This window comes from Streptomyces sp. SD15, from assembly GCF_054462255.1.
This window is the reverse complement of the sequence record NZ_JBTLMO010000009.1, coordinates 1-115,343: the sequence shown is the minus strand read 5'-3', so window position 1 is coordinate 115,343 and position 115,343 is coordinate 1. Positions and strand designations below refer to the sequence as shown.

The 115,343-nt window shown below is 69.2% G+C and carries 90 protein-coding genes and 2 pseudogenes (1 of these 92 running past the window's edge); 44 read left to right on the top strand and 48 right to left on the bottom strand.

Annotated features, from left to right (window positions below):
- The 4 genes from ACX28W_RS11680 to ACX28W_RS11665 form a co-directional block, all read left to right on the top strand.
- Window positions 1–399: the 3' portion of an isoprenyl transferase gene (locus tag ACX28W_RS11680; protein WP_458998824.1), read on the top strand. 375 nt of this gene lie to the left of the window's left edge; 399 of the gene's 774 nt are visible here — the last part of the coding sequence; its start codon lies beyond the left edge, outside the window; it ends in the stop codon at window positions 397–399.
- Between the two features lie 311 nt (window positions 400–710).
- Window positions 711–2,036: a PhoH family protein gene (locus tag ACX28W_RS11675; protein WP_362070408.1), complete on the top strand. Its 1,326-nt coding sequence runs from the start codon at window positions 711–713 to the stop codon at window positions 2,034–2,036.
- Between the two features lie 436 nt (window positions 2,037–2,472).
- Window positions 2,473–3,171, top strand: a complete 699-nt coding sequence (locus ACX28W_RS11670) for an aggregation-promoting factor C-terminal-like domain-containing protein (RefSeq protein WP_458998823.1) — start codon at window positions 2,473–2,475, stop codon at window positions 3,169–3,171.
- Between the two features lie 173 nt (window positions 3,172–3,344).
- Window positions 3,345–4,796, top strand: coding sequence for an AI-2E family transporter (locus ACX28W_RS11665; RefSeq protein WP_458998822.1), 1,452 nt, complete (start codon window positions 3,345–3,347; stop codon window positions 4,794–4,796).
- 280 nt (window positions 4,797–5,076) lie between these two features.
- Here ACX28W_RS11665 and ACX28W_RS11660 read toward each other — a convergent pair whose 3' ends face one another.
- Window positions 5,077–5,610 (bottom strand): alkyl hydroperoxide reductase, encoded by a 534-nt coding sequence (locus tag ACX28W_RS11660; RefSeq protein ID WP_458998821.1) that lies wholly within the window; start codon window positions 5,608–5,610, stop codon window positions 5,077–5,079.
- A gap of 6 nt (window positions 5,611–5,616) precedes the next feature.
- The gene (locus ACX28W_RS11655) at window positions 5,617–6,171 is read right to left on the bottom strand and encodes a peroxiredoxin (protein ID WP_458998820.1); all 555 of its coding nucleotides are present in this window, start codon (window positions 6,169–6,171) and stop codon (window positions 5,617–5,619) included.
- Window positions 6,172–6,329: 158 nt separating this feature from the next.
- Here ACX28W_RS11655 and ACX28W_RS11650 point away from each other — a divergent pair, with 158 nt between their 5' ends.
- Window positions 6,330–7,310 carry a LysR substrate-binding domain-containing protein gene (locus ACX28W_RS11650; protein WP_458998819.1) on the top strand — a complete coding sequence of 327 codons (981 nt, stop codon included), beginning with the start codon at window positions 6,330–6,332 and terminating at the stop codon, window positions 7,308–7,310.
- A gap of 95 nt (window positions 7,311–7,405) precedes the next feature.
- Here ACX28W_RS11650 and ACX28W_RS11645 read toward each other — a convergent pair whose 3' ends face one another.
- From ACX28W_RS11645 to ACX28W_RS11635, 3 genes are read right to left on the bottom strand one after another with little or no spacing between them, the layout of a single operon-like run.
- Window positions 7,406–9,739, bottom strand: a complete 2,334-nt coding sequence (locus ACX28W_RS11645; protein ID WP_458998818.1) for an ABC transporter permease — start codon at window positions 9,737–9,739, stop codon at window positions 7,406–7,408.
- Window positions 9,736–10,425 (bottom strand): ABC transporter ATP-binding protein, encoded by a 690-nt coding sequence (locus ACX28W_RS11640; RefSeq protein WP_458998817.1) that lies wholly within the window; start codon window positions 10,423–10,425, stop codon window positions 9,736–9,738. The genes ACX28W_RS11645 and ACX28W_RS11640 overlap by 4 nt, the downstream gene beginning before the upstream one ends.
- Entirely contained in the window at window positions 10,422–10,946 is a 525-nt protein-coding gene (locus ACX28W_RS11635) for a PadR family transcriptional regulator (protein ID WP_458998816.1), read from the bottom strand. The genes ACX28W_RS11640 and ACX28W_RS11635 overlap by 4 nt, the downstream gene beginning before the upstream one ends.
- A gap of 483 nt (window positions 10,947–11,429) precedes the next feature.
- Here ACX28W_RS11635 and ACX28W_RS11630 point away from each other — a divergent pair, with 483 nt between their 5' ends.
- Complete coding sequence (locus ACX28W_RS11630) at window positions 11,430–13,754, top strand: transglycosylase domain-containing protein (protein WP_458998815.1); 2,325 nt, start codon at window positions 11,430–11,432, stop codon at window positions 13,752–13,754.
- 83 nt (window positions 13,755–13,837) lie between these two features.
- Here the strand turns inward: ACX28W_RS11630 and ACX28W_RS11625 are convergent, their stop codons facing one another.
- From ACX28W_RS11625 to ACX28W_RS11600, 6 genes are all read right to left on the bottom strand, one after another.
- The gene (locus ACX28W_RS11625; protein ID WP_458998814.1) at window positions 13,838–15,304 is read right to left on the bottom strand and encodes a catalase; all 1,467 of its coding nucleotides are present in this window, start codon (window positions 15,302–15,304) and stop codon (window positions 13,838–13,840) included.
- A gap of 335 nt (window positions 15,305–15,639) precedes the next feature.
- A complete protein-coding gene (locus tag ACX28W_RS11620; protein WP_458998813.1) occupies window positions 15,640–17,805 on the bottom strand; it encodes a SpoIIE family protein phosphatase in 2,166 nt (721 codons plus the stop codon).
- Window positions 17,787–18,017 (bottom strand): hypothetical protein, encoded by a 231-nt coding sequence (locus ACX28W_RS11615; protein WP_458998812.1) that lies wholly within the window; start codon window positions 18,015–18,017, stop codon window positions 17,787–17,789. The genes ACX28W_RS11620 and ACX28W_RS11615 overlap by 19 nt, the downstream gene beginning before the upstream one ends.
- Window positions 18,018–18,133: 116 nt before the next feature.
- Window positions 18,134–18,826 (bottom strand): cytidylyl-2-hydroxypropylphosphonate hydrolase, encoded by a 693-nt coding sequence (gene fomD / locus ACX28W_RS11610; RefSeq protein WP_458998811.1) that lies wholly within the window; start codon window positions 18,824–18,826, stop codon window positions 18,134–18,136.
- A gap of 116 nt (window positions 18,827–18,942) precedes the next feature.
- Window positions 18,943–20,352: a class II fumarate hydratase gene (locus ACX28W_RS11605; RefSeq protein WP_458998810.1), complete on the bottom strand. Its 1,410-nt coding sequence runs from the start codon at window positions 20,350–20,352 to the stop codon at window positions 18,943–18,945.
- Between the two features lie 323 nt (window positions 20,353–20,675).
- Window positions 20,676–22,343, bottom strand: a complete 1,668-nt coding sequence (locus tag ACX28W_RS11600; protein WP_458998809.1) for a fumarate hydratase — start codon at window positions 22,341–22,343, stop codon at window positions 20,676–20,678.
- 330 nt (window positions 22,344–22,673) lie between these two features.
- Here ACX28W_RS11600 and ACX28W_RS11595 point away from each other — a divergent pair, with 330 nt between their 5' ends.
- On the top strand, window positions 22,674–23,384 hold the full coding sequence (locus ACX28W_RS11595) for a DUF1707 SHOCT-like domain-containing protein (protein ID WP_458998808.1): 711 nt from the start codon (window positions 22,674–22,676) through the stop codon (window positions 23,382–23,384).
- 199 nt (window positions 23,385–23,583) lie between these two features.
- Window positions 23,584–23,961 carry a WhiB family transcriptional regulator gene (locus ACX28W_RS11590; RefSeq protein ID WP_362070366.1) on the top strand — a complete coding sequence of 126 codons (378 nt, stop codon included), beginning with the start codon at window positions 23,584–23,586 and terminating at the stop codon, window positions 23,959–23,961.
- 224 nt (window positions 23,962–24,185) lie between these two features.
- Here ACX28W_RS11590 and glpX read toward each other — a convergent pair whose 3' ends face one another.
- Entirely contained in the window at window positions 24,186–25,220 is a 1,035-nt protein-coding gene (glpX, locus tag ACX28W_RS11585) for a class II fructose-bisphosphatase (protein ID WP_458998807.1), read from the bottom strand.
- 125 nt (window positions 25,221–25,345) lie between these two features.
- Here glpX and ACX28W_RS11580 point away from each other — a divergent pair, with 125 nt between their 5' ends.
- Window positions 25,346–25,867: a DUF4245 domain-containing protein gene (locus tag ACX28W_RS11580; protein ID WP_458998806.1), complete on the top strand. Its 522-nt coding sequence runs from the start codon at window positions 25,346–25,348 to the stop codon at window positions 25,865–25,867.
- Window positions 25,868–25,957: 90 nt separating this feature from the next.
- Here ACX28W_RS11580 and ACX28W_RS11575 read toward each other — a convergent pair whose 3' ends face one another.
- The 3 genes from ACX28W_RS11575 to xseA form a co-directional block, all read right to left on the bottom strand.
- Window positions 25,958–26,548 carry a malonic semialdehyde reductase gene (locus ACX28W_RS11575; protein ID WP_458998805.1) on the bottom strand — a complete coding sequence of 197 codons (591 nt, stop codon included), beginning with the start codon at window positions 26,546–26,548 and terminating at the stop codon, window positions 25,958–25,960.
- Window positions 26,549–26,772: 224 nt separating this feature from the next.
- On the bottom strand, window positions 26,773–27,006 hold the full coding sequence (locus ACX28W_RS11570) for an exodeoxyribonuclease VII small subunit (RefSeq protein WP_458998804.1): 234 nt from the start codon (window positions 27,004–27,006) through the stop codon (window positions 26,773–26,775).
- 96 nt (window positions 27,007–27,102) lie between these two features.
- Window positions 27,103–28,311, bottom strand: coding sequence for an exodeoxyribonuclease VII large subunit (gene xseA, locus ACX28W_RS11565; RefSeq protein ID WP_458998803.1), 1,209 nt, complete (start codon window positions 28,309–28,311; stop codon window positions 27,103–27,105).
- A gap of 149 nt (window positions 28,312–28,460) precedes the next feature.
- Between xseA and ACX28W_RS11560 the strand changes: the two genes are divergently transcribed.
- Both ACX28W_RS11560 and ppgK read left to right on the top strand, forming a co-directional pair.
- Window positions 28,461–29,471: a 4-hydroxy-3-methylbut-2-enyl diphosphate reductase gene (locus ACX28W_RS11560; protein ID WP_458998802.1), complete on the top strand. Its 1,011-nt coding sequence runs from the start codon at window positions 28,461–28,463 to the stop codon at window positions 29,469–29,471.
- Window positions 29,472–29,500: 29 nt separating this feature from the next.
- Window positions 29,501–30,247: a polyphosphate--glucose phosphotransferase gene (ppgK, locus tag ACX28W_RS11555; RefSeq protein WP_458998801.1), complete on the top strand. Its 747-nt coding sequence runs from the start codon at window positions 29,501–29,503 to the stop codon at window positions 30,245–30,247.
- An 82-nt stretch (window positions 30,248–30,329) separates the two neighbouring features.
- Here the strand turns inward: ppgK and ACX28W_RS11550 are convergent, their stop codons facing one another.
- On the bottom strand, window positions 30,330–30,929 hold the full coding sequence (locus ACX28W_RS11550) for a DUF6542 domain-containing protein (RefSeq protein WP_458998800.1): 600 nt from the start codon (window positions 30,927–30,929) through the stop codon (window positions 30,330–30,332).
- Between the two features lie 175 nt (window positions 30,930–31,104).
- Here ACX28W_RS11550 and ychF point away from each other — a divergent pair, with 175 nt between their 5' ends.
- The 3 genes from ychF (at window position 31,105) to ACX28W_RS11535 (ending at window position 33,198) form a co-directional block, all read left to right on the top strand.
- Window positions 31,105–32,193, top strand: a complete 1,089-nt coding sequence (gene ychF / locus ACX28W_RS11545) for a redox-regulated ATPase YchF (RefSeq protein WP_458998799.1) — start codon at window positions 31,105–31,107, stop codon at window positions 32,191–32,193.
- 325 nt (window positions 32,194–32,518) lie between these two features.
- Complete coding sequence (locus tag ACX28W_RS11540; protein ID WP_093721254.1) at window positions 32,519–32,803, top strand: hypothetical protein; 285 nt, start codon at window positions 32,519–32,521, stop codon at window positions 32,801–32,803.
- Window positions 32,785–33,198 (top strand): DNA-binding protein, encoded by a 414-nt coding sequence (locus ACX28W_RS11535; protein WP_232026479.1) that lies wholly within the window; start codon window positions 32,785–32,787, stop codon window positions 33,196–33,198. The genes ACX28W_RS11540 and ACX28W_RS11535 overlap by 19 nt, the downstream gene beginning before the upstream one ends.
- 162 nt (window positions 33,199–33,360) lie before the next feature.
- On the opposite strand, the gene ACX28W_RS11530 is transcribed toward ACX28W_RS11535, so the two are convergent.
- Window positions 33,361–34,752, bottom strand: a complete 1,392-nt coding sequence (locus ACX28W_RS11530; protein WP_458998798.1) for a hypothetical protein — start codon at window positions 34,750–34,752, stop codon at window positions 33,361–33,363.
- Between the two features lie 327 nt (window positions 34,753–35,079).
- Here ACX28W_RS11530 and ACX28W_RS11525 point away from each other — a divergent pair, with 327 nt between their 5' ends.
- Both ACX28W_RS11525 and ACX28W_RS11520 read left to right on the top strand, forming a co-directional pair.
- Complete coding sequence (locus tag ACX28W_RS11525; protein WP_458998797.1) at window positions 35,080–35,679, top strand: hypothetical protein; 600 nt, start codon at window positions 35,080–35,082, stop codon at window positions 35,677–35,679.
- Window positions 35,680–36,387: 708 nt separating this feature from the next.
- Window positions 36,388–36,793: pseudogene (locus tag ACX28W_RS11520) on the top strand (transposase); the annotation flags it as partial.
- A gap of 119 nt (window positions 36,794–36,912) precedes the next feature.
- On the opposite strand, the gene ACX28W_RS11515 reads toward ACX28W_RS11520, so the two are convergent.
- Complete coding sequence (locus ACX28W_RS11515; protein ID WP_458998914.1) at window positions 36,913–37,347, bottom strand: shikimate kinase; 435 nt, start codon at window positions 37,345–37,347, stop codon at window positions 36,913–36,915.
- A 534-nt stretch (window positions 37,348–37,881) separates the two neighbouring features.
- Here ACX28W_RS11515 and ACX28W_RS11510 point away from each other — a divergent pair.
- The 3 genes from ACX28W_RS11510 to ACX28W_RS11500 all read left to right on the top strand — a co-directional run bounded on the left by ACX28W_RS11510 (window position 37,882) and on the right by ACX28W_RS11500 (window position 46,630).
- On the top strand, window positions 37,882–40,407 hold the full coding sequence (locus ACX28W_RS11510) for a S8 family serine peptidase (RefSeq protein WP_458998796.1): 2,526 nt from the start codon (window positions 37,882–37,884) through the stop codon (window positions 40,405–40,407).
- Window positions 40,404–43,265 (top strand): PQQ-binding-like beta-propeller repeat protein, encoded by a 2,862-nt coding sequence (locus tag ACX28W_RS11505; RefSeq protein WP_458998795.1) that lies wholly within the window; start codon window positions 40,404–40,406, stop codon window positions 43,263–43,265. Before ACX28W_RS11510 ends, ACX28W_RS11505 begins: the two co-directional genes overlap by 4 nt.
- Window positions 43,266–43,327: 62 nt before the next feature.
- A complete protein-coding gene (locus tag ACX28W_RS11500) occupies window positions 43,328–46,630 on the top strand; it encodes an ATP-binding protein (RefSeq protein WP_458998794.1) in 3,303 nt (1,100 codons plus the stop codon).
- A gap of 888 nt (window positions 46,631–47,518) precedes the next feature.
- Here the strand turns inward: ACX28W_RS11500 and ACX28W_RS11495 are convergent.
- Both ACX28W_RS11495 and ACX28W_RS11490 read right to left on the bottom strand, forming a co-directional pair.
- Window positions 47,519–47,911, bottom strand: a complete 393-nt coding sequence (locus tag ACX28W_RS11495) for a DNA-binding protein (RefSeq protein ID WP_458998793.1) — start codon at window positions 47,909–47,911, stop codon at window positions 47,519–47,521.
- On the bottom strand, window positions 47,911–48,162 hold the full coding sequence (locus tag ACX28W_RS11490) for a hypothetical protein (protein ID WP_073946283.1): 252 nt from the start codon (window positions 48,160–48,162) through the stop codon (window positions 47,911–47,913). The genes ACX28W_RS11495 and ACX28W_RS11490 overlap by 1 nt, the downstream gene beginning before the upstream one ends.
- A 446-nt stretch (window positions 48,163–48,608) precedes the next feature.
- Between ACX28W_RS11490 and ACX28W_RS11485 the strand changes: the two genes are divergently transcribed.
- Both ACX28W_RS11485 and ACX28W_RS11480 read left to right on the top strand, forming a co-directional pair.
- Window positions 48,609–48,890 (top strand): type II toxin-antitoxin system Phd/YefM family antitoxin, encoded by a 282-nt coding sequence (locus ACX28W_RS11485; protein WP_458998792.1) that lies wholly within the window; start codon window positions 48,609–48,611, stop codon window positions 48,888–48,890.
- A complete protein-coding gene (locus tag ACX28W_RS11480) occupies window positions 48,887–49,141 on the top strand; it encodes a Txe/YoeB family addiction module toxin (protein ID WP_458998791.1) in 255 nt (84 codons plus the stop codon). Before ACX28W_RS11485 ends, ACX28W_RS11480 begins: the two co-directional genes overlap by 4 nt.
- A gap of 234 nt (window positions 49,142–49,375) precedes the next feature.
- Here ACX28W_RS11480 and ACX28W_RS11475 read toward each other — a convergent pair whose 3' ends face one another.
- The 4 genes from ACX28W_RS11475 to ACX28W_RS11460 are packed head-to-tail and all read right to left on the bottom strand — an operon-like array spanning window position 49,376 to window position 53,019.
- On the bottom strand, window positions 49,376–49,732 hold the full coding sequence (locus ACX28W_RS11475) for an alcohol dehydrogenase catalytic domain-containing protein (RefSeq protein WP_458998790.1): 357 nt from the start codon (window positions 49,730–49,732) through the stop codon (window positions 49,376–49,378).
- Entirely contained in the window at window positions 49,729–51,012 is a 1,284-nt protein-coding gene (locus ACX28W_RS11470) for a type III PLP-dependent enzyme (protein WP_458998789.1), read from the bottom strand. Before ACX28W_RS11470 ends, ACX28W_RS11475 begins: the two co-directional genes overlap by 4 nt.
- Complete coding sequence (locus ACX28W_RS11465) at window positions 51,012–52,349, bottom strand: preATP grasp domain-containing protein (RefSeq protein WP_458998788.1); 1,338 nt, start codon at window positions 52,347–52,349, stop codon at window positions 51,012–51,014. Before ACX28W_RS11465 ends, ACX28W_RS11470 begins: the two co-directional genes overlap by 1 nt.
- A 55-nt stretch (window positions 52,350–52,404) precedes the next feature.
- Window positions 52,405–53,019: a D-glycero-alpha-D-manno-heptose-1,7-bisphosphate 7-phosphatase gene (locus tag ACX28W_RS11460; protein ID WP_458998787.1), complete on the bottom strand. Its 615-nt coding sequence runs from the start codon at window positions 53,017–53,019 to the stop codon at window positions 52,405–52,407.
- A 230-nt stretch (window positions 53,020–53,249) separates the two neighbouring features.
- Here ACX28W_RS11460 and ACX28W_RS11455 point away from each other — a divergent pair, with 230 nt between their 5' ends.
- Window positions 53,250–54,023 (top strand): NAD-dependent epimerase/dehydratase family protein, encoded by a 774-nt coding sequence (locus tag ACX28W_RS11455; RefSeq protein ID WP_458998786.1) that lies wholly within the window; start codon window positions 53,250–53,252, stop codon window positions 54,021–54,023.
- A gap of 41 nt (window positions 54,024–54,064) precedes the next feature.
- Here ACX28W_RS11455 and ACX28W_RS11450 read toward each other — a convergent pair whose 3' ends face one another.
- The 11 genes from ACX28W_RS11450 to ACX28W_RS11400 all read right to left on the bottom strand — a co-directional run bounded on the left by ACX28W_RS11450 (window position 54,065) and on the right by ACX28W_RS11400 (window position 67,701).
- Entirely contained in the window at window positions 54,065–55,303 is a 1,239-nt protein-coding gene (locus tag ACX28W_RS11450) for an MFS transporter (protein ID WP_458998785.1), read from the bottom strand.
- A gap of 81 nt (window positions 55,304–55,384) precedes the next feature.
- A complete protein-coding gene (locus ACX28W_RS11445; protein ID WP_458998784.1) occupies window positions 55,385–56,380 on the bottom strand; it encodes a GHMP family kinase ATP-binding protein in 996 nt (331 codons plus the stop codon).
- Window positions 56,377–57,456: a galactose-1-phosphate uridylyltransferase gene (galT, locus tag ACX28W_RS11440; protein ID WP_458998783.1), complete on the bottom strand. Its 1,080-nt coding sequence runs from the start codon at window positions 57,454–57,456 to the stop codon at window positions 56,377–56,379. The genes ACX28W_RS11445 and galT overlap by 4 nt, the downstream gene beginning before the upstream one ends.
- 5 nt (window positions 57,457–57,461) lie before the next feature.
- Entirely contained in the window at window positions 57,462–58,082 is a 621-nt protein-coding gene (locus tag ACX28W_RS11435) for a D-sedoheptulose-7-phosphate isomerase (protein WP_458998782.1), read from the bottom strand.
- Window positions 58,083–58,146: 64 nt separating this feature from the next.
- Entirely contained in the window at window positions 58,147–59,595 is a 1,449-nt protein-coding gene (locus ACX28W_RS11430) for a glycogen synthase (RefSeq protein WP_458998781.1), read from the bottom strand.
- Window positions 59,592–60,179, bottom strand: a complete 588-nt coding sequence (locus tag ACX28W_RS11425; RefSeq protein ID WP_458998780.1) for a hypothetical protein — start codon at window positions 60,177–60,179, stop codon at window positions 59,592–59,594. The genes ACX28W_RS11430 and ACX28W_RS11425 overlap by 4 nt, the downstream gene beginning before the upstream one ends.
- Window positions 60,176–61,195, bottom strand: coding sequence for a cysteine peptidase family C39 domain-containing protein (locus tag ACX28W_RS11420; RefSeq protein ID WP_458998779.1), 1,020 nt, complete (start codon window positions 61,193–61,195; stop codon window positions 60,176–60,178). Before ACX28W_RS11420 ends, ACX28W_RS11425 begins: the two co-directional genes overlap by 4 nt.
- Entirely contained in the window at window positions 61,192–62,208 is a 1,017-nt protein-coding gene (gene rfbB / locus ACX28W_RS11415; protein WP_458998778.1) for a dTDP-glucose 4,6-dehydratase, read from the bottom strand. The genes ACX28W_RS11420 and rfbB overlap by 4 nt, the downstream gene beginning before the upstream one ends.
- A 51-nt stretch (window positions 62,209–62,259) precedes the next feature.
- Window positions 62,260–63,363, bottom strand: a complete 1,104-nt coding sequence (locus ACX28W_RS11410; RefSeq protein WP_458998777.1) for a glucose-1-phosphate thymidylyltransferase — start codon at window positions 63,361–63,363, stop codon at window positions 62,260–62,262.
- Entirely contained in the window at window positions 63,360–65,498 is a 2,139-nt protein-coding gene (malQ, locus tag ACX28W_RS11405; RefSeq protein ID WP_458998776.1) for a 4-alpha-glucanotransferase, read from the bottom strand. Before malQ ends, ACX28W_RS11410 begins: the two co-directional genes overlap by 4 nt.
- A 79-nt stretch (window positions 65,499–65,577) precedes the next feature.
- Window positions 65,578–67,701 carry a glycosyltransferase gene (locus tag ACX28W_RS11400; protein WP_458998775.1) on the bottom strand — a complete coding sequence of 708 codons (2,124 nt, stop codon included), beginning with the start codon at window positions 67,699–67,701 and terminating at the stop codon, window positions 65,578–65,580.
- A 275-nt stretch (window positions 67,702–67,976) separates the two neighbouring features.
- On the opposite strand from ACX28W_RS11400, the gene ACX28W_RS11395 reads away from it, so the two are divergent.
- Genes ACX28W_RS11395 through ACX28W_RS11380 form a run of 4 tightly spaced genes read left to right on the top strand, consistent with a single transcriptional unit; the run spans window position 67,977 to window position 70,940 of the window.
- Window positions 67,977–68,246 (top strand): acyl carrier protein, encoded by a 270-nt coding sequence (locus ACX28W_RS11395; protein ID WP_458998774.1) that lies wholly within the window; start codon window positions 67,977–67,979, stop codon window positions 68,244–68,246.
- A 38-nt stretch (window positions 68,247–68,284) separates the two neighbouring features.
- Window positions 68,285–68,992, top strand: coding sequence for a hypothetical protein (locus ACX28W_RS11390; RefSeq protein ID WP_458998773.1), 708 nt, complete (start codon window positions 68,285–68,287; stop codon window positions 68,990–68,992).
- A 23-nt stretch (window positions 68,993–69,015) separates the two neighbouring features.
- Window positions 69,016–70,188, top strand: coding sequence for an acyl-CoA dehydrogenase family protein (locus ACX28W_RS11385; RefSeq protein ID WP_458998772.1), 1,173 nt, complete (start codon window positions 69,016–69,018; stop codon window positions 70,186–70,188).
- Window positions 70,185–70,940, top strand: a complete 756-nt coding sequence (locus ACX28W_RS11380; RefSeq protein ID WP_458998771.1) for a 4'-phosphopantetheinyl transferase family protein — start codon at window positions 70,185–70,187, stop codon at window positions 70,938–70,940. The genes ACX28W_RS11385 and ACX28W_RS11380 overlap by 4 nt, the downstream gene beginning before the upstream one ends.
- Here the strand turns inward: ACX28W_RS11380 and ACX28W_RS11375 are convergent.
- On the bottom strand, window positions 70,912–71,580 hold the full coding sequence (locus ACX28W_RS11375; protein WP_458998770.1) for a response regulator transcription factor: 669 nt from the start codon (window positions 71,578–71,580) through the stop codon (window positions 70,912–70,914). The genes ACX28W_RS11380 and ACX28W_RS11375 overlap by 29 nt on opposite strands.
- 237 nt (window positions 71,581–71,817) lie before the next feature.
- Between ACX28W_RS11375 and ACX28W_RS11370 the strand changes: the two genes are divergently transcribed.
- The gene (locus tag ACX28W_RS11370) at window positions 71,818–73,380 is read left to right on the top strand and encodes an AMP-binding protein (RefSeq protein ID WP_458998769.1); all 1,563 of its coding nucleotides are present in this window, start codon (window positions 71,818–71,820) and stop codon (window positions 73,378–73,380) included.
- Here the strand turns inward: ACX28W_RS11370 and ACX28W_RS11365 are convergent.
- From ACX28W_RS11365 to ACX28W_RS11345, 5 genes and pseudogenes are all read right to left on the bottom strand, one after another.
- Window positions 73,354–73,674, bottom strand: a pseudogene (locus ACX28W_RS11365) (IucA/IucC family siderophore biosynthesis protein); the annotation flags it as partial. The gene ACX28W_RS11370 and the pseudogene ACX28W_RS11365 overlap by 27 nt on opposite strands.
- A 304-nt stretch (window positions 73,675–73,978) precedes the next feature.
- Window positions 73,979–79,504 carry an SAV_2336 N-terminal domain-related protein gene (locus ACX28W_RS11360; RefSeq protein WP_458998913.1) on the bottom strand — a complete coding sequence of 1,842 codons (5,526 nt, stop codon included), beginning with the start codon at window positions 79,502–79,504 and terminating at the stop codon, window positions 73,979–73,981.
- Between the two features lie 37 nt (window positions 79,505–79,541).
- Window positions 79,542–80,495, bottom strand: coding sequence for an AAA family ATPase (locus ACX28W_RS11355; RefSeq protein ID WP_458998768.1), 954 nt, complete (start codon window positions 80,493–80,495; stop codon window positions 79,542–79,544).
- Entirely contained in the window at window positions 80,492–82,564 is a 2,073-nt protein-coding gene (locus tag ACX28W_RS11350) for a vWA-MoxR associated conflict system protein (RefSeq protein ID WP_458998767.1), read from the bottom strand. The genes ACX28W_RS11355 and ACX28W_RS11350 overlap by 4 nt, the downstream gene beginning before the upstream one ends.
- Window positions 82,561–83,532 (bottom strand): alpha/beta hydrolase family protein, encoded by a 972-nt coding sequence (locus tag ACX28W_RS11345; RefSeq protein WP_458998766.1) that lies wholly within the window; start codon window positions 83,530–83,532, stop codon window positions 82,561–82,563. Before ACX28W_RS11345 ends, ACX28W_RS11350 begins: the two co-directional genes overlap by 4 nt.
- Before the next feature lie 218 nt (window positions 83,533–83,750).
- Here ACX28W_RS11345 and ACX28W_RS11340 point away from each other — a divergent pair, with 218 nt between their 5' ends.
- Entirely contained in the window at window positions 83,751–84,071 is a 321-nt protein-coding gene (locus tag ACX28W_RS11340) for a hypothetical protein (protein WP_458998765.1), read from the top strand.
- Window positions 84,072–84,101: 30 nt separating this feature from the next.
- Here ACX28W_RS11340 and ACX28W_RS11335 read toward each other — a convergent pair whose 3' ends face one another.
- Window positions 84,102–86,717, bottom strand: a complete 2,616-nt coding sequence (locus ACX28W_RS11335; RefSeq protein ID WP_458998764.1) for a discoidin domain-containing protein — start codon at window positions 86,715–86,717, stop codon at window positions 84,102–84,104.
- 279 nt (window positions 86,718–86,996) lie between these two features.
- Window positions 86,997–88,103, bottom strand: a complete 1,107-nt coding sequence (locus ACX28W_RS11330) for a pyridoxal-phosphate dependent enzyme (RefSeq protein ID WP_458998763.1) — start codon at window positions 88,101–88,103, stop codon at window positions 86,997–86,999.
- Window positions 88,104–88,324: 221 nt separating this feature from the next.
- On the opposite strand from ACX28W_RS11330, the gene ACX28W_RS11325 reads away from it, so the two are divergent.
- The 6 genes from ACX28W_RS11325 to ACX28W_RS11300 all read left to right on the top strand — a co-directional run bounded on the left by ACX28W_RS11325 (window position 88,325) and on the right by ACX28W_RS11300 (window position 95,263).
- Window positions 88,325–89,545, top strand: coding sequence for a DUF4190 domain-containing protein (locus ACX28W_RS11325; protein ID WP_458998762.1), 1,221 nt, complete (start codon window positions 88,325–88,327; stop codon window positions 89,543–89,545).
- A gap of 146 nt (window positions 89,546–89,691) precedes the next feature.
- Window positions 89,692–90,444 carry a GntR family transcriptional regulator gene (locus tag ACX28W_RS11320; protein ID WP_458998761.1) on the top strand — a complete coding sequence of 251 codons (753 nt, stop codon included), beginning with the start codon at window positions 89,692–89,694 and terminating at the stop codon, window positions 90,442–90,444.
- 311 nt (window positions 90,445–90,755) lie between these two features.
- On the top strand, window positions 90,756–90,938 hold the full coding sequence (locus ACX28W_RS11315; RefSeq protein ID WP_458998760.1) for an SPOR domain-containing protein: 183 nt from the start codon (window positions 90,756–90,758) through the stop codon (window positions 90,936–90,938).
- A gap of 10 nt (window positions 90,939–90,948) precedes the next feature.
- Window positions 90,949–91,356 carry a (deoxy)nucleoside triphosphate pyrophosphohydrolase gene (locus tag ACX28W_RS11310; protein ID WP_458998759.1) on the top strand — a complete coding sequence of 136 codons (408 nt, stop codon included), beginning with the start codon at window positions 90,949–90,951 and terminating at the stop codon, window positions 91,354–91,356.
- A gap of 218 nt (window positions 91,357–91,574) precedes the next feature.
- Complete coding sequence (locus ACX28W_RS11305; RefSeq protein ID WP_458998758.1) at window positions 91,575–92,006, top strand: ATP-binding protein; 432 nt, start codon at window positions 91,575–91,577, stop codon at window positions 92,004–92,006.
- A 239-nt stretch (window positions 92,007–92,245) separates the two neighbouring features.
- A complete protein-coding gene (locus tag ACX28W_RS11300; protein WP_458998757.1) occupies window positions 92,246–95,263 on the top strand; it encodes a SpoIIE family protein phosphatase in 3,018 nt (1,005 codons plus the stop codon).
- Here ACX28W_RS11300 and ACX28W_RS11295 read toward each other — a convergent pair.
- A complete protein-coding gene (locus tag ACX28W_RS11295; RefSeq protein ID WP_458998756.1) occupies window positions 95,246–96,865 on the bottom strand; it encodes a hypothetical protein in 1,620 nt (539 codons plus the stop codon). The genes ACX28W_RS11300 and ACX28W_RS11295 overlap by 18 nt on opposite strands.
- 166 nt (window positions 96,866–97,031) lie before the next feature.
- Between ACX28W_RS11295 and ACX28W_RS11290 the strand changes: the two genes are divergently transcribed.
- From ACX28W_RS11290 to ACX28W_RS11280, 3 genes are all read left to right on the top strand, one after another.
- A complete protein-coding gene (locus tag ACX28W_RS11290) occupies window positions 97,032–98,189 on the top strand; it encodes a glycoside hydrolase family 18 protein (RefSeq protein WP_458998755.1) in 1,158 nt (385 codons plus the stop codon).
- 166 nt (window positions 98,190–98,355) lie between these two features.
- On the top strand, window positions 98,356–98,499 hold the full coding sequence (locus ACX28W_RS11285) for a hypothetical protein (RefSeq protein ID WP_458998754.1): 144 nt from the start codon (window positions 98,356–98,358) through the stop codon (window positions 98,497–98,499).
- A gap of 194 nt (window positions 98,500–98,693) precedes the next feature.
- Window positions 98,694–99,653 carry a class I SAM-dependent methyltransferase gene (locus ACX28W_RS11280; RefSeq protein ID WP_458998753.1) on the top strand — a complete coding sequence of 320 codons (960 nt, stop codon included), beginning with the start codon at window positions 98,694–98,696 and terminating at the stop codon, window positions 99,651–99,653.
- A 13-nt stretch (window positions 99,654–99,666) separates the two neighbouring features.
- Here the strand turns inward: ACX28W_RS11280 and ACX28W_RS11275 are convergent, their stop codons facing one another.
- From ACX28W_RS11275 to ACX28W_RS11260, 4 genes are all read right to left on the bottom strand, one after another.
- Window positions 99,667–100,443 (bottom strand): succinate dehydrogenase/fumarate reductase iron-sulfur subunit, encoded by a 777-nt coding sequence (locus tag ACX28W_RS11275; protein WP_458998752.1) that lies wholly within the window; start codon window positions 100,441–100,443, stop codon window positions 99,667–99,669.
- Complete coding sequence (locus ACX28W_RS11270; protein WP_458998751.1) at window positions 100,440–102,383, bottom strand: fumarate reductase/succinate dehydrogenase flavoprotein subunit; 1,944 nt, start codon at window positions 102,381–102,383, stop codon at window positions 100,440–100,442. Before ACX28W_RS11270 ends, ACX28W_RS11275 begins: the two co-directional genes overlap by 4 nt.
- Entirely contained in the window at window positions 102,383–103,204 is an 822-nt protein-coding gene (locus ACX28W_RS11265) for a hypothetical protein (RefSeq protein ID WP_458998750.1), read from the bottom strand. Before ACX28W_RS11265 ends, ACX28W_RS11270 begins: the two co-directional genes overlap by 1 nt.
- A gap of 197 nt (window positions 103,205–103,401) precedes the next feature.
- Window positions 103,402–103,704 carry a hypothetical protein gene (locus tag ACX28W_RS11260; RefSeq protein ID WP_458998749.1) on the bottom strand — a complete coding sequence of 101 codons (303 nt, stop codon included), beginning with the start codon at window positions 103,702–103,704 and terminating at the stop codon, window positions 103,402–103,404.
- A gap of 399 nt (window positions 103,705–104,103) precedes the next feature.
- Here ACX28W_RS11260 and ACX28W_RS11255 point away from each other — a divergent pair, with 399 nt between their 5' ends.
- The 7 genes from ACX28W_RS11255 to ACX28W_RS11225 all read left to right on the top strand — a co-directional run bounded on the left by ACX28W_RS11255 (window position 104,104) and on the right by ACX28W_RS11225 (window position 115,265).
- Complete coding sequence (locus ACX28W_RS11255) at window positions 104,104–106,311, top strand: ABC transporter family substrate-binding protein (RefSeq protein ID WP_458998912.1); 2,208 nt, start codon at window positions 104,104–104,106, stop codon at window positions 106,309–106,311.
- 210 nt (window positions 106,312–106,521) lie between these two features.
- On the top strand, window positions 106,522–108,429 hold the full coding sequence (gene typA / locus ACX28W_RS11250; protein WP_458998748.1) for a translational GTPase TypA: 1,908 nt from the start codon (window positions 106,522–106,524) through the stop codon (window positions 108,427–108,429).
- 560 nt (window positions 108,430–108,989) lie between these two features.
- The gene (locus ACX28W_RS11245) at window positions 108,990–110,018 is read left to right on the top strand and encodes an ABC transporter permease (protein WP_458998747.1); all 1,029 of its coding nucleotides are present in this window, start codon (window positions 108,990–108,992) and stop codon (window positions 110,016–110,018) included.
- A 103-nt stretch (window positions 110,019–110,121) separates the two neighbouring features.
- Window positions 110,122–111,918 (top strand): ABC transporter substrate-binding protein, encoded by a 1,797-nt coding sequence (locus ACX28W_RS11240; RefSeq protein WP_458998746.1) that lies wholly within the window; start codon window positions 110,122–110,124, stop codon window positions 111,916–111,918.
- A gap of 84 nt (window positions 111,919–112,002) precedes the next feature.
- On the top strand, window positions 112,003–112,980 hold the full coding sequence (locus ACX28W_RS11235) for an ABC transporter permease (protein ID WP_458998745.1): 978 nt from the start codon (window positions 112,003–112,005) through the stop codon (window positions 112,978–112,980).
- An 87-nt stretch (window positions 112,981–113,067) separates the two neighbouring features.
- Window positions 113,068–114,132, top strand: a complete 1,065-nt coding sequence (locus tag ACX28W_RS11230; RefSeq protein ID WP_458998744.1) for an ABC transporter ATP-binding protein — start codon at window positions 113,068–113,070, stop codon at window positions 114,130–114,132.
- An 11-nt stretch (window positions 114,133–114,143) separates the two neighbouring features.
- The gene (locus ACX28W_RS11225; protein WP_458998743.1) at window positions 114,144–115,265 is read left to right on the top strand and encodes an ABC transporter ATP-binding protein; all 1,122 of its coding nucleotides are present in this window, start codon (window positions 114,144–114,146) and stop codon (window positions 115,263–115,265) included.
- Window positions 115,266–115,343: the final 78 nt, after the last annotated feature.

Below are 115,343 nucleotides of genomic sequence, written 5' to 3'. Positions count from 1 at the left end.
TCGCAGATGCAGACCGCCCTCAAGGAGGCCGAGGAGACCACCGCGCACGTCGACGGGATACTCGTCAACGTCGCCATCGGCTATGGCGGCCGCCAGGAGATCGCCGACGCCGTGCGCTCGATGCTCCTCGACGCCGCCGACAAGGGCGCCTCGATCGAGGACGTCGCCGAGTCCGTGGACATCGACCTCATCGGCAAGCACCTCTACACCAGCGCCCAGCCGGACCCCGACCTGGTGATCCGCACAAGCGGCGAACAGCGGCTGTCCGGGTTCATGCTCTGGCAGACCGCGCACTCGGAGTACTACTTCTGCGAGGTCTTCTGGCCGGCCTTCCGCAAGGTCGACTTCCTGCGCGCCCTGCGTGACTACGCGGCGCGACATCGCCGTTACGGAGGCTGACCCCCAGGAGTCGCCAGGGGTCCTCAGGGGTGTATGTCATCTGGTGTTAACGAACGCGTGGTCACCTGGCCTGGCATGGCCTTGCGCGTTCGAGGGCATAAGCCATGCAGGTCGACGCCCGAACCACGGGTGTCGTATCTCAGCGGGCGGCACGGGGCCGTCCGCCCGGGAGGCCCTTTGCACCAGCCCGACCGTGTGGTCACAGCACGGACGAAGTGGAGGGCCGGTCCCCGGCCCGCGCAGCGCGGCCGTCGACCGGTCCAGATCTCCTTCGTCGCTCCCCGACCTCATCCGAGGGGGTACGTCCTTCCGTGGTGACCAGCACAAAGCGCCATAAGCCAGACCGGCGCACCTATGTTCTCGACACCAGCGTCCTGCTGGCCGACCCGAATGCCCTGAGCCGCTTCGACGAGCACGAAGTCGTGCTGCCGATCGTCGTGGTCACGGAGTTGGAGGCCAAGAGGCACCATCCCGAACTCGGCTATTTCGCCCGGCAGGCCCTGCGCCTGCTCGACGAGTTCCGGGTGCGGCACGGCCGCCTCGACTCTCCCATTCCCGTCGGGGATCTCGGCGGGACCGTGCGCGTCGAGCTCAATCACTCGGACCCCAGCGTCCTGCCCAGCGGGTACCGCCTGGGGGACAACGACTCCCGCATCCTCGCGGTCGCCCGCAATCTGCAGGCCGAGGGGTACGACGTCACCGTCGTCTCGAAGGACCTGCCGCTCAGGATCAAGGCCTCGTCCGTCGGCCTCCTCGCCGAGGAGTACCGCGCGGAGCTGGCCATCACGGGCTCCTCCGGCTGGACCGGAATGTCCGAACTGACCCTGCCCGGCGAGCAGGTGGACGTCCTCTTCGAGGAGGGACACGCGTATGTCCCCGAAGCGGCCGACCTGCCCGTGCACACCGGTCTGACGATCCAGTCGGAGCGCGGCAAGGCCCTGGGCCGCGTCACCTCCGAGGGCAACGTCCGGCTCGTGCGCGGCGATCGGGAGGCCTTCGGCATCAAGGGCCGCAGCGCCGAGCAGCGCATCGCGCTCGATCTGCTGCTCGACCCGGACATCGGGATCGTGTCGATGGGGGGCCGGGCCGGCACCGGCAAGTCCGCGCTCGCGCTCTGCGCCGGTCTGGAGGCCGTCCTCGAGCGGCGCCAGCACCAGAAGGTGATGGTCTTCCGGCCGCTGTACGCCGTGGGCGGGCAGGAGCTCGGCTATCTGCCCGGCTCCGAGTCCGAGAAGATGAGCCCCTGGGCGCAGGCGGTCTTCGACACGCTGTCGGCGGTCACTTCGCGGGAGGTCATCGAAGAGGTCACCGCGCGCGGCATGCTGGAGGTCCTGCCGCTCACGCACATCCGCGGCCGCTCCCTCCATGACGCCTTCGTGATCGTGGACGAGGCCCAGTCACTGGAACGGAACGTCCTGCTGACCGTTCTGTCCCGAATCGGCGCCAATTCGCGGGTGGTTCTCACCCATGACGTGGCACAGCGGGACAATCTGCGCGTCGGTCGGTACGACGGTGTGGTCGCCGTCGTGGAGAAGTTGAAGGGGCATCCGCTCTTTGCGCATGTAACCCTCAACCGTTCCGAGAGGTCCCAGATCGCGGCACTTGTGACCGAAATGCTGGAGGACGGACAGATCTGACCCAGCCCGTCCCCACCTGGCCCTGATTGGTCAAAGGGTGGCGGATGCACGGTAGTTGGCGCCGCCCGGCAAAGGCGAAAACCCTAGCCGGGCGGCGTTGTCGTGCGCGCTGCTTTCCATAAAACTCCTGGGGCAAACGGGGTGTGAGCTTTCACACGCAACTGGGAATTGCCTCGCGGCGTCCGGTTGCGGCAGAGTCTCACTCCTGTCAGGCCCCGCATACGACACACCTGTACCCCCAGCGGTACGGCACCTCAGGAACACTCAGAACTCCATAGAGCCGTCGTATGCCGCCCGCGCACCACGCGGCGCTCCCGTCAAGGGAGTTGCCCACCGGGCCCGTGCCTCCCGTGACCCCGCAGTTGGGAGGCCAGCGCCAGGGGCACGATTGCGTCCGCGAGGGTCACCTGTGCGGGCGATGCTGGAAGGAAACCGTGTGAGCCGGATTTCGGTCCGGGGATTCGCAGTGGCCTCGGCCACCGCGGTCACCGCTGTCGGCGCCGTCACCGGTGTTGCCTCAGGCAGCACTGGACAACCGTCGAGCGACGCCGAGGCAACGGCGAGCGACTCGACTCTCCTCGCGGACATACCGGTGGGCCAGCAGGCCCAGGTGCAGACCGCGTCCCTGACGCAGCAGGCCGACGTACAGGCCATCGCCGCGGACGCGAGCGCCAAGAAGGACGCGGAGGAGGCTGCCCGCAAGCAGGCGGCCAAGGACGCGGTCGCGAAGCAGGAGGCAGCCGAGAAGGCCGCGCAGGAGGCCAAGGAGCGCGAGGAGGCCGAGGAAGCGGCCAGCCGCTCCGCGACGCGTGAGGCCTCCAGCTTCACCGTCCAGGCCTCGTACACCACCGCGCAGATCCAGGCGATGGCTGCCCAGATGGTGCCGAGTGGTCAGTTCCAGTGCTTCAGCAACATCGTGGACCACGAGTCCAGCTGGAACTACACGGCGGTCAACCCCTCTTCCGGTGCCTACGGTCTCTTCCAGGCCCTGCCCGCCTCCAAGATGTCGTCCGTCGGCTCCGACTGGCAGACGAACCCGGCCACCCAGATCAAGTGGGGCCTCAACTACATGGACAGCCGTTACGGCAGCCCGTGCGAGGCCTGGACGTTCTGGCAGGCCAACCACTGGTACTGAGCCCCACGCCGCACGTCGGCCGCTCAACCTTTCGAAGCCTCTCCCCGTCCTACGGGGAGGGGCTTCGGCCATGTACGGTCGGAACGCCGGTCTCGACACAGGCTTTGGCACCCTCGAGAGGACAGAGACTCCAGGGGGGAGTGGTGGGGAGCAGCGGGGGAAAAGGACGGTTCATGTCGCGAGTGCCAGGGTGGCTCGGTCGGCTCGGCGCCAAACTGACCGAGCTGGGGGAGCGGTTGGACGAACGCCGCGCCGAGGTGGAGAAGGAGTCGGGGGGCTCACTCGGCAACGGGGACGCGCACGACTCCAGGGAAGTGTTCGACTCCCCGCACTCCGGCGGTTCGGGCGACTCGCGTGACTCTCGGGACGTACCGGAGGACACGAAGGCGCCCGCGCCGACTGCGGGGGCGGGGCCCATGCCTGCCGCCGGCCCCATGCCCGCTCCCGCTCCGGCCTCAACTCCGGTTTCCGTGTACGCCCCCGAGGTGGCCGCGCGCCCTGATCCCGCCCTTGCCGTGCCGTGGGGAGTGCGGGTCGCGGCCGAGGCCGGCTGGCGGCTGCTCGTTCTCGCGGGCACCGTCTGGGTGCTGATGCGGGTCATCAGCGCCGTACAGCTGGTCGTCCTCGCGTTCGTCGCCGCGCTGCTCATCACCGCGCTCCTTCAGCCGACCGTGGCGCGGCTGAAGCGTCTCGGGTTTCCGCGCGGCCTCGCCACCGCGCTCACCGCGATCCTCGGCTTCGTCATCATGGGGCTGGTCGGCTGGTTCGTGGTGTGGCAGGTCCAGGAGAACATCGACAACCTCTCCGACCAGATCCAGGACGGCATCGACGAGTTGCGCAGGTGGCTGCTCACCAGTCCGTTCCATGTGACGGACAAGCAGATCAACGAGATCGCCGAGAACCTGCGGGACGCGATCGGCGCGAACACGGACGCGATCACCTCCGCGGGCCTCGAAGGCGTCACGGTCATCGTCGAGGCGCTGACCGGGATCCTGCTGACGATGTTCTCGACGCTGTTCCTGCTGTACGACGGCAAGCGCATCTGGCAGTGGACGCTGAAGCTGGTGCCGGAGGCGGCCCGGCCGGGCGTGGCGGGCGCGGGTCCGCGGGCCTGGCGGACGCTGACGGCCTACGTCCGCGGGACGGTGATAGTCGCTCTCATCGACGCGACCTTCATCGGCCTCGGCATCTACTTCCTCGACGTGCCGATGGCCGTGCCGCTGGCCGTCTTCATCTTCCTCTTCGCGTTCATTCCGTTGGTCGGCGCGGTGGTTTCGGGGGCGTTGGCGGTGGTGGTCGCGGTGGTGACGCAGGGCGTGTTCACGGCGTTGATGGTCCTGGTCGTCGTGCTTGCCGTCCAGCAGATCGAGGGCCACATTCTGCAGCCGTTCATTCTGGGGCGGGCGGTGCGGGTGCATCCGTTGGCGGTGGTGCTGTCCGTCGCGGCGGGTGGGCTGGTCGCCGGGATCGGTGGGGCCGTGGTGGCGGTGCCGCTGGTGGCGGTCAGCAACACGGTGGTGGGGTACTTGCGGGCGTACTCCCGTGAGTCGGCTATGCGGCTGGCTCCGGAGCCGCGGGGGGCGACGGCGCTCGATGTGGCACCAGTACGCCCGCCGTCGCCGTAGGGTTTCTTCGCCCCCGCCGCCCCTACCCGTCCCACCCTTGGGGGCTCCGCCCCCAAACCCCCGCCTTCGCCCGAAGGGCTCGTCCTCAAACGCCGGACGGGCTGACATACCCAGCCCGTCCGGCGTTTGAGGACGAGGCCGTCCAGGCCGAAGCGGGGGTCTGGGGGCGGCAGCCCCCAGGAACGGGTGGGACGGGTAGGGGCGGCGGGGGCGAAGACAGCTCTGGGCCCCGCCCACCGCGAAGGTGAACGGGGCCTGGAGGAAGGAAAGTCCGCGGAGGCTACTCCGAGAGAACCGCCTCGGCGTCCAGCGTCGTCCCGACCGCCTGAATCACCGAAGCGATCTTGAACGCTTCCTGGATCGTCTCCCGGTCGACGCCCGCCTTACGAAGCACCTGCTCGTGAGAGTCGAGGCACTGCCCACAGCCGTTCACCGCGGAGACGGCCAGCGACCACAGCTCGAAGTCGACCTTCTCGACACCGGGGTTGCCGATGACGTTCATCCGCAGACCGGCCCGCAGGGTCCCGTACTCCGGGTCCGACAGCAGGTGCCGCGTCCGGTAGAAGACGTTGTTCATCGCCATGATCGCGGCGGCGGACTTGGCGGCGGTGTAGGCCTCCGGAGAGAGGTTCGCCTTCGCCTCCGGCTCCAGCTCGCGCAGCACGCGAGGGGAGCGCGAAGCGATGGCGCACGCCAGCACCGTCCCCCACAGCTGCTGCTGCGGAAGTTCGGAGTTGCCGATGACCGAGCCCAGGTTGAGGCGCAGGTCCTTCGCGTAGTCCGGTAGGGCGGACTTCAGTTCATTGAGGGCCATGGAAGGTCACTCACCGGCCAGCAGCGCGATCGGGTCGAGGGTGTTCTCGCCCTTGGTCCAGTTGCACGGGCACAGCTCGTCGGTCTGGAGCGCGTCGAGGACCCGGAGGACCTCCTTCGGGTTACGGCCCACCGAACCCGCGGTCACCATCGAGAACTGGATCTCGTTGTTCTGGTCGACGATGAACACGGCGCGCTTGGCGAAGCCGTCCTCGCCCTCGATGCCGAGATCACGCATGAGCTCGCGCTTCGAGTCGGCCATCATCGGGAAGGGCAGGTCACGCAGGTCGTCGTGGTCCTTGCGCCAGGCGTGGTGCACGAACTCGGAGTCGCCGGAGAAGCCGAGGACCTGGGCGTCACGGTCGGCGAACTCGTCGTTCAGCTTGCCGAAGGCGGCGATCTCGGTCGGGCACACGAAGGTGAAGTCCTTGGGCCACGCGAAAACGACCTTCCACTGACCCTCGTAGGTCTTGTGGTCGATCTGCTGGAACTCCTTGCCCTTTTCCAGCGAGACGCAGGCGGTCAGGTCGAACTCGGGGAACTTGTCACCGACAGTGAGCACACGCTCTCCTTGCAGCGAAGAAACGCCCTCTTTGAGGGCGTTTCCCATGGGTTGGACGATGACGATGTTGGCACAGGCTGCATTGATTAGGGAAATAGCTACACTTGGGCGGGTTGATCGGGTACGGCTATCAGTGACTATGAGTAAGAGGTACGGCCATGGCAAGCCCCCTGGGCAAGGCGAGCCCCCTGGGCAAGACAGGCGTCAAGGGGAACGGGCGGCGTCAGCCCAGCCTCGCCCAACTGCGCGCCTTCGCCGCCGTGGCCGAGCATCTGCACTTTCGGGACGCGGCCGCCGCGATCGGCATGAGCCAGCCCGCGCTGTCCGGCGCGGTCTCCGCGCTGGAGGAGACGCTCGGGGTCACCCTGCTGGAGCGCACGACCCGCAAGGTGCTGCTCTCGCCCGCCGGTGAGCGTCTCGCCGTACGGGCGAAGGCGGTGCTCGACGAGGTGGGCGCGCTCATGGAGGAGGCGGAGGCGGTGCGGGCGCCGTTCACCGGAGCGCTGCGCCTCGGCGTCATCCCCACCGTCGCGCCCTACCTCCTGCCCACCGTCCTCAGGCTCGTCCATGACCGTTACCCGGACCTCGACCTCCAGGTGCACGAGGAGCAGACGGCCAGTCTGCTGGAGGGGCTGGCGGTCGGCCGCCTCGATCTGCTGCTCCTCGCCGTGCCGCTCGGCATGCCGGGCGTCGCCGAACTCCCCCTCTTCGACGAGGACTTCGTGCTCGTGACACCGCTGGGCCATGGGCTGGGCGGCAAAGAAGGCATCCCCCGTGAGGCCCTGCGCGAGCTCAACCTCCTCCTGCTCGACGAGGGCCACTGTCTGCGCGACCAGGCCCTCGACATCTGCCGGGAGGCGGGACGCGCGGACGCTCCCGTCACCACCACCGCCGCCGGCCTGTCCACGCTGGTTCAACTCGTCGCCGGCGGGCTCGGTGTGACCCTGCTGCCGCGCACCGCCGTCAAGGTCGAGACGACCCGCAGCAACCAGCTCCTCACCGGGTACTTCGCGGACCCGGCGCCGACCCGGCGGATCGCGCTGGCGATGCGTGCGGGGGCGGCGCGCGGGGCCGAGTACGAGGAACTGGCCGCAGCGCTGAGGGAAGCGCTGCGGCCGTTGCCGGTACGGGTGCTGTAGTGAGCGGGATGAGCAGGCGGGCCGAACGTCCGTACCGAGTAAGGGCGTAGGGGCGTAGGGGCGTAGGGGCGTAGGGGCGTAGGGGAGTAAGGGAGTTACTCCGTGCGCAACCCCTCGGGCCGCATCATCCGTACCAGCGGCGGCAGGCTCAGCAGCGTCACCACCAGGACGACCAGCGCGCCCATGCCCGTCATGGACAGCACGCTCATCCAGTCCACCGTGACCGGGGTGCTGGTCATCTTCAGCAGGACCGTGCCGAGGGTCAGGCCCACCGCTGCCGCCAGCACCAGACCGATCCCGACCGGGACCGCGGTCTGCCACAGCACCGACAGGCTCAGCGTGCGGCGCCGGGTGCCGAAGGCGACCAGGGCCGAGAGCAGCTTCCTGCGCTCGCGCAGCTGTTCCAGCTGTGAGACCAGCAGGCTCGCGCCGATCAGCCCCAGCACACAGGTCGCCCCGATGAACAGGCCGGTGCGGACGGACGAGTAGCGCTGCGCATCGGTGGTCATGGTCCAGTCCGAATCGCTGGTCAGCGGGTCGATCTTCGCCATGGTGTTGCGCACGAGCTCCTTCACGTCCGGCAGGGACCTGTCGATCCGGAGGTAGACCTCACTCCTGGCCGCCGCGGCTGCTTCCTCGGGCAGCGCGCCCGGGGTGGCCAGGATCCCCCCGCGCTCGGAGCCGAACGGGTCGAGGCGGGTCCCGGCCTTCTTGATGCCGTGGGGCACCGTCCAGGCGATCTCCTTGTCCTTGATCCAGTCGGTGTAGGAAGGCTCGATGTAGAGCGTGCGGCCGGGCTTGCTCAACTTCGGCGTGTCCGTGTCGTACTCGGCGCCCACCGCGGCGAATACGTCGCCGTCGCGACAGGAGGGCACCTTCGCCAGCTTGCGCAGTGTCGCGCAGTCGGCGACCGTGAGGCTCGAGGCCAGCTCGGGGTCTTTCTTCCGGTCGCCCAGCGTGGCTTCGGAGAACGCCGTCGTGTCGAGCACGCCCCGGGTCTGCGCCAGCTGTCGGTCCGCGTCGGCGAGCGAGGTGCCGTACGGCAGGTTGATCGACATCTGCACGTCCGAGAGGTCCCTCCCCATGGGCGAGGGCTCTGTGTACGCGGCCGAGGTTCCGGAGAAGAGCATCTGCAGGGCGATCGCGCCGGCCACCGCCACCGCGATGCCATTGACCATGCGGGCCGCAGAACCGGTGCTCAACTGGAGTCTGCGGACAGCCAGTTGCCAGGAGACACTGCCCGAGCCGAGCCGGGCGACGACGGCCTCCACGACCCACGGCAGCAGCGCGGTGATGCCGACCAGCAGCAGGATGACACCGCCGCTCACCATGTACTGGTTGAAGTCTCCGTTCTCCCGGCCCTGCCCGATCATCGGGTAGAGCAGCGCGAGCCCGCCCAGCGGCAGCAGCAGCCGCCACCACAGCCGGCGTCGCGGGGGTCTGACCGTGCGCACCACGCCGAGCGGTTCGATGACCACCCCGCGCATCGCGAGCAGCGTCACCGCCACCGCCGCGGCCGGAACCGCGACCGCGACCAGCAGGGCCAGCGTGAGCGAGGGATTGAGGTAGCTCGGGAACACGCTGAAGCCGAGGAGCTCGACGGAGCCCGCCACCTGACGCCCGATCATGAAGAACCCGGCGCCGAACACCAGCCCCAGCACGGCACCGGCCAGCGCCTCGCCGGCGGCGATCCGGCGGGTCATCCCGCTGTCCGCGCCGACCAGCCGCAGCGCGGCCAGCCTGCGGTCGCGCCGTTCGCCGCCGAAGCGTACGGCCGCGGCGATGAAGACACCGACCGGCATCAGCAGCACCACGAAGATCACCAGGATCATCAGGATCAGTACGGGGTCCCACGGCTCGGGCTCCGGCCTGTCCGGAGACCCGAACTTGTCGATCCGCGCCACCGAGGCGCCGTCGATCTGCGGGGCGAGCCCCTCGGCGCCCGTGATGAAGGAGAGTTCGTGCGAACCGATCAGTCCGCTCTCGCCGATGGTGCCGACGGTGCGGTACGGCAGGCGTTCACGCAGCAGTTTGCCGCCGTCGGACTTCAGCAGGCGGTCGAGCACGGGCGAGACCACCATCTCGCCGGGCTCGGGGAACTCGTCGACCCCGGGCGGCAGCGGTGCCCGCGCGCCCTCGGGCTCCAGCGCGCGCCCCCGCACGTCCTTGTCCTGGAACGTCGTGTCGACGTTGGCGACGATCAGCGTGTCGTTCGCCTCGGCCTTGTTCACATCGCTGTAGGTGATGTCCCTGCGGGCGTCCTCGCGATCGTTCCGCGCCGCGAGCATGTTCGGTATCGCGGCGGTGAGCAGCAGCAGCGCCACGCCGAGGCCGACACCGACGGCCGTGAGCAGGACCCGTGCCCAGCCCTCCCGGCCGCCGGTGAGCGCGAACTTGGCGCCCATGGACAGGTCCTTGGCCCAGTTCATATGGCCCGCTCCATGTCACGGGACCTGCCGTCGCGTACGACGATCTCGCGGTCGGAGTACGCGGCCACCCGCGCCTCGTGCGTGACGAGCACGACGGCGGCGTTGGTCGAGCGAGCGGCCTCCGTGAGCAGTTCCATCACGCGCTCGCCGTTGAGCGAGTCGAGTGCGCCGGTCGGTTCGTCGGCGAACAGCACGCGCGGGCCGGTGACCAGCGAACGGGCCACGGCCACCCGCTGTCCCTGGCCGCCGGAGATCTCGCCGGGGCGCTTGCCCCCCAGGTCGTCGACCTCCAGGCGTTCCATCCAGGACAGGGCGGTGCGCTCGGCCTCCTTGCGGCCGGTGCCGTTGAGCCGCAGCGGCAGGGCCACGTTCTCGACGCAGGTCAGCTCGGGGACGAGCTGCCCGAACTGGAACACGAACCCGAACTCGCTCCGGCGCAGGGCGCTGCGCTGGGCGTCGTTCATGGTCGCCATCTCGCGTCCGGCGTACAGGATCGAGCCCGAGTCGGGCGGCACGATGCCGGCGAGGCAGTGCAGCAGCGTGGACTTGCCGGAGCCGGAGGGTCCCATCACGGCGACGACCTCGCCGGGGTGGATGGAGAACTCGGCGCCGTCCAGCGCGGTGGTCGGACCGTACGTCTTGCGCAGCTCCGACGCGGTCAGCAGGGAACCGGGGGCAGGAGTCATCGGGTCACCGTCTCGGCGAGCTTGTCGAGGCGCGCGGCGGTGAGTTCGAGCCACCGCAGATCGGCCTCGAGGTGGAAGAGTGCGTGGTCGCAGATCAGCTGGTCGGCGAGGTCGCCCTTGCGCTTGCGGTCGGTCAGGATGCGCATCATGCGCAGATGCTCGGCGCGCTGCGTGTCGAGGATCTCCGACGCGTCGCGGTGGGTGAGCAGCGCGAGGACGACCTTGGTGTAAAGGGTCGACTGCAGATACGGCTCGGGTTTCTCCGGCGTCGCGAGCCACTGCTGTACGTCGGTGATCCCGGAGTCGGTGATCGCGTACCGCTTGCGCTCCGGGCCGCCGCCGGCCTCGAACCCTTCGACCTCCACGAGGCCGTTCTTCAGGAGGCGCGACATCGTCGAATAGACCTGGCCGTAGTGCAGCGGCCGATCGTGACCGAACTTCTCGTCGAAGGCCCGCTTCAGGTCGTAACCGTGTCGGGGCCCGGACTCCAGGAGTCCTAGGAGGGTGTGACCGATGGACATGCGGAGCACTCTACATACGGCGTATACACCGTGCGTATACACGGGGCGCATAGGTGGCCGTGTCGAGGGCGACCGTGCAGGTCAGGGCCGATTGTCACGGTTCTGCCACACGGCCCCGCCCGCCCGGCAGTCGGCCCGCCTTGGACAGCGGGAGGCTCGGCAGGCGGGCATCCGGGGCGCGTCGGCGATGGGCGTGGAGTCGTCCATGGACAGGGAGGGGGCAACCTTCCGCCCCTCTCGTACGTCGGTTCTGTTGAGGTGGGTGGGCATTGCGTGCTGATTGTCACGTCCGTAAAAGTGCGGATCGGCAGGCCTTTGTCATAGGACGTGGTGTTAGTTTGCTGAGCTGACCCGAGCGACGAACCTGTGTGACGCGCGAAAACGAACGCGACACGAGAACGCGTGAGAGAACGCGTGAGAGAACGCGGCAGCACACGCGTACAAGAGAGCGCGACCCGAGAGCGAAGCGGAGCGGACGGAGCCATGGGACGAGCGGAAGAGAGACGAGCGCGGTCGCGTGGCGGCCGCCGCGCCACGGCCATGCGCTCGTCGGGAACCAAGCCCGGCCGCAGTGGCATACGCCGGGTTCTCAACTGGAAGACGATCCTCGGCACGTTCTTCGGCTTCTGCCTGCTGGGCATGGGCGCCTTCCTCGTGCTCTACGTGGTCGTGTCCGTGCCCAAGGGCAACGCGGCCGCCCAGCTGGAGAGCAACGTCTACAAGTACAACGACGGCACCGTGCTCGCCCGCACCGGCGAGGTCAACCGTGAGGTCGTGGACCTGGCCAAGGTGCCCAAGGACGTTCAGCTGACCTTCGTCGCCGCCGAGAACAAGTCCTTCTACGAGAACCCCGGCGTCGACCTCAAGGGCACGGCCCGTGGTCTGCTCAACACCCTGTCCGGCAAGGGCAAGCAGGGTGGTTCGACGATCACCCAGCAGTACGTCAAGAACTACTACCTGAGCCCGGAACAGACCGTCACGCGCAAGCTGAAGGAACTGGTCATCTCGCTGAAGGTGGACCGCCAGGAGTCCAAGGACTACATCCTCGCGGGCTACATCAACACCAGTTACTACGGCGAGGGCGCGTACGGCATCCAGGCCGCGGCACAGGCGTACTACGGCATCGACGCGAGCGAACTCACGGTCGAGCAGGGCGCGTACCTCGCCTCACTGCTCCAGGCCCCGAGCCAGTACGACTGGAACGTCGCCACCCCCACCGGCAAGAAGCTGGTCACCGCCCGCTGGAACTACACCCTCGACAACATGGTCGAGGAGGGCTGGCTGGACTCCGCCAAGCGCCAGGGGATGAAGTTCCCGGAGCCCATCGAGGTCCAGGGCGCGCCCGGCAAGGAGGGCCAGACCGGCTACCTGGTCGACGAGGCCAACAACACCCTCGCCAGGCGGCTCGTCGTCCAGGGCGCGGCCGCCACCTTCGACGACGCCAAGGCGATCGTCGACGCGGGCGGCTGGACCATCACGCTCAACATCGACAAGAAGAAGCAGACGCAGCTGGAAGTCGCCGTCAAGACGAAGCTGACCAGCAAGCTGGACGCCGAGAAGCGCCAGGTCGACGAGGATGTCGAGGCCGGAGCCGTGTCGGTCGACCCCAAGACCGGCAAGGTCGTGGCGATGTACGGCGGCGAGGACTACCTCAAGCACTTCGTCAACAACGCGACCCGCACCGACTACCAGCCCGCGTCGACCTTCAAGCCGCTGATCCTGGCGGCGGCCCTGGAGGAACAGGGCACCACGCAGGCCGGCGAGGAGATCACGCCGAGCACGGTCTACGACGGCACCAGCGGGCGCGCCGTCCAGGGCAGCGACATCGCCTTCGCCCCGCCGAACGAGGACGACCAGGACTACGGCGACGTCACCGTCCAGACCGCGATGAACAAGTCCATCAACTCCGTCTTCGCGCAGATGGGCGTCGACGTGGGCATGGACGACGTGCTCAAGGTCGCGGGCAAGCTCGGCATGGACGCCGAGGACCTGCAGGCGGTGCCCGCGCAGACCCTCGGCACCATGGGCGCGAGCCCGCTGCAGATGGCGGGCGTCTACGCCACCCTCGACAACCACGGCAAGAAGGTCACCCCGGCCCTGGTGGCCAAGGCCGAGCACAAGGACCAGTCGGTCGACTGGCCGAGCGCGATCGGCGACCAGGTCATCAGCGCCGAGGCGGCCGACACGGTCACCTCGGTGCTCACCGGTGTGGTCGACGACGGCACGGCCCAGGTCTCGGTGGCCCAGGCGGTCGACCGCAACGAGCAGCAGGTGGCGGGCAAGACGGGTACGTCCGACAACAACAAGTCGGCCTGGTTCACCGGCTACACACCGAACCTGGTCACCTCGGTCGGTCTGTTCGGCGAGGTTCCCAAGGACCGCGAGACCTCGAGCGGCACGGTGGTCAAGCGGGGCACGCAGGTGTCCCTGAAGGGCGCCGGGGGCGGCGGACGTGTCAACGGCGGTGGCTTCCCGGCCCAGATCTGGGCGGCGTACACCTTCAACGCGATGGGCAAGGTCACCGACTTCGACCTGGACACCACACAGGGCGCGGCGATGGAGCCCACGCAGACGCCGACGTTCACGCCGACGCAGAGCGAGACGCCGACGGAGACTCCGAGCTTCGAGGAAGAACCGACGACCGAGCCGCCGACGAGCGAGGTTCCGACGACGCCGACGTCCGAGCCCGAGCCCACCGAGTCGGCCACGGAGTCGGCCACGCCGACGGAGACGCCGAGCGACGAGGACGGCGACGGAGACGAGGACGGGGACGAGGACCCGTTCGATCCGGACTCCCTGCAGCAATAGGCACGCGAACTCCCTGCAGCAATTGACACGCGAAGAGGAGGGCGCCCGGTGATCGACCGGGCGCCCTCCTCTTCGCGTACTGCTCAGCCTCCGTTGAAGTTCGCGGCGATCCGGTCGCCGAGCTGCTTGTCGATGTTGCGCCAGTACTGCAGAGCGCGGTCGAGGACCGGGCCGGACACGTCGGCCTTCAGATGGCCGCTGACGTTCGACACGAGCCGGTCGCGGGCCGCGTCGTCGAGGACCTTGCGGACCATCGTGCCCGGCTGGCCCCAGTCGTCGTCCTCGGCGTGCAGCTTGGTCGCCTCGCGCACCAGCTCACCGGCGGTCTGCCAGCTCGCGGGGTCGCCGAACTGCCCGTAGTCGGCCGCGGGGCCGCCGTAGGAGTTGGGCGCGTACGGGCGGGCCGCGTTGGACGGCTCGTAGCGCATCGGGCCGTCCTTGGCGTACGAGTTCACCGCGGCGCGTGGCCGGTTGGGCGGCAGCTGCGTGTAGTTCGGGCCGATCCGGTACCGATGGGTGTCCGGGTACGAGAACAGCCGGCCGAGCAGCATCTTGTCCGGCGAGGGGCCGATGCCCGGCACCAGGTTCGACGGCTCGAAGGCGGCCTGCTCGATGTGGATGAAGTAGTCCTCGGGGTTCTCGTTGAGGGTCATCCGGCCGACGTCGATCAGCGGGTAGTCGCCGTGCGGCCAGACCTTGGTCAGGTCGAAGGGGTTGAAGCGGTAGTCCGCCGCGTCCTCGAACGGCATGATCTGGACCTTGAGGCTCCAGGTCGGCGCGTTCCCGGACTCGATCGACTCGTACAGGTCCCGGCGGTGCAGATCCGCGTCCGTACCGGCCAGCTCGTCGGCCTCGGCCTGGGTGAGGAAATCGATGCCCTGGTCGGTCTTGAAGTGGTACTTCACCCAGAACCGCTCACCGGCGCCGTTGATCCACATGTAGGTGTGGGAGCCGTAGCCGTTCATGTTGCGGTACGTCTTCGGGATGCCGCGGTCGCCCATCAGCCAGGTCACCTGGTGCGCCGACTCGGGCGAGAGGGTCCAGAAGTCCCACTGCATGTCGTTGCTGCGCAGCCCGGTGGCCGGGTGGCGCTTCTGCGAGCGGATGAAGTCCTGGAACTTGATCGTGTCCCGGACGAAGAAGACGGGGGTGTTGTTGCCCACCAGGTCGTAATTGCCGTGCTCGGTATAGAACTTGAGTGCGAAGCCGCGGGGGTCGCGCCAGGTGTCGGGCGAGCCCTGCTCGCCGGCGACGGTCGAGAAGCGCGCCAGCATGTCCGTGCGTTTCCCGGGCTGGAAGACGACGGCCTTGGTGAACTGGCTGACGTCGTTGGTGACTTCGAAGAATCCGTACGCGCCACTGCCCTTGGCGTGCACCACCCGCTCGGGGACCCGTTCCCGGTTGAACTGGGCCATCTTCTCGATGAGGTAGTGGTCCTGGAGCAGGATCGGGCCGTCGGGGCCGACGGTCAGCGAGTGTTCGTCGCTCTCCACCGGAATTCCGACGTTGTTCGTGGTGTACGGAGCCTTCTGGGGTGCTGTCTCGGTCACTTGTCCTCCCTGGGCAGGTCCGGTCACTCGGACCGGTGAAATGTCGCCAAGGGGAACGTCCGTCCCCGCCAGGCGCGCTAGCGTCAGGGACACCGGGCTGGTTCCAACCCGGCTGGTGTTGATCGCGTAAGCCTCGGCCGCTCGCTGAGCGGTTGAGCGGCGTGAGCCAGGAATCCCTCCGCTATGGCAGAGGGAGGGTTCAAGAGCGTCCTCCCGTCATGGACGACGTCCGGCCGGGTGGCCTGTGCCACCCGGCCAGTCAACTCTCTCCACATGACGTCGGCAACACTTGGACGGGGTCTAACTTCAGTCCAATTCTGAGAGTGCTCGCTGGTTCACCCTCGGTTCAACTCGAACCAGACCACCTTGCCGGTGCTCAGACGAGTGGCTCCCCACCGTCTGGCCAGTTTGTTGACCAGGTAGAGCCCGCGTCCATCCTCGTCCGTGGCGCGTGCCTGGCGCAGTCGCGGCAGCTGCGGCACGTCGTCGCCGACCTCGCAGCGCAGGACATCCGTCCGCAGCAGCCGGAGCGTGACCGGGCGCGACGCATAGCGCACGGCATTGGTCACGACCTCGCTGACCAGCAGCTCGACGGAGTCGCTCATGTCCTCCAGGCCCCAGCGGGACAGCGCCCGGCGGGCCAGCCGCCGGGCCCGGCCGGGGGCCGCGTCCTCCGGCTCCAGGAACCAGTACGCGACATCGCTCGGCGCGATCCCGTCGAAGCGGGCGGCGAGCAGCGCGATGTCGTCGTCCCGGTCGCCCGGGCCGAGCATGTCGAGCACCTCGTCGCACAGCGCTTCGAGCGGCGGCGGATGGTCGGGCCCGGTCAGCTGCGCGGTGGCGGCGATCTTCTCGCGCAGTTGCTCTATCCCGGTCCACACGTCACGCAGCCGCGACTCGACCAGCCCGTCCGTGTACAGCAGCAGCGTCGCCCCGGCGGGGGCGTCCAGCTCGACCGCCTCGAAATCCACCCCGCCCACGCCGATGGGGGCGCCCGGCGGCACCCGCAGCACCTCGGCCCGGCCGCCCAGGTGCAGCAGGACCGGCGGGGGATGGCCCGCGTTGGCGATGGTGATCCGGTGCGCGACCGGGTCGTAGACGGCGTACAGGCAGGTCGCCATGCGATCGGTGCCCAGGCGCTGGGCCTGCTCGTCGAGGTGGTGCAGCACCTCCTGCGGCGGCAGGTCGAGCCCGGCGAGGGTCTGCGCGGTGGTGCGCAACTGGCCCATGATCGCCGCCGATGTCATGGAGTGGCCCATGACATCGCCCACGACGAGGGCGACGCGGCTGCCGGGCAGCGGGATCGCGTCGTACCAGTCGCCGCCGACGCGCGCGGTCTCCGCGGCCGGCAGATAGCGGGACGCGAGGCGCACGCCCGTGGGCCGCGGCAGCGTCTCGGGCAGCATCGTGCGCTGGAGCTCGTCGGCGATGTACGCCTCGCGCCCGTACAGCACCGCCTTGTCGATGCCGAGCGCGCTGTGCGTGGCGAGCTGGGCCGCGACGAGCAGGTCGTCGGCCTCGAAGGCCATGCGCTCGGGGCGGCGCAGGAACAGCGCGGCGCCGATGACCCGCCTGCGGCCGCGCAGGGGCGCGAGGATCGCGCGCTGCCCGGTGGGCACGACAAGGTCGTCCCCGAGCAGCTCGGGCAGCGCGGCCCGGGCGGCGGGCGCGTCCGCGAAGACGGGCCGTACGCCGCGCAGCACCTCGGCGAGGGCGCCGCCGGGGCGCACCTCGCACCGCTCGGCCGTCATCGCCGACAGCTCGTTGGGCTCGGGCCGCAGCGCGGACATGAAGCCGTTCTCGGCGTCCCGCTCCTCGGGGATCCGGTCGGTGCGCCGCAGCCGCAGCACGAGAGGCCCGGTGGGCCGCTCGTCACCGACCGGCAGCGGATCGCGCAGATAGACCAGGATCGCGTCCGAGAAGGTCGGCACGGTGGCCCGGCACAGGCCCATCACGATCTCGTCCAGGTCGATACCGCGGGCGATCCGCCGGGTCGCGGCGCCCACGAAGCGCAGCCGGTCCCCGTCCCGTCGCATCGGCATCGGGCCGCCCTGCGGCAGCCCCTGCCCGGTGCGCCGGTCCTTTCCGCCGGAGTTCCCGGACGTCCGGTCCTGATCGACCGACTGGGCCGGGATGCCCTCCGGGGCGGGGCGCGGACGGTGCGGATCGGGCTCGGTGGCCGACGGCTGGGAGTGCTCCGGCCCGCGCTCGGGCGGCGGCGTGGGCGCGCCGGTGCCGGAGGGCGAGGGTGCGTCGGTACTGGCCGAGGCCTGGGTGCCGACGGCCGGTCCGTGCTTGCCGCTGGACGTGCCCGCGCTCGTGCCTGGTCCCGCCGTGGCGTCGCCGGAGCGGGCCTGTGCGGGTAACGCTCCCGGCGCATGCGCGGGCTCGGGGGTATGCAGGAGCGCCCCGCGGGGGTCCGCGGGGGTGATCGGCCGGCCGGCGCCGCTCTGGCGGCGCTCGTGCGGGGTGGGGTGCTCCGTCACGCGTGTCGAATCCATCCGTCCGGGGCTGCGCGCCGTGCGTGCAGTTCGTCCCGCAGCCCCGATACCCGGAATGTGTGCCCCAGGAACGAAATCTGCGCGTCGTCAGGACCGGGCCCGGCCGTCGCCGACGTGAACACCGTCGCCGCCTCGAACACCGAAGCGGACCGGTGCGGCCCGACCGGCCGTTCGCCGACCGTACTGCCGTGGCCCTCGTACCCCTCGCTCACGTCCTGCCGCCCCTCGGTGACGTATGGTCAAGCCCAGCGCATGCTGCGGTAGTTGCTGCTGTGCGCCCTTGCGGAGGACGATCCTACGGTTGTACCACGGGGGCGCAGCAAGGGTCTCATGAGGACACGTGCGCGGGCGTACGGTCCCAGTCATCGGGCAGAGAAGGAACAGGCCAGGCGGGATCCGGGCGCCAGTGCTGCCAGCCGTCCGAGAACGGCGCGCCCCAGGCGTGGATCACCTCCACCGCTGACCGCCCCGCTTCCCGCACCCGCGCGGCCAGTTGAGCGTCCATCAGACCGGCCCGCTGCGCCTGCGCGAACTCGTCCTCATCCAGCCAGCGCCAACTCCGGTCCGGGTGCACCGAGATGTCCAGGAAGTGATCCTCGGAGTCGACCCCGCCCGACCAACGGGCCAGCGGCGCCTCAAGGTTCACGTACCAGTTCTTGAACCGCCACCCCGGTTCCCAGAACAGCCACACCGACCAGGGCGCGCCGGGTCGCGCCAGCTTCAGCACCCCGGTACCGAACCAGCGGCCGCGCTGCACCGTACGCGCCTTGGTGTAGCGCGACTCGAGGGGCTCCCCGTGCACCGGTGTGCCGTCGGCGAGCACCGGCTTCACACACTCCGTGCCCGGCGCCATCCACACCGCGAGCAGTTCCTCGTCGTCGCGTACGACGGTCACGGGGCGGCAGATGTGGAAGCGCTCGCCGGCGTTCTCCCGGTACCGCCACAGGATGTGACTCCCGGGGGCCCAGCGCACCGTCGACCCGCCCGCTTCCACTCGCCTCACCGCTCCACCCTCTGTCATGACCAGATATTAGGTGTCACAGGCATACGACGCTGCGGCGCGTGTCACGGTTCGCGCCATGGGACGAATGACGTAACGGAGGTTTCATCCAAGGTCATCCTGGGAGGCGGAAGCCGTTACGGATGCGTCATCCGCAGGACATCCAGCGCCTCGTCCAGTTGCTCCAGAGTGAGGTCGCCCCGCTCGACATACCCGGACTCGAGGACGACCTGACGGATCGTTTTGCGCTCCGCCAGTGCCTTCTTGGCCACCTTGGCGGCCTCCTCGTACCCGATGTACTTGTTGAGCGGTGTCACGACCGACGGCGACGACTCGGCGTACTCGCGGGCGCGCTCGCGGTGCGCGACGATCCCGTCGACGGTGCGGTCGGCGAGCAGCCGCGAGACATGGGCGAGCAGCCGGATGGACTCGAGGACGTTCTTCGCGATGACCGGAAGCATGACGTTGAGCTCGAAGTTGCCGGCCGCCCCGGCGACCGCGACCGTCGCGTCGTTCCCCGTCACCTGGGCCGCGACCATCAGCACGGCCTCGGGAATGACCGGATTCACCTTGCCGGGCATGATCGAGGAGCCGGGCTGAAGATCGGGCAGAGAGATCTCGGCGAGCCCGGTGCGCGGGCCTGAGGCCATCCACCGCAGGTCGTTCGCGATCTTCGTCAGCCCGACGGCGATGGTCCGCAGCTGCCCGCTCGTCTCCACGATCCCGTCGCGTGCGCCCTGCGCCTCGAAGTGGTCGCGGGCCTCGGTGAGCGGCAGCCCGGTGGCCCGTGCCACCTCCGCGATGACGGCGGCGGAGAACCCGGGCGGCGTGTTGATCCCGGTGCCGACCGCGGTGCCGCCCAGCGGCAGCTCGGCCAGCCTCGGCAGGGAGGCCTGGAGCCGCTCGATGCCGTACCGCATCTGGGCGGCGTATCCGCCGAACTCCTGGCCCAGGGTCACGGGTGTGGCGTCCATCAGATGAGTCCGCCCCGACTTCACGACGTCGGCGAACTCCTCGGACTTGCGGGCCAGCGAGGAGGTCAGGTGCTCCAGCGCGGGGATGAGGTCGCGGGTGACGGCGGCGGTGGCGGCGATGTGGATGGACGACGGGAAGACGTCGTTGGACGACTGCGAGGCGTTGACGTGGTCGTTGGGGTGGACATCCCGGCCGAGCCGCTCGGTCGCGAGGGTGGCGATGACCTCGTTGGTGTTCATGTTGGACGAGGTCCCGGACCCCGTCTGGAACACGTCGACGGGGAAGTGTGCGTCCCACCGCCCCTCCGCGACCTCTGTGGCCGCTTCCTGGATCGCCTCGGCGATGTCCTTGTCGAGCACCCCCAGCCGGGCGTTGACCATGGCGGCGGCGCCTTTGATCCTTGCGAGGGCCTCGATGTGGGCTCGCTCGATGCGTTGCCCGGAGATGGGGAAGTTCTCCACGGCCCGCTGCGTCTGCGCCCGCCACTTGGCGTCCGCGGGGACCCGGACCTCGCCCATGGAGTCGTGCTCGATGCGGTAGCTCTGGTCGCCGTCGTCTGCAGTCGTCGTCATCGTTGTCGTACCTCCAGGGGGAAGAGCGCGTGGCCTGGTGGGCCTATTCCCGTTTCATGATCGCGTCTGCGGGTTCAGCGCGCTCGGTTCGGCTCACCGGTTCGGCCCACCGATTCGGCTGTCGGCCCCCGCAGGGCGGGCCGTACGGCAGGTCCGGCGACACGTGCTCCTTCCAGCGGGCGGGGTCATGTCCTGCCGGGTCGAGGCGCACAGCATCGACCGCGCCCGGGTGGGGTCGGTCTGCCGAAACAGTGGACGCGGCCCCGCCACTTGACCAGTGCGCGGGGCCGCGTAGGTGGGTCCGTCCGTGACGTTCCCGGGCGTTACACCAGTCCCGGCCCCCGCACCGGAATCGACGTGAACGTCGGCGCCGGAGCGGGGTCTTTGAAGAAGTCGTTGCCCTTGTCGTCGACCACGATGAACGCCGGGAAGTCCTCGACCTCGATCTTCCAGACGGCCTCCATGCCGAGCTCCTCGTACTCGACGACCTCGACCTTCTTGATGCAGTCCTGGGCGAGACGCGCGGCGGGCCCGCCGATGGAGCCGAGGTAGAAGCCGCCGTGCGCGTCACACGCGTGGGTGACCTGCGCCGACCGGTTGCCCTTGGCCAGCATCACCTTGGAGCCGCCCGCCGCCTGGAACTGCTCGACGTAGGAGTCCATGCGCCCGGCGGTGGTGGGACCGAAAGAGCCGGACGCGTAGCCCTCGGGCGTCTTCGCGGGACCGGCGTAGTACACCGGGTGGTCCTTCAGGTACTGCGGCATCTCCTCGCCCGCGTCGAGCCGCTCCTTGATCTTGGCGTGCGCGATGTCACGCGCCACGACGAGCGGACCGGAGAGCGACAGCCGGGTCTTCACCGGGTACTTGGTGAGCTCGGCGAGGATGTCATCCATCGGCTGGTTGAGGTCGATCTTCACGACGTCACCGTCGGATTCGAGGTGCTCGTCGGTCGTCTCCGGGAGGAAACGGGCAGGGTCCGTCTCCAGCTGCTCCAGGAAGACACCCTCCGCCGTGATCTTCGCGACGGCCTGGCGGTCGGCGGAGCAGGAGACGGCGATCGCGACGGGGCAGGACGCGCCGTGGCGGGGGAGGCGCACGACCCGTACGTCGTGGCAGAAGTACTTGCCACCGAACTGCGCGCCGATCCCGATCTTCTGCGTCAGCTCGAAGACCTTCTGCTCCAGGTCCTTGTCCCGGAACCCGTGGCCGAGCTCCGAGCCCTCGGCCGGGATCTCGTCCAGGTAGTGCGCGGAGGCGTACTTCGCGGTCTTCAGGGCGTACTCGGCGCTCGTACCGCCGACGACGATCGCCAGGTGGTACGGCGGGCAGGCGGCCGTGCCCAGCGAACGAATCTTCTCCTCCAGGAACTTCATCATGGAGGACTCGTTCAGGACGGCCTTCGTCTCCTGGTAGAGGAACGACTTGTTGGCCGAGCCGCCGCCCTTCGCCATGAAGAGGAACTTGTAGGCGCCGCCGTCGGTCGCGTACAGCTCGATCTGGGCCGGGAGGTTCGAACCGGTGTTCTTCTCCTCCCACATGGTGAGCGGAGCCATCTGCGAGTAGCGCAGGTTCAGGTTCAGGTACGCGTCGTAGATGCCGCGCGAGAGGGCGGCCTCGTCGCCGCCCTCGGTCAGCACGTTCTGCCCGCGCTTGCCCATGACGATCGCCGTGCCGGTGTCCTGGCACATGGGGAGCACACCCGCGGCCGCGATGTTCGCGTTCTTCAGCAGGTCGAGCGCCACGAACTTGTCGTTGTTCGACGCCTCGGGGTCGTCGATGATGCGGCGCAGCTGGGCCAGGTGAGCGGGCCGCAGGTAGTGCTGGATGTCATGGATGGCCTCCGCGGCGAGCTTGCGCAGCGCCTCTGGCTCGACCTTGAGGAACGTCCGCCCGTCGGCCTCGAAGGTGGAGACACCCTCGGAGGTCACCAGCCGGTACGGGGTGGTGTCCTCTCCCTGGGGGAGCAGATCGGTGTATGCGAACTCAGGCATCTCGCCCATTCCTCACTCGTTATTTTTGTGGCTCGGTTCACCTCCGGGGCGCAGCTGTATCAATCTGCGCCTACCGGCGCGTGGCTGTGTCGAGAGGCCGATCGTGCTCGACCCTCCTTCGTCGGGCCTCCGCGCGTTCGGCCTCTCGACACAGGCGCGCCCCTTCGGCTCACTCGCCGGAGGCTGGCCTCCATCGGCAGTGTCCATCAGCGTAGAACCTGGCTCGGGCAGTGAGCTTGTGAGGTAAGGCTCAGTTGGTTGTCCGATAGTCGTCCGCATAGTTCTCCACACCCCTAGTCGCGATCTATCGCGTTTGGGTACGCTGCTGTCGTGGACCTTCAGAAGCGCACCGAAACCCGCGCCGCCGACGCCGAGCCGCGTGTCTCCGGCGAGCTGCGTGCCTCCGACGCCGACCGCGACCGGATCGCCGACATCCTGCGCGAGGCCCTCGCCGAAGGGCGCCTCACCGCCGACGAGCATGCCGAGCGGGTCGAGGGGGTGCTGACCACGAAGACGGTGGGTGAGCTCGACCGCTTCGTCCGGGACCTGCCCGCCGCGCACCAGGGCCGCGCGACCCCCGCGTACACGACCGCGCCCAACCGCCCCCCGGTGGGCGCGATCCCGGCAGAGGCCGACGAGAACGTGGTGGCGGTGTTCAGCACCGCGATGCGCAAGGGCCGCTGGCGCGCCGGGCGCCGCATCCACGCGTACGCCGTCTTCGGCAGCGTCGAGATAGACCTCAGCGAGGCGATCTTCGAGTACCAGCAGGTCGTGATCAAGGCGATCTCGGTCTTCGGCAGCGTCGAGATCCGCGTCCCGGAGAATGTGTCGCTGCGCGGCAGCGGCGGCGGAGTCCTCGGCAACTTCGAGACGGACACGCTGGATTCGGGCGACCCCGACGCACCCGTGGTCTATGTCGACGGCCTGGCGATCCTGGGGAACGTCGAGGCGAGGGCCAAGCGCGGCAAGCTGGTCGTGGACATCCTCGACCGCGCGATGGAGAAGGTGGACAGGAGTTTGCGCAAACACCTGGACCGTTGACGGATGTGAACCGGGTGGCGTCCGAGGTGTAGTGGTGCGGTCGTAGGTGCCCCCTGGTGAACCGGAGGCTCCGCGCTTCGGAACGCAGTGCATAGGCGCGCGCACAGCGGGTAGGGCTTGCTGCATCGTCTCTTGGAGGGCGCTGTGGGACTTCCCGCAGTGCCCGGCACGCTCGCGAAGCCGTCGTCAGGAGTAGACCGTGCTGCAACCGCCGCATCAGTCCCTGCAGGTAGCTGCCGTTCCGGCCCAGCGGGCGCCAGTGCGGGACAGGGATCAGGAAGCCCCGTGGCACACGGAGGCCGTGTGCCGACGCGATGAGGCAGGCCTGTTCTTCGCGCCCTCCAAGGAGCCCACCGCGGCCCGGCTGTCCCGAGAAGAAGCCGCGAAGCGGGTCTGCGCGCGCTGTCCCGTGATGGTCGAGTGCCGCGAACACGCACTGCTGCAACCCGAGCCGTACGGCGTGTGGGGCGGCCTCACCGCCGCCGAGCGCCGTGTCGTGCTCGCCCGGCGCCGCCGCCGCGATCTCGAACTCAAGAAGGCCGCCCGCTCGACGGGCACGATAGCGGCAGCCGGCTGACCCCACGCCCGGATAAGGGGCGACCCCTCCGCACAGGGGCCGCCCCTTATCCGTTTATTCGCCGCGCCATGTGCGGCTCCGCGGCGCGGGCGCGACCGGGGCCGCACGTCTGGCGCCGGTAAGGGGCGCGGGGCTGTGACATGTGCGGCTCCGCCGCGCGGGCGCGACCAGCCACAACCAACCCGCAGTGACCCCCGATCCGCAGCCCCGCACAACCGGCGGAGCTATTTCGCCCGGTCGAAGTCGATCGCGCTGTACGCCCGCAGCTTGCTCAGCCGGTGCTCGGACGTGATCTGCCGAACCGTGCCGGACTTGGAGCGCATGACGATCGACTCGGTCGTCGCGGTCTCGGCGCGGTAGCGCACCCCGCGCAGCAGCTCGCCGTCCGTGATGCCGGTCGCGACGAAGAAGACATTCTCGCCGGAGACCAGATCGTTGGTGAACAGGACACGGTCGAGGTCGTGGCCCGCGTCGAGGGCGCGCTGCCGCTCCTCGTCGTCCTTGGGCCACAGCTTGCCCTGGATGGTGCCGCCCAGGCACTTCACGGCGCAGGCCGAGATGATGCCCTCGGGCGTACCGCCGATGCCCAGCAGCAGGTCGATGCCCGTGCCCTCGCGCAGCGCGAGGATCGAGCCCGCGACATCGCCGTCGGAGATCAGCTTGATCCGGGCGCCGGTCTCGCGGATCTCCTTGATGATGCCGTCGTGGCGCGGCCGGTCGAGGATGACGACGGTGACGTCCTCGGGGGTGACCCCCTTGGCCTTGGCGACCCGGCGGATGTTCACCGACACGGGCGCGTTGATGTCGACGAAGTCGGCGGCCTCCGGGCCGGTGACCAGCTTGTCCATGTAGAAGACCGCGGACGGGTCGAACATGGTGCCGCGGTCGGCGGCGGCCAGCACGGCGATCGCGTTGGTCATGCCCTTGGCGGTGAGCGTGGTCCCGTCGATCGGGTCGACGGCGATGTCGCACTCGGGACCGGTCCCGTCGCCGACGCGCTCTCCGTTGAAGAGCATCGGGGCCTCGTCCTTCTCGCCCTCACCGATGACGACGACGCCGTTCATCGAGACGGTGGAGACGAGGGTTCGCATGGCCCGGACGGCGGCGCCGTCGGCGCCGATCTTGTCGCCGCGGCCGACCCAGCGGCCCGCGGCCATGGCGGCGGCCTCGGTGACGCGGACCAGTTCCAGGGCGAGATTTCGGTCGGGGGCCTCGGAAGGGACCTCGAGTTCGGACGGCAGCTGATGATTCTCGGTCATCGAGACGCACCTTTCTGATACGACGACGGCCGGATGAGGGTGTCCCCCGACTCTATCCCCAGGCCGACAAAATGAGCAGGGGGCCCCACGGATGAGCAGGCCAGGGCACCTGCGACGATGGGGGAGTGGCAGGTACGACAGGCAAGCAGAAGACGGTCCGGGACATGCTCCTCTCCCTGGGCCTGATCACTCTCATGGCGGGCGTCATCTACATCTTCATCCCCCATGACGACTCAGAGCCTCCTCTCAAGCGCGTCGACTACCGTGTCGAGCTGCTCACGGCGCGTCGCGCGGCGTCGTATCCCGTGGCGGCACCCCAAGGGCTGCCCACGACGTGGAAGGCGACGTCGGTGCGGTACGACGGCACGGAGTTCGACACCTGGCATCTGGGCTTCCGCGCCCCCGACGGCCAGTACGTCGCGGTCGAGCAGTCGACTCAGAAGCCGACCGCCTTCATCGACTCGGCCAGCCAGGGCGCCGACGAGACGAAGGCCACCCAGCGGATCGGCGACCGGACGTGGCAGCGGTACGAGGGCGACAAATACGACGCCCTCGTCCTGAAGGACAAGGGCTCCACGACGGTGGTGACCGGCACGGCGTCGTTCGGGCAGTTGACGAAGATGGCCGAGGCGCTGAAGACGTCGTGAGTCTTTGGCAAGCATGAGAGAAGGGCCCCTGGCGATGGGCGGATCGCCGGGGGCCCTTCTCGTGCGTACGCGGGGATGCGTACGCGGGGATCAGACGGTCGTGATGACCTGGTCGAACTCCAGACGCGGGGAGCGCGGGAACCAGGCGTCCTCGCCCGGCTTGCCGATGTTGATGACCATCAGCGGGGTGTGGTCGTCGTCCAGGAACTCCTTCTGGACGCCGGCGAAGTCGAGGCCGGTCATCGGGCCGGCGGCGAGGCCGGCGGCGCGGACGCCGATGATGAAGTACGCGGCCTGCAGCGCGGCGTTCAGGGAAGCGGCACCCTCGCGGGCCGGGCGCTCGGCGAAGAAGACGTCCTTGGCCTGCGGGAAGTGCGGGAAGAGGGCCGGCAGCTCCTCGTGGAACTCGTTGTCCGCGGAGAGGATCGCGACCAGCGGGGCCGTGGAGGTCTTGGGCTGGTTGCCCTCGGCCATGTGCTGCACGAGGCGCTCGCGGGCCTCGGCGGAGCGGACCAGGGTGATGCGCAGCGGCGACTGGTTGAAGGCGGTCGGGCCGTACTTGACCAGGTCGTAGATCGCCTGCACCTGCTCGTCGGTCACCGGCTCGTCGGTGAACGTGTTCGCCGTGCGGGCCTCGCGGAACAGCAGGTCTTGGGCAGCGGGGTCAAGGACGAGAGACATGAAAGTACCTTCTCGGGATGTGCGGTGGATCCGGGGGGATCGGCTGGCATGGACGACAGTACGACAGTGAGGTTTAATGTTCAACCAAAACCCGGGCGACGTGATTCGCTTCACAGGGACGGGGATGGACGAAGCCGCCGGTGCTGTGAGCAGCAGTCCGGCGGCGGAGTGTCATCAGGGGCAGGGGCAGGGGCAGGGGCAGGGGTAGAGGTGGGGGCCGGGCCTCACTCGGAGTCGTCGTTCCCCTCGTCCGACTCCTCCTCGGCCAGCGCCGCGTCCAGCCGCGCCCGCGCGCCCTCCAGCCAGCGCCGGCACACCTTCGCCAGCTCCTCGCCCCGCTCCCAGAGCGCCAGGGACTCCTCGAGGGTCGTGCCGCCCGCCTCCAGCCGGCGTACCACCTCGATCAGTTCGTCCCGCGCCTGCTCGTAACCGAGCGCCTCGTCCACCTTGCTGGTCATGCGCCCACCCTATGCATCGACTCGTACTGTCCTGTGTCGTCCCGGGGCGGCCCCCGGATCACCGGCCGGATCCCGAGGCCGGGCCCGCGGGGCCGATCAGTCGCCCCGGACCACCGTGAACTCACCCTCGGCGACGCGCGCCCGCAGCGACTCGCCCTCCGCCACCTCGTCCGGGCCCCGGACCACATGCCCATCGGTCTTCTGCAGCACCGCGTAACCCCGCTGAAGGGTTGCGGCGGGGGAGAGGGCCACCACGCGCGCGCGGGTGTGAGTCAGCTCGGAGTCGGCGCGGTCGAGAAGGTGCCCGAGCGTGCGACGGCCGCGGTCCAGCAGCGACGCGACCTGGTCCGCGCGCTCGTCCACCATCCGATGCGGATCCTCTATCGAGGGGCGGGCCAGCGCATGCGCGAGCCCGCGCTCCTCGCGCTCGACGAACGCCCGGACGCTGCGTCGCGCGCGATCCCGCAGGAGTCGCACCCGCTCATACTCCTCGCCGACGTCCGGTACGACCTTCTTGGCGGCGTCGGTCGGCGTGGACGCGCGCAGATCGGCCACGAAGTCCAGCAGCGGGTTGTCGGGTTCGTGCCCGATGGCCGACACGACCGGCGTACGGCACGCCGCCACGGCCCGTACGAGCTGCTCGTCCGAGAACGGCAGCAGGTCCTCCACGCTGCCGCCGCCGCGCGCCACGATGATCACGTCCACGTCGTCGAGCGCGTCCAGCTCCTTCACGGCCTGCACGACCTGGGGCACCGCGTGTACGCCCTGAACCGGGACATTGCGCACCTCGAAGCGGACGGCGGGCCAGCGGTGCCGCGCGTTCTCCAGCACATCCCGCTCGGCCGCGGACGCCCGCCCGCACACCAGCCCGATGAGCTGCGGCAGGAAGGGCAGCGCCTTCTTGCGCTCGGGCGCGAACAGCCCCTCGCTCGCCAGGGACTTCTTCAACTGCTCCAGGCGGGCGAGCAGTTCGCCCACGCCCACCGGCTTGATCTCGGTGGCCCGCAGCGACAGCTGCCCCCGCGGCGCATACCACTCGGGCTTCGCGAGGACGACGACACGGGCCCCCTCGCTCACCACGTCCGCCACGGCTTCGAACACCTGCCGGAAGCAGGTGACGCTCACGGAGATGTCGTACGACGGATCGCGCAGCGTCAGGAAGACGACGCCCGCGCCCGGGCGCCGCGACAACTGGGTGATCTGCCCCTCGACCCACACCGCGCCGAGCCGGTCGATCCACCCCCCGATGAGCCGCGACACCTCGCCGACGGGCAGCGGGGCGTCCGCGGACGTGTTGAGAGCCATGCGCCCGAGAGTAGTGGCCGCCACTGACAATGCCCGCACCCCGTAACAGGCGGTGGGATGCGGATCAGCTCCCTGCCCCCTCCCTGCCCCCATTTCTCGACCAGTCTCTCCACGGAGGCGATCTTTGACCCGTCGAGCGCGGCCTTACGATGGTTGCCATGACTGCTTCGCCTGGCCGCCGTGTCCTGCTCGCCGCCCCTCGTGGCTACTGCGCGGGCGTGGACCGCGCCGTGATCGCCGTCGAGAAGGCCCTCGAGCAGTACGGGGCCCCCATCTACGTCCGCCACGAGATCGTCCACAACAAGTACGTCGTGCAGACCCTGGAGAAGAAGGGCGCCATCTTCGTCGAGCGGACGGCGGAGGTCCCCGAGGGGTCCATCGTCATGTTCTCGGCGCACGGCGTCGCCCCGGTCGTCCACGACGAGGCCGCGCGGGGCAAGCTCGCCACCATCGACGCGACCTGCCCGCTGGTCACCAAGGTCCACAAGGAAGCGGTCCGCTTCGCCAATGAGGACTTCGACATCCTCCTGATCGGGCACGAGGGCCACGAGGAGGTCATCGGCACCTCCGGCGAGGCGCCCGACCACATCACCCTCGTGGACGGTCCCTCGGACGTCGCCAAGGTCGAGGTCCGCGACCCGTCCAAGGTCGTCTGGCTCTCCCAGACCACGCTGTCGGTCGACGAGACGATGGAGACGGTCGACGCGCTGAAGGAGAAGTTCCCGCAGCTCATCTCCCCGCCCAGCGACGACATCTGCTACGCCACGCAGAACCGTCAGCTGGCGGTGAAGCAGATGGGCGAGGAAGCGGACCTGGTCATCGTGGTCGGCTCGAAGAACTCCTCCAACTCGGTGCGCCTGGTCGAGGTCGCCAAGCTCGCGGGCGCGCGTGACGCGTACCTCGTGGACTTCGCCGACGAGATCGAGGAGGGGTGGCTGGACGGTGTGACCACGGTCGGTGTCACCTCGGGCGCCTCCGTCCCGGAGGTCCTGGTCGAGCAGGTCCTGGAATGGCTCTCCGGTCGCGGCTTCGAGGACGTCGAGATCGTCAAGGCCGCCGAGGAGTCCATCACGTTCTCGCTGCCCAAGGAGCTGCGCCGCGACCTGCGTGCCGAGGCGGCGGCGCTGGTCGCGGAGCGCACCGGCAGCTCCGAGAAGTGACCGTCAGCCGTACGACGTAACGTGGGCCCATGCAGATCTTTGGCGTGGACATCGGCGGATCCGGGATCAAGGGCGCTCCTGTGGACCTGGAGCGCGGCGACCTGACGGAGGAGCGCTTCAAAGTGCTCACTCCGCATCCGGCGACACCGGACGCGGTGGCCGACGGAGTGAAGGAGGTCGTCGACCACTTCGGCTGGACGGGCCCCGTCGGCATCACCTTCCCCGGCGTGGTCACCGGCGGTGCCACCATCCGCACGGCCGCCAATGTCGACAAGAACTGGATCGACACCGACGCCCGCGCCCTGCTGAGCACCCGCCTCGGCGGCCTTCCGGTGACGGTGCTGAACGACGCGGACGCGGCGGGTGTCGCCGAGATGCAGGTCGGCGCGGGCCGCGACCGGCAGGGCACGGTCATCCTGCTCACCTTCGGTACGGGCATAGGCAGCGCCCTCTTCCACGACGGCGTCCTGGTGCCGAACACGGAGCTGGGCCACCTCGAGCTGGGCGGCCACGAGGCGGAGAAGCGCGCCTCCACCAAGGCCAAGGAGGACCACGAGCTCACCTGGGAGCACTGGGCGCGCCGGGTCACCAAATACCTCGCCCATGTGGAGATGCTCTTCTCGCCCGAGCTCTTCATCATCGGCGGTGGCGTCAGCCGCAAGGCCGACAGGTTCCTGCCGCTGATCGAGAACATCAAAGCGGATATCGTCCCGGCGCAGCTGCAGAACAACGCGGGGATCGTGGGAGCGGCGATGAGAGCGGCGAAGATCGAGTAGCGACGGGCTGCCCCGGTCCTCCGGGGCATGTCGCGAGCCGGACGATCCGGCCATCTGGCGGACCGGCCATCCGACTATCCGGCTATCCGGCGGACCGGGACGGGCGCGCGGTTGGGAGACTTCGCCGCGCGGCGGCGGCCTGTGCCCTCCGCCGGGCGGCCCGGCGGATCATCAGCCGCGCCTTCCGGACGGTCGAGATGACTCCCGCGACCAGTGTCCCCCCGTACAGCCACCCGGCCTGGGTGGCGAGCGCCGTGACGAGCCCCATCAGATGGTTGCCGAACCCCCCGCCCTCGTCGACGACGGGCAGCAGCCCGAACACGAAGGCGATCGGCACGATGACGGGCGCGGTGACCAGGTCACCCCGCCGTACCCACAGCGCGGTCAGCGCGCAGACGGGCAGGAACAGCACCCCGTACACCACCAGTGACGCCCCGAACAGCAGCTGGTCGAGGCAGCCGAGCGCGAACATCGACGCCCCGCAGAACAGGCCGCTGCCGAGTCCGGTGAGCCGGGGGTTCGGCAGCCGCCGTACCGGCTGGACGGGCACCGTCTCGGGCCGCCGCACGGCCGGCCCCCCCGTCCGTACGCCACCGGCCGCGGCCCGCCCGGCCTGGGCGGGAAGGGGCGCGCCGCGTCGCTGTCTGTACTGAGGGGGACGCGTCCTGGGTTGTTGCTCCACTGGACCAACTTAGGTCGGTTTATGTGTCCAATAGGCCCTCAGACACGCCGCGGGAGGGAGCTTGGCCAAGCGTTCGACAGGGCGCCGGTGCGGGAGCGCGCACGCCGTAGACTGGTGGATCGGCCCGCGCTCTCCGTAGGCCCTTCGCCCATCCTCACGTACGGGAAGTCGCAACGTGTCGCTCACGATCGGAATCGTCGGTCTGCCCAATGTCGGCAAGTCGACCCTGTTCAACGCCCTGACCAAGAACGACGTGCTCGCGGCCAACTACCCGTTCGCCACGATCGAGCCCAACGTGGGCGTGGTCGGCGTCCCGGACGCCCGGCTGACCAAGCTGGCGGAGATCTTCGGCTCGCAGAAGATCCTCCCGGCGACCGTCGACTTCGTCGACATCGCCGGCATCGTGAAGGGCGCCTCGGAGGGTGAGGGGCTGGGCAACAAGTTCCTCGCGAACATCCGCGAGTCCGACGCGATCTGCCAGGTCATCCGCGCCTTCAAGGACGAGAACGTCGTGCACGTCGACGGCAAGGTCTCGCCCAAGGACGACATCGAGACGATCAACACCGAGCTGATCCTCGCGGACCTCCAGACCATCGAGAAGGTCCTGCCGCGCCTCCAGAAGGAGTCGCGCATCAAGAAGGACATCGCGCCCAAGGTCGCCGCGGTCGAGGCGGCGAAGGAGATCCTGGAGAGGGGCGACACGCTCTTCTCCGTGGGCATCGTCCAGAACTCCGGCAACGAAGAGCTGCTGCACGACCTGCACCTCCTCACCACCAAGCCGTTCCTCTACGTCTTCAACGTCGACGAGGACGAACTGACCGACGACGCCTTCAAGGACGAGCAGCGAGCCCTGGTCGCCCCCGCCGAGGCGATCTTCCTCAACGCCAAGCTGGAGGCGGACCTCGCCGAGCTCGACGAGGAGGACGCCATGGAGCTCCTGGAGTCGGTGGGCGCCGAGGAGCCGGGCCTCACGACCCTGGCCCGCGTCGGCTTCAACACCCTCGGCCTGCAGACCTACCTGACGGCAGGCCCCAAGGAATCCCGCGCCTGGACCATCAAGAAGGGCGCCACCGCCCCCGAGGCCGCCGGAGTCATCCACACCGACTTCCAGAAGGGCTTCATCAAGGCGGAGGTCATCTCCTTCGCGGACCTCGTCGAAACCGGCTCGGTCCCCGAGGCCCGCGCCAAGGGCAAGGCCCGCATGGAGGGCAAGGACTATGTGATGCAGGACGGGGACGTGGTGGAGTTCCGGTTCAACGTGTAGCGGGTGACTTAGCACCACTTCGCTGATCTAGCAAACATACAGGTCAGAGAGGGTCCGACTCTTCGGGGTCGGGCCCTCAGTTTTCCCGTGCTGGGATGGTGCTGGGATAGCTGACCCCTCGTCATCTGTCATCACCCCTGCTCATCCCTACCGTGCTGGGATCGTGCTGGGAGGGGATGAGAACGCCCGTGCTGGGTTTCGGGCAGCGATCTCCCGATGCGACAGGCGGGCGGGTGGGGCTCCATCCGACGACTTCTTCACGACTCCGGGGCCCGTGCAGATTCGATCCGTGGCGCTTTTCCTACTCGTTTGACACACTCGAGGTATGGGTGAGACGACGTACAGCATCGGGGAAGGCCCGGCGACGCGGGTGAGCCTGTCGCTGCCGGAGGGGACCGCGGAGGCAATCCGGGCGCGGGTGGGCAAGCGGGAGTTCTCCGCGTTCATCGCTGAGGCGGTCGAGCGTGAGCTGCGTGGGCAGGTCCTGGACGAGTACTTGGCGGACTACGAGAGCCGCAAGGGGCCGGTTTCCGAGCCGGCTCGCCAGCGGGCGCGGCAGGTCTTCGACGAGGTGTTCGCCGAGGAGGCAGAGTGGCCCGCCGCAGGTTGAGTCACGAGGGGACGCTGGTCCTCGACAGCGAGGGACTCTCGAAGCTGCTCGCCGACGACGAGCAGGTGGTGGCTTTGATCGCTGAGGCGCGCTCGCGCGGCATGGAGGTCGTGATCAGTGCGCTCGCCATCATCGAAGCCGTCCACGCTCGTACGAACAAGTCCCGCCTGAACTGGGTGCTTTCCGGGCTGCGGGTCGTCCCAGTCGGCGACGAGGAGGCGAGGGCGGCCTCGAAGTTGCTGATGAATGCCGGGTTGCACGGACACAAGTACGCGATCGATGCGGCCGTCGCCGAGGCCGCGCTGCGACAGCACCGCCCCGTAGTCATGCTGACGTCCGATATTGACGACATGGCCAAGCTGTGCGGCGAGAGGGTCCGGCTCGTGGCGGTGTGACTTCTCCTGGTCCCCTTTCTGCCTTTCGACGGTTGGTCAGTGAGTGGCGGTGGAGCTACCGGCATTCGGCGGATCACCGGTTTCGGTAACCGGCGATCCGCCGCTATGTTGCTGCTCTTCCGTCTCTTGGTGAATTCCGTAGGTCGCGGACGGAGCCAAGACTCAGTAGGAGCGGGGCCCGTAGGGGCTCCAGTGGCGGAGGAAGGGCTTGAGGTCGTCGCCGCTGGGCTTCGGCGGCGTGGGCAGTTTCGGCGCTGAGACCGATTCGGTGAGGTGTTGGAGGTGCGCGTCCGCGAACACGAGCCACGCCTCGATCTCGGTCCGCTCCTGCCCGGGCGGCAGTGATGTGGCGTGGTCGCGTACTGCTGCGATGTATTCGGTCAGGCGGCTGGCTTGGTACCAGGCGTCTGCCTGTTCTCCGAGGTGCTTGACGCGGTAGGCGTGGGCGTAGGCGGCGCGGGCTTCCTGCATGGCGGCTTCCCAGCGCTTTTGCTGTACCTCTCTGGCTTGCTGGTCTGCAAGGCGTTTACGTTCCGCAGCTTCGCCGCGGAGGCCGACCTCTTGCACGATCTCGGCGAGTTGTTCTTCCAGAGGCCGGTCGGGGAGGTCGGTCCATTCGCTGGCGCGGTGCGGGCTGCCGCCGCGGAGCATGAAACGCAGGCGGCTGGAGGGGGTGTAGTCGAAGCGGGCGATGCGCATCCATGAGTACTTCTTGGCGTCGACGAGTTCCTTGTCCGTGGGGACGTGTTCGCTGCGGTCCTGTTCTTGAAGGACGAGGAATCCGACACTTTCGCCTTGGGCGGTGATGGTGAAGTGCGGTTGCGCCTTACGGCGCCGATGGGGCGGGGGCGCGCCTTGTGTGGTTCCGAGCGCGGCCTTGTGGCCTTGTGCTTCGGTGGCGGTGATGAGGGTCTGGATGATGCGCAGGGCTCGGCCCTGGAGGGGTTTGGTCAGGCCCATGGGCTGCGGCTGCTTTTGGAGGGCGGCCACGACGGCATGGGGTTTGGTGAGTCTGGCCGCCACATGGAGCGGGGTGAGTTCCGCGAGGCGCCAGGCAGGGATGTCGACCAGCTTGATCTCGTAGCCGCGGTGGGTGCGGTATCCGTAGAGTTCCTGCGTCTGGGGGATCTTGCCGGACTTGCGGGCGGCACTGACGCGTGACGCCCAATTCACCGCGTGCGGGCCGGATTCGATGGGCTTGATGAGACAGCCGTCGTTCGCAGCGGCCAGTTCTTCGAGTAGTTGGTCCGCGTAGTTCTTACGGGCCTTCGGCACGGCTCTGGGGCGCGGTAGTGCCGGTCTTCGGGCGGGCCGTTGTGGCGGTCGGGTGCTCTGCTCCACGGGGCGGATGCCGCGTTCGGTGAGATGCTGCCGCCCTTTCTCGGTGAGGTGGGCGCTCCAATGCCCGCGGCGTTTGGTGATTTTGATGAGCCCTCGGTTCTGCAGGGCCTGTCCGCTGGTCTTGTACGTACTGTCCGGCCAGACTCCGTCGGGACACCCTTGGCCCACCCAGTCGAGCACGGCCTGCTGCCGCTCGTTGAGGGCCTGTTCCATGTAGCCTCCCGCCGTTCCCTGGGTGCGCTGCCCTCGGCGACAATGCCCGCTGCCCCTGCGGGAATTCGCGGCTGCTGAGAGGACCCCTCGTTCGGATGAGAGGTACCGGAAGGCGCGCTAACGGCGAGAACAGTTCTTCTGGGACTGATGCGACCGTCTCCCGCGCTGGGAAGACTCGATAGAGGACCCCGGGATCAGCTATCGGCCGATCGGTCTGTCGTCGTCGGCCAGCCTCGCACGGCCCACAGACGGCCCGATCGAACCTCTCCCATGGGGCTCTGAGCGTGTTTTTCCCATGGCCATGGCCGTGCGGCATCATCACCTGTCATGGATCCCGCCGTCACAGCCGCGCTCATCACCACCCCCACCGCCATTTTGGCCGCCGCAGCGGCTTACGCCGCGGGGAGCGCCCAGGGGCGCGGGAGCGTGGACGCTGTCCGCCGCCAGCAACAGCGCGAGGTCTATGCCGCATTGCTCACAGCGGCCCGGCGGCACAAGGCGGACATTGCGGAGGCTCTCGCTCACGCCACGGAGATACAACTGGCGCGCGCTGCTGGCGAGCCGCTTAGCCCTGCAGAGGAGGAGCAGCGGCGCGAGGCGATCGCAGCCACCGCCCGAGCTAATCCTTTGGACGAACCAGCCGCCTTGGTGTTCCTTGAAGGACCTGACGAGCTCGCCTATGCCGCCCTCCTCATCGATCAACACGCCAAATCGACGCGCATGCTCCTGACAGCGACGCCGGAACATGCAGGCACCATGTCTCGAATCCATGGGCGGCCGATGACAGTTCACGACGAGTGTCGTCGGCTTGAAGGCGCCATCCACAGGTTCACGCTCGAAGCCCAAGCGCACCTGAACGGCACCGCATTACGGCATCGTCGACACCAGAGGCGGTTGATGCGCCGCCTCTGGCCTGTCGAACCTTGACCACGGAGATCACTGCGGCAGGAAGCCGGGTTTCTCCTGCCCAAGAGCATGGAGGCGCCCGAGGTAGTCCCGTGCCCCTGGTTCCGGCTGTATCGGCGCCTCATTTCGGCAGTGAGTTCGCGGCTGGTCATGATGAGCGGCACCGATTGCCGGTCGCCTTCGAGTGCAGGCACTCCCATGATGAGCGCCTGTTCCAAGTCGCCCTCACCCGCTGCCGCCACTCCGAGGGCGACGCGGGCTTCCGCGTTGCGCATCGGCGAGCGCTCGCTTCCGTCAAAGTCCGTACCTGCCCGGAGCTCCTCAGCGAGCGTGCGCGCGAGCTGGTCCTCACCGACCACCCGGTAGTAGTTCATCGAGTAGAAATCGAACTTGGCGGGGTCAACCACAAAGTGGTTATCCAAGTTTTCGGGGTGGGCACTGCTGCGGGTTGGGCGACACCTGATCTGGATCGCTGAGAGGTGGGCTGGAAGGATGTCGCAATGCCCAGCCGTATCCGAAGCGCACTCTGGCCGGGCGTCCCCCGGGGTGGTCGGTCGCCCAGGATGGGGATCGTCTCGGTTTCTGTATGTGCACCTGCGTTGCGGTTCCTCTGGTTTAGTTTTCGGTGGGTCACTCGCGGTGTTCAGGTGGAATCCGCCGAGGTCGATTCGATTGCCGCAGTAGCCGGCCAGTACGTTGATGGCGGCTTGCCAGGTGTGGGTGCGGCTGGTGGAGGTCGCCGCGCCGCGGGTGAACGACAAGCGCGTCGATGCCACCACCGGCGAGCGTAAGCGGATCTCCTCGAAGATTCTGCCGCTGAGGTGCCGCAAGTCGCCGAAGATCTCCGAGGTGCTGCCACTGCTTTATCTGCACGGCCTGTAGTCCGGGGACTTCGTGCCCGCGTTGGAGCAGTTCCTCGGCTGTCGTGGGGCGATGACCACGCTGCCTTCCAGACCCGCGACCTGTCGCCGGCCGACTACGTCTCCGTATGGGCCGATCGTGTGTGTTTCAAGGTCCGCCTGGACCAGGCGGACCTTGCGTGCTGGTGCTGATGCGCCTGGACGGCTCCAAGGACCTGATCGCGCTGGCCGAGGGCCTGCGCGAGTCGAGCGAGTCGTGGGCGGATGTGCTGCGGGACGTGCCCGCCCCGCGCCACATCCCGGCGGTAAGCGGCAGACCGACAGCGCCGTCAGCGGCCTCGGACCTGTTTGGCTACCCCAGTGGTGTTGTACCGGTACCGGGCCATCTCTTCGGTCACTCCGTAGTGTTCGGCGATCTGCGCCGGCCCCCACTGGCGGCGGACTGCGCCGAGCGGAACTCGGGTGTGGGGAGGAGCCAAACCGCGTGACTGGACACGGCAAGTAGCGGCTTCACGAGGTGTGGCAACAGCCGGAAGCCCTCGACGATGACACAAGGTTCCGGTGGCAGGCAAAGGAGGTCTTCGACGATCAGCCCAAAGCCCTCACCGCGAAACCAGTGGCAGGTCTCAAGCATGGTGTCCGGAGACCGGTTCACCCATCGCTCGTCCATATCCATGGCCATGAACTGGTGCAGGAACGGGGCCTCTTCGGGTGTGGTCCGGCGGGCGTGCTCCGACATCACGTCGTCGGTCGCGTAGAGGCGCCACCCGTACTGATCCGCCAAGCGGCGCGCAATCGTCGACTTGCCTGCACCGCTCCCGCCACCGATTTAGTAGACGTGCCGCAGCTGTTCACGCAGCGCTGCGGCGTCGGCAGCTGCTTCGTATCGTTCGGCCGAAAAGGAGGCCGCCCGACTTCGCTTGGAACAGAAGAAGGTCGCGCTGGAAGCCAAGCTGGACGAGCGCGGCAAGGCGTTGAAGCAGCGGCTCCAGCGCACCGCCGCCTGACGCTCAGGCGTCATCGCAGACACGGCCCAGGTCTTTGACCTGGGCCGTGTTGCTGTCGGCGAAGACCAGTCGTCACGCGCTCCGCGTCGGCCGGGGCCGGAGCCGACTGTGCGTCACACTCCCCGCCCGGATGCTGGAGGCGGGGAACGCAAGTGCCTTTCAGCTCCTCAGGCGCGAAGTCGAAGCCACTCCGGCAACTCCTGTGACTGGACACCGCGTCAGTAATTCCCCAGTAACGGCCCGATCGTAGCCTGCCCGGCCAAGCCAGTTCCGTGCTTCCGCTCTCGATATTTCGGTGGCTTCCGCGGAAACGGAGTACCGGCATTTCCTGGATCGGCCACTGAGGAGCTCTACAGATGCATTTGCCCCGTTCGTCCCTGCGGCGAGCGGCCACCGCCTTGGCAGCGGTTGCCGCCACCCTCGCCGGCGGGTTTGCCGCCCCGGCCGCGAACGCGGCACCCCGGCACCATGCGATCGTCGACCCGGGCCTCACCGCCGCCGTGGAAGCCGGTAAGGAGGCGACCTTCTTCGTCGTCCTCGACAGCCGCGCCGACCTGTCCGGTGCTCTTCGGCAGCGCGGTAAGGCGCGGAAGGCTGCCGTGTTCCAGGCGCTGCGCGCCGAGACCGCTCGGGACCAGAGCTCGCTGACCCGCTACCTGGACCAAGCGAAGATCGGCTACGAGTCGTTCTGGATTGCCAACGCCGTAGAGGTCACCGGCGACCGGGATCTGGTGGAGCGTCTCGCCGCCCGTCCCGACGTCGCCGCCCTGAAGCAGGAGCAGCACTACGCCATCGACACCGCCGCGATGGGCGCCGCCACCACGACCGAGACTGCGGACCCGGAGTGGGGCGTCAAGGACATCGGGGCCGACCAGGTCTGGTCTCAGTACGACGACCGTGGCGAGGGCGTCGTCGTCGCCAACATCGACTCGGGCGTGCAGTTCGACCACCCGGCCCTGAAGGGCAACTACCGGGGCAACCTCGGCGACGGCACCTACAGCCACGACTACAGCTGGTACGACGCGTCCGACCAGTGCCCCGACAGCAGCACTCCCTGCGACAACAACGGCCACGGCACCCACACCATGGGCACCATCGCCGGCGCGGGCGGCATCGGCGTCGCTCCCGGCGCGAAGTGGGTCGCCGTCAAGGGCTGCGAGGCCAGCTCCTGCTCGGACACCTCGCTGCTGAAGGCCGGCCAGTGGATCCTCGCGCCGACCGATCACAACGGGCAGAACCCGCGGCCCGATCTCGCCCCGGACATCGTCAACAACTCCTGGGGCGGCGGGAACACCACCTTCTACCAGGACATGATCGAGTCCTGGAACGCGGCGGGCATCTTCGAGGCGTTCGCCGCCGGCAACTCCGGCAACGGCACGAGCTGTTCGACCACCGAGGCGCCGGGTGCGCAGGCTCCGGCGTACGGGGTCGGCGCGTACGACGCGAACGGGGCCATTGCTCCCTTCTCCGGCTTCGGCCCCTCCCTCGTCGACGGTTCCATGAAGCCGAACATCGCCGCGCCCGGCGTCAACGTCCGCTCTTCCTGGCCGGGCAACGGCTACCGGGCGATCTCCGGTACGTCCATGGCGACCCCGCACGTCGCCGGCGCCGTCGCCCTGCTCTGGTCCGCGGCACCCTCCCTCGTCGGAGACATCGACGCCACCCGGGCCGCCCTGAACGACTCCGCGCGGGACGTGGACGACACCCACTGCGGCGGCACCGCCGACGCCAACAACGTCTGGGGCGAGGGCAAGCTCGATGCCTTCGCCGCTGTCGACAAGGCCCCGCACACCGCGGCCACCATCACCGGCACCGTCTCCGACCGCACCACCGGCGCGGGACTGGCCGCAATCACCGTCACCGCAACCGGCCAGGGCGGCCAGCGCACCGTGACCACGGATGCCTCGGGCGCCTACCGGCTGGTCCTGGCGGCCGGCACGTACACCGTCACCAGCGTCGGCTACGGCTACCGCACGGCCACGGAGAGTCTCACCGTCACCAACGGCCAAACCCTCTCCCACGACATCGCGCTGGACGCCGTTCCCCGGCACGCCGTGACCGGCACCGTGTACGACGTGACGGGCAAGCCGCTCGCCGGTGCGACCGTACGGATCGCCGAGGCGCCGCTCGCCCCGGTTGTGTCGGACGCCTCCGGCGCCTTCCGCTTCCCGGACGTCGCCGAAGGAGACTTCACCCTGGTCGCGACGCCGGCCGCGCCGGTGCTGTGCAACGGCACCTACCACAAGGCCCTGACCGTGGACGGCGCTGAGAGCCTGACCGTCCAGCTGCCCGCCCACAGCGACGCCTTCGGCAACAGCTGCCTGCCCGCCACATACTCCTGGGTCGGCGGCGCCACCAAGGTCGCCCTCTCCGGCGACGAGAACGCCAAGACGGTCGCCCTGCCGTTCCCGGTGACGTTCTACGGCGTCCCGTACAACCAGGCGAATGTCACGACCAACGGCCTGGTGAACTTCCTCGCCCCGCGGCTCGGCGACTACGCCAACACCGCTCTGCCGACGGCGGCGCAGCCCAACGGCATCCTCGCCGCCTACTGGGACGATCTCGTCCTCGACAAGAAGTCGGCCGTGAAGACCGCCACCACCGGCACGGCCGGACAGCGGAAGTTCGCGATCGTCTGGGAGAACGCGGCCTTCGCCGCCGATTCGGGCCGGCGCGTGACGTTCGAGGCGGTCTTCGAAGAGGCCACCGGGGCGATCCTCCTGCAGTACCAGTCCATCGACGGCGCCTCGGCGCTGGAGAAGGGCGGATCAGCGACCGTCGGCATCGAGAACCAGGCCGGCGTCGACGCCTTGCAGTACTCCTTCAACGAACCGGTCCTCACCGACGGTTCCGCCCTCCGCATTTTCCCCGAGGCGGCATGATGAAGAACCGATCCCGAGGCGCCGTGCGCCTCGCCTCCGCCCTGCTCGCGCCCCAACTCGTGCTTGCCGCGCTCCCCGCGATCGCCAACCCGGCGTACGCCGAGGACGGGTCGCAGGCGCGGGTCCTGACCGACGCCCAAGCCGCTGAACTCGAAAGTCGGTTCACGGCGGCCCCCTCTGCTCAGCAGGCGACCGAGCCGAGCGACACCGCCGAACCGCCGGCCGAGCAGCCGCAGGACGCGGCACCGGTCACCCTCACCGAGGCGTCCGCGCTGGAGACGTACCAGGGGAACGCCAAAACCGCCCAACTCGGCGGCGGCAAGGGCGACTTCCTCGCCGTGCACAGTCTCGGCCTGATCACCCGTTTCACGACGGGCGGCCAGACGGTGTGGAAGCGCGACAACGAGTCCCTCTACGCCGACTGGCGCGTCAAGCCGGTGCGGCCGTGGCAGAAGGAGCCGTACCCTGCCCATATCGCCGTCGGCTACGAGGCCAACAGCCCGTACGCGGATCTGGCCGACCGGGGCTTCGCGCAGGGGGACCTGACCGGCGACGGGGTGGCTGACGTCGTCTTCACCGCGAAGGTGGGCGCCAACCCGTATCGCCCGTTCACCTCCCCGGGCTCGTCCTTGACGACGGGTAGCTTCGTCACCGTCCTCGACGGGAAGACCGGGGCGACCCTGTGGTCGCAGATCTTCCCCGACGCCCAGCAGGTCGCCCTCGCCGGCAAGACCCTGCTCGTCGCCGACCAGCCGTCCAACAACTTCGGCGCCGACAAAACGTTGACGACGAAGCTGTACGGCTTCCGCTTCACGTTCGGGGACGGGCGACTGACCCCGGCGTCGACCTGGTCGTACGACACCGGCCAGCGCCACGGCCGGTGGGCCTCGGTCACCGCGCTCTCCGGCACCGCGGCGGCCCTCTCCTGGTACGTGCGGAAGACCGACACCGCCCCGGCCGCGAGCCAGACACTCGTGATCGACACGGCGAACGGCACGCCGCGTTGGCAGACCGCCGGCACGAGGTACGGGCGAGAGGCGGTCGTCGATGCGTCCCGGAACCGGCTCGTCGCCATCGAGCAGTCCGACTACACCGACGGGGTGCGGTACCAGCTGGTCGGCTACGACCTCGCCAACGGCGTCCGGACCGTGCTCGACGAGCGGGTCAACGCGGTCGGTACCGAGCTGGCGGTCGGCGAGCTGAAGGGCGGCGGCGGCGTCGAGTACGCGGTCGCCGAAGCCACCTTCGACGACGGCCTCTACGCCAACGCGGCGACGGTGCGCGGCCTGCGCGGTGACGGCGGGACGGAACTCTGGTCGTACACGGTGAAGCGGGACGAGTCGAACCAGCGGGACGGTGACAGCGTCCTCGGCCTGCGGATCGCGAACGGCAAGGCCATCGCCTCGTACGTGACGATGGCGGACAGGGACCGCGCCATCAACCCGGGGGGCCGCCGCTACGGCACGGTCACTGTGCTCAGCGGCACGGACGGTTCGGTGCGGTGGTCACAGAAGGGCGTGGTCGCCTCCCCGATCTACGCCGAGCCGTACCAGGCCGGCGACGACTGGCTGGTACGCACCATCGACAACGACCAGAACATCCACCTCTACCGGCTGGACAGCGGCAAGTCGGCGGGGCTCGTACCGCTCCCTGCCGACCTGTCGACCGGCGTTGCGTTCGATGTGAACGGAGACGGCCGCCAGGACCTGGTGGCCGGCGGCCAGTCCCGCGGCCTGTGGGCGTTCGACGGTCCGTCGCTGGCCGCGGGCAAGCCACGGGTGCTGTGGCAGGCCACCCTGCCCGGCGCCGTGTACGGCGACATCGTGCTGGGTGACACGGACGGTGACGGACGCCGCGACGACCTGGTGGTGGCCGCCGAGACCGCCGCGGTGATCGTCGACGCCACCACCGGCCGGGTCAGCGCGACCATCGACCAGCCGGGGCAGTTCGTCCGCTCGGTGACCGTGGCGGATCTGAACAGCGACGGCGCTGACGACGTGCTCGTTCCGACCGACGCCGTCCGCGCCTACCGGGGTAGTGGCCGCCAACTGTGGTCCTACGCTCCCCAGGGCACGGGGCCGGTTGCCTTCTCGGACCTGGCGGTGGCCGACGGCCGGGTGCTCGGTTCGTACCAGACGGCCTACCAGCGCGAGCCCGCCAAGGTCGAGGAACTGGCTCTGGATGCCCGGACCGGTACGGTCGCCTGGACCGGCAGCCCGGTGTGGACGGGTGGCGACCCGAAGATCTACGGTGCGCAGCTCTTCCACGGCGTGTACGCCTCGCCCGCGATCCCGTACGCGGACGGGCATGCGGCCGTGGCCACCTGGATCGTGCGCGATGACAACGGCTGGTGGCGGGAGTTCTTCGAGTTCCGCGACGTCCGCACGGGCAAGGTGGTGAAGACCGCGCTCGGTGGTGGATCCTTCACCCTCGGCAACTGGTTCACCGGCGACGAGGGCCTGATCCGCACCGGAACGGCATCACTGCAAACCTTCGGCACGGACGGCAACGACTATCTGATCTACACGGTGCCGCCCATCCACCGAGCCGGTTTCGCGACCGGTCCCGGTGGACGCCGACTGCTCGTCGGGGCCACGGAAGGCTCGGTGTACATCTGGGAGTCTTCCGTACTCAAGGGCGATCATTACCCGGATCACGAGGCCCGGCTGCAGCAGCGGTACGCGACCCAGAACGTGGTGATCGCGGACCTCACCGGTGACGGCGTGGACGAGATCGTCGGCCTGCACAACGAAAACCTCGCGCAGGACCGGATGGCCGAACTGTCCGGCAGCCGGTACGACATGGGGGTCGACAACCGGATTCATGGAATGGTGACGGGCGTTGTGACCAATTCCTGACTTGACACCGCTGATGGGGGCTCCCGCTATTGTGGGGCCCCCATCAGCGTAGGGAGATCCAGGTGCTGCGGCTGCACCTCCTCGGCGGGTTCCGGGTTTACCGGAACGACGGGCCACCGCTCGCGGAGCGGTGGCCCCGGCCGAGCGCCCGGACGCTGCTCAAGCTGCTCGCAGTCGCCCCGGACCATCGCCTCCATCGCGAGGAAGCGATGGAGATCTGCTGGCCGGACGCCGATGCCCAGGCAGCGCTGCGCAGCCTGCGGGTGGCGCTGCACGCCGCCCGCCGGGCCGTCGAACCGGAACTCGCGCCCCGGGCCACGTCGTCCTACCTGATCGGCGAGGGGGCGCTGCTGCGGCTGGATCCGCACACCGTGTGGATCGACGCCGACGAAGCCGAACGGCTCGCGGAGGCAGCGCTGGCGCACGGCGGCCGAGCAGAACTGATGGCCGCGCTCGACGCGTTCACCGGCGAGCTTCTTCCCGAGGACCTGTACGCGCCGTGGTCGCAGGCCCGCCGGGAACGACTGGCCGCGCTGCGGGAAAAGACCCTCCTCGCACTGGCCGCCGCCCATCTTTCGGCGGGTGCCACCGAGGAAGCGGTGGAGGCAGCCGAGCAGGTCCTGGCGGCCTCACCCGCCGAGGAGTACGCCCACCGCGTCTTGATCGAGGCGTTCCTCCGGCAGGGGCTCCGACGCCGGGCCGTGCACCAGTACCACCTGTGCCGGAAGGCGCTGGACGCGGAGATCGGGGTGCGGCCGGGCGCCGAGACGGAAGCGCTGCACCGCACAGCCCTCGCCGCGCCCACCTCGGCCGCCCGGTCGACCCAGCCTGCGCTGCCGGCGGCGGTGCGGCTACCACCCGCCTCGCCCCTGCGCGGCCGGGATGACCTGCTGGCTGAGCTGCTGGAGGTCGACAACACACCCATCCTCCTCGTCACCGGCGAGGCTGGGCTCGGCAAGACGCGCCTCGTCGCCGAGGCGGCCCGTCGGGCCGCCCAAAAGGGGGCGGTCGTGCTGTGGGGCGCCGGCCACGACGCGGAAGGGCATCGGCCGTACGGTCCGTTCGCGGAGGCGGTTGAGGGCTGGCTGGCGGACCGCTCCGTCGAGGAGCGCGCCAGCATGGGCGCGGAGTATCCGGAACTGGCCGGGCTCCTGCCGTTGGGGAGGGTGGAGCCGAGGTCGTGGCGAAGCCCCGAGGAGGAGCGGGACCGCCTGTTCCAGGCAGCGGCCGCGCTGTTCGGGGAACTGGCGGCGGAGCGGCCGGTCATAGTGGTGCTGGACGACCTCCAAGCCGCGGACGCGGGCTCGTTCCAGCTCCTCAGCTACCTCGCACGGCGGGCCCGGGGCAACGGAATCGGTTGGCGGTTTCTCGCCACGCTGCGCCCCGAGGAACTGCCTGGCTCCGATCCCCGGCGGCACACGTTGGACGTGCTGGTCCGCCAGTCGCTCGCCCGGGCTGTCGAACCACCTCGTCTGCCCCGGGAGGCGTGTATCGAGCTGGCGGCCGACGCGCTGGGCTCCTCCGCCGCAGCCGTACCCGAACGGGTGTGGGAACTGTCCCTGGGTAATCCGCTCTTCGCCCTCGAACTGGCGCGTGCGCTGCGGGACGGGGTCGTGGGCGTTTCGGGAGCACCCGAGGGTATCCGACAGGTGGTCGCCCAGCGGCTCGGACGACTCGACCCGGCAGCCCGTCGAGTGGTGGACATGGTCGCGGTGGCGGGTCAGGACGCGGCACTCGCCGAGGTCCTGGACGTCGCCCGGCGCTGCGGGCAGCCACCGCTGTCGGCGGCCGAGGTGACGGAGGCAGTGGAGGCCGCTGTCGCCGCCTCCGTGCTGGAGGAGCGGCCGGCGGCCGTCGAGGGCCGTCCGGTGCCCGGGCTTGCCTTCCGCCATCCCCTGGTCCGGATGACCTGCTACGAGATGCTGTCGGCGGCCCGGCGGCGGCTGCTGCACTCGGCGTACGCGGAGGCGGTGCTCCGGCGCCGGCCGGACGCCGTGGACACGCTCGCCGCCCAGTTGACGCGCGCTGACGACCCGCGCGCCACCGGGTATCTGAGGCGGGCAGCGGAACGCGCGGCGGCCCATCACGCGAACGACACCGCGGACCGCTACTACGCGGAGCTCACCGGCCGGCTCGACGCGCTGGTCGCCGAATCGGCGCGCGCTCGGATGGACCACAGCGCCGTGCTGCGCCGGATGGGTCGATTCGAGGACGCGGCACGGCTGCTCGGCGAGGCTCTGGCGGAGATGGAGCGCCATGGCGACCGGGACGGACGGGTTCTCGCCGCAGCCCGGCTCGCCGAACTCACGGCGAAGACCCGGAGCACCGACGAGGGTTTCCGGCTGCTCGACGCCTGTCCGCCCGCTCCCGACACACCGGCGGCGACGGCGAGCACCCACCATCTGGCCAGGGCTGTGCTCTGCTTCGTCGCCGGCCAGTACGAGGAGGGGGCGGCGGCCGCGTGGGCGGCGGAGACCGCAGCCGAGGCGGTGGAGGGCCCGGAGCGCAGAGGGCTGCTCGCCCGGGCGCTGGCGATGCGTGCGACGTCCCTGGGCTCGGCCGGTCGTTTCGGGGAGACGGGCCCGGTCGCTGAACGCGCACTACCGCACGCGAAGGCGTACGGAGATCCGCAGATACTCGCCTTGGTCCTCTCCGTCCTACGGGAAACCGCTCTTCGGGCGGGGCGGTTGCCTGAGGCCATCGAAACGGGTCGGCGGGCGTTGGACCTCGCCGAGCGGTCCGGCGATCCGACGGCGACCGTCTTCGAGCGGGCGAACCTGGCCAAACTCCATCTGCTGGTGGAGGAGACAGCCGAGGCCCGGGACCTGGCGGAGGCCGCGGTGCGGGAGACGCGGCCAGGCCTCGACTGGTGCGTGCCCTACGCTCTGGCAGCCCTCGCCCGGGTACGGATTCGCACGGGAGAGCCGGGTGCGGGCGCACTGCTGGACGAAGCCGAGCACGCGGCGCGCGCGCAGGGGGACATGCAGGCCCAGCACGAGGTGCGGTCGGTGCGGGCCGAGCTGGAGTTGCAGGAGGGGCGCCCGGAGGAGGCGTTGGCGCTCCTCGCAGACCGAAAGATGAGGCCGGCGCACCTGATGGCACGCGCGTGGCTGGCATGCGGGCGCGTCGAGGAGGCCGTCGAGGCGGCGGCGGCAGAGGTGGAACGCGCCGAGCGGGCCGGCGAGCGGCTTGCGGAGACGGATGCGCGGACGGTGCATGCCGCCGCCTTGGCGGAACTGGGCCGCGAGCGGGATGCGGCGGAAGCATTCCGACGGGCGGCCGCCTTGGCGGAATCCCTTCCCTACCCGGCGGGCTCCCGCCGCCTGGCGTTGGCCCGCCACCGATGCGCGGCGGGGCCTCACTGACCGACACCGCGCGCCCGCATGCCCGATCTTGTTCGCCACGGCGGTCCTTTCCGCGGTGACGTACCGCCGGTGAGCGTCACGGCCCGAGAATCGCGGTCCGCATCGGATGGAGTCGGCATCAAGCTGCGCCCCGGCCGTTCCGCCCCCGCGCCCTTCGACGCAGCGCCCCAGCCCTCGAAGGAGGCGAGCCCGAGTGCCTGCACGCAAGCTGCGTAGGGGTGCACGAGGGGCGTCTGAGCTGCATGGTGCTGGGAGATGGGGCTCCCGTGCTGGGATCGTGCTGGGATGGCTGTCGAGAATCGCGTTTCCGCCGGTGAGAGCGCTGTAGTGCACATAGGTTCAACGTCGAGCCGCTTCCGGCAGGAGGTCCGGCTTCATCCGGGTGCGCCGGCAGGTCAGCTCGAAAGCCGCAGGGGCGGCTACCGTGCCGCTTTCGTTCCGCTCAAGCACCGGGTCGAGGGCGAGTACCGCGACGTTCTAGACACCTCGCGATCTAGACACCTCGCGCCCCGCGCCTGGCATCGATGCCGGGAGATTCTGCAGGACGCCATGGGGCCCGCGCCCCTCGACAGGGCAGCCCAGCCTTCGACGGAGGCCAGCGCGGGTGTCTGCACGCAAGCGGTGTAGGGGTGACCAAGGGGGCGTCTGAGCGGCGTGGTGCTGGGATGACACTCCCGTGCTGGGAGCGTGCTGGGACGACCTCCGTCAGAACCACATCTTCGCAGGTGGGGGCTCTATGTTCGATATTTCGCTTCAACGTCTGACGTTCTATCAAGGGTGGCGCCCGGTCCGCTTGTTGGTGGGTCGGGCGGAGGTGCCTGTCCGCGGGGAGTCCTGGTCCGCGAAGTGCTGACGGCTGACCTGGTTGGCGTGGCTGTGGCCGGCGCTTCAGACCTTGGCGACCGCTACGGCAGGGCCGGACAGGAGCGTCAGGTCCTCGGGGTCGGAAGTGAGGACGGTGACCGGCTGGGGCGCGTTGCGGGCGATGACGGCGAAGGCGGCGTCGATGGCGTACTTGTGGCCGTGGAGATGATGGGCGCGAAGGAGGGCGGCGGCTTCGTCGGTGACCTCTCTGGTGACGTCGTGAACGTCGACGCGGGAGAGGACCCACTTGATGCGGGCCGGGTGGATCCGCTCGTAATCGGCCTCGAGAGTGGTCATGGCGCTGGTGGCCACGCGGATGCCTTCCTCTGATGCTGCCTGGACCAGTGCTACGACGGTGCGGTCCTTGCGGTAGAGCTTGGAGAGTCCTTCGCTGTCGAGCATCAGGGTGCCAGGCATCAGGCGGCGGCACCGCCGACCTGTCGGTGGTCATGGCGCAGCAGGGCGCGGGCGGCCTCGACCTCCTCGCGGGTGAGCTCGTCGTTGTCGGTCTCGAAGTCGGCGACGATCTCCCGAAGCTTGTCCATGGCGACCCGTTGTTCCAGGGCTTCGGCGACGTAGGCGGAGAAGCCACCGGGCCCGACATGGGCGCGTACGGCCTCGGCAAGGTCCTCGGGCAGGCTGATGGAGTACTTTCTGCTACTGCTCATGGTGTCGATCCTACCGGCGGTCGTAACTCTGTGGGTGTGAATGTCATGGCAGCGCGGGGGAGGCGGCTCGGCGCTCCACCTCCCCCTTGCGGGAGGCTGCCCGGTCCGCAGGCAGTCCGCAGGACACCCGTAAGCGACCGTCGGTACCCAGCGCGTACCAACGGGGAAATGCCTGGTCAGGGCGCTGGGTAAGGCTCCGCCGCAGGTCAGGATCGGTGGGCAGACATTCCGTCTGCCAACGTGGTGTTATTTCATCCGCTCACACATTGAAGTGCCTGGCAAACACACAGGTCAAATGAGGTCGGCTCTTCCGGGAGTCGGCCCCATGCTGCTTTCCGTGCTGGGATGGTGCTGGTTTTTCTGATGGGCCGTCATCTATTTCGCCCCGCTTGAAAGGGCTTCGAGTGGTACCTTATTTGGTACCACTCGATGTAGGGAGTCAGGCCATGTCCATAACTGCGAGCGAAGCCCGCAAGGCTCTCTTTCCGCTGATCAAGAAGGTCAACGACGATCACGAGGCCATCGAGATCGTTTCCAAGCATGGCAACGCCGTGCTCGTCTCGGCCGAGGACTACGCGGCGCTGCGCGAGGGCTCGTACCTGCTGCGCTCGCCTGCGAACGCGCGGCGGCTGCTCAAGGCGTACGAGAACGCCCTGGGCCACGTCAACGTGTCGGAGCGCGAGCTGATCGATCCGGATGCGGCGGATCCTGCAGCGGGTGCCGCGTGAGGCTTGTCTTCGAGGATCAGGGCTGGGAGGACTACACGTCCTGGCTCAAGAACGACCGCAAGATGCTCACTCGGATCAACAAGCTCATCGAGGACGTCAAGCGCGATCCCTTCACGGGGATCGGCAAGCCCGAGCCGCTCAAGTATCACTTGCCTGGGGCGTGGTCGAGGCGGATCGACGACGAGCAACGCCTTGTCTACCTGGTAACGGACAAGGAGATCGTGATCCTCGCGGCGCGCTATCACTACTGACCTCCGGGCTACCTGTGCCGGGGATGCCGCTCTCGTGCCGGAGTTATACGGGGCTGTCGAAGAGGAAGTTCCGCAGGCGGAGGCCAGGACCCGACGGGTAGCACTCCAGGCAGTCCGCCACGCGCCATCCCCATCGCATGGCGCATGCACTACGGGGTTGACCCGCTTCGAGCGCCAACCCACCGGGGCAACTACCCTGGCCCAAGCCGCATAGGCCGTGTCCAAGATTCCGGGTCAAGCCCCCCAGGCGATACCCTCGCATGTTCGCGCACTGGCGCCTCTCTCCGTCTCAGAGCGCCGTACTGGTCGGATGATCAGGACGACAAGAGCCGTGTAACGGGAGACTGTTACGCACGGTTCTGTTAGGGCTGGAGGGTGAGATTCCCCCCGGCTGCTCGGCGGAGCCCCGTGGTGGAGTTCATGCGATCCGGCAAGGCGCGCGGTGGCTTCGCCCTCGCATCCCGGATGAGGGTTCGGGGCCACGACGACGTCCCCGGGCTTGAGGGTGCGCACCTCGGAGCAGGTCTCCTCCACGAGGCCGAGGAACTCGTGACCCATCGGGTGCTGGATCTTCGGACAAGTGCCGGTCACTCCTGGACGTACGACCCGAGGTTGTGCTCGGGCTGACGGCCGAGAAGGTCATCGACGGTGTCCCGGGCACGTGCCAGGAATGACCGTCCGCCGAAGAGCACGACCTCGGCGGGATAGCCGTGGCTGAGGAAGAAGACGGGTGAGGCGGTCGGGCCGTACGCTCCCGACCTGTGCACTCCGAGCAGGTCTCCGCGGTGCAACGGCGGAAGCTGGGCGTTCTTGGCGACCGTGTCGTTCGGTGTGCACAGCGGTCCGGTGACGTTCCAGGGACCGGGCGTTTCCGAGTCGCTTTCGCCGACCAGCAACTCGATGGGGAAGTTCCGCTTCACGAACGAGCCGATACCGACCGCGGCCATGTGATGGTGCGTGCCGCCGTCCGTCACGGCGAATCGCTCCCCCATGGACTCCTTCGTGTAGCGCACCCGCATGAGGTAGGTGCCGAAGCGAGCCGTCAGATACCGGCCGGACTCCATGATCAGCCTGGTGTCGGGGTGTGTTGACGCGAACGTGTCGAGCAGGGGATTGAGTTCCTTCGCCAGCTGGGTCACGTCGAGGTCGTGCTCACCGTCGAAGTAGGCCACCCCCATGCCCCCGCCGATGTCCACGACCTCCAGGGGAACGCCGGTGGCCGCGGCTACCCGGTCGGCCAGATCCAGGACATAGGCGGTGTTTTTCACGATGATCTCTTCGTCCAGGATGCGCGTACCCATGTACACCTGGATTCCGGCGACATAGGCGTGCTGATACCTGGAGGCGATGTCGGGCGCGGCCAGCAGCACCGCCTCGTCGATGCCGAACTGGCGGGGCCGGCCCCCCATGGTGAGTCGCGAACCGGTCACCGAGTAAGTGGGATTGATGCGCAGGAGCACCCGCTGGCGTACTCCGCGCTCGCGCGCGCACCGCTCGATGAGGTCCAGCTCGCCGAAGGACTCACAGACGATGCCGTATATGCGGGCGTCGACGGCCGCGGCGATTTCCTCGGCGCTCTTGCCGGGGCCGAGGAACAGGATGTCCCGGGGCGAGGTGCCGACGGCCAAGGCGGTCCGCAGCTCGGCCAGCGAGGACACCTCGGCACCGGCTCCGGCCGCACGCAGCAGCTCGTACACGCTTCGATTGGGGTTCGCCTTCAGGGAGTAGAAGATCTCCAGTCCCGGATGCAGGGCGGCCCGCAGCTGCCGGAAGTTCCCGACCATGCCGTCGCCGTCATAGACGTAGGCAGGAGTCCCGTACTGGTCGGCGATGCCGGACCAGTCGACGTTCTTGGCGTTCTCCGTGTTCATCACTGATTCACCATTCCGAGGAGTGCCTGCTCCCCGGCGCTCCGTAGTTCCTCGGCGTCGGCGGGGGTGTCCGCGACGCAGATGACATAGAGCCGCCCGGCGGACTTCTTTCCCGGCGTGACGGCCGCGTTCAGGGTCGCGTAGTTGTTGATCAGTACGCCGGTTCCTCCGGGGCTCCGGTACAGCAGTGTGCCGAGAGCCCGGCTGACCTCGCTGAACGCATACTCGCGGGTCGGGCGCAGCTGGATGACCGCCGCCAGGGCATGCTGCTCGGGGCCGAACAGCGCCTCCGCGACGCGGTTCTGATACGTCGCCATGTTGAAACGGGCATTGATCTCAAGGCACGGGTAGAGCGTGCCGTCGGTGCCGAGCATGGCGTCCACCCCGACCAGACCGTAGTAGCCCTCGTCGGCAAGCCGCTTTCCGATGATCGCGGCGGCCGAGCGGAGGTCTTCCACCTCGTCCGGTCGCAGGTCCGGTGGGAAGCGGTGGCCGCGGTGGACGCCGTCTTCCGTCAGCGCCGTCTTGACCGTCTCGAACCGGGGCGCGCCGTCGCGGTCCACGGTGAACTGGTAGTTGAGATCCGACCGCTTGTCGATCCACTCCTCCACGACCAGCGAGACCGGAGCCTGCCTCCCCCGGCGAGCCAGCATCCGCAGCAGTTGGTCCGCACGCCGACGGCTGTCCAGCACGACCATGCCTCGGCCCGACACTCCGAGGGACTCCTTGACCACCACCCGCGACCCTTCGCCGAGATGGGCGGCGATCGCCGCTTCCAGCTCCTCGTACGTGCGGCACACCGCGCCCGGCACCCTGGTCAAGCCGGTGTCGTCCACCAGCTCACGGCTGAAGATCTTGCCGTTGACGTGCCTGCACACCGCTGCCGACGGCCCGGCCAGCGGGAGTCCCGTGACTTCGGAGAGTCGCTCTTCGTCGGACGAGATGCCGAGCGGTGCCAGAAACGTGTGACCGTCATGGAGACCGCGCAGATGTTCTACCAGCCGCGGGGACGCCAGGGCGTCCTGGGTGACGGAGCGGTTCGGCACGTTGTCCTCGACTGTCAGCCGCTGTCCCCGCGCGGCATCGAGTGACTGGAGGTAGGCCAGATACCCCTCGTCCACAGGAGCCTTGAGTACGACCATGTCGTTCACGTCGGCGTGGAGGACTCCGACTTCCTCCATCCGGTTGACGGTGGCACCGGAGAAACTGAACCCCGACCCTGGGAGTCCGGGCTCGCTCTGCCCCCAGACGCGTTCGACCTCGAAGTTGTTGAGGTAGACGAATCGCGCTTCGGGGTCGCCCGTCAACGCCCGCTTGAGCCTTCGGGTGAACGTCATGCTGTCCTTCCTCATAGAAATGCGCACCGCATAGAAATGCGCACCGCCAGGCTGCTCAGACGTCACGGCAGATCGCCCGCAGGGCTTCCGCTGTGGTCGCACTGCGCAGTGTCGGCACCGGCAGCTCTCCGGTCGTCGCCGTGACAGCCGCGTCCGGGCCGACCCAGGCCGTCCGGCAACCAGCACGGTTGCCGGCCTCGACGTCAGTGGCGAAGTCGCCGATCATCCACGACCGCGAGAGGTCCAGGCGCAGCTCCGCCGCGGCACGGAGCAGCAGCCCGGGCTCGGGTTTACGACAGGAGCAGCTCCGCGCCAGCTCGGGCACCACGCCGTCGACGTGGTGCGGGCAGGTATAGATCGCGTCCAGTTCCGCGTCGACGGCCATGAGTTCCGCCCGCAGGTGGCGGTGCATCGCCGCCAGATCCAGGCCGGTGAACATGCCGCGGGCGAGCCCGGACTGGTTGGTGACGACCACCAGAGCCGCACCGTGGTCTTCCCTCAGGGTCCGCAGCCACGGACCGATTCCCGGCTGCAGGACGAGATCCGACGGCCGGCTCGGATAGTGCCGTGGTTCTGTGAGCGTTCCGTCGCGATCGAGGAAGACCGCCGGCTTCCGCGCACGCGGTGTGCGACTACCGCGGTCGGCCCGCGCAATGCGGACGGAGGTCATGGAGCACTCCACTTCCGGTCGGCGACGCCTTCGGGTCGGAAACGATCACGTGGTACCCAGAAGTAGCCCAGGTCCCGCGGCCGCCACAACCGAGCCAGTCGGGTATGACAACACGTCCGGCGCCATGTCCGCGCCGATGACGCCTCCGGCGCCCTCCCTGCCCGCCTAGCTTCGACCGCATATGGCACGTCTGGGCAGTGGGACGCCCGGTTCACCGAAGGAATGGGTTCATGGAGATCGTGGGAAGAGGCTTTGTCGCCACCGCCTTGCGGACGATCTCCCACCGTCATTCCGGGGTCGTCGCGCTGGCGGCCGGGATGTCCCGGATAAGCGCTGAGTACACGCAGCATGATCTGGCGAGAGAGGCCGCTCTGGTGATCGACCAGGCGCGCCGCTGCGCGTCCCGGGAAGAGAAGCTGCTCTATTTCTCCACGGCGTCCGCAGCGTTGTACGGCGCCCGGGACTGTTCGGGCACGGAAAGCTGCCGGCACACTCCCCGCACCGCGTACGGCCGGCACAAGCTCGCCATGGAGAACCTGGTGAAGCAGTCCGGCTGTTCCTGGCTGATCATGCGTCTCACTCATCTCGTCGGCCCAGGGCAGCGGCCCCATCAGCTGGTCCCGGCCCTGGTGGCGCAGGCACTCGACGGCCGGGTGCGTATCTTCCGGCGGGCGAGCCGCGACCTGCTCGACGTCGACGACTTCGTCGCGATGACGGACATGGTGTTGAGCGCCGGGATCGAGAGGGAAACGATCAATCTGGCATCTGGCCGGTCCACGGAAGTGGACGCGATCGTCGACCATGTCGCCGCGCTGACCGCGACGAATCCGGTGCGTCAGTACGTCGAGGAAACAAGCACGCACTCGGTCTCGATCGAAAAGCTACGATCCCTGTCACCCCGGAGCGCGATGTGGACGTTCTCCGAGGACTACTACAAGACCGTTCTGGACAAATCCGTGACCGAACTGCTCCGTGCACCTCGGGGCAGGGCAGTCCGGACGTGAGGGCCGACCCGGTCCGTGAGGACCGGGTCGGCACCCGCTCCTCAGCGCTGCTCGACGGCCTGCCGTTCCTCGGGGCCGCCGGCATCGCCCGTGCTCGCCGCCACTCCGCGCGTGAGCGTCCTCATCCCGGCCAGGACGGCCACCAGCGCTAGAACGGCGGCAATGCAGGGAATCCGGTAACCCGCCTGGGGGTCGAACCACTCGACGACACGACCGGCCACGGCCGACCCCAGGGCGTTACCGCCCAGCAAGCCCGTCACGGCCAGCGCCATGCCCTCGTTGATCTGCGCCGGCGGCACCAGTTGCTGGACCAACGTCATGCCCGTGATCATCGTGGGTGCCGTCGCCATGCCGGCGACGAACATCAGCACCGCGAGCGACGGCAGTCCGTCGGCCAGCAGGAGCGGCAGCATCAGTGCCGCCATCGCGGCCACTCCCATCGCGAACTGCGTGCTCTGCCGGGCCTTGACGGTGAGCGCGCCGAAGGCGAGGCCGGCGACGGCCGAGCCGAGAGCCAGCAGGGCGAGCGCCCACCCCGACGACGAGGCGTGGCCGAGGTCCTCGGTGTACGCGACCGTGGCGAGTTCGAGGGACCCGAAGACCGCTCCGGTGAGGAGGAAGGTCAGGATCATGATCTGAAGCCCTCGGTTGCGCAGTGGCGAGGACGCATGACCGGCGTCCGGCTCGTGGACCGGCGGCTCCGTCCTGCGCTGAGCGGTGAGCAGCAGTGTGCCTCCCAGCGTCAGGGCGCTCGCCCCCAGGACTCCCGCCTCCGGAAAGAGCGCCGTGCAGAGAGCGACGGACAGGATCGGGCCGACGATGAAACCCACCTCGTCGAGGACCTGTTCCAGCGCGTTCGCCGTGTGCATGGCGTCGGGTTCGTCCTTGAGGAGTTCTGCCCAGCGCGCCCGGACCATACCCCCCACGTTGGGCGCGGTCGCCGACAGGACAGCGGTGGCGAAGAGCGTCCAGTCCGGAGCGCCGTACCTCACACAGGCCACCTGCAGTACCGAGAAGACCACCGAGAACACGGTGGCCGGAACGGCCACGCGACTCTGTCCATGACGGTCGATCAGACGGCTGATCCTCGGGACGACCAGCACGGCGGCGATGAGACTGGTCCCGGCGACCAGTCCCGCGAGCGCGTACGAGTCGCGCACGGTCGCGATCATCACCACGGTGCTGATGCCGTACATGGACAGCGGCAACCGGGCCAGGAAGCCGGCTGCGGTGAAGGAGAAACTCCCCTTGTAGGAGAACAACTTGCGGTATGAGGTCAAAAGGGACAACGGAAACGACTCTCCAGGGTTGTGAGGGCCGGGAAACGGCCCGGGATGGCGGGGGATCCGCCGGAGCAGGGGTCAGAGGGTGTGCAGGACGGCTCCGCGCGTGTCGAAGGCGAAAGGCTGCTCCTGCATCCCGTGCGCGGTCAGGACTTCGCGCACGGGAGGCTGTCGATCGAGGGGAACGTGCAGGAGCAGGAACCCGCCCCCGCCCGCCCCGAGCAGCTTGCCCCCCGTGGCACCAGCCGCGAGGGCGTCCTCGTAGGCACGGTCCGCCCGTGGCAGGGACACGCGGGCGCCGAGGCCGCGTTTGAGTTCCCAGTGGCGTCCGAGAAGACGCCCCACCTCAGTCAACCGCCCCTGTACAAGGGCGTCTTTGAGGGGAGCGGTGAGTTCCTTGATCTGGTGCAGCCGGTGCGTGGTGTCCCTGTCGCCCCTCTCCGTTCCACCGGCCTGGTCGCTGAGGATGTCGCCGGCGTCGCGGCTGGTCCCGGTGTGGAAGAGAAGAAGCTCTTCGCCGAGTCGGCGCCGGAACCCGGCCGGCACCGCGACATCCTCCACTTCCACGGTGCCGTCCCGGTGGAAGTGCAGCAGGCGGAATCCGCCCAGGGCCGAGAGATAGTGGTCCTGTCGGCCCACGGGCCGTCCAAGGCCCTGGATCTCGATGTCGCCGGCCGCCCTCGCGAGCGAGCATGCGTCCAGTGGCTCCGTGGACAGCCCGGCGACCAGGGAGACGCAGAACGCGGCCGAGCTGCCCATGCCGGTGGCTCCCGGCACATCCCCCGTGGAGAAGAGATCCAGGGGAGTACCGTCCCAGTGGCGGAGCATCGCCTCCCGCGCGAAGGGATTGGCCAGCTCCTGAGCCGACTCCGCACGGCCGCAGGAGTCCAGGCACACCCGAATCCCGGTCGATCTGCGGGCGCGCCTGCCCACGACCGTGACCCGCAGATCCGTGCCGGCCCCGAGCACCGTCCCTCCGAAGCGGAGGGCGTAGCCGGGCAGGTCGGTGCCTCCGCCGGCGAGCGATACGCGCAGGGGGGCGCTGCTCACCCACATGCCCGTGTCCGCGCTCATGTCGTCACCGGTGCCCGCCTGAGTGCCTCAGCCGCTCGCTCGGGGTCCGTCTCGCTCACGAAGGCTCCCGCTCCCAGCTCACCGGCGGCCATTCGTTTGACCGCCCCGGAGTCCCAGCGGTCGGAAAACACCTGTGCCCGCAGATGCGCCAGCTCACGGTCGTGGCGGGCAGGTGCCTGAACCCACACCGCCATGTACGGCAACGGCCGGTCGGCCACCGTCTCGAAGCGTCGTAGCACGGAGCGGTAGATGCCGGAGAGGTCGTCGCGTTCCTCCTCCTGGAGAGCGGCCAGGTCCGGGACGTGCCGTCGTGCGTAGAGGTGCACCTCGAACGGCCACCGGGCCGCGAACGGCACGAACGCCGTCCAGTGGGCAGACCGCGCCACGACGCGGCTTACCGCGTGTTCTTCGGCCTCCAGGACCCTGCAGAACACACAGCCCTCTCCGCGCGCATGCTCCTGCCGCGCCGTCTCCTGCATGCGCCGGAACCGGTCGGGAATCCACGGGTAGGCGTATATCTGTCCGTGGGGATGCTCCAGACTGGCCCCGACTTGCGCGCCCCTGTTCTCGAAGCACACGACCTGCTCCACCCCGTCGAGCCGGTTGAGCTCCCGCGTGCGGTCCGCCCACGCGTCAACCACGGTGCGGACCCGGGACAGCGGCAGCCGGGCCAGTGTGGTGCCGTGGTCACTGCTGTACGAGATCACCTCGCAGCGTCCCGGTGCCGGGGCGCTGGCGAGCAGCCCGGAGCCGTCCGCCGGCCCGGTCGTGCCCGGGCCGCCGAGAGCGGGGAAACGGTTGTCGAAAACCGCCACGTCGTAAGCGCCTCCCGGTACTTCCACCACCTCGCGGGGCGAGTCGGTGCACAGGGGGCAGTACGGACCGGCGGCCGACCGTCCGCGTCGGTGCGGCGCCATCAGAATCCACTCGCCTGTCGTCGGATCGCGACGCAGTGACGAGGAGGGGACCGGCGTCGGCACGGGCTGGTGGCGTACGTCCGCTGGTGGACGCCCCCGGTGCTCGTCGTAGTAGTGGATGCGCCGTCCGTCCGTCAGCGTCGCGCTGGTGCGGTGCACGGGGGTCAACGGACTCTTCCCGCGGTGAGGGCGGGCTCGGTGGTGCGCGCCGTGACGAAGTCGCGCATATGACGGGTCAGAATGTGCGCGATCATCATGTGGATGTCCTCCTGCTCCTCGATCGAGCCGGCGCGGGCCTTCACATAGCGGTCGCTCAGCGCGACGGCCTTGTCGGCGACCGGGCCGAGCAGTCCCACGGTCCGGACACCGAGTTCACGGGCGAGCCGCAGCGCCTCCAGCACATTGGGGGAGTTGCCGCTGGTGGTGATGCCCACGAGGACATCGCCCTCCTCTGCCAGGCCCGAGAGCTGACCGCTGAAGACCGACTCGTATCCGACGTCGTTGGCCCACGCGGTGATCGCAGGCACGTGGTCGACGAGTGAGTACGCCCGCATCGGCACGGCACCGGGCTGCCGAGTGTTCTTCGCCAGATCGACCGCGAAGTGCGATGCCGTGGCCGCGCTCCCGCCGTTCCCGCAGGTGAAGACGGTCCGGCCGGCGAGGTACACCTCCTCCAGCAGCTCTGCCACGCCGGCGAGTTCGGTGAGAGAGAGCTCATCGACCGCCCGCCGTATGCCCGTCAGGTATCCGTACATGTGGGCGGTGCGCTGATGAGTGCTGTCCATGTTCGTCGTCCGTCCGCGGAGAGAAGGGTGCCGGGTGATGTCGTGCGTGGTGCGGGGCAGCCGGTCAGTCACCCGCCACCACGCGTTCGTAGAGCCGCGCGGTCTGCCGGGCCGTGCGCTCCCAGGACCAGTCGTGGGACATCGCCCGCCGCCGGGTCCGTTCCACCTCGCCCGGGTGTTCGGCCAGCCACCTCGCCGCGTGGTCCACGGTGTGCCCGACCGCGTCCGAGGTGAGTGCCGCGAAGTGGAATCCTGTGCCCTCCGCCGGGTCGTCCCGCAGGTCGGTCACTGTGTCCCGTAGGCCGCCGACCGCACTGACCAGCGGGATGGTGCCGTAGGCCATGGCGATCAACTGGTTGAGGCCACACGGCTCGACGCGCGACGGCATGAGCGTGAAGTCGGCGCCCGCGTAGACCAGAGAGGCGAGTTCCTGGTCGAAGCGCGGGGTGTGGTGGACGGCGCTCGGAGCGCGATCCTGGAGGTCCGCGCATACCTTGAGGTACTCGGCGTCGCCGGTTCCGACGACGGCCAACTGCGCGCGCCCGCTGGTCAGGAGCGGACCGAGGGCGGCGAATACGAGATCGATGCCCTTGTCGGGGACGAGCCGGGCGCAGACCGCGAACAGGGGGATGTGCGGATCGGCGCCCAGGCCCGTACGGCGTTGCAGCAGACGCTTGTTGGCCCGCTTGCCGTCCGTCACCTCACGGCCGTCGTAGGGAACGGCGAGAGGGCCGGGGGAAGCCGGGTCCCAGACCTTGCGGTCCACGCCGGCCACGATGCCCTCCATGCGCAGCGGCCCCAGCGCATCACCGAGTGCCGTGCCCGCGAACGCCTCGGCGAGCTCGCGGGCGTACCCGGGGCTTCCCGTCGTGGCCGCGTCCGCGGCCAGCAGACCGGTCAGCAACAGGCTCGGACTGCCCTGCGCCTTGTCGAGGAGCCGCGCGGTGAACTCGTCCGGCAGGCACAGCTGCGCCGCCTGCCGCGGGGACACGTCGCCGCGGTACTCGCCGTTGTGCACGTTCATCAGCAGAGCGGGCCGTCTTCCGCTGCCCCGCAGGTGGCGCAGGTGTGCCAGAGCCGGCCCGGACTGCCAGTCGTTGCCGTGGACCAGGTCGTAGGACCGCCCGGATCCGCGTACCCACTGTGCCGCCGCGCTTCCGTAGAAGGCGGCCCGTGCGGCGGCGTCCGGGAACTCCACGTACCGGCCGTCGCGATAGATGCCTTCTCGGTCGTACCAGCGGTCGGACCGCAGCAGGAAGACCTCGCAGGAACCGTCGTGGCCAAGCAGCCGCTCCACCGTTGCCGTGCCGCCGACCGCCATGGGAGGGAGTCGGGCGACGGTCTCCGTGCGCAGGCCCTGCTCGTCGACGAGCCGCGGGTAATAGGGAATCAGCAGAGAGTGGTCCAGGCCGTGGTGGCGGTGCAGGAGTTCAGGCAGCGCCCGCGCGGCCTGACCGAGACCGCCCTCCACGAAATACGGTGCCAGCTCCTGGCACAGGTAGAGGCATCTCACGGTGCGACCTCCCGTTGTTCGGCGAACGACACCCACAGCCCGAAGAGGTGCAGGTCCGGGTTGTACGGCAGTTCCAGCCAGGCACAGCGGGGCGTGCCCGCGCACTCGACGGTCACCTGCCACAGCCGAGGCACGGCACCGGGGACCACCTCGCCACCGGAGTCGAGGAAGAACTCCCCCTCGGCGCAGCAGCTTTCGCCGGGAACGGGGTGCCGAGCCAGGATGTCGCTGAACCCGATGACGAGATCCGTTCCCTCGCCGCCTGAGTCCTGTCGCAGCCGGACCACCTCTTGGACGGAGCCGCCGGATCCGGCACCCACGGCGTGCAGCGCCGCCACGACGCCGCTGCGCGGCAGCCGGATCAGCTGTCCCGCACCGGCCACGTTGTCGGGAGCGCCCGCGCCGTGGTCCTCCGCCAGTCCGAGCGCTGGGGCCAGGTCGTGCAGCATCTCCGCCGGAAGAAAGCGGCCGAAGCCGTCGAATCCCTCACCGCCGGGCTCTTCCGCGGTCGAGCAGCCGACGTTGTTGCGGTGCGGTGCGAGGTCGACGGCCATGGCACCGACGGGCACGGTCATGCCTCTCATACGGCGACTCCCACCGCCGACGTCAACTGTGCCGCGACGGCGTGGAGATCGTCGTACGCGCTGACGAGCCTGACACCGATCTGTCGGCGGAACTCGCGGGCCCGCTCGGTCGTCCGGGGCATCACCCCGAGGCGCATCAGGAGGTTGCGCACCACGAGGATGTCCCGGCAGGCCCGGTCCGCTCCCGCGGCCGGCTCGGGCCCGACCGGCACCGCCGCGTCGTCCGCCAGCAGCCCGAGGTAGCGGGAGAACCAGCGGAGCACGTGGTGGTACCACCACAGGCCGAGAACGAGCCCCTGACCGACTCCCCAGCTCAGCTCGTTGCCCTCGGCGCCCCTGGGACGCTCGGCCACCAGTTCCACGTAGTCGTCCAGCCGGTTCCGCAGGCCGTCCACCAGTTCGGCGCCCCCGAGGTACCCGTCATGCCCTCGGGTCAGCTCCCGGGCGGCCACGGCCAGTTCCTGCGCGAGCTGACCCGGGGTCGGTGTCACCGGCTGCTCCGGCGCGTCGCGCCGTACCTCCATCCAGGACTGTCCCGTGTCCTCCCGGCACATCGCCGCCTCCAGGTCCGCCACCGGCAGACGGCCGTCGAGGTAGACCGCCTGCCCCGGATCCAGGACGTGCACGGTCCCCTCCACCGGGTCCAGCTCGCTGATGACGATCGCGTGCAGGGCATGGCTGCGGCCGTATCCCGGCCAGAAGTGCTTGAGGTGGAAGGCGTCGGCCGCGATAGCGACGGTGCGGCCCTCGGCCACCGCGCCGAGCGCCTCCCGCCATTCCGCGGTGTCGCGCACACGGTGATCGAGCAGCCGGTAACCTCGCCGCTCGGCCATGGCCGAGAACTGCACGAACGGTTCACCGAAGACCGGTCGGCCTTCGGCGTCCCAGACGGCCCCGGTCGAGGCGCTGTTGCCCAGAACCCGGGAGGGGTCGGCCTGCGGGTCCGCCGAGCGCAGCAGGGCAGCTACCGCCGCGTGGTAACAACTCGAATCGACAAGCGGGGACACGTGGCTCACCTGTTCCTCTCCACAGCACACAGGGACGGGTAGGGATCGGACGGATCCGGGCGCTCCCACCAGGAGCGGTTCTCGCGGTACCACGACACCGTCTCGGCCAGGCCCTCCGTGAAGGAGCGCCGCGGCGCGTACCCCAGCTCGCACCGGATCTTGGACCAGTCGACGCTGTACCTGGCGTCGTGGCCCTTGCGGTCGGCCACGTGTTCCACGCTGCTCCAGTCGGCGCCGCACAGATCCAGCAGCCGCTGCGTGAGCTTCCTGTTGGACAGTTCGGTGCCGCCGCCGACGTTGTAGACCTCGCCCGGCCTTCCGCGTTCCAGGACGAAGCGGACGGCACGGCAGTGGTCTTCGACGTGCAACCAGTCCCGCACGTGGCGGCCGTCGCCGTAGAGAGGAACCTTGTGTCCGTTGAGGAGACAGGTGACGAACCGGGGGATGAGCTTTTCCGGGAACTGGTGGGGCCCGTAGTTGTTGGAGCAGCGGGTGATCCGTACGTCCAGGCCGTGTGTCCGGTGGTAGGACAGCGCCAGGAGGTCCGCGCCCGCCTTCGACGCCGCGTAGGGGGAGCTGGGCGCGAGGGGCTGCTCCTCCGTCCAGGATCCGGAAGGGATTGTCCCGTACACCTCGTCGGTCGACACGTGCACGAAGGTGCGCAGTCCGTGCCTCACGGCCGCCTGCAGCAGGGTGTGCAGCCCGAGCACGTTGGTGGCGACGAAGGCGTGTCCCGCGGCGATCGAGCGGTCGACGTGTGACTCGGCGGCGAAGTGCACGACGGCGTCGTGGCCGGCCATGAGCCCGTCGACCAGGTCGGCGTCGAGGATGTCTCCCTGGACGAACGCAAGGCGCGGATCATCGGCCACCGGTGCGAGGTTGGCGCGATTCCCTGCGTAGGTCAGCGCGTCCAGAACGGTCACCGTGGTCGGCGGCGCGTCCGTGCGTTCGCCCGAAGTCAACAGGGAACGGACGAAGTGCGAGCCGATGAAGCCGGCTCCTCCCGTGACGAGGATCTTCATGATGTGCTCTCAAAGCCTTCCTGGGGTGGGTCCTTTCGAGGACGGGTACGGTCAGCCGACGAGCAGGATGCTGCTGTGATCACCGAGCACGAGCCGCTGTGGCCGGGGCCCCGGCCTCGGGCCCGAAACGCATGCGTGCCGCCCGAGCAGCGAGTCCTCGACCGGGCCGGCGCCGTCGAGTCGTACGCCGTACAGGAGGATGGAGGAGCGCACGGCGCTACCCGTGATCCGGCAGCCGTCGGCCACCGAGGTGAAGGGGCCGATGACCGAGTCGTGCACGCGGACATCCGCACCGATGACGGCGGGGCCCACGACGCGTGACCGGACGATCGACGCGCCCTTCTCGATGCGCACCCGCCCGATGACCTCGCTGCCTTCGTCCACATCGCCGTGCACCGACCTCTCGACGTCCTCCAGTGCGGCGTTGTTGGCTTCCAGCAGGTCGTCGACCTGGCCGGTGTCCTTCCAGTAGCCGGTCACCAGCGACCCGCGGACCGTCCTCCCGGAGTCGATCAGCCTCTGCACGGCATCGGTGATCTCCAGCTCGCCGCGTGCCGATGCCTCGATGGCCGCCACAGCTTCGTGCACGGCGGGGGTGAAGAGGTAGACGCCCACGACCGCCAGGTCACTGCTCGGCGCCGCCGGCTTCTCCTCCATGCGCGCAACCGTCCCGTTCCCCGCCAACTCGGCGATGCCGAACCGCGTGGGGTCCGCGACCTTGGCCAGCAGGATCCACGCGTCGGCGGGGCGGAGCGGCGAGCCCGTACCCCGCCGGGCCTGCCGCTCGGCGCGGTACTGCGCCATGAGGTCCGCGATGCCGCTCGACAAGTAGTTGTCCCCGAGGTACATCAGGAAGTCGTCTTCGCCGAGCCAGTCGCGCGCCACCCGCACGGCGTGGGCCAGGCCCAGCGGCTCCTCCTGGACCAGGTAGGTGATCCGGGCGCCGAACCGTGATCCGTCACCGATGACGTCCCTCAGCTCACGAGCCGCTCCACCGACCACCACGCCGATCTCGCGGATCCCGGCAGCGGCGATCGCCTCGATGCCGTAAAGGATCACTGGCTTGTTGGCCAGCGGGATCAGCTGCTTCGCCATGGTGTGGGTGAGCGGACGCAGCCGGCTTCCTGTGCCGCCCGCCAGCACGAGTGCCTTCACCGGGATCCCCCGGTAACGGCAGCGGGTGCCAGGGCAGCGGCCAGCTCACGCGCCAGGGGCGCGGTGCTCAGCCGGTCGAGTGTGACGGGTCGGCCGTGCGCGTCCGAGACCGGCAGTTGCCAGTTCGGGTACGAGCCCGACGTTCCGGGGAGGTTCGGACTCCGCACGTCTCCGACGACGTCCGGCAACCAGGCCGCGAGCAGGACGGACGGAGTGCGCGCCAGGTAGCGGTGCAGGGAGACCAGACGGGCGATGTCGTCGTCCGCGTCCTCGGTGGCACAGCCTGCTCGGGCGACCTCGTCCAGCCAGGTCCGGCGCAGCAGGTCGGCGGCCTGCTGTTCCTCGGCGAGGGGCCCGGACAGCAGGCCGTGCCGGTGGCGCAGCTCCACGTGGTCCCCGCTGAGCCAGGAGGCCGAGCTGGGCAGGTCGTGCGTGGTGAGGGTGGCGAGACATTGCCGACGCCAGCGGTGTGCGGGCACGATCGCGCCGTGCGGGTCCTCCTCACCGGAGGCCGTGCTCTCCCGCGTCAGCCAGAGGACCGACGTTCCCAGCACGCCACGTGCTTCGAGTTCGTCACGCACGCCGGACTCGACGGTACCGAGGTCCTCGCCGATCACGTGCACACCCGCCCGGAGGGCCTCCAGAGCCAGCACCCCCAGCATCGCTTCGGGGTCGTAGCGGACGTACGTCCCTTCCCCGATGCCCGAGCCCTCGGGGATCCACCACAGCCGGAAGAGCCCCATGACGTGGTCGAGGCGTACGGCGCCCGCGTGGCGGAAGACTCGGCGGAGCAGCCCGGCGTACGCCGCATAGCCGGTCCGGGCAAGTGCGTCCGGCCGCCAGGGCGGCAGTCGCCAGTTCTGGCCCTGGGCACTGAACGCGTCCGGCGGAGCGCCCGCGGTGACCCCCGTCGCGAGGCAGTCCTGCAGGGCCCAGGCTTCCGCTCCCCCCGGGTGTACCCCTACCGCGAGGTCATGCACGACCCCCACCGACATCCCGGCCTCTTCCGCCGTCGATTGGGCGCCCGCCAGCTGACCGTCCACGAGCCAGGCGAGCCAGCGGTGGAACTCCACCTCCCCGGCCAGTCTCTTCCTCTCGGCCCGGACGGCGGGCGATGCGGGGTGGCGCAGCGGACCGGGCCAGGTGCGCCAGTCGGGTCCGTACACCTCGGCCAGTGCGCGCGCGGTCGCGAAGTCCGTCAGCTCCTGGCCCTCCCGGGCGACGTACTCGCGGTAGGAGCGACGGCGATCGGAGGCAGGCGGCACCCGATGCAGGAGCTGCAGGGCCGCACGCTTGAGCTGCCATACGACGTCACGGTCGATCAGGTCGTCCCCGGACAGCACGCGTTCCCGCAGGCGATCGGCTCGTTCGGCCAGTCCGTCCGCCGTGGCCCGGTCCTCGCCCGCCAGAGCAGCGTGCTCCGGCACGGCGTCGACCCTCAGATGCACCGGGTCCGCGAAGTACCTGCTGGACGGCCAGTAGGGGGAGTGGTCCGAGTGCGCGGCCGGGAGCATCGCGTGCAGCGGATTGATCAGGACGAAGTCCGCTCCGAGCGCGCTGCCCGACCAGCGGACGAGGCTCTTCAGATCGCCCAGGTCTCCCATTCCCCAGGAGCGGTCGGAGATGACCGAGTACAACTGAGTGGCGAAGCCCCACCCGCGTCGCTCCGGCGTCGGGATGCCGTCCGGGGCCACGATCAGCGGCGTGCTCACCCACCCGTCGGCCGAGGACGCCCGAAGGGTGTGGTAGCCGAGGGGGAGGTCGGTGGGCAGCGTCCTGGCGCCCGGCTCCCCCGGCTCACCGGCCGGGACTTCGCGACTGTCTCCGTTCTCCAGGTCAACGACGACCTGGGTGTCCGTCCCCACCTCCAGCCGCGCCGGACGGCCGGCGCGAGCGATCACGCAAGGGGGCAGCAGCCGTGACGCCTGGTCCCGCCGGTGCTGCGCGAGTGACTGCCGGACCGCCTCGGGGGTCGAGACCTCGACTCCCAGGGCAGCCAGCACCCGTGTAAGAGTGGTCTGGGACACGGGCTTGCCCGTACCGTCCGCGGCGCGGTACCAGGTGTCCACACCCTTGGCGCGGGCAAGGTCGACCAGCGCGTCCGGCACGGGCTCCGGTCGGTCGGATTCTGTCACGGAAGTCTTCCCCTATCGGTCCTGTGAGGCAGCGGAGCGCTGAGCGGCTCGCAGACGCTGGACGACGCATGAAGTGGGCTCAGTGCTCCGGAACCGGGCGGATCTCGTCCCAGACGAAGCGGCCGCGGGGCAACGTGATCAGCAGGACCACCGGGTGGTCGCCGAGCGGGCCCGGAACGCTGCCACGGAAGGCATCGCCCTCCCGGTTCAGAGGCTGTCCGAAGCCGTCCGCCGGGCTGTCGGCTCCCGGTGTGAACAGCTCGACCCGCTCGGCATGCGGAAAGTGGTACACGACCTCGGCACGGCCGCCCCTCGCCCGCACGCGCAGCCTGCGCCTGACCGGGTGTGCTTCCCACGTGTGCCCCGGCATGTCGAGCAGCGCCTCGCAGACCTGGAATCGCGCGGCACGGTACGCCGTACGGAAGGCCGCCTCCGCGATGTCAGGACGACCGGCGCAGGCGCGCACGCACTCATGCGGTCTGCCCTGCACGGCGGCGCTCAAGGCGATCAGCTCGCGATGCGCCGCCCACGTCTCGTCGCCGAGGTCGTCGTACCAGCCCCGGCGGATCAGGGTCTCGGGATCGCCGGGGACGACGGCACCGGCCAGTACGCGCTGGAACCGCTCCTCGCGGAGCCGGGTGCTGGCGTCCCAGGTGAATTGCCGGGCGGTCCGGCGCGCGCGGTCGGACAGCCGTGCGTACGTGTCGGCGTCATGACGGAAGAGATGGGCAGCCTCTCGGATCCGCTCGGCCAGGCGGTCCCGCAGGAGGTCATCGTCCGGACGGAACGTGCGGGCCACGGCGAAACCGGTGGCTTCCGTTTGCTCGTGCCAGTCGAAGGCGTGCCCGAAGTGGCGGGTGCCGGACTGCAGGGTGGCAATCGGTACCGCCCCGCACGCCATGGCCTCGCCCTGAGCGATCAGGAAGGTGTCCATCTCGAACTTCGACGGAAAGACGCAGAAGTCGGCCGCCGAGGCGTAATCGAAGAGCGTGGCCTCATCGACCATCTCCCAGTCCGCGCGCAACCGGTTCTTGTGCTTCCCCGCCACTTCGCACAGGTATGGCGGCAGCTCTTGCCGGGTCATCGTGCCGGGCAAAGCGCACCGGATCAGGAAGTTGGCTTCCAGGCCCTCGTCCAACACTCGGCCGACCGCTTGGAACAGCTCCAACTGTCCTTTGTGGTGGGGGGCATAGCGCGCGCTGTGGTAAAAGGTCGGCAACGTCGGATCGAGTCCGAGGTCCGTCAGAAAGTCCCGGCGGTGACCCTTCGCCACCTCCCGCCGCAACCAGCTGTCGGAGACAGCACAGCCTCCGACGAACACCTTTTCCGCGTTGCGCCGCAGCACCTGAGAAACCGTCAGTCGCCTGAAGCGCTCCTCGAACGGGGTATCTGCGAACGTGGCGCAATAGTCGCTCTGTCCCTGCGTCAGGAAGTCGACGGCCGTGGCGAATTCGAAGACGAGAGAGTGGTAGTTGACATAGCCGGGCCGTTCGGCCGGATCCAGCAGTGTTGACGGCAGGTACCGGCGTAGGACCTCGTGCAGCGCTCCAGGGTCCTCGGGCGGATCCGCGTAGACGTCGAGGTCGGCTTCCGCTCCCAGGAGGGCCAGCAGCTCCTCCACCTGCGGCCGGTAGACCTTGTGGTTGATCGGCACGTTCGTGGCCACCGTGCTCACGACGGGAGTCCCCGGCGTGGAGCGAAGCGCGATCGGCAGCAGGTAATGCTGATGTGGCTCGTATGCCTGGACCAGCTCGGCGGCCCCCAGGACCTGCCGGATGAACCTGACTCCTGCGACCTGGAACACGAGCTCTTTGAAGAACGAGAGGTCGCGCCCCTCCGCCTTGGCGTCTGGGACAAACGTCTTGTGAAGCATGTCGAGGTACGTGTTGGACAGGAAGTAGAGGTCCACTCCCTGATGCCTCATGTGCAGTGCTCTGGTACGCAGCGGCACGTCGATGCGAGAAGGGAGGCCACGCCAGACCGCGGGATCCAGGATGAAGGGCATCCGGAACTCGTCCGCGAAGGCGGTGTCCCGGGCGCCGTATCGCTCGCGCAGGTACCGGCTGCGGCCGTGGGCCGGCGTGACGATCGAGACGGTGTGTCCGCGTTCCGCGAGTTTGACCGCGGAATTCCACACCAAGGCAGCGGTGCCGCTCCGCATCAGTCGCGGATCGAAGGCCCCGCACTCGAAGGCGAAGGTCACCACATGCATCGTTACGCAGCCTTACGTGTCCTGGTACTCCGGGGCCTGGGGCCAAAAGGAGAAGCGGCCGACGGCCCCTCACATTCTGGGGGGCGGCGGCACGGATGTAGACCTCCCCTTTGGGCTATGCCTGTCCAGCGCACCGGTAGCGCGACCATCGAGCCTTGTCGCCCGCTCCGGACTCGGAAATCCTCACTCCTCGGCGTCGCCTGCGAGGCGGAGCCGCCGAGACATCGGATTCCGGCCACAGCGGTCGTTGGAGAGGAACGGGCACGATGACGGACAGGACCACAGAACACCGGGACATCACCGCAGAGGTGATCGGAACGGTGGCTGCCATGGTGCAGCGTGCTCCGGCGGAATTGTCGCCGGAGACGAGGCTCTTCGACGATCTGTACTTCGACTCGACGAACGTTCTCGAACTTCTGATGCAGCTGGAGACGGAACTCGGGGTGGAGTTCGACCCGGAGACGCTGGAACCTTCCGATTTCGAGAAGGTGGGCAGCCTCGTCGACTACGTGCGCCGAGCGCTCGAGGGTGCGTAGTGGAGGAATACTCCCGTTCCCCGTCGCCACAGGATGCGGTGAGGGACCCGGAACTCTGGAAGCGGGGGCATGACGAGGCCGCGTCGAACGGCCTGGTCGTCGCGCTGACGCTGCTTCACGGCGTTCTGGGCCCGGACACCGTGGCCAGCGGCGTCCGCGGCCATGTGATCGCGCCTGTGGAGGTGGCGCGTACCGCCCGTCGGGTCTGGACCGGCGAGCGGTACGCGGACCTGACGTCGAACCGCTCCCCCGAGGCCGGCCCCGTCCTGCTGGACGGGTCCGGTCTGACGACGCTGCGCTGGGAGCCGCCGCAGTCGGCCGAGTGCCCGCACGCAGCCGGGCTCCGTGACGGGGACGGATGGTGGGGCACGGCACTGGCCTGGGTCCGGCTGGGGCACTCCCGGCAACTGTTCGGCCTGGCCGCGGCCCACCTCGGACAGCGAACCTTCTCGGGCTCCCCGTTGTTGCAGCAGCAGATGGTCAAAGGCACCGTGGCCGACGCCGCCGTCGAGCACCTGGAGATTGAGAGCGCCCTGGTCGCAGCCGGCTCCGCCGCCCTGTCCGGCACGGGTCTGCGTCACTGGCACGACCGGCTGACCGCGGTCGATCGCATGCTGCTCCGGCTGCTGGGGGCCCGTGGGTACGTGGCAACCGGCCCGGGGCGCGCTGCGTACGCGTCGGAGCTGCTGTGCGATGTGTACGTCCGGCCGCGCGGCAGCTACGCCGCCGTGGGAGGTGAGCTGTGAAGGAAACGCGAGAACGTCTCGCCATGCTTCGGGGACAGGTGCGGGAGTGGACCGCCGACATCCTGCCGTACGCGGCCGAACTGGAACGGGATCCCGACACGGTGCTGCGCATGGTGGACCTGCCGCTGTTGGCCAGAGCCGCCACTTTGCAGATACCCCCCGAGTACGCCCCCTCTCCCCTGGTCATCGGGCGTGAGCGTTTCGATCTGAGGACCGCGCTGGAACGAGTGGTCTTCTTCGAGGAAGGAGCGCGTGCCGATGCCGGACTCCTGCTCTCCGTACCCGGACCGGACATGGCCGGTTCCCTGGTCGACGCCCTGGGTGACCGTCTGCAGAAGGACTGGTTCTACGGCCGGCTGCTGGAACGGCCGACCTGGACCTGCTTCGCGATGACGGAATCCGAACGGGGATCGGACGCGACCTCCATGGCGACCTCGCTCACCCCGTCCTCCGGTGAGGACTGTCTGGTCCTCAGCGGCGGCAAGCGGTTCGTCGGCAATGCCGTCCGTGCCGGCATCGCCGTGGTCTTCGCCCGCACGTCACCGGGGCCGCTCGGTATCCGGGCCGCGCTCGTGGACACCGCGACCCCCGGGTTCTCGGCCGAGCCCATCCCGACCGTGGGTCTGCGCGGCATCCAGCTCGGCGCGATCACGCTGGATGCGGTGCGGGTTCCGGGAGAACACCTGCTGGGGCGGCATCTTCCGGCGATCCGACAGGGCATGTGGGGCTGGCTGCGCACCTTCAACTTGTGGCGGACGGTCATCGCAGCCATGGGCGTCGGTGTCGCCGCCGCGGCCCACGCATATGTTCTTGAGGAACGACGGACACCGTCACGGCGTGTCCAAGAGCAGCTCGACGCCATGGACCAGCGGATCCGGAGCGCTCGTCAGCTCACCTACCGCGCGGCCCGGGCAGTCGACGCCGATCCCTCGGACGGCGCGCTCGCTTGCGCGGCCAAGCTCGCGGCGTCGCGGCTGGCGGACCGAATGGCGCAGGAGGCGCTGAGTCTCATGGGCGCCGGCGCACGGCTCGAACATCCTCGGTTGGACAAGATGGCCAGGGACGCGCAGGGGCTGGAGTTCATGGAGGGCACGTCGAACCTGCAGCGTCTGTCCGTCTTCAACGATGTGATGCGAGGTGGTGGCCGGCCGCACGGCATCGCAGCGGCGATGCCTGAACGGCCTGTCGGGACATGATCGCGCAGTCGCACGGCCCGGACCGGACGAGTGCGCCGGCGTGTCACGAGGTGCACGTCTGGCACTTCTCGCTGGACGTCCCGGTCAACGGGTTCGCCGACGTGTTGAGCCTCGAGGAGGAGGCCCGCCGCAGTCGCCTGGCCGACGATCTGCACCGGAATCGGTTCGCCGTCGCCCATGGAGTGAAACGCGGGGTCCTGGGTCTGTGTCTGTCCATGCCACCACGTCAGGTCCCCATCGTGACGGGCCGCTGGGGCAAACCGCGGGTGGCCGGCGACGATGTGACCTTCAGTCTCAGTCACTCGGAGGGTGCCGCGCTGCTCGCCGTCTCCCGCCACCGGGACGTCGGCGTCGACATCGAGCGCCCCAGGCCGGGGCTGGATCCTCGGGAGTTCGCCGCCCGCTATTTCCGCCCCGAGGAGAGCCTGCGGGTGACATCGGCCACGCCCTCACGCCGGTGGGCCTCCTTCCTCGCGCTGTGGACACGGAAGGAAGCCTGCGTCAAGGCGGTCGGGGCACGCCTCGGCCAGGCGCTTTCACTGCCGGTCGGCCTGGGCGCGTGTCACGTCAGCGCGCCTACAGGCCCGACGGTGGTGCATTGGCGCGTAGACGACATCCCGGTGCGGCCCGACTACGTCGGCGCCGTCGCGCTGGTCGGGTCCGCTCCCTTCCGCGTGGTTGCCCACACCTGGGATCCGGGTCACCGACAAGGGGCCTCGGCGGTCACAGAAGCCCCGACTTCATTCCGGTGATCACTGCCGAGGTCCTGTTCGAGGCGCCCAGCTTGAGAAGGATGGAGCCGACCAGTCGCTTCGCTCCGTGCACGGATATGCCAAGACATCGAGCGATCTGCTTGTTGCTCATGCCGTCGGCGAGCAGCACGAACGCCTGGTTTTCGCGAGAAGTCAGCGGAATGACCCCTTGGGCGGAGGCCGTTCCGCGACTCCGTCCGCCGGTCAGCAGGCGCTTGGCGAGCGAGGCCGGAATCGGCATCTCTCCCACGGTCACCCGCCTCAGCGCGTCGTCGAGAGTCTGCATCGACAGTTCCTTCAGAGAGATGAAACCGTCCACCGGCAGCGAGGAGAGATCCCCGTTCCACCGTTCGTACAGATCGTCTCCCAATACCAGGGTCGAGGGCAGGCCGGAGGCATCCGTACAGCTTTCCAGCATGCTCCACTGCTCCGCGGCGACAATCAGCACATCGGCAGGCCCGATTCGCTCGGGTATGTCATCGGCTTCGAGCGGGAGAACCCGCACCCCGCCGACTGCCGGAAGTCTGCTCAAAAAAGCCTCGAGCCCCGCGCACACGACTTCGCTCGCCACCAGAACGGCAACGTCAAGAGTCGCGTCGAGCCCTTCTCGTGCAACGGCCTCCGACCCAACGGCAACCATGCCCTTCCCCCTGTCCGTCAACGGCACTGTCTTCGGTGGTCCATGAGTCAAGCATGGGGGTGATCAAGATGCAAGATCTTGCAGAAAGTTACAGCCGCTCCTGCGGTACGGCCGACGCTTTTGCGGAGGGCGACAGAGTGGATGCCAAAAGTGACATAAGGCGTCGCCCGGAAAATGAAAAGAAAGGCAGGCAGATAGGTGCTTGACAAGCGCGCGCCCTCAGGGCGTCCCGTCTCGTTGGCCGACTGGTTCCGGCTGGGCTTGGCAGCCAATCCGGACGGCCTCGCCATACGCGACGGCAGGAGTGAATACTCGTATCGCACCGTCGATCGACTGGCGTCGTCCCTCGCGGCGGAGATTCGCGACACGGCACCGGAGGCGGAGTGCGTCGGAATCCTGATGGAACGGGGCGCGCATGCCTACATCGCCGTCCTTGCGGTCAGTTATGCCGGTTCCACGGCCGTTCCCTTGAACCCGGAATACCCTGTGGCGCGTACGCGGATCATGATGGAATCCGCGAACGTCGGAGCGATTGTCGCGGACGAGGCGAGCAGGGAACAGTTCCGTAGCCGGGGGGCCGGACTTGAAGAAACGGTCAAGGTGATCCCCGCAGAAAGGGAGCGGCCTCCGGCGATCGACGCCGTAGCTGGAGAATATCCGGACGGGCCCGCACGAGAGTGTGCGTATGTGGTGTTCACGTCCGGAACCACGGGGAAACCAAAGGGCGTCGCGGTTTCGAGCCGGGGTCTTTCGCATTACCTCGAATCCGTGCACGCGCTCTACAGCTTCTCGAGCAGCGATGTCTTCTCCCAGGTTGCCGATCTGACCTTCGACCTCGCCATGCTCGATCTGTTCTCCGCGTGGGGCGCCGGCGCAACGGCGGTCACGACCAGGCCCCAGGACTTCCTCAGGCTCTCTCGGTTCATCACCGACCACGGCATCACGGTCTGGCTTTCCGCGCCCAGCATCGTGGCGTTGCTGCGCCGGAACGGCGCCCTGGAACCGGGCTCCCTGCCGACCCTGCGCTGGACGTTCTTCTGCGGGGAGCCACTGCTGCGCCAGGACGCGGCGGACTGGCAGACCGCTGCGTCGCATTCCGCGATAGAGAACCTGTACGGTCTGACGGAAACGCCCATCACGTGCTTCTCCCATCGCTGGGATCGCGACACGTCCGCACGTCTCGCGGTCAACGACGCCCTTCCGATCGGCTCACCGCGACACGGCTACGAGGCGGGCGTCATCGGTTCCCCCGGTACGGGGCAGAACCACTGTCTGGTTCCGGGCGAAGGGGAAATCGAAGGGGAGTTGTGCATCACCGGCCCCCACCTCTTCCCCGGGTTCCTGGATCCCGGGGACGACCGGGATCGCTTTCTCTCCGTAGAGGGCCGCCGCTGGTACCGGACGGGTGATCTCGTACGTCGGCTCCCCAGCCGGGAGTTCGCTTTCATCGGCCGCAGGGACCACCAGGTCAAAATCCGCGGCAGGCGGGTCGAGTTGGCTGAGGTCGACGGCGCGCTGCGCAGCTGTGAGGGCGTCAGCGAAGCCGTGACCGTACTGGCCGACGAGCAACTGGTGGCCTTCTACGTGGGCGAGCCGAAAAGCACCGGAGCCATGCTCCGTGAGCTGGCCGAGATTCTTCCCCCATACGCCCTGCCGCGCCGGATCATCTGCCTGCCGGAGTTCCCGCTGACCCACAACCGCAAAATCGACCGGCGAGCACTGATGCTGCTCGCCGGCACGCCGTCGGCGTCTCCCGTGCCCGTCACGGGGCGCTCAGCCGCCGCGCAGCGGGTTCGGTAGGGGCAAGGTAGCCGGCCGCCGCTCCGTCCGCGCCTGTCCAGCGCAGCAGCAGGTTGGTCTTGCCCGGCAGGGTGGGCGCGGTGAGCAGGGCGGGGATCTCGGGCAGCTCGTGCCGGGCAAGTTCGCGGCGGGCGGCCGGCCGGGGATCGAAGCCGGGGTGGTGCTCGGAGAGGGCGGCGGCGATGTCGGTGAGTGGTTGACGACCAGGCAGTACACCAGCCGCTCCCAGCCGGCGGCCCGGGAGACGTCCGGCAGCGGCTTGGTGCCCTCGGCGTCCCGGAACAGGGCCTGTACGAGACGGGGACCGTTGGTGATTTCGTCGGTGAGCAGGGTCAGGGCCTGACTGTTTTTACACGCCCTCGGCGCGGGCCGGGGTTCACCAGGGTCCTGTCTCTCGTAGCGCGACAGTTCCGCAGGGCAGAAGGCAGCTCACGCGGCCCGCTCCCTCTCGGCGTCCTCAAGCGCCGATCCTGACCGCTCGGCCAGGTGAACCAGGCCAGCGGGGCGGCCGCGTGGAACCCGCCTGCGGCCGCGACGTTCCCGCTGTTGCGGACGGCCAACTCGCCGGGGGGCTGACCTCATCTTCGCAGGCAGCCTGCTATTCGCCCGTCGCTGTGCTCGACCGCGTGTCTTCAACGGTGATTACGTGCTCTCGCCCGGTGTTGTGCTCCTCCGGTGGCATGGCCCAGTCGTCGATTCCAGGAGGCTGCTCATAACCCGGCACGTGGATCCAGGCTGTCAGCACTCGATCTTTGCTGCGGACGCGGACGGCGCGGAATGCTGTGCCTGTTTCCTGAGGTGTCCGGACGAGCTCGCCATACATGCGATCTGAAATCGCCAGGGCGAAGGGCGATCGGGTCCCAGCGTCCAATGCGGCGCGGAGCGGCTGCGAGTCCACCAGCCGGCTCGCTGTGTTCAGGTCCGCTCCCGCCCAGCCGTGTGCGTCCCTCACTACTGCGCCGGTGTGCAGGGCGATCCGCAACCTCAGCTCGTCACCCGTGCCAAGGGCCTTTTCGCGCCGGTGGAGTTCGACGAGTTCGGCTTGAAGCCGGGACATGATGGCTGTGACGAGAGTGACGTGCGGCGCGTCCGGAGGAAACAGCCGAATGAACCCGTCCCCCCTGTCGATGGTGTCCAGCGCGGTGAGGGTTCCCGCTCCTGCGGCCTCAAGGGCGCGGTCGACAGCCTCGTACATGGTGCGACGGACATGGGGCGTGTACGGCGTGGTGTGTCTGCCGAAGTTCGCCGCGTCCACGACGAGGATGGCGCAGTACTGCAGGGCGCCCTCGGTGGTGGGACGTGCAGTGGGAGACGGGCCGTCGACAGTGGCCCGGCGTTCGACTTCGGCGCTGCGAGCGAGCAGGGCGCGGCGGATCGACTCATGTGAGTCATGTGTGCCGTGTGTGTCCAGCCAGGCAGCCGCGATCTCCTCGGCCTTCTCCAGTTGTTGTGTGGTGAGGTCATTGCGGTTCAGCAAGGGACGCAGAACGAACCGGGCCGAATCGGTGGTGCCGTGCTCCTGTAGCCAGGTCAGCGCCTGCTCTGCCGCGTGGTGTGCCTGTTCGGGTGGTAGGTCGGCGCGGGCGAGGAGAGCGTTCAGGACGAACTGTGCCAGGTCGGTGCTGCCGTGTTCCTGTAGCCAGGCAAGTGCCTGCTCCACGACGTGCTGTGCGTGGTCGGGCGACATGTCCGTGCGTTGTAGCAGCGGACGCAGAATGAAGCTGGCGTCGTCCGTGTTGCCGTACCTGTCCAGCCAGGCGATCCCGATCGCCGTCAGCTGCGCGGATTGCTGCGGTGCGAGGTTGGCGTGTTGAAGCAGAGCGTTCAGGACGAATTGTGCCGTGTCGGTGCTGCCGTGCGCGTGCAGCCAGGCCAGCGCCTGATCCTCGGTGTCGCGTGCCTGTTCGGATGACAGGTCGGTGCGTCGCAGCAGTGGACGCAGGACGTAGGCGGCCGACTTGGCTCCGCCGTGTGCGTGGAGCCAGGCAAGACCCAGTTCCGTGGCTTCGCGCGCTGGGCCGGGTGCCAGGTCGGCGCGCTCCAGCAGGCGCCTCAGGACGAACTGGGCCGACTCGGTGGCGCCGTACGCCTGTAGCCAGGACAGTGCCTGTTCCACGGTGTCGCGTGCCTGCTCGGGCGACAGATCGCTGCGGGCGAGGAGAGCATTCAGGAAGAACCGTGCCGAGTCGGTGGCGCCGTACGCATGTAGCCAGGCGAGTGCCTGTTCCGCGGCGTTGCGTGCCTGGTCGGCGGACAGGTCGGTGCGTTGCAGCCATGCGAGAGGGCCGAGGTCGGCCTCGTCACCGATGGCGTCGAGCGCCGCTTCCTCCGCTCCGCCCCGGCGGCGAAGTCGCGCGAGCTCGTCGGCGGCCACTGTGTCGCCGGCCCTGGCGGCAAGCTCGTAGAGCCGTACGGCGTGGGGTGTGTACCCCTGGGCTTCGGCGGCCCGGGCGATGGCGGGAAGGTCTGTGCGTGTGCCGTGGTCGGCGATGGCGGTCCACAGCGTGTCCGGTGGGGCGGTGGTGCTGCGGGATTCGCGGCCGTACCGCTCAAGTTGGTCGGCGAGCTTGTAGTGGGGCGGAGCGGACCGCGTATCGCCGTCGGGTGGTCGGACATGAGAGAGCACGGTGTCGGCGCCCTGCCGGGTGTCGGCGGAGTAGGCCACGGCGGACTCCAGCCAGTTGTCCGGCGCGGTGGCCCGTTCGGTGGTGGTCAAGTAGCCGGGGGCAGCGGCCTCCAGGAGGGCGAGCGGGAGAGCCGGGCCATGGCCGAACCGCCGGGCGTCGATCGCGGCGTCCAGGAGGGCTCGGGCTGTGGCCGGGGCTTGGGAATACCTCTCGGTCGGAGTGGCACCGAGGGTCAGATACCGGATGACGTGGCTGTCCTGTGCGCCTTCTGCGGCCTGAGCCAGGCGAGGGTCGGTCCCGGAAAGGCTTTGCAGGGCGCGCTGTTCCTCCGCGCTGAAGCGTGAAGGCACCGTGATGGTGACGCCGGCGCTCAGCAGAGCCCGAGCGTGTGCATGAGGATCGGGCCCACCGGCCGGCGTGGCGGTCAGGGTTTCCCAGTGTTGCGGCCAGAGCGTGCCCAGGATCAGCACCGGGGCGTTTCGGGGGTTGGCCACGAGCATGCGGAGCCTGGCCGCGATGTCCTCCTCGCGGTCATCTCCCTGCGGGAGGAGGTACCGCTCCGCGTCGTCCAGCCAGATCACTGTGCCTGGTCGGATCGAGGCGGGGGCGTCGAGCGCCGCGGCCAGGAGGTCATGGGAAACGGGATCCCAGACTCGCCATTCCGGTGGAAGGGTGTGCAGCGCTTCCCAGCACGACCGGGTCTTGCCTGAGACCGACCGGCCGACGAGCATGACCAGCATGCTCGTGCCGTCGGCGCTCCGCCGCACAGCCGCCCGCAGAGACCTGTCATGCGCTCGTACGAAAAAGGGTGGGAGCGTCGGCAGGGCCTGTCCAGCGGGGACGACGTCGATCGCCGGGTGAATGTGAGCGGCCAGGGAGTCAGTGAGATCGGCGACCCGAACGCCGAAAACCGGTTCCGCTTCTTCCGGCCCCGCGGCTGATGACACCGTTGGCTCGCCGGTCCGCTGCCGACGCTCCCGCAGCATCTGGCGCCGCAGTGCCTCGAACCGTTCGGGTGACCAGGCGTGGTCCTCCTCCAGCCCCGCCAGGTGCCTCAGAAAGGTCGTCACACAGTGGAGGCCCTGAGGAGCAGCCGGGATCGTACGGCCGTTGAGCCAGTCGCTGAGATAAGTGGTGCTGAGCCGAACCGGGGGCGACTGGGCCGCACCGTGGCGCACGATCACCCGGTACGGGGGTGCGCCGGCGAGCATGTGCAGTGCTCGCAGGGCGTCGGCGAGGGTCGTGGAAGCGGAAGGGGCGTGGCTGTCGCTGGGTGTGCCCGCTGGGCGGGTTTGGACGCAGAGGGCGACCAGCGCCCGTCGTGTGCGGTCGTGACCCGTCACGAGAACTTCCGCGCACTCATGGAGAGGGCGGGGGCCCTGGGCCGTTTCGGAGTTGTCGAGGACGACGAGGAAGCTGACGGGAACCGAGCCGGTCGCCTCCCTCGTCTGCCGAGCCCAGGCAGAGGCTACGCCTTCCCAGGAAAAGGAGGTGAGTGCTTTGGTGTCGATAGGGATCAGCCCACCGTCGACGCGCCACACCAGGTCTGCCCTGACCGGCCCGGCTGCCGGTGATTCCCCTTCGAGGGAAAGCCCTCGGGCTGTGAGATGTCGGCTGATGGCGTCGACGGCATTCCTCTCCGAGAGACGACCGTCCGCCGCCCGGTGTTCGTCGAGGTAGGTGTCTCCGCTCGACCGCCCGTCCGGAGGAACCGGCAACCGGGCGTGAACGAAGTCGAGCAAGTGCCGCAGAAGGAGCCCGACGTTGTCGAGGCTTGGCTCCCGGGGCAGGTCTTCGGCGAAGAAGACGCGCAGTTTCCGTTGGATGACCGCGTGAACGGCGGACACCTCGTCGGCCGTATCGCTTCGCTCGACGCGACGGCGATCGAGGGCCTCGTGCGGTGAGCTCACTTCGGTCAGGCGGGCGGTCTGCTCGCCGCTTCCGTCGGCTCGTGATGGTCCGGTGCTTTCGCCCGCTGTGGAAGGGCCCGGGGTGAGGCCGTGCCGGATGGAGGCCGCCGCCTTCGCGAAGGGGCGTAGCTGGGCGGGTAGTTCGGCGGCGGCCCGAGGGTCGTGCAGGACCGCGGCGATGCCCTGGGGAGCGTAAGGGTGGGCGGCGACATGGCGGTCGAAGGCGCGCAGGGCCTGCCACTCGTCGTGTGTCGTCAGATAGGCGCGCAGTCCTTCGCGGGCCTCGGCGTGGAGGGTGAGCACGGGATCGTGACCGGGGTCGCGGGTCACGGTGAACAGGCCGCTGGTGAGCACCTCGGCGAGGTCGGAGTGCTGGGCTTCCGGTACGGCCTCGTCGCGCAGCACATTCAGCAGGGGCAGGGCGAGCTCGGGCAGGCTGGAGCAGAGGATGGCGAGGCGGACCGCGGGGGCCGGGGCCGTGCGCACGAACGCCTCGGCGAGAGCTGCCGGATCGGTCCGCGGCGTGGGACCGGTACCGCGGTGTACGGGGGTCTCGCGGGGGATGCGCCCGGTGGCAGGGATCAGTACGGCATCGCAGCCACGTGGGTCCGCGCGCATGAGCATGTCGGCCCAGGCACCCAGGGAGTGGGGCGTACAGGAGACGACGGGCAGAGCCTGCCACGGACCGAGGTCCTCCTGGCGTCCGGGACGTGGTCGCAACCTCGTGGGAATGCGGAAGCGCAGGGCGCCATTGCGATCGCCGGTCTGCCCGGTGGCGGCACGCACAGCCGGCAGGTTGAGGGCGGAGCGGCGCCAGAGGCGTTGGGGCAGCGGATCGAGCAGGACCACGGGAACCTGTTGACCCCAGTCACTGAGGAGCTGCCAGGGGAGTGGCTGGTGCCAGCCTCTCGCGGCGCAGTCGGAAACGGTCAGGATCAGGCGTCTGCCCTGCGTTCCGCTTCCGTGATGAGGGGCGCGGTCGGCGGGAACGGTACGGCCGTGGTGGTCACGCAACTGTGGCTGGTCGTCCCGCCAGTCCAGCTGCCATGTCTGCACGGCGCGGAACGCTCCCAACCCGCTCAGCAGCTTGGTCACGCTGTGTGCGGTCTCTTCCCACACACTCATCGACAGGGAGGTGTCCACGACGATGACCGCTTCGAACCAGGGCTCCGGCGCGGGCCGGAACAGCGGTACCAGAGGTCCTCCGCGAGCGTAGTGCTCCACGGTGGCCTCGATGTCCAGTTGTGTTCGGCCACCGCGGCGCCATGGACGGCGGAACGGCTGGAGCGCGCGGCCGATGGCCAACGCCTCCGGCAGGGGTTCGGCCCGTCCCAACGACAAGGGGACGCCGCGCACGCGGGCGGTTCCACCGGGATGGCGCGCGGACACCTCCATGCCCGCACCGCCGGTCGTGCGCTTCGGTGCGGGCATGGAGTGCCCAGCGGCACTGGCGGAGTCGGACTCATGGGCCGTGGAGCCCGGAGTGGATGACGCAGAAGGTGCCCCGGAAACCTCGTCGCCGTCGCTGTGAGCAGCGGCCAACCACAAGGCGTCCGCAAGAGTCCGCGCATCAAGGTCGGCGGCCACGACCTTACTCAGCGCGGCCAGCAGACGGCCGAGGCTGTCAGGCACGCGAGAGCTCGCGCAAGAGCAGTGCGTGCAGCTCCCGATACTGCGCGTTCTCCGGCGCCTGGTCACCGGTCAGCAGCGCCACGGCGTTCAGAAGCTGGTCAATGGCGAGATGCTCGCCCGCGGTCACACGGTCGGCGAACTCATTGACCAATGCCTCCGCCCCGTTCTCCGGTACCGCACCGAAATGCGCTCGCACGATCTCGCTCAGCAGCTCCGAGGTCAGTGGAGGCATGGTGTAGCGGATGCATCGGCGCAGGAACGCCGGGGAGAAGTCCCGCTCACCATTGCTGGTCAGCACAATGAAGGGGAACTGGGTGCACTGCACCCGCCCGCGATCGATCGGGTGCTCGTCATGACTGTCCCACTGGCGGATCATGACCCTGGGCCGTCTGTAACGCACGAGTTCGGGAATTTCGTACTCACCGCGCTCCAGGATCTCCAACAGGTCGCTGGGCAGGTCCAGGTCACTCTTGTCGATCTCATCGATCAGCAGCGCGCGCGAGTGTTCAGCGGGCAGCAACGCGGTACCGAGTGGGCCGAGTTGCAGGAATGGGGCAATGTCGTCACGGACACGACCCGTTCGGTTTGCGGACCTCGGGCCCATGGCTGCCTGCAGACTCTGGGCATGGATCCGCCCCAGGGCGTCGTAGCGGTACAGCGCCTCGGAGAGCGAGCTGCGAGAGGTGATGTGCCAGCGCAGCACCCGGCCCAGGTCCAGCTCATGGGCCACTTGCTCGATCACGGTGGACTTCCCCGATCCGGCCGGGCCGGTGACCAGGAGCGGACGGCGCAGACAAAGTGCCGCGTTGACCGCGTCGACGAGACCAGGTGGCGGTTGGTACTGCCGGTGCTGTGGTGTGCGGGGAAAGGACCGCCACGGCGGCGGTGCCGCCAGCGGTGTCCGCCGCCGGGCACCGTCACCGCGGTAGTAAGGCTTCCAGCTCACTGCTCCTCCTCAAGCGCGGCCACAAAACGGTTCTCGAAAGGGCGGCAGAATTCGAGCCAGGCTTCGTCGTGCCACACCGCACGGACATCGCCGAGACAGACCAGACACCCCTCATGGCTCGACCAGCGGTTCTGGTAGGCAGCGGTGAAACCGCCCGGCAGCTCGTGCCACTGCTGCTGCACCAGCATCTGAAGCCGACCGTCACCGGGCCGGGCCTCGGGGCGCGGCCACAGGATGATCGGGGCATACGGCAGCAGCAGGTCCAAGACCTCGTGCAGGGACTCGGGATGATGGTCGATCCCGACCGCGGTGTCGTACTGCCCGGTCACGAGGCCCTGCTCGAGTCCGGTCGGGTCGCACAAGGCGGCCGCGTCGACCCATTCCACCGGCACCTTCCCGCAGGACGCCATGGCTCTCAACGTCTTGCGGGCGGCATCGTTCATCTCGGAGTTCTCCTCGCCCGGATCCATCCGGCCGCTCCAGCGCACGACAACAGCGTGCTTCGCTCCCAGCAGGCGCGGTCCGCGCCGGCCGATCCTCGCCTCCTCCGGATGCCACTGGGCCAGCAGATGAGCGGGTGCGGCCACATCCACGTTCACCAACAGCTGCGGCACAGGCAGCTGCTCGCGGGCCCACACCAAGGCGTCTCCCATCGCCGTCACCGCGCCAAGGCGGTCGGCGGATTCGCAGCGGAAACGCTGATGCACCGGAAGCGTCCCCGCGCCGCTGACGAGCCAGGCGTCCAGTTCCTCGGGCCAGTCGGTCCAGGCGCCGGCCAAGCTGATGACCAGGCGCAGTTCCTGCTGCTGTTGGTCTTTCGTGAACTCGGCCAAGGCGTCGTTGAACTCGGTGTTGACCCGGAGGCGGCGCGCCCACGCTCTGATCCTCGGGTCCGTACCGCCAGTCCCGGACAGGTGGGCGAGCGCCGCGACGAAACGGGCCAGACCCCGCCACTGTGGCACACGGCGGGTCTGGGTGCGCAGAGCGGCGTACTCCACCAGGTCGCGCAACAGCTCCGGACCCTCTGCCTCGTACGGGAACTTCGCCAACTGTCGTGCGGAGCGCAGAATATCGCTGGTCAGGACCTCGGCGAATACCTCACTGAGAAGATCGACCGCCTGGATGCACTCCAGGAGCGTGGCCACTACATCGCCGACCCGCGTGCGCCAGTGCGGATGAGCGGCGTCCTCGACCAGGCCTGTGCGCGCGAAAGTGTGCAGTTCATCCAGCGCGGAACGCGTCAAACGCTCGGGCAGGCGTTGCTGTGCCCGCCACATACCCACGGCATCTTCGAGGATCTTCCGCCCCACCGGACCCACAACTTCGCCGCCGCTGCCGCCGACGTGACGCACGTTGCGAGCCAGCCACAGACCGGCCAGCGCGAAGGGGTCGTTGTCGTGCTCGAACCGACCGATGGCCTGCCCGGCGACTCGAGCGCGTAGTTCGTCGGTCAGTCTTCTGTCCGCGTACAGCGTGTCGCCCGCTCCGGCCAGCCCGGCGCGCAACACCTCGACCAGGGCGAAGGTCAAGCGCATGTCGCGGGCCGGCTGATCAGCCGCGGCGGCGGTGAGGACCGACAGCCGCGTACGGCCCGCGCGGACCCCGCCTGCGAGCCTGCCCGCGTCCGGCATCGCACCGGCCGCGTGACAGGTGTCAACCAGGGCTATCACCCCTTCGACACCGGGTTCGTCGACTGCCTCGGTGAGTATCTGTCCGACGTTCACCGCCGACATGGTGCTTCCGGTGGTGGACTCGCCGACCATGTAGTACAGATCCGTCTGCTGTGGGGTGGTGAACCCGTGCCCGAGCAGGGCCACCACCAGCACCGCGTTGTCGGCTCGCGCCTGTCGCACTGCCTCATGCACGGCCTTGCGGACGTCTTCGGGTTCCAGCTCCGCCCCCACCAGCAAGGACGGATATTCACCGACACGAGATCGGCACCCTCCCAGTACGGGGGCGGTCAGTACCGCATGCAGCTCCTGCGCGGCCTGCTCCAGGCGCTTCAAGGTACCCATGGCCTTGCACTGCGCCCCCACCACCAGCACATGCCGCAGTGGCTCGCTCGTCACTTCTTCAGCGCTTCGACAATGGGTCCGGCCACGGCTGACTGCCGCAGATACTTGGTTGCCGTGTGCACCCACAGGCCGTCCGAATCCACCCGGGACGTCACCGGACCCACACCGGAGAGGCTGGGCAGCATCCACTGTTGCACCTTGGGCCGCGCCACCACGATGTCGTCCCTGTCCCAGAAGTTCAGCCATCGCTCAACAGACGCCGGCGTGCGGGCCGGCTGTGGACGCACCCGCTGGAGCACGGCTGCGCCCGTCGCGAGGGGGGAGCCCAGCGTCACCAGGAGCTTGACCTGACCCGGGTAGTCGTGCAGCGCCTCGAATGCCACTACCGTCCCGAGGGAGTGTGCCACCACCACCAGTGGTCGATCTGGGTCTGCTCCTTGCAGCACACGTTCGCGGATGCACACGTCCAGGGGGCGCCCGTCGCCATCGGCCTCCTTGCGGTCCAGATAGCGGCCCACCTGCGCCAAATGCCACAGCAACGGCCGACCACTTGCCCACTGGGCAGCCTTGCGCAGCCCCGGTACCTGGAGCAGCGTCGTCAGCACCCTGCCCAGGACGCGAATGGGCGCCCCGAAACCCTGCAGTTCTTCATCGGGGTGGGGCAACTGCGCCCGGGCATCCTCAATCACCTGTAGCGCACGCCGATCGCCCTGTTCTCGGGACTCCCGGCCGAGTTCGTCGATCAATTCCCGGACCAGCGCGTCCAGGAACTCCAGCTGCGTGTTGTCGGGTTGCTCGGCTTCGGAACCCTGCGCTTCCGGGGCTGAGAACAGATTGCTGTAATCCGCGAAGCGCGTCTCGGCCAACCACCCCTGAGTCAGCCCGGAGACCGCGTCGGAATGACCTGCGTTGCGTGCCCCCTCGGCCAGCGCTTCCAACCATGCGCGGCGCTCCTGTCCGGCATCCCGTAAACCGCCGATACCGTGCACAAACACAAGTTGAGTACTGTCTGAACCGCTCACTCACGCCCCCGTACCGGCCCCGCTCACATGCGACGAACGTCACCCGTCGACTCAAATGCACCTTAGCCAAAGTCGACACACGCCGGACAAGAAACGGTGGACATGACCAGGCGCCGTACGACTTGCCGCGGACGGCTGCTCGCAGGTTCGAATTCCTGGGCGGAAGCCGTGATCAAGCGCGTCCGACGGCAGGGCGGGGGTGTCAGTCCGGGGCAGGAGTGTCGGGCCGGTGGGGAAACAATGAGCGGGATCTGCTCGCCGAGAGCACCGGGTCGTACGAGGCGGCGCGGGCCGTGCTCGCCGAACGGACGCGGGCGCTCGAAGCGGTGCGCTCGGCGCTGGCACCGATCCCTGCCGAACTCGTCGGCAAGGAGCTGGAGTTCATCCCGGTCTCCCGGCTGAAGGACGTCACCGAGGGGCGGCTGCGGGTCGCGGCGCTGGAGGCGCCCGGGTTCGGATCCGTCCGCGCGGTGCACGAACGGGCACAGCCACTTCCTGGTCGTCCGCCCGGCCGGCGTGCTGATCAACTGGACCCGTGAGATCGGCCAGCGGCTCGAGAGCGAGCGCGCCTAGCGGCGCACGTCGAGTTCGGTGAGGGCCGCGGTTCCGTGCACGGTGACGCGTACGAAGCGGACCGGCGCGCCGCCTCCCGGGGCTCGCCAGTCGTGGCCGTCCGCAGACACCTCGACGGCGTACGACGTCGGCGGCTCGGTCCAGGTCGGCCGTACCGAGCCAACACGCGCCGGGCGGCCCAAGTCGACGGTGAGGGAGGCCTGGTCGGCTTCCGGTGACCAGGCCGTCGTCGCGTTGCCGTCCACCGCCGCCTCCGGATAGAGGCCCGGCTCCGAGGAGGTGGCCGTCACCCGGCGGCAGCGTGCGAGGTCCCCGGTCGGGGCGAGGTCGGGGCGGCGGGTCTTGAGGGTGACGGTGTCGGCGAGGGTGTAGCGCCCCTCGGGGGTGTCCAGGGTGAACGGGGCGCCGGAACGCAGCCGGACCGTGGTCGTGTCGGGGCCGAGGGCGATGTCGTACGTACGACCGCGCCAGCGGAGCCCCGACAGCCGGACACCGTCCGACAGTTGGGGCGGCAGCGACGGGTCCAGGTGGAGGGCGTTCTCGCGCAGCCTGAGGCCGGTCAGGCCGTGCGTGAAGATCTGCAGGAAGCCGCCCTTGCCGGTGAGGAAGTCCTGCGCGGGGGAGCCCGCGAGAGCGTCCCCGGCGCCCGCCTTGTCGCCGCGGGCCTCCGAGAACAGGGCGAACGGCCCCCGGGAGAAGGGCCGGTAGGCACGCTGGAGGAAGGTGTACGTGACACACCCCGGCTCACCGATCGCGGCCGCGTCGATCGCGTGCACCGAGTCCGTCATCGCCGGGCCCTCCGGGTCGGTGCGCTGGGTGTAGTGGTCGAGGGTGGCGGACGCGGCACCCTCCGGCATCGGCCACTCCAGCGGGTAGGTCAGCAGCACGGTGTCCGCCTGCTTGATCTGCGAGCCGTCGTAGCCCGCGTACTGGAGGAAGACCTTGCGCTTCGGGTCGTACGGGATGCGCAACTTGTCCGCGACGGCAGTCCAGTTGGCGGCGGCGGGCGTGCTGAGGACCGACGCGGCGCGGGTCGCGGCGCGCAGGGCGGTGGCGGCGACGGCGTTCGTGTAGACGCCGTCGTTCACGCCGTTGCTGTACTCGTCCGGGCCCGCGACGCCCTTGATGGAGTACGTGCCGTCGGGGTTCCTCGTGGCGCGTGAAGTCCAGTACTCCGCAAGACCCTTGAGGAGCGGCCAGCCCCGATCGCGGAGCCACGCGCGGTCGCCGGTCGAGAGGTAGTACTGCCAGGCGGCCAGCGCGATGTCGCCCTGGAGGTGGTTCTGGGTGACACAGTGCGGCGGGTTCCAGCTCTGGCACTCGGTCCACAGCCGGCCGCGGCTCGAGCTGGTCCACGGGTAGAAGAGGCCGGACACGGCTGTCCTGCGCGCGTTGTCGGCGGCCGCGGCGCGGGTGCGGTAGCGGTATTCGAGGATCGGACGGGCGAGTTCGGGGCGGGTGGCGAGCAGCGACGGGAACATCCAGGTCTCGGCGTCCCAGAAGATCATGCCCGCGTAGTTGTCGCTGGTCAGGCCCGCGGGGGCGATGCTGTCACGGGCGCCGCGGCGGAGCGACGACAGCAGGCCGTACTGGGCCGAGCGCGCCCACAGTTGGATCTCCGGGCGGCCCGGCACCTCGATGTCCGCGGACCAGAGCGCGCGCCAGGCGTCGGTGTGGGCGGCCATGAGCGCGGGCCAGCCGCGGGCGGCGGCGCGCAGTGAGGCGGCGCGGGCGGCGTTTTGAGGGTCGGGGGAGGTGAGGGCGGTGTCGACGCCGACGTACTTGGTGACCTCGTAGCCCCGACCCTGGCGGGCGGGGAAGGTCGCCGACTGCCGTGTGCCCAACTTTCCGTCCGTGTATGTGGGTTGGTGGATTCCGGGCGCGTCCAGCGTGGAGGCCACCGCGCCGTCCACCTTGGTGCCGTCCGTACGGAACGCCACGCCGATGGTGCGATCGCCGACGCGGCCCGCGTCCGTCTGTGTGATCCGGCGGGCGCCGCGGCCGTCGATGCGGTCGGTGACGGTGAGTTCGCCGTCCCAGTGCGGGGTGACGTGGAGGCGGACGGCTCCGGTGTGCGGGGTGTCGCGGGCCGTGAGGACGTCGTACGTCAGATCGGTGCGGCGGCCGTCGGCGGTGGTCCAGGTGAGGGCGGTGCGGACGTAGCCGCAGCGGAGGGAGAGGGTTTGGCGGTAGTGCGAGACGCGACTGTGTGCGCCGTACGTCTCGTCGCCGACGCGGAGGTCGAGGCCCGACCAGGTGGGCAGCGCGGCGATGGCCTCGCGGCCGGCCGTGTTCTTCGGACCGCGGGCGTAGAGGCCCGCGACGAAGGTGCCGTCGTAGCGGGGGGTGTAGAGCGGCCAGCCTGTCTTCTCGGCGGAGGCCGCGTAGCCCGTGCCGGTGGGAGGGACGCGGGTGCCGAGGTAGCCGTTGCCGACGTAGGGGTGGTACGCGTCCTTGGAGTCGATCTTTGTCGCGGTCGGGGACCAGGTCGGGTCGGACTCCCTGCATCCGGTCGTTGCCGGGTGGGGTGTGGCTGATGCCGGGGGGAGGGGGAGGAGCAGGGCGGTGGTGAGGGAGGCGAGGAGGAGGAGGGGGAGGCGGCGCGTGGTCACCTTTCGACGATGGGGTGGGGGACGGGGTGGGGGTGGTATGCGCGCCGGAGTTTCCCACGTACGGGGTGAGTTCGCCCCCGCCGCCCCTACCCTCCCCCAAGCTCTCGGCTTCGCTCGAGCAGGGGGGACCCCCATCATCCTTCTGGGGCTCCGCCCCAGACCCCGCCAGGCATCTCAGCCCGTCCGGCGTTTGAGGACGAGGCCGTCCAGGCCGAAGCGGGGGCCTGGGGGCGGCAGCCCCCAGGTACGGATGGGACGGGTAGGGGCGGCGGGGGCGAACTACCCCCTCGCCAAGCCCGTCTTCACCCCCGCCCCGCACAACGGCACCACCGCCGTCCGCCCCCCGAGCGCCCCCTCCCGCACAGCCGCCCAACACGCCACGCCCGTCGCCTCGACGTACAGGCCCTGTGAAGCCAAGTCCCTTTGGGCGTGCCGGATCTGGTCCTCCGTCACGGTCAGGAAGGTCCCGCCCGAGTCGCGTACGGCCCGCAGGATCTGGCGGGCCCGTGGCGGGCTCGGGATCGCGATGCCCTCGGCGAAGGTGGGCGCCGTCGGGGTGACGCCGACCAGCTCGTCCGCACCTTGCGACCAGGCGTGCGCCAGCGGCGCGACCGCGGCGGCCTGGACGGCGTACAGGGCGGGCCGCCGGTCGATGAGCCCGGCGGAGTGCAGCTCGGCGACGGCGAGGGCGGCGCCGAGAAGCAGTGTGCCGTTGCCGACGGGGACGACGAGGACGTCGGGGAGGCGTCCGCCGAGGTCCTCCCAGAGCTCGTGGGCGTAGGTCTTCGTGCCGTGCAGGAAGTACGGGTTGAAGACGTGCGAGGCGTAGAACGTGCCCGGCGAGTCCGCCGCCTCCCGCGCCGCCCGCGCCGTCGTCTCCCGGTCCCCGTCCACGACGTGCACCCGCGCCCCGTGCGCCTCCATCTGCTCGAGCTTCTTCGGCGACGTCCCCTCGGGGACGTACACCGTGCAGGGCAGCGCGGCCCGCGCGCAGTACGCGGCGATCGCCGTCCCCGCGTTGCCGCTGCTGTCCGCGAGCACCTGCCGGGGGTGCAGCCGCAGCGCCAGCTCGGCCAGCAGAACGGCGCCGCGGTCCTTGAACGACAGCGTCGGCATCAGGAAGTCCAGCTTGGCCGAGACGCCCTCGCGCAGCGACACCAGGGGGGTGCGGCCCTCGCCCAGGCTGACCGTGGGCGAGGCCAGTGGGAGGCATTCCGCGTACCGCCACAGTGAATTCACCCGTCCGCTGAGGGACTTGAGGGACGCCGGCGTCGGCGCGAAGTCCAGGTCGAGCGGGCCGCGACAGACCGGGCAGCACCAGTCGAGCGAGCCGCCGGGGACGCGCGTACCGTCCGCCGGGCAGAAGCAATCCGGCAAAGGTGTCATGTGCGCAGGCTATGCGCGCGATGCGAGCGGTCCGCGTAGGCCTTTGACGCATTTCCTGAGGACGCCGCACCTCCGACACCGTCCGATGCCCACCCCCGCCCCAGGCCCCCACTGCCGCCCCATCCCGTGCCGCGCTTACGATGCGCCCAGCCGTACGGCAGCTGTACGGAAGTCGCACGACAGTTCTACGTAAATCCGCCTGGACTAGGAGCAAGGTACTCGTGGCCATACCCCCGCCGCCCGGGCCCCAGCAGCCCGAGGGCCAGTACCTGCCTCCGTACCCCCAGGGGCCGTACCCTCAGGGGCCGTATCCCCAGGGGCCGCATCCGCAGGGACCGTATCCCCAGGCGCCGTACCAGGTCTGGGGCCAGGGCTACTCCCCGTACAACCGCCCCGCGCCCGTCAACGGTCTCGCGATCACCGCGCTGGTGCTCGGCATCCTCTGCTTCCTGCCCGCCGTCGGGCTGGTGCTCGGGATCATCGCGCTCGCGCAGATCAAGAAGCGGGGCGAGCGGGGCAAGGGGTTGGCGGTGGGCGGCATCGTGATGTCCTCGCTCGGCGTCGCGCTGGTCGTGCTCGCGCTGGCCACCGGCGGCGTGCGCGACTTCTGGGACGGCATCGAAGACGCGGCGAACGACTCGAACTCCGCCTTCTCGCTGGAGAAGGGCGAGTGCTTCGACGCGCCGGGCGGCGGGCTGGAGGGCCTGGCGTACGACGTCGACAAGGTGCCGTGCTCCGGGCCGCACGACGCGGAGGTGTTCGCGAACTTCACGATGAGCGGCGGGAGCTACCCGGGCGACAGCGAGGTCGTCGACGCCGCCGACACCAAGTGCTACGCGCTCCAGGACGCGTACGCGATGGACGCCTGGGCCGTCCCGGGCGACGTCGACGTGTACTACTTCACGCCGACCAGGACCAGTTGGCGCCTCGGCGACCGCGAGATCACCTGCATGTTCGGGAACACGGACGAGAACGGCAGTCTGACCGGCTCCCTGCGCAACGACTCCCTCACACTGAACGCCGATCAGTTCGCGTATCTGCAGGCCGCCGACGTGCTCAACGCGGCGATGGACTCGGCACCCGAGGAGACGTACGTCGAGGACGACCTGCCGGGCCACAAGGAGTGGGCGACCAGGGTGTCCGACGCGCTCGGCGAGCAGGCGGACCGGCTGCGCGGCCACGGCTGGCACGCCACGGCCGACAAGCCCGTCGCCGCTCTGGTGAAGGACATCGAGGCGTCGCGGAAGGAGTGGGCGAAGGCGGCCGACGCACAGGACGCGGACGCCTTCTACGTCCACTACGACAAGGGTTTTAAGCTCATCGACCCGGACCGGACGGTCACCGCACGCAAGGCTCTGGGCCTCGCCACCATCCCGCCGTCGTACGGCGAGGACGGTGACAGCGAGGGCGAGGGTGGAGACGGCACCGGCCTGGAGGTGTGACGGGGGCTGTACGGGGGAGAAAGTGCCTGGGTATGCCCTCGGCGGCCATAAGTAATCACATCGAGTGATTCTTTGGCCATTGCTTGCACGGCACAACCCACGGTTGCCAGGCTGTAGCTGTCTGTACAACCTGATGGGAGCGGCCAGTGACTTTCGGTGAGCAGCCGGCGTACCTGCGCGTCGCGGGTGATCTCCGCAAGAAGATCGTCGACGGCTCGCTGCCACCGCACACCCGCCTCCCCTCCCAGGCCAGGATCCGCGAGGCGTACGGAGTCTCGGACACGGTCGCCCTGGAGGCGCGCAAGGTGCTGATGGCCGAGGGCCTGGTCGAGGGGCGCTCCGGTTCGGGGACGTATGTGCGGGAGCGGCCGGTGCCCCGCCGGGTGGCCCGCTCCGGATACCGGCCGGACAGCGGCGCCACGCCCTTCCGGCAGGAGCAGGCCGACCTGTCCGCGCGCGGCACCTGGGAGTCGCACAGCGAGCAGGCCGAGGCGAGCGGGGCGATCGCCGAGCGGCTCTCCATCCGGCCCGGCGACCGCGTGATGTGTACGAACTACGTGTTCCGGGACGCGGGCGAGGCGATGATGCTCTCCACGTCCTGGGAGCCCCTCGCCGTCACGGGGCGTACGCCGGTGATGCTCCCCGAGGAGGGGCCGCTCGGCGGCATGGGCGTCGTCGAGCGAATGGCGGCCATCGACGTGGTCGTGGACAACGTCACGGAGGAGGTGGGCGCGCGCCCCGGCCTCGCCGAGGAACTCCTCGCGCTGGGCGGCGTCCCCGGGCACGTGGTCGTCGTCATCCAGCGCACGTACTTCGCGTCGGGCCGCCCGGTCGAGACGGCCGACGTCGTCGTGCCGGCGGACCGGTATCGCGTCGCGTATCACCTGCCGGTGAAGTAGCCGCACCTGCCGGTGACGTAGCCGCGGATGCGGCCGTAGCCAAGTGCCCTGGGTGTGAGGCCGGTTGGAATCTGGCCTTTCTCGAATGCCCTGCCCGGGGTGGAGTTCGCGCTGCCCGGGAGTCGCGCGGAGGGCGGTCGACGGCGCGTTCGACGGCGTGCGCCCCCTCCGTCCTGGCTGGTTGCGTACCTCTTTGTGAAAAGGCGTATTCGCTGCGTGAAGGTTAGGCGTAGGCTCGGGCATATGCGGATTGCGGTTTCGTTAGGGCGCGGGGTAGGACGCGAGCCGGGGGCGGGAAGTGGAGGGGCTCGATGAATGACGGCACGATCACTCTTCCCTGGCTCGTCATACGCCAGGACGACAACGGCAATCGCTACCGCGTCGGCCGGTACGCGACCCGGGTCGAGGCCCAGAAGATCGCGGACAGCCTCGACGACCGCGGCCACAAGCAGCTCTACTGGGTCGAGCGAATCGGGCAGAACGGATCCAAGTAGGCTCCCGCGCATGACCGAACGGATCGTGGTGGTGGGAGCCGCCCTCCAGCGCGACGGACGCCTCCTCGCCGCGCGCCGCAGCGCACCCCCCGAACTGGCCGGACGCTGGGAGCTGCCCGGCGGCAAGGTCGAACCCGGCGAGGCACCCGAAGTCGCCCTCGTACGCGAACTGCGCGAGGAACTCGGCGTCGATGCCGAGCCCGTCGAGCGCGTCCCGGGGGAGTGGCCCCTGCGCACGCCGTACGTCCTGCGCGTGTGGACCGCGCGACTGCGCCCCGGCTCGGGTGACCCGAAGCCCCTCGAGGACCACGACGAACTGCGCTGGCTGGCCCCGGGCGAGGTCTGGGACGTGGACTGGCTGGACCAGGACGTCCCCGCTGTGAAGGCCACGCTGCTCCGGTGGGATACGGGCGCATAGGTCCCGCCGGGCGCGGTGCGGCGCGCGGTGAGGTCCGTGGCGCGGACCAGGCGCACCCCCGGCGCATGTCTCACGATGCCCGGCTTCCGGACGTGGGAGGGGGCGGGTCGTGCCTCTGGCCCGGGGTGGCGTACGCCGTTCGTGCCACAGTGCGCCCATGTGTGCGGTAAGGCATCCCGGATATCGGGTATGTGCCCATTAACCCCATGAAACCGGACATGGGTGCGCTCTTGGCCTGGGAAGTGATCGGCGTGATCGACACTGAAGGCGACTGGGCCGAGTGGACCTTTCCCGCGGAGCCGGGTGCCGTCCGCACCGCCCGAGCAGTCGTCCGGGGCCAGCTGCGCACCTGGGAGCTGGACTCCCTCGGTGACGTGACCGCGTTGCTGGTCAGCGAGCTGGTGACCAACTCCCTGCGGCATGCCACCGGCCCGATCGGCGTCCGCCTGGTCAGACCCGCCGGGGTGCCGGGCGCCCTGTTGGTGGAGGTCTCCGACCCGTTGCCCGACCCGCCCCGCGCGCGGGCCGCCGCCGCCGATGACGAGAGCGGGCGGGGGCTGCAGCTCGTGGCCGGTTCCTCGCGCCGCTGGGGGACCCGGCCCGGGGGCACCGGCAAAACGGTGTGGTTCGAGCTGGCGGTGCCCGGCTGAGGGTCCGTCGGGCGGGGGACGACCGATTGGTTCAGGCCAGTGGCGCTGTCCGGAGTCTGGGATTCGGCGGGGTGCCACCTGGTTAGAAGACTGGGAGTATGTCGCGGCCGGTCCAAAAACCATCGGGACCGTGCTGTGATCGTGAACACCGTGTTGTGCGGCACCGTAGTGCTGGATACTGCGGGCAGCCGCCCCCGGTGACCGGTGCCGGACGCGGTGAGCTGGAGGGGACGGTTCGCGTGAGCGAGATACCAGCGAAGGCCACGGAGTCCGAGGACCCGTCGGACGGCGCGAGGGCTGACGCCACGGTCGATTCCGCCGTGTCCGAGGCGGCGGTCGTGGCGGCGGCCGACGCGGCGGGCGACGCGACGTCCTGGGCGTCGGGTGACGTGACGCCTGACGCGGCGGGCGAAGCGATGGTCGCTGCGGCGGGTGAGGTGGCAGCCGAGTCGACGGCCATTGCGGCGGCCGAGTCGACGGGCGACGTGACGGCTGACGCGGCGGGCGGAGTAAGAGCCAATGCGGCGAGCGAGCTGCCTGCCGAAGCGGCGGCCACATCGATGGCCCATCTGACGGCCGAACCAGCGGCTGATCCGGCGGCCGAACCAGCGGCTGATCCGGCAGCCGAAGCAGTGCACGACGAGGCGGCCGACGCGGTGGCCAAGATGGCGGCCGATCCGGCGGCCGATCCCGCGGCCGGAGCGATGGTCGAGGCGGCGGCCCGAGCGATGGTCGAGTTGGCGGGTGAACCGTTGGGCGACGCGATGTGGCAGAGCAGTCCGCCGGGGTCGATATATGACTACATCAAGGTCGCCTCGTTCTCCATCGGCGCCGACGGGCTCGTCGACCAGTGGAGTCTGCGTGCCGAGCAGCTCTTCGGGATATCCGCGGAGCGCGCCCTCGGTATGGACCCCATCGAGGCGTTCTTCGCCCCCGACCAGCGCGAGCGCGGCCAGCGCAAGATGGCCGAGATCCTGGACGGCCGGGAGTGGACCGGTGTGGTCCCCTTCCGGATGCCGGCCTCCGAGGACGGCAAGAAGGGCGCCGAGGGTCTCGCCGAGGTCTATGTGATGCCCACCACGACGGAGGACGGCGAGCGGGCCGCCGTATGCATCGTCGTGGACGTCCGGACGCTCCGACGGATCGAGACGGACCTCGCCGCCTCGCAGGCGATTTTCGGTCAATCTCCGTTCGGCTTTCTGCTGATCGACACGGACCTGCGGGTCCGCCGTGCCAACCAGCGCTTCGCCTCGGTGTTCGGCGCCGGCGTCGACGACCACCGAGGCCGCACCGTCCACGACTATCTGCCGCGCTCCGAGGCCGAGCGCGTCACCGCGACGCTGCGCCGCGTCCTCGAAACCGGCGACTCCATCACGGACATGCACGTCACCGGCTTCGTGCCCGGCTCCGACGACCGCCGCCACTGGTCCATCAACCTCTACCGCGTGCACAGCGGCAGCGGCCGCCCCATCGGCATCGCCTGGCTCGGAACCGACATCACCAGCCGCCGCGCCGCAGCCCGTGAAGCGGCCGCCGCCCGGCGCAATCTCGCCCTTCTGAACGAGGCGGGCGCCCGCATAGGCAACTCCCTCGACCTGGAGACCACCGCACGCGAACTCCTCGACGTCGTCGTGCCCGGTTTCTGCGACCTCGCGACCGTCGACCTCTACCAGGGCCTGCTGGCGGGCGACGAGACCCCGCGGGCGCTCGCCGACGGCAGCGCGGAGTTGCGCCGGGTCGCCTTCGCCAGTGCCGTCTCCGACGCCCCGTTCATCGGCGGGCCCGCGCCCGTCGCCGTCGGCGCGGTCCACCACTACGCGTTCAACTCGCCCTGCGCGGACGCCCTGCGCACCGCCCGCCCCCAGCAGGTCCCGGCCGAGGACGGCGGCCTCATACAGTCCACGCTCGCCGTGCCGATGGTCGCGCACGACACCGTCGTAGGACTCGCGCAGTTCTCCCGTACGAAGGGCAGTGAGCCGTTCGGTGAGCGCGACCGCTCGCTGGCGGTGGAGCTGGCGGCACGCGCCGCGGTCTGTATCGACAACGCCCGTCTGTACCGCCGCGAGCACGAGCGCGCGCTGATCCTGCAGCGTTCGCTGCTGCCGCCCGGCGACCCCGAGGCCTCCGGCCTGGACATCGCCTGCCGCTACCTCCCCGGAAACGCGGCCACCGAGGTCGGCGGCGACTGGTTCGACGTCATCGAACTCCCCGGCCACCGCACGGCGCTGGTCGTCGGCGACGTCATGGGCCGAGGCCTGCGCGCCGCCGTCGCGATGGGTGAACTCCGTACGGCCGTACGCACCTTGGCGCTGCTCGACCTGGAACCCGCCGAAGTGCTCTCGGCGTTGGACGAGATCGCCCGCGGCCTCGGCACCCCCGGCGGGGTGCAGCAGGCCACCCGCGCCGCCCGTCAGCCCCGTGACGCCGACCTCTCCGAGGTGTACCTCGCGACCTGCGTGTACGCGGTGTACGACTCGGTGACCAGGCGGATCACCTTCGCCAACGCCGGCCATCTGCCGCCGGTCCTGGTCGAGCCCGGCGAGAGCGCGCTGATGCTGGACGTGCCGCCCGGCATGCCGCTGGGCGTCGGCGGCGAGCCCTTCGAGGAGGTGGAGGTCGAACTGCCCGAAGGTGCGCTGTTGGCGCTCTACACGGATGGACTGGTCGAATCGCGCGACCATCCCCTCGACGAGGGCCTGCAAGCGTTCGTCGGGGCACTGACGGACCCCTCCCGCCCCCTGGAGGACGTCTGCGACCACGTCCTCAACACCCTGGACACCCACCACGGCGAGGACGACATCGCCCTGCTGATGGCACGTGTCCAGGGGCTGCCCGAAGAGTCCGTCGGCGACTGGACCCTGCCGCGTGAGCCGCGCAGCGTGGGCCGGGCCCGCGAGTACGCCCGCACCCAGCTGACCTCCTGGGGCCTGGAGCCGCTGGTCGACACCGCCGAGCTGCTGGTCAGCGAGCTCGTGACCAACGCGCTGCGCTACGGCGAGGGCGAGATCCGGCTGCGGCTGCTGCTCGACCGGACGCTCGTCTGCGAGGTGTGGGACGCGGGCCTGGTCCAGCCGCGCCGCCGCCGGGCCCGGGACACGGACGAGGGGGGCCGCGGTCTGCAACTCGTCGGTCTGCTGTCCGCCGCCTGGGGCTCACGGCGTACGCCACGCGGCAAGACGGTCTGGTTCGAACTCCCGCTCCCGGACGGGGGTACGGGGCTCACGGACCCGGCGGAGGCACTACTGAGCCTGTTCTGAATCTGTTCCTGTCGGGGTCGGGGTCGGGGTCGGGGGCGGTGTCGGTTTTGGTGTCGGTTTCGGCGGCGGTGTCCCGTCGCCGGGCGCCGCTCTCCGGTTCCGCGTCCGCGGCCCGCCGAAGCTCGCCGCGGGAGCGCCGGGCGCGTTGCCCAGGAGGATCCCGCCGAGCACGGCGCCGCCGACTCCGGTGCCCTCGGGCCCGGCGTACGGATTGCCGTACGCCAGGACGTCCCGCTCGGCAAGCCGTTCCGTGTCCCGGGCGAGCTCGTCGGCCCGCTGGACGTCGGCGAGGGCGGGCGACGCCGGCGCGAGGTGGCGTTCCGCCTCCGCCAGCCGGGTCCGGGCCTCGCCGTCCACCGCTCCCCGGTGCGTCGTGACGAAGTCCGCCGCGAGGGCGACCGCGCTGCGGGCCGGCAGCCGCGCCTCGTCGAGCACCTCGCGGACCCGCTCGTCGGTGAGACCGAGCGCCGGGGCGTCGGCCAGCGCCGCTTTGGCCCGGGCGACGCGACGGAGGGCGCCGAGGGGATCGTAGGGGCCGCTCGTCATCTCCCGGCGTACTTCCGTGACCACGGACTCGGCACGCGCGATCAGGCCGGGCAGCGCACCGACGACAGCGCCGCCCGGAAGCCCCCGCGCCCGCGCAAGGTCGGCCTCGGCCCCGGCGAGCGCGGTGGGCAGCCGTTCGGCCGCGGAGGCGAGCTCGGCGGCCAGCCGGTCGACCCCGGCCACGAAGAGGCCAGCCTGGTCGATGGCGCCCTCGGCGGCCCGTAGAGAGGCGGTGGCCTTCGCCTCCTCCCCCCGGTCGAGGGACTGCCGGGCCTGGTTGAGGTGGGTCGTGGCGAACACGAGCCGGTCCTTGGCCTGTTCGATGTGGCCCGCGACGGGCAGCGACGCGGCCGGCGCGTATCGCTCGTGCAGCTCGGCGAGTGCCGCCGCAGCGGCGGGCGTGCGCCCGGCGAGTTCCCGGAAGCGGCTCTCGGCCAGCTCCAGGGCGGCGGGCAGGGTCCGCTCCAGGGCGCGCAGCAGGTCGAACCCGGCGGCCTCCGCGTCCAGCCGCCGCCCCGCCTCCCGGCAGCGCGCGACGATCTCCTCCAGTAACTGCCGCCGGACCAGGCCGTCGTCCGGCACGGTCTCGTCCAGCCGCTGCCGCAACCGGAAGGCCTCCGCCAGCTCGGCGCGCGCGAACGCCACCGCCTCCGCGTACGGCCCGACCGCCTCGTCCCCGAACTGTGCCCCGGCCCACCCGAGTTCCTCCGCGCTGGTGCGCACGCAGTCGTCCGCCTCGACGAGCGACTGTCGGGAGCGCCGGTCGAGTTCGGCGAACGGAACGGGGTGCGGGATGGCGCCGCCGGGTGTCGTACGGGTTCTCGCGCGCCGTATTCGCCGGGTGTACGTGTATGCCGCGAGCGCCCCCGCGGTGACCACCGCGATGAGGGGCAGGGCGAGATCACCGGTGGACGTCCCGTCCTGGTCGGGCGGCGCCGCCACCGCCGTGACATGGCCGCTTTCCGACCACACCGTCGGATCCTCGGTACTCGCCCACGTGACGGACAGCACCAGCCACCCCACCGCCACCAGCCCCCCGAGCACGGCATGCGTCACCCGCACGGCTATGTGGGACGTTGCTCGGCGCGACCGGTTTCGACTCAGGGGCGACGTCACATTTGGGAGCGTATGACCGCTTGCGCGGGTGCGCGACCGGGGTGTGCCGAAGCGGGGGGCGCTTAAGGTACGGGGGATACGGGGGCGTACGGAGGGGGCACGGGGGATGGATACGGGACGTACGGAGTCGGGGCCGGAGGCACAGGCGGACACCCGAACAGGTGAGTCCGGAGACGACGCGAGCCGAACGGGCGCCCCGGGGACACCCGCGCGCCGTACCGCCCCCGCCTGGCTCCGCCGAGCCGCCCGCGCCTGGCGCCACCCCCGCCTCAGATGGCCCAAGCGCATCGCACTGGCGCTCGTCCTCGCCCTGCTCCTGCCGGCCCTCGCCGCGGGCATCGCCCTGCGCGTCAACTACGCCGGAGACCTGGCCCCCGGCACCCAGACCAGGAACCGTGACGCCCTGTGGATGGGGCACGCCTGGGTCGACGGCCGCAAGAAGGACGCGGACGTCCATGCGCTCGCCGAGCGACTGCGCACGACCGGCATCCGGGACCTGTACGTGCACGCCGGACCGCTGGAGCACGACGGAACGCTGCCCAAGTCGACGTATCCCAGAGCCGGTTGGCTGGTGGCGGCCGTGCACCGGGAGTTGCCCGGCGTCCGCGTCCAGGCCTGGCTGGGCGACGTGCTCGCGAGCGAGGGGCCGACCGGACTGCGCCTGGAGCGGGCGGCGACCCGGGCAGCGGTCGTCCGCTCCACCGAGCAGGTCCTCGACGCCGGTTTCGACGGCGCCCACTTCGACCTGGAGCCGCTGCACTCCGACGACTCCGACTATCTCTCCCTCCTCGACGACCTGCGCCGCGTCACCCGCGCCCACGACGCCCCGCTCTCCGTCGCCGCCCACCAGATCGACCCGTTCCCGGCGGCCCACTCCATCAGAGGGCTCAGCGGACACCCCAAGTGGTGGTCCCAGGCGTACTTCGGGCAGGTCGCCCGCAGGGTCGACCAGATCGCCGTGATGTCGTACGACACGGCGATGCCGCTGGAGAGCCTGTACGGCGGCTACGTCGCCCAGCAGACCTCCCTCGCCCTCGAAGTCACCCCGGAATCAACCGACTTGCTGATGGGGCTGCCCTTCTACTACGAAGACGACCTGAGCCACCATGGAGCCGCCGAGACGGTCCCGGCGGCCGTGCGCGGCACCCGCCTCGGCCTCTCCCGCACCGACCGCACCCGCGAACATTTCGGCGTCGCCCTGTACGTGGACTTCGCCGCGCGGGAGAAGGACTGGGTGGCATACGAGGAAGGCTGGGTCCGATGACCGTCCGGGCAAGGTGGGTCCCATGACCGTCGCACGCAAGCCGCTCACGCGGGACGACCTAGGGCCTGTCCGGCGGATCATGCCGCAGACGCGGGGCTGCGCGGCGGCACGAAGATTGATCTGAGGGTGTGGCCGGGTTTTCACGGCACACCGGGGGGCAAGGCTCGTGCACCGGTATCCGGTGGCGTTGTTCGCGCTCTCGATGAGCGCCCTCGGGTTCCAGACGGTGGGCGTGGTCCTGGGGTCGGCGGCCGCCGTCCTGATGCACCGCGCGGCCCGCGACCGCCGACGGGGCTCCGTGGCGACGTAACCGTCCGGTCGCTCAGATGTCATGGGACATTCGCTTTGTCGGGTACGGCCATGTGTTGTGAACGCGCTGTGAGTTCTCTACTGTCCTTCGGACGTTGCGCTCCCGCTGTGCTGCCCGTCACACCCAGGGCGTGCGCACTCAGCCCCCCATGTGTGCGCAGCACTTCTTCCTATCCCTGTGAGGGTCACAGATTTATGCGAGCGCTACTCACCAACAAGGTTGCCCGGCGCGCACTGCGCCCGATCGTCGAGCTCATCGACCAGCGCATCGAGCGCCAGGTCCGTCGCGCCGTCGCGGAACGCTCGGGGGGCGTCCTGCATCAGGGGACCGGCGCGCTGCCACAGGGCGACAGCGCGCTGCAGCAGGAGCTGAAGACGCTGCGTAACCGCCAACGCCCCCTGGAGCTGTTCTTCGACGGGACCGGGCGCGGCGCGTCCCGCCTTCCGTCCGCGCCCCATCTCAACCGCACGATCAAAGAGCTGGCGCAGGTGGCCGGGGACAAGGACGACGCGGAGCGCAATGTCGCGCAGGCGTTCCGGCTGCTCATCGCCCTGGAGGCGCTCGGCGTCGGCAGGATCGCCGGCGGCACCATGAACATCGTCGGCAAGCTCGCCGCCGTACCGCTGCTCGACCCGCCGAACGACGAGATCCTGGAGATCGGCACCCTGTACGGAATGTTCGGCGCGGGCCTGATCCGCATGATGGAGCGCGCCGGACGCGACCCGCGCCTGACGATCGTCGACCCGCTCGCGGGCCTGCAGCTCCAGCCCGGCACCAGCATGGGCGGCGATGTGACGGGCACCCCCGTGCGCGAGGCCGCGGTGCGCACCAATCTGGGCCTGGCGGGCGCGGCCGGAACCGCGACCCGTATCCAGCAGGGCTTCTCCGAGGACCCCGAGGTGCGCGCCCTGGTCTCCGACCGCTCCTACGGAGTGATCATCGTCGACGGTGACCACTCCGCCGCCGGTGTCGCCGCGGATCTGGAGTGGGCCGAGAAGATCATCGCGCCCGGCGGGATCGTCGTACTGGACGACTTCGGGCACCCCAAGTGGCCCGGTATCAAAGAGGCCTTCGACAAGCACATGACCACCGACACACGGCTGACGTTCCTCGGCCAGGTGGCGCACTCGGGGTATCTGCGGGCGCGTGCGTAGGGTGCGGGGCTCCTCAGGGTGACGCGGGCCGTCGGCGGATCTTCGACCCCAGCCACACCAGTGGGTCGTACTTGCGGTCGACGGCCCGTTCCTTCAAGGGGATCAGCGCGTTGTCCGTGATCTTGATTCCCTCGGGGCAGACCTCCGTACAGCACTTGGTGATGTTGCAGTAGCCGAGGCCGTGTTCGTCCTGGGCCGCGCGCTTGCGGTCCAGGCCGGCCTCGGCGGCCCCGTCCAGCGGGTGCATGTCCAGCTCCGCCACCCGCATCAGGAACCGGGGCCCCGCGAACGCCGGTTTGTTCTCCTCGTGGTCGCGCACCACATGGCAGGTGTCCTGGCACAGGAAACACTCGATGCACTTGCGGAACTCCTGCGAGCGGTCCACATCCTCCTGCATCATGCGGTACTCGCCGGGCCCGAGGTCGGCAGGGGGGACGAAGGCGGGCACCTCCCGCGCCTTCGCGTAGTTGAAGCCCACGTCCGTGACGAGGTCACGTACGACCGGGAAGGCACGCATCGGCGTGACGGTGATCGTCTCCTCGCGGGTGAACACCGACATGCGGGTCATGCACAACAGTCGCGGGCGCCCGTTGATCTCCGCCGAGCACGAACCGCACTTTCCCGCCTTGCAGTTCCAGCGGACGGCCAGGTCAGGGGCCTGGGTCGCCTGGAGGCGGTGGATGATGTCGAGCACCACCTCGCCGTCGTTCACCTCGACCGCGAAGTCCTCCAGGCCGCCGCCCTTCACATCCCCGCGCCACACCTTGAAGCGGGCCTCGTAGCTGCTCACTCGTAGAGCTCCTCTTCGGCGAGGTACTTGACCAGCTCCTCCTTCTCGAAGAGGGCGAGCAGGTCGGGGCGAATGGGTTCGGTGGTCTCGCGCGTGAGATCGATCTGGCCGTGTACGGGGTCGGTCGCCGCCAGTCCGCCGGTCGGGTCGGTCAGCCGGCACAGGAGGTTCAGGCGGCGCCAGGACCGCTCCATCGTCGGGTGGTCCTCGCGGGTGTGGCCGCCGCGCGACTCCGTGCGCTCCAGAGCTGCGCGTGCCACGCATTCGCTGACCAGAAGCATGTTGCGCAGGTCCAGGGCGAGGTGCCAGCCGGGGTTGAACTGACGGTGCCCCTCGACGCCGGCCCGCCGCGCACGTACCCGCAGCTCCGCCAGCTTCTCCAGCGCCTGCTCCATCTCCTTCTCGCGACGGATGATGCCGACCAGGTCGTTCATGGTCTGCTGGAGTTCCTGGTGGAGGGTGTACGGGTTCTCCGGCGGGCGTCCGTCCTGCTCGCCCGGCGCCGGGCCCTCCGCCGAGAAGGGCCGCAGTGCCTCCGCGGCGGCCGTGTCGACCTGGACGTCGTCCACGGGCGGGCGGTCCCCGGCCAGGTCGGCGGCGTACTGCGCGGCGTGCAGCCCCGCCCGCCGCCCGAACACCAGCAGGTCGGAGAGCGAGTTGCCGCCCAGCCGGTTGGAGCCGTGCATACCGCCGGCCACCTCACCGGACGCGAACAGCCCGGGCACGCCGCGCGCCGCCGCCGTGTCGGAGTCCACCGCGATGCCGCCCATCACGTAGTGACAGGTGGGCCCCACCTCCATCGCCTCCGCCGTGATGTCGACGTCCGCCAGCTCCTTGAACTGGTGGTACATGGACGGCAGCCGGCGCCGGATCACCTCGGCGGGCATACGGGTGGAGACGTCCAGGAACACCCCGCCGTGCGGGGTGCCGCGCCCCGCCTTCACCTCCGCGTTGATGGCGCGGGCCACCTCGTCGCGGGGGAGCAGCTCGGGAGGGCGCCGGTTGTTGTCCGGGTCCTCGTACCAGCGGTCGCCCTCGTCCTCGGACTGCGCGTACTTCTCCTTGAAGACGTCGGGGATGTAGTCGAACATGAACCGCTTGCCGTCGGAGTTCCTGAGCACCCCGCCGTCGCCGCGGACGGATTCGGTGACCAGGATCCCCTTCACCGACGGGGGCCAGACCATGCCGGTCGGGTGGAACTGCACGAACTCCATGTTCAGGAGGGGCGCCCCGGCCAGCAGCGCGAGCGCGTGGCCGTCTCCGGTGTACTCCCACGAGTTCGACGTCACCTTGAAGGACTTGCCGATGCCGCCGGTGGCGATCACGACGGAGGGCGCTTCGAGGACGAAGAAGCGGCCGCTCTCGCGCTCGTAGCAGAAGGTCCCGGAGACACGATGGCCGTCTTTCAGGATCCGGGTGACGGTGCACTCCTGATACACCTTCAGGCGACTCTCGTAGTCACCCGTCTCCTTCATGTCCTCCTGCTGGAGGGAGACGATCTTCTGCTGGAGGGTGCGGATCAGCTCGAGCCCGGTCCGGTCGCCGACATGCGCGAGCCTCGGATACTCATGGCCGCCGAAGTTGCGCTGCGAGATCCGTCCGTCCTTCGTCCGGTCGAACAGCGCCCCCCAGGTCTCCAGCTCCCACACCCGGTCGGGGGCCTCCTGGGCGTGCAGTTCGGCCATCCGCCACTGGTTGAGGAACTTCCCGCCCCTCATGGTGTCGCGGAAGTGGACCTGCCAGTTGTCGTGCTCGTTCACGTTGGCCATCGCCGCCGCGATGCCGCCCTCTGCCATTACCGTGTGCGCCTTGCCGAACAGCGACTTGCAGATCACGGCCGTACGGGCGCCGCGCTCCCGTGCCTCGATGGCGGCCCGGAGGCCGGCTCCACCGGCACCGACCACGACGACGTCCCACCCCTGGCGGTCCACAACGGACATCAGAAAAACCTCGGATCGTCGAAAGCGCCGGACGCGATCAGATACACGTAGAAGTCGGCGAGCGCCACGCTCACCAACGACGTCCAGGCGAGCAGCATGTGACGGGCATTCAGCTTCCCGACCCACTGCCACATCCGGTAACGCACGGGATGCTTGGAGAAGTGTTTGAGCTTCCCTCCGACGATGTGCCGGCAGGAGTGGCAGGAGAGTGTGTACGCCCAGATCAGCGTGATGTTGAGCAGGAAGACCAGGGTGCCCAGGCCCATGTGGCCCCAGTTGTAGTGCTCGTCGCGGAAGGAGAGCACGGTGTCGTACGTGAGGATCCCGGCGACGACGATCGCGGCGTAGAAGAAGTACCGGTGGATGTTCTGCAGGATCAGCGGGAAGCGGGTCTCGCCGGTGTACTTCTTGTGCGGCTCGGCGACCGCGCAGGCGGGCGGGGACGCCCAGAAGCCGCGGTAGTAGGCCTTGCGGTAGTAGTAGCAGGTCAGCCGGAAGCCGAGCGGGAAGATCAGGATGATGATCGCGGGGGAGATGCCCCACCAGCTCCCGAAGAGGTCCGCGTTCGGCCCGGCGTGCATGGTCTCGCACCGCTCGGCCAGACAGGGCGAGTAGAACGGCGAGACGTACGGGGCCGCGTAGTAGTCCGTGTCCGCGAAGGCCCGCCAGGTCGAGTAGACGATGAACGCCAGCAGGCCGGCCGCGGTGGCGGCGGGCGCCAGCCACCAGCGGTCGGTCCGCAGATGCGGGGCGGCGATCGAGGCGCGGGTACCGGTCCGTACGCCGCCGCTGTTCAGATGGGGTTCCGTACCAGTGGCCAACTTGACACTCCGGCTTTTCAGGGCTCGGTTCGCCTCCGGGGCGTTTGAGCCTGTGTCGAGCGGCCGACCGTGCTCAGCCCTCCTTCGTCGGGCCTCCGCGCTCCCCCAAGCTCTCGTCTTCGCTCGAGCAGGGGGCGCCCCCATGGCCGCTCGACACAGGCGCGCCCCTTCGGCTCACTCGCCGTCGGTTCGGGCGCTCAGGGGGCGTGCCGGTCGCGGACGCCGAGTCCCTCGTCGTCCGAGTCCGTCCACAGGGCGCTGTTGTACGGGGCGTCCGGGATGGGGACGAGGTGGTCGGGCCGGCGTGGCGCGGCCGATCCCGCTGTCGGTCCCGAGGTGGCCTCCCGCAGCAGCGCGACGCTCTCGCGCAGATGGTCGGCGTCGGCGCGCACCCGGCGCATCTCCAGGCCCCCGCCCAGCTGTTGTTCCAGTCGTCCCACTGACCTCGAGAGGTCCTCGAGGCAGCGCTGGACTGACATCAGGTCGTCTTGCACGGACATGACGTGACCTCACTTCCGTGGGCGGTCGGGCCCTGGGTGGCAACGTTCATGCGCCTGCGAGTGTCGCGCGTCACACCTGGCCGTGTGAAGGGATGTGCCGCGATTGGCGGATCGTGTTGCGCCGAATGCACCCTCGCGTGCGCCCTGTTCCATTTGAGCGCCGTTCGTTTTCGGTTGAGCGCCCTTCGTTTCCGGGGGCGCGCAGGCCCCGTGACCCTTCGACTCGGTCGGCACGGAGTGGGCCGGACGGGTGGCTTGCCGTCGCTCCTCGCCGTGTCGTCACCGGCAGGAGAACCCTTTCCTCTTCAGTTGGCCTATAGATCTGATCAGATCCATATACCGCCAAATATACCGCCAAACGTGATCAGAACCGGCGGCCCCACCCCGGAGGTAGACGTGATCTCCCACGACGGCGTCGGACTGCGCGCGGTGATGCGCTCGGTCGCGTTCCTCACCGCGGGCGCACTCGCGGTACCCGCACTGTCCGCGTGCAGCGCGGAGGACGAGGCGGGCAAGCCCGTCGCCGCGCAGGACATCGCGCCCGCGGGCCGTGACCTGATCGCGGACGGCGGCACCCTGCGCTGGGCCGTGGACGCGGTGCCCCAGACGCTCAACACGTTCCAGGCCGACGCCGACACCGCGACCACCCGGGTCGCCGCTGCCGTCCTGCCCGCCCTGTACCGCCTCGACGCGACGGGCCGCCCCCAGCTCAACCCCGACTATCTGGAATCGGCCGAGATCGTCGAGCGCGAGCCCAAGCAGGTGGTGCTCTACAAGCTGAACCAGCAGGCGGTCTGGAGCGACGGCCGCGAGATCGGCGCCGCCGACTTCGCCGCCCAGTGGCGCGCCCTGTCCGGCAAGGACAGCGCCTACTGGACGGCCCGCAACGCCGGCTACGACCGCATCGCGAAGATCCAACGCGGCGCCAGCGACCTCGAGGTCAAGGTCACCTTCAACCGCACGTACGCCGACTGGAAGTCGCTCTTCTCGCCGCTGTACCCGAAGGACGTCATGGGCACCGCGGACAGCTTCAACGACGGCGCCCGCCGCAAACTGAAGGTCACCGCAGGCCCATTCGCACTGCAGAAGGTCGACGTCAAGGAAGGCGAGATCCGCCTCACCCGCAACCCCCGCTGGTGGGGCCGCCCCGCGAAACTCGCCGAGATCGATCTGCGCGCCGTCCCACGCGGCGAGCGGGCCGCCGCGCTCGTCGCCGACAAGGTCGACATGGCCGAGATCGACCCGGACGAGGCCGAGCGGATCACCCTCGCCGCCCGCGACACGGGCAGTACGCCCCTTTCGGGCCCCGGCGCCGCGCTCACCCCCGAGAAGGCGCTGCGCTCGTGGGCCATCGCGCACGGCTCCGACGACCAGGCCGCGTACGAGGAGATCGGTGCCCGCGAGAAGCTCCGCAAGGAGATGGCGAACTACGCCGTCGAGCAGGCGGCTCTGCGCGACTTCGTCGTCCGTAAGTCCCTCGAGCCCGTCTACACCCAGCTCGCCCTGAACGGCTCCGAGGGCCCGCTCGCCGACGAGCGCGTCCGCCGCGCCATCGCCCGCGCCCTCGACCGCGACGAGCTGGCCAAGCTCGTACTGGGGCCGCTGGGGCTGCCCGCCGTGCCGGTCGGCAGCCACCTCGCGCTCTCCGGGCAGCCGGCGTACGCCGACAACAGCGGCGCGCTCGGCGGTCAGGACACCGCGGAGGCGCAGGCGCTGCTCGCCGACGCCGGGTGGGTGCCCGGGGGGCCGGTGAAGGAGCAGCAGAAGGAGGACGAGGCGGCCGGGCCGGAGGAGAAGAAGTCCGAGGGCGAGAAGGCGGACTCCGATTCCGACGACGACGGGACGTACATCGTCGGCGAGGACAACAAGCCCGCCGAGGCCGACCGGGAGAAGAAGAAGGACCCGAAGGACCAGTCCAAGAAGCACCGGAACCAGGCGGACGAGCAGGCCGGCAATTCCCTCGACGGCAAGCAGTACGTCCCGCGGGACACCTGGGAGGGCGGGGCCCAGGGGGCGTACGCGCCCAAGGGCACGGCCGCCCCGGCGGGCGCCGCGGCCGGTGCGCTCGCCAAGGACGGACAGCCGCTGACGCTCCGCTTCGTGCTGCCCGCGGGGCCGGGCTCCCAGTCGCTGCGCGCCGTCGCCGACCGCATCGCACAGATGCTGGAGCGCATCGGCATCCGTACGGAGATGTCGAAGGTGTCGGACGTCAGCTACTTCAAGGACCACATCGCCTCGGGCCAGTACGACCTCGCCCTGTACTCGTGGCCCGCCTCCGCCTTCCCGGCCACCGACGCCCGCCCGATCTTCGCGAAGCCGGTCCCGGCCGCCGACGGTTCCCTCACTGTTGAGCAGAACTTCACCCGGGTCGGCACCGACCAGGTCGACCAGCTCTTCGACCAGGCCATCGCCACGCTGGACGAGGACGAGTCCCGCGCCCTGGTGCGCAAGGCCGACGCCCGTATCTGGGCCACCGCCGGATCGATTCCCCTGTACCAGCGCCCCCAGCTCACGGCCACCCGCACGACCCTCGTCAACGCCGGCGCCTTCGGCTTCCAGACCCCGATCTACGAGGACATGGGCTTCTTGAAGAAGGGCGCGCGTTAGTGGGCCCCGAGCGCCCCGTAGGGGCCGCTAGGGGCGCGGGGAACTGCGCGCCCAGCCGCCACGGCCCCGCACTATGAGAACCGCCCCGTCCGGCCCCGTCGAGCCGCAGCGGCAGCGGCCACGTACCATGGGGTAAGGCCGTGGCGTGTTCAGCCCGGCAGGCCCCGCGCTGCGGAGGCCGTCCACTCACTCCGGGAGAAGCGCCTCAATATGGCCACGCGCCACGACATCCGCAACGTTGCCATCGTCGCCCACGTCGACCACGGCAAGACCACCCTGGTCGACGCCATGCTCAAGCAGGCCGGTGCCTTCGCCGCGCACGCCGCCGAGTCGCTCGACGACCGCATGATGGACTCGAACGACCTGGAGCGTGAGAAGGGCATCACGATCCTGGCCAAGAACACGGCCGTGAAGTACCACCCGAAGGATGGCGGCGACGTCATCACGATCAACATCATCGACACCCCCGGCCACGCCGACTTCGGCGGCGAGGTCGAGCGCGGTCTGTCGATGGTCGACGCGGTCGTGCTGCTCGTCGACGCCTCCGAGGGCCCGCTGCCCCAGACCCGCTTCGTGCTGCGCAAGGCGCTGCAGGCCCGCCTGCCCGTCATCCTGTGCATCAACAAGACGGACCGTCCCGACTCGCGCATCGACGAGGTCGTGAACGAGGCGTACGACCTCTTCCTCGACCTCGACGCCGACGAGGAGCAGATCGAGTTCCCGATCGTCTACGCGTGTGCGCGTGACGGCGTCGCCTCGCTGACCAAGCCGGAGGACGGCACCGTCCCGGCCGACAGCGACAGCCTTGAGCCGTTCTTCTCCACGATCCTGTCGAGCGTCCCGGCCCCGTCGTACGACGAGGCCGCCCCGCTCCAGGCGCACGTCACCAACCTGGACGCCGACAACTTCCTCGGCCGTATCGCGCTGCTCCGTGTCGAGCAGGGCGAGCTGCGCAAGGGCCAGACCGTCACGTGGATCAAGCGCGACGGCACGATGTCCAACGTCCGCATCACCGAGCTGCTGATGACCGAGGCGCTCACCCGCAAGCCCGCCGAGAAGGCGGGCCCCGGTGACATCTGCGCCGTCGCCGGTATCCCGGACATCATGATCGGCGAGACCCTCGCCGACCCCGAGAACCCGATCGCGCTGCCGCTGATCACGGTCGACGAGCCGGCGATCTCGATGACCATCGGTACGAACACCTCGCCGCTGGTCGGCCGCGGTGGCACCGGCAAGGGCGCCGAGAACAAGGCGGCGGTCAAGGACCGCAAGGTCACCGCCCGCCAGGTCAAGGACCGCCTGGACCGCGAGCTGGTCGGTAACGTCTCCCTCCGTGTGCTCGACACCGAGCGCCCGGACGCGTGGGAGGTCCAGGGCCGTGGTGAGCTCGCGCTCGCCATCCTGGTCGAGCAGATGCGCCGCGAGGGCTTCGAGCTGACCATCGGCAAGCCGCAGGTCGTCACGCAGGAGATCGACGGCAAGACGCACGAGCCGGTCGAGCGCATGACGGTCGACGTCCCCGAGGAGCACATGGGCGCGGTCACGCAGCTCATGGGCGTCCGCAAGGGCCGCATGGACAACATGTCCAACCACGGTTCGGGCTGGGTCCGTATGGAGTTCGTCGTGCCGTCCCGCGGTCTCATCGGGTTCCGGACCGAGTTCCTCACCGGCACCCGCGGCACCGGTATCGCGCACTCGATCCACGAGGGTCACGAGCCCTGGTTCGGCGTGCTGGCGACCCGTAACAACGGCTCCCTGGTGGCCGACCGCGCCGGCGCCGTCACCGCGTTCGCGATGACGAACCTCCAGGAGCGCGGTGTGCTCTTCACCGACCCCGGCACCGAGGTGTACGAGGGCATGATCGTCGGCGAGAACTCGCGCGCCGACGACATGGACGTGAACATCACCAAGGAGAAGAAGCTCACGAACATGCGGTCTTCGTCGGCCGACTCGTTCGAGGCGATCGTCCCGCCGCGCAAGCTCTCGCTGGAGCAGTCGCTGGAGTTCTGCCGCGACGACGAGTGCGTCGAGGTGACCCCGGAAGCCGTTCGCATCCGCAAGGTCAACCTGGACGGCCGTGAGCGCGCCCGCGCCGCGAGCCGCGCCAAGAACGGCTGATCCACCGCGGACTGACGCCGTCCGAGCCCGGGTACCCCTCCATGGGGTACCCGGGCTTTTTGCAAGCCATTTTTCGGCCCCCCTCTGTCCGAAATGCGGAGTCCTTCGCCCGATAGGTATGTAACACGTCCGTTTCGCGGGCTTCTCTCTCGGATCCCTTTGTCCAGATTTTGGAAGATGTACGTGTGAGCTGTGATTGAACCGAGACCTAAAGGCAGTGGTCGGTATCTGGCTCATGTCAGATAGTTAGCCGCGTAACGCTCGGGTCAATGGGTCACGCGCTGTGGGGACAGCGCCGACTCACGAGCACAGTGGGGTTTTTGATCCTCCGTCAGGGGTGTCGGAGGTCAGCCATGGACCCCTCCTGTCCGTGCACCGGTTGAGTCATGAGGAGGCATCAGATGCCAACTACGCGTGTTCATCTGCGAGTTGTCGTACGCCGCGCCCCGGCGCGCCACGACCGATAGGCATACGTCTCTCCTGATCCGCATGGTCCGAACTGTGGCCGTCCACAGCCTGTGGCGGCCGCGGGCTCGGCGTACCCATGAAATGGACGAATCATGACGAGTCCGATCGAGATCGAGGGCGCGGAAGCCGCCACCGAGGTCGACGAACAGGCCACGCAGAAGCGTTCCGACACGCCGGAGAGGCTGGAGGGCCGATCGCCCGGCCAGCTGATGTGGCGCCGGTTCAAGCGCGACCGCAGCGGTGTCGTCTCCGCGTACATCGTGCTGTTCTTCTTCCTGATCGCCGCCCTCGCTCCGCTGATCTCGAAGCTGTACGGCAAGAATCCGTACACGCTCTACGGGCAGGACGACCCCACACTCCTGAACGACTTCAACATGCCGTCGGGACCCAACGGCGGCATCACGTCGGAGTTCTGGTTCGGGATCGAACCGAACCTGGGGCGCGACGTGTTCATGCAGCTCCTGTACGGCATGCGCACCTCGCTGTACACGGCCCTCGTGGCGACTCTCGCGATGGTGCTCATGGGCATCGTGATCGGCCTGGTCGGCGGATACTTCGGCGGCAAGGTCGACTACTGGCTCGGCCGGCTCACGGACTTCATGCTGGCCTTTCCCAACCAGCTGTTCATGATCGCGGCCATGCCCGTGATCACTGTGGTGTTCGTCGCCCCCGACGAGGAGACCCCCACCTACATCCGCACACTCGCCATCGTCGGCGTGCTGTGGATCCTCGGCTGGATGGGTCTTTCCCGGCTGATCCGGGCGGTCACCCTCTCGCTGCGCGAGCGGGAGTTCGTCGAGGCCGCGAGGGTCGCGGGCGCCTCCCCGTGGCGGATCATCCGCAAGGAACTGCTGCCCAACCTCGTCACGCCGATCCTGGTGCAGAGCACGTACATGCTGCCCAGCACCATTCTCTCGGTCGCGTTTCTCTCTTTCGTCGGTGTCGGTTACACCGAGCCGACCCCCGACTGGGGCCGGATGTTCGCCATCGGGTCGGACATCTACGAGCAGGACCCCGTCTACATGTTCTTCCCGGGTGTCGCCATGGTCGTCTTCGTCGTGGCGTTCAACCTCCTCGGGGACTCCGTCCGGGACGCGTTCGATCCCAAGACGGGCCGCTGATTCCAGCGAGGGCCCGCTGCCACCCGGGAGCCGGCGACGAACCGGCCGTGCACTGCAAGGCAGCACCAGTGATCACTACTCACAGGCAGGTGGACTCAACTCCATGAGTATCCTCAGTTCCCGCAGAGGGCGGACCGCAGTCGCCGCGGTCGCGGTCGGCGCCCTGGCGCTGGCCGGCTGCAGCAGCAGTGACAGCGGCAGCAACAACGACAAGAGCAAGCAGAAGGAAGACGCCGCCGCACAGTCCAATGCGGTGAAGATGGGCACCGCCGCGGAGTCCACGGGTCCCGCCGAGGAGGTCGCGGGGGCCAAATCCGGCGGCACCGTACAGGTCTACCAGGAGACCGACTTCTCGCACCTGGACCCGGCCCAGATCTACGTCAGCGACGGCGGCCTGCTCTCGAAGCTGATCTACCGCGGTCTGACCACGTACGTGGAAGACGGCAAGGGCGGTCTCACCGTCGTCGGTGACCTCGCCACCGACCCGGGCAAGATCTCCGACGGCGGCAAGACCTGGACGTTCACGCTGAAGGACGGCGTCAAGGACGAGAACGGTCATGTGATCGACTCGGCCGACGTCCGGCACACCTTCGAGCGGCTCTACGACCCGTTCATCACGGACGGCCCGTCCTACATCCAGCAGTGGCTGTCGGGCTCCGGCACCGCCTACCGCGACGCGTACGAGGGTCCGTTCAAGGGCAAGCACCTGCCGGACACCGTGCTGGCCACGCCCGACGACAAGACCGTCGTCTTCAAGTTCAAGACCGCGCAGCCGGACCTGGCGCAGGCCCTGGCCATGGCCGGATACTCCATCGTGCCCGAGGAGACGGACACGAAGGAGAAGTACGACACCGACCCGGTCGCCGTCGGCCCGTACAAGATCTCGGAGTTCAAGGCCGGCAAGAGCATGACGCTGGTCAAGAACACCAACTGGGACCCGAAAACTGACCCGATGCGCCACCAGTACGTCGACGGCTTCAACATCGAGGTCAACCACGACGACGAGGACCAGACCAAGACGATCCTCGCCGACCGCGGCGACGCCCAGGACGCCATCATGATGACCGGCCAGGTCGCCACCACCCAGGTACAGAAGGTCGTCTCCGATCCCGCGGCGATGAAGCGCACGGTCGACGGCTACGCGCCGTACGTGTGGCAGCTGAACTTCAACCTGGACCGCGTCAAGGACAAGAAGCTCCGCGACGCGATCACCCTGGCCCTGCCGGCCACTGCGGTCTTCAAGGCCGACGGCGGTGCCTACGGCGGTGAGGTCGCCAACAGCCTGATGTCGCCCACCACTCCGGGCTACGACAAGGCGTACGACCCCTTCAACCGGGCCAAGAAGCCCAACGGTGACATCGAGGCGGCCAAGAAGCTGGTCGCGGAGGCCGGCGCCGACGGCAAGAAGATCGTCTACGCCTACGCCAACACCCCGGTCCGCCAGCAGCAGGCCCTTCTCATCGAGAACGCCCTCGGGAAGATCGGCCTGGACGTCCAGAAGAAGGAGATCGACTCCGCCACCTGGTACGAGCAGGTCGGCAAGGTCGACAACGGCTACGACATCTACATGACCGGCTGGGGCCAGGACTGGCCGTCCGCCAGCACGGTCTTCCCGCCGCTGTACGACGGCACGCAGATCCAGGACGGCGCGTCGAACTACGCGCACATCAACGACGACCACGTGAACTCCGAGATCGTCCGCATCCAGAAGATCACGGACTCCGCGGAGGCCTCCAAGGCCTGGAACGCCCTCAACCAGTACATCAGCGAGAAGGTCAACCCGGCCGCGCCGATCTACTACACCAAGGTGTTCCAGATCGCCGGCTCCAACGTGGGTGGCCTGCGCTACTCCACGGTGACCAGCTACATCGACCCCACCCGGGTCTTCCTCAAGAGCTGACCACGGTCCCGGGGCGCACTCAGCGGAGTGCGCCCCGGGTGCTCCTGTCCCTGGCCGCAGCCGTCCTGAGAGCAGCGTTCCGCCATGCTTCGATTCCTCCTTCGCCGGACGTTCGGCGCGATTCTCATCCTCCTGCTGATCAGCGTCGTCACGTTCTTCATGTACTACGCCATTCCCCAGGACCCGGCGACGCTCTCGTGCGGCAAGAACTGCACTCCGGACGCCCTGGCGATCATCCACAAGAACCTGGGCATGGACGATCCGCTGCCCGTGCAGTACTGGAAGTTCCTCTCCGGCGTCTTCGTCGGACGGGACTTCGCCGTGGGCCACTGCCCGGCGCCCTGCCTCGGCGTCTCCTTCCGTGACCAGCAGATGGTCTGGGACACGATCATGGACCGGTTCCCGCTGACGCTGTCCCTCACGGTCGGCGGCCTGATCGTCTTCCTCGTCGTCGGCCTCGGCACCGGCATGATCGCCGCCCGCTACCGGGGAACCTGGCTGGACAAGGTGTTCAGCAGCTTCTCGCTGGTGCTCAGCGCGTTCCAGATCTACTTCCTCGGTCCGATCGTCCTCGGCATCTTCGTCTACAGCACGGGCTGGCTGGACAAGCCCAAGTACGTGCCGCTGACCGAGAATCCGTGGCAGTGGTTCATGGGCCTGCTGATCCCCTGGCTCGTCATGTCCGTGATCTTCACCGCCAACTACACGCGTATGGCACGCTCGACGATGATCGAGCAGCTCCAGGAGGAGCATGTGCGCGCCGCCAAGGCGAAGGGCATGACCGGCAGATACGTCTTCTTCCGGTACGCCTGGCGCGGCTCGCTCATCCCCATTCTCACCATCCTCGGCATGGACCTCTCCGCACTGCTCGGCGGCGGCATCGTCACCGAGTACACCTTCGGTCTCGCGGGCATCGGCCGGCTCGCGGTGGAGTCGGTGGTCGGCAAGGACCTGCCGAAGCTGATGGGCGTGATGCTCTTCAGCGCTGCGTTCATTCTTCTGCTCAACGTCATCGTGGATGCCCTGTACGCGGTGGTCGACCCGCGCGTACGACTGTCGTAGTCCCGTAGTCCCGTAGTCCCGTAGTCCCGTAGTAGCTCTGCCGTAGTCCTGCTCGTCGTCCTGCTCGAAGTACCGGGAGAAACCGCAGTGACCACTCTCACCAAGCCGGAGGACGCGCCGCCGCCCACCGGATCCGACACGTTTCTCTCGGTCCGCGATCTGCACGTTCGGTTCTCCACGGAGGACGGCGACGTGAAGGCGGTCGACGGTCTCTCCTTCGATCTGGAGCGCGGTACGACCCTCGGCATCGTCGGCGAGTCCGGGTCCGGGAAATCCGTCACCAACCTGACCATCCTGGGCCTGCACAGCCCGCTGAACACCACCGTCGAGGGCGAGATCGTCCTCGACGGCAAAGAGCTGACCACCGCCACGGAGAGCGAGCTGGAGAAGCTCCGCGGCAACAAGATGGCGATGATCTTCCAGGACGCGCTGACCGCGCTGTCGCCGTACCACACGGTCGGGCGGCAGATCGGTGAGCCGTTCCGCAAGCACACCGGGGCCTCCAAGAGGGAGGCGAGGGAGCGGGCGATCGAGATGCTGACGAAGGTCGGCATCCCGCACGCCAAGGAGCGCGTAGACGACTTTCCGCACCAGTTCTCCGGCGGTATGCGCCAGCGCGTGATGATCGCGATGTCCCTGGTCTGCAACCCGGATCTGCTGATCGCCGACGAGCCGACGACGGCCCTCGACGTGACCGTGCAGGCCCAGATCCTGGACCTGCTGAAGGACCTCCAGCAGGAGTTCGGCTCCGCCATCATCGTGATCACCCACGATCTCGGGGTGGTCGCGAACATGGCGGACGATCTGCTCGTGATGTACGCGGGCCGGGCGGTGGAGCGCGGCACGGTCCGCGATGTGCTCAAGGCTCCGCAACACCCGTACACCTGGGGGCTGTTGGGGTCCATGCCGCGCCTCACGGCGGACGTCGACGAACCACTGACCCCCATTCCGGGCGCGCCCCCGTCGCTGCTGAACCCGCCTTCGGGATGCCCGTTCCATCCGCGGTGCACCTTCACGGGTGAGGTCGAGGGCTCCGACCGGTGTGTGGACGTACGGCCCGAACTTCCGGTGGGGCGTGGCGCGGCCTGCCATCTGACGCTGGATCAGAAGAACCACATCTTCACCGACACGATTCGGCCCAGGCTGGGCTGAGGGGACTGACTGTGAGCGACGAGAAAACCGCGGTCGTGACCGACGCGATCCCCGGGCAGCGGGACGAGACACCGGAACCGCTGCTGCGTGTCACCGACTTGAAGAAGCACTTCCCGGTGAAGGGCGGCTTCCCGATCAAGCGCACGGTCGGCGCCGTCCAGGCCGTGGACGGGGTCTCCTTCGACGTGTTCCCCGGCGAAAGCCTGGGCCTGGTGGGCGAGTCGGGCTGCGGCAAGTCCACGACGGGACGGCTGCTGACCCGACTCCTGGAGCCGACCGAGGGCACGATCTCCTATCGCGGAAAGGACATCAGCCGCTCCACCCGGCGCCAGCTCCGCCCGATCCGCTCCGAGATCCAGATGATCTTCCAGGATCCGTACGCCTCCCTGAACCCCCGCCAGACGGTCGGCACGATCATCTCCGCCCCCATGGAGATCAACGGCGTCAATCCGCCGGGCGGGCGCGAGGCCCGGGTGCGGGAGCTCCTGGAGACCGTCGGCCTCAACCCCGAGCACTACAACCGCTTCCCGCACGAGTTCTCCGGCGGCCAGCGCCAACGCATCGGCGTGGCAAGGGCGTTGGCGCTCGCTCCCAAGCTGATCGTGGCGGACGAGCCGGTCTCGGCGCTGGACGTGTCGATCCAGGCACAGGTGGTGAACCTGCTCCAGCAAGTCCAGCGGGAGATGGGCATCGCGTTCGTCTTCATCGCCCACGACCTCGCGATCGTGCGGCACTTCTCGCAGCGCGTCGCGGTGATGTACCTCGGCAAGATCGTGGAGATCGCGGACCGTACGTCGCTGTACAGCGGCCCGCGTCACCCGTACACCCACGCCCTGATGTCGGCCGTCCCGGACGCGGACATCGACGCCCCGAAGAAGGAACGCATCCGCCTCCAGGGCGACGTGCCTTCCCCCATTTCCCCGCCCTCCGGCTGCCGGTTCCGCACCCGCTGCTGGAAGGCGCAGGACAAGTGCGCGCAGCAGGAACCGCCGCTGATCCGGCTGTCGGGCAACGCGGAGGGCCATCTGACGGCCTGCCACTTCCCCGAGGAGCCGACGATCGAGGCGCGCGCCCAGGACATTGTCCTCGACCCAGCCCTTGCGGCACTCGAGGAGGGCTTCGACAGTGCCTAGGTGTATTGATCACGAGCGTTGTTGACACTGGTCGGGTCTTGAACGTGGCGAAGACCTCCGGTGGGGTGGGAGCTGTCT

Bases quoted from the DNA above. Each gene is read 5' to 3' on its own strand.
- ACX28W_RS11575 (WP_458998805.1), bottom strand. From the start codon at position 26,548: ATGTCTCTCGTCCTTGACCCCGCTGCCCAAGACCTGCTGTTCCGCGAG.
- ACX28W_RS11445 (WP_458998784.1), bottom strand. From the start codon at position 56,380: ATGAGCGCGGACACGGGCATGTGGGTGAGCAGCGCCCCCCTGCGCGTA.
- ACX28W_RS11455 (WP_458998786.1), top strand. From the start codon at position 53,250: ATGGAGATCGTGGGAAGAGGCTTTGTCGCCACCGCCTTGCGGACGATC.
- ACX28W_RS11640 (WP_458998817.1), bottom strand. From the start codon at position 10,425: ATGACTCCTGCCCCCGGTTCCCTGCTGACCGCGTCGGAGCTGCGCAAG.
- ACX28W_RS11260 (WP_458998749.1), bottom strand. From the start codon at position 103,704: ATGTCCGTGCAAGACGACCTGATGTCAGTCCAGCGCTGCCTCGAGGAC.
- ACX28W_RS11495 (WP_458998793.1), bottom strand. From the start codon at position 47,911: ATGCCTGGCACCCTGATGCTCGACAGCGAAGGACTCTCCAAGCTCTAC.
- ACX28W_RS11485 (WP_458998792.1), top strand. From the start codon at position 48,609: ATGTCCATAACTGCGAGCGAAGCCCGCAAGGCTCTCTTTCCGCTGATC.
- ACX28W_RS11375 (WP_458998770.1), bottom strand. From the start codon at position 71,580: ATGGTTGCCGTTGGGTCGGAGGCCGTTGCACGAGAAGGGCTCGACGCG.
- ACX28W_RS11665 (WP_458998822.1), top strand. From the start codon at position 3,345: ATGTCGCGAGTGCCAGGGTGGCTCGGTCGGCTCGGCGCCAAACTGACC.
- ACX28W_RS11635 (WP_458998816.1), bottom strand. From the start codon at position 10,946: ATGTCCATCGGTCACACCCTCCTAGGACTCCTGGAGTCCGGGCCCCGA.
- ACX28W_RS11560 (WP_458998802.1), top strand. From the start codon at position 28,461: ATGGTTGCCATGACTGCTTCGCCTGGCCGCCGTGTCCTGCTCGCCGCC.
- ACX28W_RS11510 (WP_458998796.1), top strand. From the start codon at position 37,882: ATGCATTTGCCCCGTTCGTCCCTGCGGCGAGCGGCCACCGCCTTGGCA.
- ACX28W_RS11660 (WP_458998821.1), bottom strand. From the start codon at position 5,610: ATGGCCCTCAATGAACTGAAGTCCGCCCTACCGGACTACGCGAAGGAC.
- ACX28W_RS11600 (WP_458998809.1), bottom strand. From the start codon at position 22,343: ATGCCTGAGTTCGCATACACCGATCTGCTCCCCCAGGGAGAGGACACC.
- ppgK (WP_458998801.1), top strand. From the start codon at position 29,501: ATGCAGATCTTTGGCGTGGACATCGGCGGATCCGGGATCAAGGGCGCT.
- ACX28W_RS11240 (WP_458998746.1), top strand. From the start codon at position 110,122: ATGAGTATCCTCAGTTCCCGCAGAGGGCGGACCGCAGTCGCCGCGGTC.
- ACX28W_RS11645 (WP_458998818.1), bottom strand. From the start codon at position 9,739: ATGAACTGGGCCAAGGACCTGTCCATGGGCGCCAAGTTCGCGCTCACC.
- ACX28W_RS11245 (WP_458998747.1), top strand. From the start codon at position 108,990: ATGACGAGTCCGATCGAGATCGAGGGCGCGGAAGCCGCCACCGAGGTC.
- ACX28W_RS11235 (WP_458998745.1), top strand. From the start codon at position 112,003: ATGCTTCGATTCCTCCTTCGCCGGACGTTCGGCGCGATTCTCATCCTC.
- glpX (WP_458998807.1), bottom strand. From the start codon at position 25,220: ATGACCGAGAATCATCAGCTGCCGTCCGAACTCGAGGTCCCTTCCGAG.
- ACX28W_RS11570 (WP_458998804.1), bottom strand. From the start codon at position 27,006: ATGACCAGCAAGGTGGACGAGGCGCTCGGTTACGAGCAGGCGCGGGAC.
- ACX28W_RS11540 (WP_093721254.1), top strand. From the start codon at position 32,519: ATGGGTGAGACGACGTACAGCATCGGGGAAGGCCCGGCGACGCGGGTG.
- ACX28W_RS11385 (WP_458998772.1), top strand. From the start codon at position 69,016: ATGCTTCGGGGACAGGTGCGGGAGTGGACCGCCGACATCCTGCCGTAC.
- ACX28W_RS11630 (WP_458998815.1), top strand. From the start codon at position 11,430: ATGGGACGAGCGGAAGAGAGACGAGCGCGGTCGCGTGGCGGCCGCCGC.
- ACX28W_RS11605 (WP_458998810.1), bottom strand. From the start codon at position 20,352: ATGACGACGACTGCAGACGACGGCGACCAGAGCTACCGCATCGAGCAC.
- ACX28W_RS11620 (WP_458998813.1), bottom strand. From the start codon at position 17,805: ATGGATTCGACACGCGTGACGGAGCACCCCACCCCGCACGAGCGCCGC.
- ACX28W_RS11650 (WP_458998819.1), top strand. From the start codon at position 6,330: ATGGCAAGCCCCCTGGGCAAGGCGAGCCCCCTGGGCAAGACAGGCGTC.
- xseA (WP_458998803.1), bottom strand. From the start codon at position 28,311: ATGGCTCTCAACACGTCCGCGGACGCCCCGCTGCCCGTCGGCGAGGTG.
- ACX28W_RS11425 (WP_458998780.1), bottom strand. From the start codon at position 60,179: ATGAGAGGCATGACCGTGCCCGTCGGTGCCATGGCCGTCGACCTCGCA.
- ACX28W_RS11505 (WP_458998795.1), top strand. From the start codon at position 40,404: ATGATGAAGAACCGATCCCGAGGCGCCGTGCGCCTCGCCTCCGCCCTG.
- ACX28W_RS11395 (WP_458998774.1), top strand. From the start codon at position 67,977: ATGACGGACAGGACCACAGAACACCGGGACATCACCGCAGAGGTGATC.
- ACX28W_RS11465 (WP_458998788.1), bottom strand. From the start codon at position 52,349: ATGACGTTCACCCGAAGGCTCAAGCGGGCGTTGACGGGCGACCCCGAA.
- ACX28W_RS11280 (WP_458998753.1), top strand. From the start codon at position 98,694: ATGCGAGCGCTACTCACCAACAAGGTTGCCCGGCGCGCACTGCGCCCG.
- ACX28W_RS11330 (WP_458998763.1), bottom strand. From the start codon at position 88,103: ATGACACCTTTGCCGGATTGCTTCTGCCCGGCGGACGGTACGCGCGTC.
- ACX28W_RS11435 (WP_458998782.1), bottom strand. From the start codon at position 58,082: ATGGACAGCACTCATCAGCGCACCGCCCACATGTACGGATACCTGACG.
- ACX28W_RS11525 (WP_458998797.1), top strand. From the start codon at position 35,080: ATGGATCCCGCCGTCACAGCCGCGCTCATCACCACCCCCACCGCCATT.
- ACX28W_RS11290 (WP_458998755.1), top strand. From the start codon at position 97,032: ATGGATACGGGACGTACGGAGTCGGGGCCGGAGGCACAGGCGGACACC.
- fomD (WP_458998811.1), bottom strand. From the start codon at position 18,826: ATGACAGAGGGTGGAGCGGTGAGGCGAGTGGAAGCGGGCGGGTCGACG.
- ACX28W_RS11315 (WP_458998760.1), top strand. From the start codon at position 90,756: ATGAATGACGGCACGATCACTCTTCCCTGGCTCGTCATACGCCAGGAC.
- ACX28W_RS11530 (WP_458998798.1), bottom strand. From the start codon at position 34,752: ATGGAACAGGCCCTCAACGAGCGGCAGCAGGCCGTGCTCGACTGGGTG.
- ACX28W_RS11270 (WP_458998751.1), bottom strand. From the start codon at position 102,383: ATGTCCGTTGTGGACCGCCAGGGGTGGGACGTCGTCGTGGTCGGTGCC.
- ACX28W_RS11310 (WP_458998759.1), top strand. From the start codon at position 90,949: ATGACCGAACGGATCGTGGTGGTGGGAGCCGCCCTCCAGCGCGACGGA.
- ACX28W_RS11490 (WP_073946283.1), bottom strand. From the start codon at position 48,162: ATGAGCAGTAGCAGAAAGTACTCCATCAGCCTGCCCGAGGACCTTGCC.
- ACX28W_RS11380 (WP_458998771.1), top strand. From the start codon at position 70,185: ATGATCGCGCAGTCGCACGGCCCGGACCGGACGAGTGCGCCGGCGTGT.
- ACX28W_RS11305 (WP_458998758.1), top strand. From the start codon at position 91,575: ATGGGTGCGCTCTTGGCCTGGGAAGTGATCGGCGTGATCGACACTGAA.
- typA (WP_458998748.1), top strand. From the start codon at position 106,522: ATGGCCACGCGCCACGACATCCGCAACGTTGCCATCGTCGCCCACGTC.
- rfbB (WP_458998778.1), bottom strand. From the start codon at position 62,208: ATGAAGATCCTCGTCACGGGAGGAGCCGGCTTCATCGGCTCGCACTTC.
- ACX28W_RS11460 (WP_458998787.1), bottom strand. From the start codon at position 53,019: ATGACCTCCGTCCGCATTGCGCGGGCCGACCGCGGTAGTCGCACACCG.
- ACX28W_RS11470 (WP_458998789.1), bottom strand. From the start codon at position 51,012: ATGAACACGGAGAACGCCAAGAACGTCGACTGGTCCGGCATCGCCGAC.